The sequence below is a fragment of the Pseudomonas fragi genome (assembly GCF_002269505.1).
GTDB lineage: Bacteria > Pseudomonadota > Gammaproteobacteria > Pseudomonadales > Pseudomonadaceae > Aquipseudomonas > Aquipseudomonas fragi_D.
Window position 1 is genome coordinate 1 of the sequence record NZ_NQKQ01000005.1, and the last position, 114,005, is coordinate 114,005.

The 114,005-nt window shown below is 59.6% G+C and carries 105 protein-coding genes, 1 tRNA gene, 1 other RNA gene and 3 pseudogenes (1 of these 110 running past the window's edge); 70 read left to right on the forward strand and 40 right to left on the reverse strand.

Annotated elements, in window-relative coordinates; translation table 11 throughout:
* Nucleotides 1–492: 492 nt before the first annotated feature.
* Nucleotides 493–654: pseudogene (locus tag CJU81_RS24215) on the forward strand (MBL fold metallo-hydrolase); the annotation flags it as partial.
* A 91-nt stretch (nt 655–745) separates the two neighbouring features.
* On the forward strand, nt 746–1,468 hold the full coding sequence (locus tag CJU81_RS06165; protein WP_016779503.1) for an OmpA family protein: 723 nt from the start codon (nt 746–748) through the stop codon (nt 1,466–1,468).
* Between the two features lie 148 nt (nt 1,469–1,616).
* Here the strand turns inward: CJU81_RS06165 and CJU81_RS06170 are convergent, their stop codons facing one another.
* Nucleotides 1,617–2,051: a YhcB family protein gene (locus tag CJU81_RS06170; protein ID WP_016779504.1), complete on the reverse strand. Its 435-nt coding sequence runs from the start codon at nt 2,049–2,051 to the stop codon at nt 1,617–1,619.
* A gap of 139 nt (nt 2,052–2,190) precedes the next feature.
* On the opposite strand from CJU81_RS06170, the gene CJU81_RS06175 reads away from it, so the two are divergent.
* The 3 genes from CJU81_RS06175 to zapE all read left to right on the forward strand — a co-directional run bounded on the left by CJU81_RS06175 (nt 2,191) and on the right by zapE (nt 5,392).
* Entirely contained in the window at nt 2,191–2,826 is a 636-nt protein-coding gene (locus CJU81_RS06175; RefSeq protein WP_095035932.1) for an alpha/beta hydrolase, read from the forward strand.
* Between the two features lie 24 nt (nt 2,827–2,850).
* A complete protein-coding gene (locus CJU81_RS06180; protein WP_095035933.1) occupies nt 2,851–4,206 on the forward strand; it encodes a tryptophan--tRNA ligase in 1,356 nt (451 codons plus the stop codon).
* Between the two features lie 91 nt (nt 4,207–4,297).
* Nucleotides 4,298–5,392: a cell division protein ZapE gene (zapE, locus tag CJU81_RS06185; protein WP_095030382.1), complete on the forward strand. Its 1,095-nt coding sequence runs from the start codon at nt 4,298–4,300 to the stop codon at nt 5,390–5,392.
* A gap of 45 nt (nt 5,393–5,437) precedes the next feature.
* On the opposite strand, the gene CJU81_RS06190 is transcribed toward zapE, so the two are convergent.
* The 3 genes from CJU81_RS06190 to CJU81_RS06200 all read right to left on the reverse strand — a co-directional run bounded on the left by CJU81_RS06190 (nt 5,438) and on the right by CJU81_RS06200 (nt 8,842).
* Nucleotides 5,438–6,460, reverse strand: a complete 1,023-nt coding sequence (locus tag CJU81_RS06190) for an asparaginase (protein ID WP_095035934.1) — start codon at nt 6,458–6,460, stop codon at nt 5,438–5,440.
* A gap of 136 nt (nt 6,461–6,596) precedes the next feature.
* The gene (locus CJU81_RS06195; RefSeq protein WP_176464808.1) at nt 6,597–7,532 is read right to left on the reverse strand and encodes a GlxA family transcriptional regulator; all 936 of its coding nucleotides are present in this window, start codon (nt 7,530–7,532) and stop codon (nt 6,597–6,599) included.
* 269 nt (nt 7,533–7,801) lie between these two features.
* Nucleotides 7,802–8,842 carry an NADP(H)-dependent aldo-keto reductase gene (locus CJU81_RS06200; protein ID WP_095035936.1) on the reverse strand — a complete coding sequence of 347 codons (1,041 nt, stop codon included), beginning with the start codon at nt 8,840–8,842 and terminating at the stop codon, nt 7,802–7,804.
* A gap of 246 nt (nt 8,843–9,088) precedes the next feature.
* Here CJU81_RS06200 and rplM point away from each other — a divergent pair, with 246 nt between their 5' ends.
* From rplM to CJU81_RS06235, 7 genes are all read left to right on the forward strand, one after another.
* Nucleotides 9,089–9,517, forward strand: coding sequence for a 50S ribosomal protein L13 (rplM, locus tag CJU81_RS06205; protein WP_007917032.1), 429 nt, complete (start codon nt 9,089–9,091; stop codon nt 9,515–9,517).
* Between the two features lie 14 nt (nt 9,518–9,531).
* A complete protein-coding gene (gene rpsI, locus CJU81_RS06210; RefSeq protein ID WP_003216038.1) occupies nt 9,532–9,924 on the forward strand; it encodes a 30S ribosomal protein S9 in 393 nt (130 codons plus the stop codon).
* 255 nt (nt 9,925–10,179) lie between these two features.
* Nucleotides 10,180–10,773, forward strand: coding sequence for a ubiquinol-cytochrome c reductase iron-sulfur subunit (gene petA, locus CJU81_RS06215; protein ID WP_083369776.1), 594 nt, complete (start codon nt 10,180–10,182; stop codon nt 10,771–10,773).
* Entirely contained in the window at nt 10,773–11,984 is a 1,212-nt protein-coding gene (locus CJU81_RS06220; RefSeq protein WP_016779512.1) for a cytochrome b, read from the forward strand. Before petA ends, CJU81_RS06220 begins: the two co-directional genes overlap by 1 nt.
* Nucleotides 11,984–12,763, forward strand: a complete 780-nt coding sequence (locus tag CJU81_RS06225) for a cytochrome c1 (protein ID WP_095035937.1) — start codon at nt 11,984–11,986, stop codon at nt 12,761–12,763. Before CJU81_RS06220 ends, CJU81_RS06225 begins: the two co-directional genes overlap by 1 nt.
* Before the next feature lie 185 nt (nt 12,764–12,948).
* Nucleotides 12,949–13,566, forward strand: a complete 618-nt coding sequence (locus CJU81_RS06230; RefSeq protein ID WP_016779514.1) for a glutathione S-transferase N-terminal domain-containing protein — start codon at nt 12,949–12,951, stop codon at nt 13,564–13,566.
* Between the two features lie 17 nt (nt 13,567–13,583).
* On the forward strand, nt 13,584–13,997 hold the full coding sequence (locus CJU81_RS06235) for a ClpXP protease specificity-enhancing factor (protein WP_095035938.1): 414 nt from the start codon (nt 13,584–13,586) through the stop codon (nt 13,995–13,997).
* Between the two features lie 54 nt (nt 13,998–14,051).
* Here the strand turns inward: CJU81_RS06235 and CJU81_RS06240 are convergent, their stop codons facing one another.
* From CJU81_RS06240 to CJU81_RS06255, 4 genes are all read right to left on the reverse strand, one after another.
* Nucleotides 14,052–14,633 carry a BON domain-containing protein gene (locus CJU81_RS06240; protein ID WP_016779516.1) on the reverse strand — a complete coding sequence of 194 codons (582 nt, stop codon included), beginning with the start codon at nt 14,631–14,633 and terminating at the stop codon, nt 14,052–14,054.
* Entirely contained in the window at nt 14,630–15,223 is a 594-nt protein-coding gene (locus CJU81_RS06245; RefSeq protein ID WP_016779517.1) for a phosphoheptose isomerase, read from the reverse strand. Before CJU81_RS06245 ends, CJU81_RS06240 begins: the two co-directional genes overlap by 4 nt.
* A 134-nt stretch (nt 15,224–15,357) precedes the next feature.
* On the reverse strand, nt 15,358–15,723 hold the full coding sequence (locus tag CJU81_RS06250) for a YraN family protein (RefSeq protein ID WP_095030376.1): 366 nt from the start codon (nt 15,721–15,723) through the stop codon (nt 15,358–15,360).
* Nucleotides 15,723–17,495, reverse strand: a complete 1,773-nt coding sequence (locus CJU81_RS06255) for a penicillin-binding protein activator (protein WP_095035939.1) — start codon at nt 17,493–17,495, stop codon at nt 15,723–15,725. Before CJU81_RS06255 ends, CJU81_RS06250 begins: the two co-directional genes overlap by 1 nt.
* Nucleotides 17,496–17,730: 235 nt before the next feature.
* On the opposite strand from CJU81_RS06255, the gene rsmI reads away from it, so the two are divergent.
* The 18 genes from rsmI (at nt 17,731) to lpxC (ending at nt 37,265) form a co-directional block, all read left to right on the forward strand.
* The gene (rsmI, locus tag CJU81_RS06260) at nt 17,731–18,585 is read left to right on the forward strand and encodes a 16S rRNA (cytidine(1402)-2'-O)-methyltransferase (protein ID WP_095035940.1); all 855 of its coding nucleotides are present in this window, start codon (nt 17,731–17,733) and stop codon (nt 18,583–18,585) included.
* Between the two features lie 140 nt (nt 18,586–18,725).
* An RNA gene (rnpB, locus tag CJU81_RS06265) (RNase P RNA component class A) lies at nt 18,726–19,079 on the forward strand.
* 356 nt (nt 19,080–19,435) lie between these two features.
* Nucleotides 19,436–19,891 (forward strand): division/cell wall cluster transcriptional repressor MraZ, encoded by a 456-nt coding sequence (gene mraZ, locus CJU81_RS06270; protein WP_095035941.1) that lies wholly within the window; start codon nt 19,436–19,438, stop codon nt 19,889–19,891.
* Nucleotides 19,888–20,835, forward strand: coding sequence for a 16S rRNA (cytosine(1402)-N(4))-methyltransferase RsmH (gene rsmH / locus CJU81_RS06275; protein ID WP_441007405.1), 948 nt, complete (start codon nt 19,888–19,890; stop codon nt 20,833–20,835). The genes mraZ and rsmH overlap by 4 nt, the downstream gene beginning before the upstream one ends.
* Nucleotides 20,832–21,125: a cell division protein FtsL gene (gene ftsL, locus CJU81_RS06280; RefSeq protein ID WP_019823808.1), complete on the forward strand. Its 294-nt coding sequence runs from the start codon at nt 20,832–20,834 to the stop codon at nt 21,123–21,125. The genes rsmH and ftsL overlap by 4 nt, the downstream gene beginning before the upstream one ends.
* Nucleotides 21,122–22,870 (forward strand): peptidoglycan D,D-transpeptidase FtsI family protein, encoded by a 1,749-nt coding sequence (locus tag CJU81_RS06285; RefSeq protein ID WP_095035942.1) that lies wholly within the window; start codon nt 21,122–21,124, stop codon nt 22,868–22,870. The genes ftsL and CJU81_RS06285 overlap by 4 nt, the downstream gene beginning before the upstream one ends.
* Entirely contained in the window at nt 22,870–24,333 is a 1,464-nt protein-coding gene (locus CJU81_RS06290; RefSeq protein ID WP_095035943.1) for a UDP-N-acetylmuramoyl-L-alanyl-D-glutamate--2,6-diaminopimelate ligase, read from the forward strand. The genes CJU81_RS06285 and CJU81_RS06290 overlap by 1 nt, the downstream gene beginning before the upstream one ends.
* Complete coding sequence (locus CJU81_RS06295; RefSeq protein ID WP_095035944.1) at nt 24,326–25,693, forward strand: UDP-N-acetylmuramoyl-tripeptide--D-alanyl-D-alanine ligase; 1,368 nt, start codon at nt 24,326–24,328, stop codon at nt 25,691–25,693. Before CJU81_RS06290 ends, CJU81_RS06295 begins: the two co-directional genes overlap by 8 nt.
* On the forward strand, nt 25,693–26,775 hold the full coding sequence (mraY, locus tag CJU81_RS06300; protein WP_083369779.1) for a phospho-N-acetylmuramoyl-pentapeptide-transferase: 1,083 nt from the start codon (nt 25,693–25,695) through the stop codon (nt 26,773–26,775). Before CJU81_RS06295 ends, mraY begins: the two co-directional genes overlap by 1 nt.
* A 5-nt stretch (nt 26,776–26,780) precedes the next feature.
* Complete coding sequence (gene murD, locus CJU81_RS06305) at nt 26,781–28,127, forward strand: UDP-N-acetylmuramoyl-L-alanine--D-glutamate ligase (RefSeq protein ID WP_095035945.1); 1,347 nt, start codon at nt 26,781–26,783, stop codon at nt 28,125–28,127.
* Nucleotides 28,124–29,338 (forward strand): putative lipid II flippase FtsW, encoded by a 1,215-nt coding sequence (gene ftsW, locus CJU81_RS06310; protein ID WP_095035946.1) that lies wholly within the window; start codon nt 28,124–28,126, stop codon nt 29,336–29,338. Before murD ends, ftsW begins: the two co-directional genes overlap by 4 nt.
* Complete coding sequence (gene murG / locus CJU81_RS06315) at nt 29,328–30,398, forward strand: undecaprenyldiphospho-muramoylpentapeptide beta-N-acetylglucosaminyltransferase (RefSeq protein WP_095035947.1); 1,071 nt, start codon at nt 29,328–29,330, stop codon at nt 30,396–30,398. The genes ftsW and murG overlap by 11 nt, the downstream gene beginning before the upstream one ends.
* Nucleotides 30,391–31,854: a UDP-N-acetylmuramate--L-alanine ligase gene (gene murC / locus CJU81_RS06320; RefSeq protein ID WP_095035948.1), complete on the forward strand. Its 1,464-nt coding sequence runs from the start codon at nt 30,391–30,393 to the stop codon at nt 31,852–31,854. The genes murG and murC overlap by 8 nt, the downstream gene beginning before the upstream one ends.
* Entirely contained in the window at nt 31,851–32,807 is a 957-nt protein-coding gene (locus tag CJU81_RS06325; protein WP_095030366.1) for a D-alanine--D-alanine ligase, read from the forward strand. The genes murC and CJU81_RS06325 overlap by 4 nt, the downstream gene beginning before the upstream one ends.
* A 4-nt stretch (nt 32,808–32,811) precedes the next feature.
* Nucleotides 32,812–33,678 (forward strand): cell division protein FtsQ/DivIB, encoded by an 867-nt coding sequence (locus CJU81_RS06330; RefSeq protein WP_095001532.1) that lies wholly within the window; start codon nt 32,812–32,814, stop codon nt 33,676–33,678.
* A 15-nt stretch (nt 33,679–33,693) separates the two neighbouring features.
* Nucleotides 33,694–34,953, forward strand: a complete 1,260-nt coding sequence (gene ftsA / locus CJU81_RS06335) for a cell division protein FtsA (RefSeq protein WP_095035949.1) — start codon at nt 33,694–33,696, stop codon at nt 34,951–34,953.
* 73 nt (nt 34,954–35,026) lie between these two features.
* Nucleotides 35,027–36,241 carry a cell division protein FtsZ gene (ftsZ, locus tag CJU81_RS06340; protein ID WP_095030365.1) on the forward strand — a complete coding sequence of 405 codons (1,215 nt, stop codon included), beginning with the start codon at nt 35,027–35,029 and terminating at the stop codon, nt 36,239–36,241.
* A 112-nt stretch (nt 36,242–36,353) separates the two neighbouring features.
* Complete coding sequence (lpxC, locus tag CJU81_RS06345; RefSeq protein WP_019823785.1) at nt 36,354–37,265, forward strand: UDP-3-O-acyl-N-acetylglucosamine deacetylase; 912 nt, start codon at nt 36,354–36,356, stop codon at nt 37,263–37,265.
* Between the two features lie 50 nt (nt 37,266–37,315).
* Here lpxC and CJU81_RS06350 read toward each other — a convergent pair whose 3' ends face one another.
* From CJU81_RS06350 to CJU81_RS06385, 8 genes are all read right to left on the reverse strand, one after another.
* On the reverse strand, nt 37,316–38,860 hold the full coding sequence (locus CJU81_RS06350; RefSeq protein WP_369679443.1) for a sensor domain-containing diguanylate cyclase: 1,545 nt from the start codon (nt 38,858–38,860) through the stop codon (nt 37,316–37,318).
* A 35-nt stretch (nt 38,861–38,895) separates the two neighbouring features.
* A complete protein-coding gene (locus CJU81_RS06355; protein WP_095035950.1) occupies nt 38,896–40,389 on the reverse strand; it encodes a sensor domain-containing diguanylate cyclase in 1,494 nt (497 codons plus the stop codon).
* Between the two features lie 86 nt (nt 40,390–40,475).
* Nucleotides 40,476–41,795, reverse strand: coding sequence for an OprD family porin (locus CJU81_RS06360; protein ID WP_095035951.1), 1,320 nt, complete (start codon nt 41,793–41,795; stop codon nt 40,476–40,478).
* A gap of 190 nt (nt 41,796–41,985) precedes the next feature.
* Entirely contained in the window at nt 41,986–42,210 is a 225-nt protein-coding gene (locus CJU81_RS06365) for a hypothetical protein (protein WP_095035952.1), read from the reverse strand.
* Nucleotides 42,211–42,376: 166 nt separating this feature from the next.
* Nucleotides 42,377–43,774 (reverse strand): heavy metal sensor histidine kinase, encoded by a 1,398-nt coding sequence (locus tag CJU81_RS06370; RefSeq protein WP_095035953.1) that lies wholly within the window; start codon nt 43,772–43,774, stop codon nt 42,377–42,379.
* Nucleotides 43,749–44,423: a heavy metal response regulator transcription factor gene (locus CJU81_RS06375; RefSeq protein ID WP_095030360.1), complete on the reverse strand. Its 675-nt coding sequence runs from the start codon at nt 44,421–44,423 to the stop codon at nt 43,749–43,751. The genes CJU81_RS06370 and CJU81_RS06375 overlap by 26 nt, the downstream gene beginning before the upstream one ends.
* A gap of 8 nt (nt 44,424–44,431) precedes the next feature.
* A complete protein-coding gene (locus tag CJU81_RS06380; RefSeq protein WP_095035954.1) occupies nt 44,432–47,527 on the reverse strand; it encodes a multidrug efflux RND transporter permease subunit in 3,096 nt (1,031 codons plus the stop codon).
* Nucleotides 47,524–48,669 (reverse strand): efflux RND transporter periplasmic adaptor subunit, encoded by a 1,146-nt coding sequence (locus CJU81_RS06385; RefSeq protein ID WP_095035955.1) that lies wholly within the window; start codon nt 48,667–48,669, stop codon nt 47,524–47,526. The genes CJU81_RS06380 and CJU81_RS06385 overlap by 4 nt, the downstream gene beginning before the upstream one ends.
* A gap of 348 nt (nt 48,670–49,017) precedes the next feature.
* Between CJU81_RS06385 and CJU81_RS06390 the strand changes: the two genes are divergently transcribed.
* The 3 genes and pseudogenes from CJU81_RS06390 to CJU81_RS24440 all read left to right on the forward strand — a co-directional run.
* Complete coding sequence (locus CJU81_RS06390) at nt 49,018–49,245, forward strand: hypothetical protein (RefSeq protein ID WP_095035956.1); 228 nt, start codon at nt 49,018–49,020, stop codon at nt 49,243–49,245.
* Between the two features lie 151 nt (nt 49,246–49,396).
* A pseudogene (locus CJU81_RS24435) lies at nt 49,397–49,678 on the forward strand (PAS domain-containing protein); the annotation flags it as partial.
* A 312-nt stretch (nt 49,679–49,990) separates the two neighbouring features.
* Nucleotides 49,991–50,983: pseudogene (locus CJU81_RS24440) on the forward strand (methyl-accepting chemotaxis protein); the annotation flags it as partial.
* On the opposite strand, the gene CJU81_RS06400 reads toward CJU81_RS24440, so the two are convergent.
* The 3 genes from CJU81_RS06400 to norR form a co-directional block, all read right to left on the reverse strand.
* The gene (locus CJU81_RS06400; protein ID WP_095035958.1) at nt 50,980–51,453 is read right to left on the reverse strand and encodes a GNAT family N-acetyltransferase; all 474 of its coding nucleotides are present in this window, start codon (nt 51,451–51,453) and stop codon (nt 50,980–50,982) included. The pseudogene CJU81_RS24440 and the gene CJU81_RS06400 sit on opposite strands and share 4 nt — an antisense overlap.
* A 5-nt stretch (nt 51,454–51,458) precedes the next feature.
* Nucleotides 51,459–52,358 (reverse strand): chemotaxis protein, encoded by a 900-nt coding sequence (locus tag CJU81_RS06405; protein ID WP_095035959.1) that lies wholly within the window; start codon nt 52,356–52,358, stop codon nt 51,459–51,461.
* A 160-nt stretch (nt 52,359–52,518) separates the two neighbouring features.
* Nucleotides 52,519–54,063, reverse strand: coding sequence for a nitric oxide reductase transcriptional regulator NorR (gene norR / locus CJU81_RS06410; RefSeq protein WP_095035960.1), 1,545 nt, complete (start codon nt 54,061–54,063; stop codon nt 52,519–52,521).
* 153 nt (nt 54,064–54,216) lie between these two features.
* Between norR and hmpA the strand changes: the two genes are divergently transcribed.
* From hmpA to cyoE, 7 genes are all read left to right on the forward strand, one after another.
* Complete coding sequence (gene hmpA / locus CJU81_RS06415) at nt 54,217–55,389, forward strand: NO-inducible flavohemoprotein (protein WP_095035961.1); 1,173 nt, start codon at nt 54,217–54,219, stop codon at nt 55,387–55,389.
* Between the two features lie 321 nt (nt 55,390–55,710).
* Entirely contained in the window at nt 55,711–56,220 is a 510-nt protein-coding gene (locus tag CJU81_RS06420; protein WP_095029281.1) for a disulfide bond formation protein B, read from the forward strand.
* An 805-nt stretch (nt 56,221–57,025) separates the two neighbouring features.
* Nucleotides 57,026–57,964 (forward strand): ubiquinol oxidase subunit II, encoded by a 939-nt coding sequence (cyoA, locus tag CJU81_RS06430; protein ID WP_029611249.1) that lies wholly within the window; start codon nt 57,026–57,028, stop codon nt 57,962–57,964.
* A 3-nt stretch (nt 57,965–57,967) separates the two neighbouring features.
* Nucleotides 57,968–59,992, forward strand: a complete 2,025-nt coding sequence (cyoB, locus tag CJU81_RS06435; RefSeq protein ID WP_095029279.1) for a cytochrome o ubiquinol oxidase subunit I — start codon at nt 57,968–57,970, stop codon at nt 59,990–59,992.
* Between the two features lie 3 nt (nt 59,993–59,995).
* A complete protein-coding gene (locus CJU81_RS06440) occupies nt 59,996–60,622 on the forward strand; it encodes a cytochrome o ubiquinol oxidase subunit III (RefSeq protein ID WP_029611250.1) in 627 nt (208 codons plus the stop codon).
* Nucleotides 60,622–60,948, forward strand: coding sequence for a cytochrome o ubiquinol oxidase subunit IV (gene cyoD, locus CJU81_RS06445; protein ID WP_016779556.1), 327 nt, complete (start codon nt 60,622–60,624; stop codon nt 60,946–60,948). Before CJU81_RS06440 ends, cyoD begins: the two co-directional genes overlap by 1 nt.
* Nucleotides 60,949–60,959: 11 nt before the next feature.
* Nucleotides 60,960–61,847: a heme o synthase gene (cyoE, locus tag CJU81_RS06450; RefSeq protein ID WP_016779557.1), complete on the forward strand. Its 888-nt coding sequence runs from the start codon at nt 60,960–60,962 to the stop codon at nt 61,845–61,847.
* Between the two features lie 82 nt (nt 61,848–61,929).
* Here the strand turns inward: cyoE and CJU81_RS06455 are convergent, their stop codons facing one another.
* From CJU81_RS06455 to CJU81_RS06485, 7 genes are all read right to left on the reverse strand, one after another.
* Nucleotides 61,930–63,273 (reverse strand): spinster family MFS transporter, encoded by a 1,344-nt coding sequence (locus tag CJU81_RS06455; protein ID WP_095035963.1) that lies wholly within the window; start codon nt 63,271–63,273, stop codon nt 61,930–61,932.
* A 40-nt stretch (nt 63,274–63,313) separates the two neighbouring features.
* Nucleotides 63,314–64,774, reverse strand: a complete 1,461-nt coding sequence (locus CJU81_RS06460; protein WP_095035964.1) for an amidase — start codon at nt 64,772–64,774, stop codon at nt 63,314–63,316.
* A gap of 79 nt (nt 64,775–64,853) precedes the next feature.
* Nucleotides 64,854–66,152 carry a carbohydrate porin gene (locus tag CJU81_RS06465; protein WP_095035965.1) on the reverse strand — a complete coding sequence of 433 codons (1,299 nt, stop codon included), beginning with the start codon at nt 66,150–66,152 and terminating at the stop codon, nt 64,854–64,856.
* Between the two features lie 264 nt (nt 66,153–66,416).
* On the reverse strand, nt 66,417–67,928 hold the full coding sequence (gene pdxR / locus CJU81_RS06470) for a MocR-like pyridoxine biosynthesis transcription factor PdxR (protein ID WP_095035966.1): 1,512 nt from the start codon (nt 67,926–67,928) through the stop codon (nt 66,417–66,419).
* Nucleotides 67,929–67,942: 14 nt separating this feature from the next.
* Nucleotides 67,943–69,337, reverse strand: coding sequence for an efflux transporter outer membrane subunit (locus tag CJU81_RS06475; protein ID WP_095035967.1), 1,395 nt, complete (start codon nt 69,335–69,337; stop codon nt 67,943–67,945).
* Between the two features lie 2 nt (nt 69,338–69,339).
* Complete coding sequence (locus CJU81_RS06480) at nt 69,340–70,929, reverse strand: DHA2 family efflux MFS transporter permease subunit (RefSeq protein WP_095035968.1); 1,590 nt, start codon at nt 70,927–70,929, stop codon at nt 69,340–69,342.
* Nucleotides 70,922–72,022 carry an HlyD family secretion protein gene (locus CJU81_RS06485; protein ID WP_095035969.1) on the reverse strand — a complete coding sequence of 367 codons (1,101 nt, stop codon included), beginning with the start codon at nt 72,020–72,022 and terminating at the stop codon, nt 70,922–70,924. Before CJU81_RS06485 ends, CJU81_RS06480 begins: the two co-directional genes overlap by 8 nt.
* A 107-nt stretch (nt 72,023–72,129) precedes the next feature.
* Here CJU81_RS06485 and CJU81_RS06490 point away from each other — a divergent pair, with 107 nt between their 5' ends.
* Complete coding sequence (locus tag CJU81_RS06490) at nt 72,130–72,825, forward strand: CerR family C-terminal domain-containing protein (RefSeq protein ID WP_095035970.1); 696 nt, start codon at nt 72,130–72,132, stop codon at nt 72,823–72,825.
* A gap of 84 nt (nt 72,826–72,909) precedes the next feature.
* Here the strand turns inward: CJU81_RS06490 and CJU81_RS06495 are convergent, their stop codons facing one another.
* The 3 genes from CJU81_RS06495 to tauA all read right to left on the reverse strand — a co-directional run bounded on the left by CJU81_RS06495 (nt 72,910) and on the right by tauA (nt 75,739).
* A complete protein-coding gene (locus CJU81_RS06495; RefSeq protein WP_095035971.1) occupies nt 72,910–73,779 on the reverse strand; it encodes an ABC transporter permease subunit in 870 nt (289 codons plus the stop codon).
* A complete protein-coding gene (locus CJU81_RS06500; protein WP_095035972.1) occupies nt 73,779–74,615 on the reverse strand; it encodes a taurine ABC transporter ATP-binding protein in 837 nt (278 codons plus the stop codon). Before CJU81_RS06500 ends, CJU81_RS06495 begins: the two co-directional genes overlap by 1 nt.
* A 125-nt stretch (nt 74,616–74,740) precedes the next feature.
* On the reverse strand, nt 74,741–75,739 hold the full coding sequence (gene tauA, locus CJU81_RS06505) for a taurine ABC transporter substrate-binding protein (RefSeq protein WP_095035973.1): 999 nt from the start codon (nt 75,737–75,739) through the stop codon (nt 74,741–74,743).
* A 184-nt stretch (nt 75,740–75,923) separates the two neighbouring features.
* On the opposite strand from tauA, the gene pdxR (CJU81_RS06510) reads away from it, so the two are divergent.
* On the forward strand, nt 75,924–77,468 hold the full coding sequence (pdxR, locus tag CJU81_RS06510; protein ID WP_095035974.1) for a MocR-like pyridoxine biosynthesis transcription factor PdxR: 1,545 nt from the start codon (nt 75,924–75,926) through the stop codon (nt 77,466–77,468).
* Nucleotides 77,469–77,541: 73 nt separating this feature from the next.
* On the opposite strand, the gene CJU81_RS06515 is transcribed toward pdxR (CJU81_RS06510), so the two are convergent.
* A complete protein-coding gene (locus CJU81_RS06515) occupies nt 77,542–78,852 on the reverse strand; it encodes an aminotransferase class III-fold pyridoxal phosphate-dependent enzyme (RefSeq protein ID WP_095035975.1) in 1,311 nt (436 codons plus the stop codon).
* A gap of 191 nt (nt 78,853–79,043) precedes the next feature.
* Here CJU81_RS06515 and CJU81_RS06520 point away from each other — a divergent pair, with 191 nt between their 5' ends.
* On the forward strand, nt 79,044–79,781 hold the full coding sequence (locus CJU81_RS06520) for a sulfite exporter TauE/SafE family protein (protein ID WP_095035976.1): 738 nt from the start codon (nt 79,044–79,046) through the stop codon (nt 79,779–79,781).
* Between the two features lie 20 nt (nt 79,782–79,801).
* Nucleotides 79,802–80,560: an SDR family oxidoreductase gene (locus tag CJU81_RS06525; RefSeq protein WP_095036057.1), complete on the forward strand. Its 759-nt coding sequence runs from the start codon at nt 79,802–79,804 to the stop codon at nt 80,558–80,560.
* Here CJU81_RS06525 and CJU81_RS06530 read toward each other — a convergent pair.
* Both CJU81_RS06530 and kdgR read right to left on the reverse strand, forming a co-directional pair.
* Complete coding sequence (locus CJU81_RS06530) at nt 80,496–81,338, reverse strand: hypothetical protein (protein WP_095035977.1); 843 nt, start codon at nt 81,336–81,338, stop codon at nt 80,496–80,498. The two genes, CJU81_RS06525 and CJU81_RS06530, sit on opposite strands and share 65 nt — an antisense overlap.
* Before the next feature lie 160 nt (nt 81,339–81,498).
* The gene (gene kdgR / locus CJU81_RS06535) at nt 81,499–82,278 is read right to left on the reverse strand and encodes a DNA-binding transcriptional regulator KdgR (protein WP_095035978.1); all 780 of its coding nucleotides are present in this window, start codon (nt 82,276–82,278) and stop codon (nt 81,499–81,501) included.
* A gap of 212 nt (nt 82,279–82,490) precedes the next feature.
* Here kdgR and CJU81_RS06540 point away from each other — a divergent pair, with 212 nt between their 5' ends.
* The 6 genes from CJU81_RS06540 to uxuA all read left to right on the forward strand — a co-directional run bounded on the left by CJU81_RS06540 (nt 82,491) and on the right by uxuA (nt 89,951).
* Complete coding sequence (locus tag CJU81_RS06540; protein WP_095035979.1) at nt 82,491–83,492, forward strand: sugar kinase; 1,002 nt, start codon at nt 82,491–82,493, stop codon at nt 83,490–83,492.
* A 4-nt stretch (nt 83,493–83,496) separates the two neighbouring features.
* On the forward strand, nt 83,497–84,708 hold the full coding sequence (gene manD, locus CJU81_RS06545) for a D-mannonate dehydratase ManD (protein ID WP_095035980.1): 1,212 nt from the start codon (nt 83,497–83,499) through the stop codon (nt 84,706–84,708).
* Between the two features lie 77 nt (nt 84,709–84,785).
* On the forward strand, nt 84,786–85,820 hold the full coding sequence (locus CJU81_RS06550) for a Zn-dependent oxidoreductase (RefSeq protein WP_095035981.1): 1,035 nt from the start codon (nt 84,786–84,788) through the stop codon (nt 85,818–85,820).
* 206 nt (nt 85,821–86,026) lie between these two features.
* Nucleotides 86,027–87,307 (forward strand): MFS transporter, encoded by a 1,281-nt coding sequence (locus CJU81_RS06555; RefSeq protein ID WP_095035982.1) that lies wholly within the window; start codon nt 86,027–86,029, stop codon nt 87,305–87,307.
* A gap of 11 nt (nt 87,308–87,318) precedes the next feature.
* Nucleotides 87,319–88,758, forward strand: a complete 1,440-nt coding sequence (locus tag CJU81_RS06560; RefSeq protein ID WP_095035983.1) for a mannitol dehydrogenase family protein — start codon at nt 87,319–87,321, stop codon at nt 88,756–88,758.
* A gap of 17 nt (nt 88,759–88,775) precedes the next feature.
* On the forward strand, nt 88,776–89,951 hold the full coding sequence (gene uxuA, locus CJU81_RS06565; protein ID WP_095035984.1) for a mannonate dehydratase: 1,176 nt from the start codon (nt 88,776–88,778) through the stop codon (nt 89,949–89,951).
* Nucleotides 89,952–90,132: 181 nt separating this feature from the next.
* Here uxuA and CJU81_RS06570 read toward each other — a convergent pair whose 3' ends face one another.
* The 4 genes from CJU81_RS06570 to CJU81_RS06585 all read right to left on the reverse strand — a co-directional run bounded on the left by CJU81_RS06570 (nt 90,133) and on the right by CJU81_RS06585 (nt 95,218).
* Nucleotides 90,133–92,559 carry a TonB-dependent siderophore receptor gene (locus tag CJU81_RS06570; protein WP_095035985.1) on the reverse strand — a complete coding sequence of 809 codons (2,427 nt, stop codon included), beginning with the start codon at nt 92,557–92,559 and terminating at the stop codon, nt 90,133–90,135.
* A gap of 103 nt (nt 92,560–92,662) precedes the next feature.
* Nucleotides 92,663–93,631 carry a FecR domain-containing protein gene (locus CJU81_RS06575; RefSeq protein WP_095035986.1) on the reverse strand — a complete coding sequence of 323 codons (969 nt, stop codon included), beginning with the start codon at nt 93,629–93,631 and terminating at the stop codon, nt 92,663–92,665.
* Nucleotides 93,628–94,134 (reverse strand): sigma-70 family RNA polymerase sigma factor, encoded by a 507-nt coding sequence (locus CJU81_RS06580; protein WP_095035987.1) that lies wholly within the window; start codon nt 94,132–94,134, stop codon nt 93,628–93,630. Before CJU81_RS06580 ends, CJU81_RS06575 begins: the two co-directional genes overlap by 4 nt.
* A gap of 196 nt (nt 94,135–94,330) precedes the next feature.
* Entirely contained in the window at nt 94,331–95,218 is an 888-nt protein-coding gene (locus tag CJU81_RS06585) for an SDR family oxidoreductase (protein WP_095035988.1), read from the reverse strand.
* Between the two features lie 116 nt (nt 95,219–95,334).
* On the opposite strand from CJU81_RS06585, the gene CJU81_RS06590 reads away from it, so the two are divergent.
* Complete coding sequence (locus CJU81_RS06590) at nt 95,335–96,276, forward strand: LysR family transcriptional regulator (RefSeq protein WP_095035989.1); 942 nt, start codon at nt 95,335–95,337, stop codon at nt 96,274–96,276.
* On the opposite strand, the gene CJU81_RS06595 is transcribed toward CJU81_RS06590, so the two are convergent.
* Nucleotides 96,248–96,700: an Lrp/AsnC family transcriptional regulator gene (locus CJU81_RS06595; RefSeq protein WP_016779588.1), complete on the reverse strand. Its 453-nt coding sequence runs from the start codon at nt 96,698–96,700 to the stop codon at nt 96,248–96,250. The two genes, CJU81_RS06590 and CJU81_RS06595, sit on opposite strands and share 29 nt — an antisense overlap.
* A gap of 171 nt (nt 96,701–96,871) precedes the next feature.
* Between CJU81_RS06595 and CJU81_RS06600 the strand changes: the two genes are divergently transcribed.
* From CJU81_RS06600 to CJU81_RS06610, 3 genes are all read left to right on the forward strand, one after another.
* A complete protein-coding gene (locus CJU81_RS06600) occupies nt 96,872–97,489 on the forward strand; it encodes a LysE family translocator (RefSeq protein ID WP_016779589.1) in 618 nt (205 codons plus the stop codon).
* A gap of 29 nt (nt 97,490–97,518) precedes the next feature.
* Nucleotides 97,519–98,079 carry a DUF924 family protein gene (locus CJU81_RS06605; RefSeq protein WP_095035990.1) on the forward strand — a complete coding sequence of 187 codons (561 nt, stop codon included), beginning with the start codon at nt 97,519–97,521 and terminating at the stop codon, nt 98,077–98,079.
* Between the two features lie 92 nt (nt 98,080–98,171).
* Nucleotides 98,172–98,555 (forward strand): c-type cytochrome, encoded by a 384-nt coding sequence (locus tag CJU81_RS06610; protein WP_095029253.1) that lies wholly within the window; start codon nt 98,172–98,174, stop codon nt 98,553–98,555.
* Here the strand turns inward: CJU81_RS06610 and CJU81_RS06615 are convergent, their stop codons facing one another.
* Nucleotides 98,556–98,885, reverse strand: a complete 330-nt coding sequence (locus CJU81_RS06615; RefSeq protein ID WP_095018329.1) for a hypothetical protein — start codon at nt 98,883–98,885, stop codon at nt 98,556–98,558.
* 145 nt (nt 98,886–99,030) lie between these two features.
* On the opposite strand from CJU81_RS06615, the gene CJU81_RS06620 reads away from it, so the two are divergent.
* A complete protein-coding gene (locus CJU81_RS06620) occupies nt 99,031–99,402 on the forward strand; it encodes a hypothetical protein (protein ID WP_095035991.1) in 372 nt (123 codons plus the stop codon).
* A 147-nt stretch (nt 99,403–99,549) separates the two neighbouring features.
* On the opposite strand, the gene CJU81_RS06625 is transcribed toward CJU81_RS06620, so the two are convergent.
* Nucleotides 99,550–99,634: transfer RNA gene (locus tag CJU81_RS06625), tRNA-Leu, on the reverse strand.
* A gap of 106 nt (nt 99,635–99,740) precedes the next feature.
* On the opposite strand from CJU81_RS06625, the gene queA reads away from it, so the two are divergent.
* The 6 genes from queA to CJU81_RS06655 all read left to right on the forward strand — a co-directional run bounded on the left by queA (nt 99,741) and on the right by CJU81_RS06655 (nt 105,819).
* Nucleotides 99,741–100,802, forward strand: coding sequence for a tRNA preQ1(34) S-adenosylmethionine ribosyltransferase-isomerase QueA (gene queA / locus CJU81_RS06630; RefSeq protein ID WP_095035992.1), 1,062 nt, complete (start codon nt 99,741–99,743; stop codon nt 100,800–100,802).
* Nucleotides 100,803–100,813: 11 nt separating this feature from the next.
* On the forward strand, nt 100,814–101,929 hold the full coding sequence (gene tgt, locus CJU81_RS06635; RefSeq protein ID WP_095036058.1) for a tRNA guanosine(34) transglycosylase Tgt: 1,116 nt from the start codon (nt 100,814–100,816) through the stop codon (nt 101,927–101,929).
* A gap of 42 nt (nt 101,930–101,971) precedes the next feature.
* Nucleotides 101,972–102,310, forward strand: coding sequence for a preprotein translocase subunit YajC (yajC, locus tag CJU81_RS06640; RefSeq protein WP_003443398.1), 339 nt, complete (start codon nt 101,972–101,974; stop codon nt 102,308–102,310).
* Nucleotides 102,311–102,376: 66 nt separating this feature from the next.
* Nucleotides 102,377–104,245 (forward strand): protein translocase subunit SecD, encoded by a 1,869-nt coding sequence (secD, locus tag CJU81_RS06645; RefSeq protein ID WP_095029249.1) that lies wholly within the window; start codon nt 102,377–102,379, stop codon nt 104,243–104,245.
* Between the two features lie 9 nt (nt 104,246–104,254).
* Complete coding sequence (secF, locus tag CJU81_RS06650) at nt 104,255–105,169, forward strand: protein translocase subunit SecF (RefSeq protein WP_095029248.1); 915 nt, start codon at nt 104,255–104,257, stop codon at nt 105,167–105,169.
* A gap of 122 nt (nt 105,170–105,291) precedes the next feature.
* The gene (locus CJU81_RS06655) at nt 105,292–105,819 is read left to right on the forward strand and encodes a glycine zipper 2TM domain-containing protein (protein WP_095001472.1); all 528 of its coding nucleotides are present in this window, start codon (nt 105,292–105,294) and stop codon (nt 105,817–105,819) included.
* 156 nt (nt 105,820–105,975) lie between these two features.
* Here the strand turns inward: CJU81_RS06655 and suhB are convergent, their stop codons facing one another.
* Complete coding sequence (gene suhB, locus CJU81_RS06660; protein WP_016779599.1) at nt 105,976–106,791, reverse strand: type III secretion system regulator SuhB; 816 nt, start codon at nt 106,789–106,791, stop codon at nt 105,976–105,978.
* Between the two features lie 144 nt (nt 106,792–106,935).
* On the opposite strand from suhB, the gene trmJ reads away from it, so the two are divergent.
* The 9 genes from trmJ to fdx all read left to right on the forward strand — a co-directional run.
* Entirely contained in the window at nt 106,936–107,706 is a 771-nt protein-coding gene (gene trmJ, locus CJU81_RS06665) for a tRNA (cytosine(32)/uridine(32)-2'-O)-methyltransferase TrmJ (protein ID WP_095018331.1), read from the forward strand.
* Between the two features lie 2 nt (nt 107,707–107,708).
* The gene (gene cysE, locus CJU81_RS06670) at nt 107,709–108,485 is read left to right on the forward strand and encodes a serine O-acetyltransferase (protein ID WP_095029247.1); all 777 of its coding nucleotides are present in this window, start codon (nt 107,709–107,711) and stop codon (nt 108,483–108,485) included.
* A gap of 251 nt (nt 108,486–108,736) precedes the next feature.
* Nucleotides 108,737–109,228 (forward strand): Fe-S cluster assembly transcriptional regulator IscR, encoded by a 492-nt coding sequence (iscR, locus tag CJU81_RS06675; protein WP_003443378.1) that lies wholly within the window; start codon nt 108,737–108,739, stop codon nt 109,226–109,228.
* Between the two features lie 49 nt (nt 109,229–109,277).
* Nucleotides 109,278–110,492: an IscS subfamily cysteine desulfurase gene (locus tag CJU81_RS06680; protein WP_095035993.1), complete on the forward strand. Its 1,215-nt coding sequence runs from the start codon at nt 109,278–109,280 to the stop codon at nt 110,490–110,492.
* Between the two features lie 96 nt (nt 110,493–110,588).
* Nucleotides 110,589–110,975: a Fe-S cluster assembly scaffold IscU gene (iscU, locus tag CJU81_RS06685; RefSeq protein ID WP_003443374.1), complete on the forward strand. Its 387-nt coding sequence runs from the start codon at nt 110,589–110,591 to the stop codon at nt 110,973–110,975.
* A gap of 67 nt (nt 110,976–111,042) precedes the next feature.
* A complete protein-coding gene (iscA, locus tag CJU81_RS06690; protein WP_016779604.1) occupies nt 111,043–111,366 on the forward strand; it encodes an iron-sulfur cluster assembly protein IscA in 324 nt (107 codons plus the stop codon).
* A gap of 8 nt (nt 111,367–111,374) precedes the next feature.
* A complete protein-coding gene (gene hscB, locus CJU81_RS06695; protein ID WP_029611258.1) occupies nt 111,375–111,896 on the forward strand; it encodes a co-chaperone HscB in 522 nt (173 codons plus the stop codon).
* Nucleotides 111,897–111,946: 50 nt separating this feature from the next.
* Nucleotides 111,947–113,809, forward strand: coding sequence for a Fe-S protein assembly chaperone HscA (gene hscA, locus CJU81_RS06700; RefSeq protein ID WP_095035994.1), 1,863 nt, complete (start codon nt 111,947–111,949; stop codon nt 113,807–113,809).
* Nucleotides 113,810–113,812: 3 nt separating this feature from the next.
* Nucleotides 113,813–114,005, forward strand: partial view of an ISC system 2Fe-2S type ferredoxin gene (gene fdx / locus CJU81_RS06705; protein ID WP_003443365.1) — the 5' portion only. It continues 149 nt past the right edge of the window; only the first 193 of its 342 coding nucleotides appear in the window; its start codon is at nt 113,813–113,815; the stop codon falls past the right edge of the window.

The following is a 114,005-nucleotide window of genomic DNA, read 5'->3' on the forward strand; positions in this document are numbered from 1 at the left end:
ATCAGCTGTCACCGGTAGAGTTTGAAAAGCGTTACGCAGCGAGCCTGGAGAGTGTCTAGGAAACCCGGGGCGATTCAGTCACCCCTAGTCGTTGTTCAAGCCTTTGAATAACAGTATCGGAAGCGGGGGGGTTGAGGTCTGCTAATAGGGAGGGATTGCTGGCTTTGAGCCAGGCTTCGAGCTTTGTCCATTGTTGTTTCATAACAACTGCTCCTTGGATTTTACGGATAAGCGCCTGACTTTATAGCGATGCAGGTGAGTGCCTCGGTGCGACTCAGGTAGTACAGTCAAGGATGTTTGTATCTCTCAGGCTGATGGCATCTTGCCATATCTGATGGGGATGTTCCGCAACTTAAGCAGGGCTGCATGACGTGCAGGGGGATTTGCCGGTTCAATTGCGCTGATGACAGGCCTGTGCAGATGGCGCCTTGGTGAATGGGCAGAGTCCGCATCCGGATGCTTTGCTAGTCGTTTGATCGCTCTATCAGAAACGCAGATTTGTGGGGGGGCGATTGGGCAACTATCGTTTGTTCTATCAAGTCGCGCCTGTGCATCTTGGACGAAGCCCTTCGGGTGTTTACAGGGCACGGTCCGGATACGCTTCAGGGTGATGAAATGTGCGAAAGTCATTTTCTCCGCGCTTGCGTTTATTAATGGAATTTTTGGCTTTGGCTGTGTTCCAAGGCCTATAAAGGTCTAACGCCAATGGCCTTTGCCCCTAGAAAGATTGATCAGGAGCTTCACCATGTTCATTTCGCGTCGTTTGATTGTTGCTGCAAGTGCGGTTGCCTTGCTGGCTGGCTGCGCTACGCCTAACCCGTATGACAACCAGGGCCAGGCGTCTTCCGGGACGGGCTTGAGCAAGACTGCCACCTACGGTGGCCTGGGGGCTCTGGCCGGTGCTGTGGCCGGTGCTGCCATCGACCATAACAACCGTGGCAAGGGCGCGTTGATCGGCGCTGCTGTAGCGGGCCTGGGGGCTGCGGGTTATGGCTATTACGCCGACAAGCAGGAAGCAGCCCTGCGTGCGAGCATGGCCAACACGGGCGTTGAAGTTCAGCGCCAGGGCGACAACATCACCCTGGTGATGCCGGGCAACATCACGTTTGCAACCAACTCGGCCAATATTGCCCCAAGCTTCTACCAGCCGCTGAACAACCTGGCCAACTCGCTCAAGCAGTTCAACAACCAGAACCTGATCCAGATCGTGGGTTACACCGACAGCACCGGTAACTACAACTACAACATGCAGCTCTCCCAGCAGCGTGCGCAGAGCGTGGCTACCTACCTGACGTCCCAGGGTGTCAGCGGCCAGTACCTGTCAGTCAAAGGCATGGGCCCGGCTGATCCGATTGCCAGCAACGCCACCGCAGATGGCCGTGCACAGAACCGTCGCGTACAGGTGACGCTGGCGCCAATCCCGGGCATGCAGTACCAGCAGCCGGGTCAGGTACAGCAGTACCCTTAACGCTTGATCGCAGCCTTCGTTCCTCGACAGCGACTACAGGTTTTCAGCTGCTGTAGTCGCTGCCGAAGGCTGCGATGCATGCTTGAGACACACAACAAAAAGCCCCGCGATCCTTGCAGATCGCGGGGCTTTTTGTTGTGTGCAACTTTTACTTCTTCAGACCGTAATGCTCATCGAGCATGCCCGGGCCGTTGGGGCTTTTTGGCGCGTAGTCCAAAGGCGGCTCGGTGCTGTGCGGCGGGGTGATGCGCTCGCGATGCGGTTGTGGCACATCCGGGTGCAGTGCAGCCAGCAGGCGTTGGCGAGTCTGCTCGTCCAGGGCCAAACGGTTGGCGCCCTCGGCGAGGTGTTCTTGCACGTCCTGATAGCTCTGTGTGAGTTTCTTCACCAGGTTGGCGGTGGTGTTGAAGTGGGTAACCACTTCACTTTGGTAACTGTCAAAACGTTCCTGGATGTCGTCCAGCTGACGCTGCGTGCGATTAGGCACGGCATTGGGCAGCAGACGGGCAACCAGAAAACCAATGGCGACACCGGCAACCAGGGCGAGAGTCGGCAACAACCAAATCAAGAGCGAGTGTTCCACGAGTCCTTCCTCTATAAACGGCTTTGCTTTACGTTAACGGCTCGGACCTGCGCTGTATACCGCGATGCACTCGCAAATATGTCAGACAGAATCTATCAGCTAGACGAGTCGACCCAATCTGAGGTCACGGAGTTCCCTCTTGCTTACCCGCGAAACCCCCGTAGTAATTGCTGGCCCGGTTGGCCAACTGGAAGCCCTGTACCTTGATTCTGCTGAGCCAAAGGGCCTTGCGCTGCTGTGCCACCCCAATCCGGTGCAGGGCGGAACCATGATGAATAAAGTAGTTTCGACCCTGCAGCGTACTGCCCGTGATGCTGGCATGATTACCTTGCGATTTAATTACCGTGGCACCGGCGCCAGTGAAGGCAGCCACGATATGGGCACCGGCGAAGTCGACGATGCGCTGGCCGCCGCTCGCTGGCTGCGTGCCAAACACCCTGACTTGCCGATCACTTTGCTCGGTTTTTCGTTCGGTGGTTTTGTTGCTGCCAGCCTCGGCGGCCGGCTTGAAGCTGAAGGCGAGCAGTTATCGCGGCTGATCATGGTGGCACCGGCGGTGATGCGTTTGCGTGACGAAGACACCTTGCCCCACAACTGCCCGCTCACGGTTATCCAGCCTGAAACCGACGAAGTGATCGACCCGCAGCTGGTCTATAACTGGTCAAACGAGCTGTCACGCCCCCATGAGCTGCTGAAAGTGGCAGAATGCGGACACTTTTTTCACGGCAAGCTGCCTGAGCTCAAAGAGTTGGTAGCGCCACGCCTTTCGAATTGATTGCAGCCTGATAAGCGATTACCCATGACCACTCGTACTCGTATCCTCACCGGTATCACCACCACCGGTACGCCGCACCTGGGCAACTACGCCGGGGCCATTCGCCCTGCGATCGTGGCCAGCCGCGACCCCAATGCCGATTCGTTTTACTTTCTGGCCGACTACCACGCCCTGATCAAGTGCGATGACCCGCTGCGCATTCAGCGCTCGCGTCAGGAAATCGCCGCGACCTGGCTGGCCGCCGGTCTCGATGTCGAGCGTGTGACCTTCTACCGCCAGTCCGATATCCCGGAAATCCCGGAGCTGACCTGGCTGCTGACCTGTGTGGCGGCCAAGGGCCTGCTCAACCGTGCTCACGCCTACAAGGCTTCGGTGGACAAGAACCTGGAAAACGGTGAAGACCCGGATGCGGGCATCACCATGGGCCTGTACAGCTACCCGGTGCTGATGGCAGCGGACATCTTGATGTTCAACGCCAACAAGGTGCCGGTGGGTCGTGACCAGATCCAGCACGTTGAAATGGCCCGCGACATTGGCCAGCGCTTCAACCACCTGTTCGGCAATGGCAAAGAATTTTTCGCCATGCCCGAAGCGCTGATCGAAGAAAGCGTAGCTACCTTGCCGGGCCTGGACGGTCGCAAGATGTCCAAGAGCTATGACAACACCATTCCGTTGTTCAGCAGCGCCAAGGACATGAAAAGCGCGATCTCGCGCATTGTCACTGACTCCCGTGCTCCGGGCGAAGCCAAAGACCCGGACAACGCGCACCTGTTCACCCTGTATCAGGCGTTCTCGACGCCCGTGCAGGCGGCTGAGTTCCGCAGCGAGTTGTTGCAGGGCCTGGGCTGGGGTGAGGCCAAAGAGCGCCTGTTCAAGCTGCTGGATGCCGAGCTGGGCGAGTCCCGCGAGCGTTACCACGACTTGATGTCGCGTCCTGATGATATGGAAGACATCCTGCTGGCCGGCGCGCAAAAAGCCCGCAAGATCGCGGCACCTTTCCTGACCCAGTTGCGCGAAGCAGTTGGCCTGCGCTCGTTCGTCAGCGCCGCGCAAACGGCCGCCACCAGCAAAAAGAAAGCCGCCAAGGGGCCGCGTTTTGTCAGCTTCCGTGACGAAGACGGCAGTTTCCGTTTCCGCCTGCTGGCAGCTGATGGCGAGCAATTGCTGTTGTCGCGCAGTTTTGCCGATGGCAAGGCGGCGGGGCAGGTCACCAAGCAACTGCAAGCCGGTGAGCCGCTGGATGTACGCAGCGATGCGCTGAGCTTCAGCGTCTGGCTGGGTGACGCCTGTGTGGCCGACAGCCCGGCTTTTGCCGACAGTGCGGCGCGTGATGCGGCGATCGAAGCTTTGCGACTGGCCCTGGTGCCTGCGCAAGACTGAGAAACTGCGACGTTTCGTCTCAGGTTTGATTGCCATTCCCAAGGGTCGTCGCTACAGTGTCGGCCCGTTTTTGTTGCCTTGCTAACGAATTATGACGCCTCTAGAACGATATCAAGCAGATCTGAAACGCCCGGACTTCTTCCACGATGCCGCGCAGGAAAACGCTGTGCGCCATTTGCAGCGTCTGTACGACGACCTGGTCGCTTCCTCGCAGAGCAAGCCCGGCCTGTTCGGCAAGCTGTTCGGCAAAAAGGAGCTGACGCCGGTCAAGGGCCTCTACTTCTGGGGTGGCGTAGGCCGTGGCAAGACTTACCTGGTCGATACGTTTTTCGATGCCCTGCCGTTCAAGGAGAAGGTGCGTACCCACTTCCACCGCTTCATGAAGCGCGTGCATGAAGAAATGCGCACCCTCAATGGCGAAAAGAACCCGCTGACCATCATCGCCAAGCGCTTCTCTGATGAGGCGCGGGTGATCTGTTTTGACGAATTCTTTGTATCGGACATTACCGATGCCATGATTCTCGGCACCTTGATGGAAGAACTGTTCAAAAACGGCGTAACCCTGGTGGCGACCTCGAACATTGTTCCGGACGGACTGTACAAGGACGGCCTGCAGCGGGCGCGCTTCTTGCCAGCGATTGCCTTGATCAAACAGAACACCGAAATCGTCAACGTTGACAGTGGCGTCGACTATCGCTTGCGTCACCTTGAGCAGGCCGAACTGTTTCACTTCCCGCTGAACGAAGAGTCCGAGAAGAGCCTGCGTGAGAGCTTCAAAGCGCTGACGCATAACTCCAACAGGGCGATCGAAAACGATGATCTGATCATCGAAAACCGCACCATCCGTGCCTTGCGTACCTGTGATGATGTGGCCTGGTTCGATTTTCGCGAGCTGTGCGACGGCCCGCGTAGCCAGAATGACTACATCGAGCTTGGTAAAATCTTCAACGCCGTGATCCTTAGCGGTGTCGAGCAGATGGAAGTGAAAACGGACGATATCGCCAGGCGTTTTATCAACATGGTCGATGAGTTTTACGACCGTAACGTCAAGCTGATCATCTCGGCCGAAGTTGAGCTTAAAGACCTGTACAAGGGTGGGCGCCTGAACTTCGAGTTCCAGCGTACCCTCAGCCGTTTGCTGGAAATGCAGTCCCATGAATACCTGACGCGGGCGCACAAGCCCTAGTCGAGAAAAGGCCTGCATTGCAGGCCTTTTTTTAGGGTGCCGGTTTCAGCCTTCGGTCGCCTTGAACCCCAGGCGCTGCAAGTGTTTACCAACTTCACGGCCCAGTCCGGCACCGATCAGCAGCCATATAAGAATCCGCGCCTTGTACGGGCACAAAAAACCGCACATCAGCGCTCCGCGGTCGATCAGGTCCATTTCGCTGCCGATAAATCCGTAAGAGGCCTCGGCGGTGGAGCCCGAACCTGTTCGGGTCGCCACCAGCACCGGAATTTCGGTGGTGATCTGGTCGATCAGATCGACCCAATCGATACTGACATGCCCGGCGCCGAAGGCACTGACCACTAGCGCGTCATATCCCAGAGCCAGCACATGTTCCAGCAGTACGGTGTCGGCAGACAGGGTTGCCGGCAACAGTGCAACCTTGTGATGAGTGGAGCGCGGCATGGGCAGAACCGTGCGCGCACTGGCTTTGCGCAGATAGATAACGCGGTTTTCGATGATCAGCCCCGCAGGGCCGAAAAGTGCTGAGTTGAAAGCCTCAAGCGCCATTGCCGAGCTTTTGCGCACATGCAGTGCTTGATGAATCTGCCCGTTCATGACCACCAGCACGCCGCGCTTGCGGCTCTGCGCGTCGAGGGCGACCCTGGACGCGTCTGTCAGGTTGGCGGAGCCGTCAGCACCTTGCTGGTCGCTGGGGCGCATGGCGCCGGTCAACACCAATGGCACATCGTCACTCCATAGCAGATCAAGGAAAAACGCGGTTTCCTCCAGGGTGTCTGCGCCTTGCGTGATGACGACGCCTTGCACGCCCAGCTTCACTTGTTCCTGAGCCCAGATCAGCACTTCAAGCAACAGGTTGAAATCCAGCGAGGCGCTCGGCACCAGGCACAGGGTCTCGATATGGACGTCCAGCCCTTCGTGCAATTGCGAAATGCCGTCAAGCAGTGCTTCGCCAGTGATCACGGGAGTGGCCCCTGCGCCGGGTTGGGTCGCACGCATGCTCACGGTGCCACCCAGGGCGCCGATAGAGAGTAGGGGCAGGGTGTGGTGATTGAGTTGTTGCGCCATGCGGCGTACCTCCACCAGGGGCCGATTAAGCCTCTTCTTGTGAGTGCCCCTGTTGAGGGCGTTTCACATCAGAGGCTTTTTGGGCGGGCGGAGGAATCAGATTGTTCTGCTTGGTGTGTAGTCTATCGCTTAGTTTTTAAGCGACCTGATTTACACCAGCGTGCAGGAACTGTTGACGATACTGGTTGGGTGACAGTTCGGTATGTTGGCGAAACAGCCGCGCGAAGAAGCTTGCGTCGTCATAGCCCACGTCATAGCTGATGGTCTTGATGCTTTTGCGGGTGGCCGAGAGCAGGCCCTTGGCGGTTTCTATGCGCAGGCGCTGCAGGTAGTGCAGGGGTTTGTCGCCGGTGGCCAGCTGAAACCGGCGCATAAAGTTGCGGATGCTCATGCCGTGATCGCGCGCGACGTCTTCGAAGCGGAACTTGTCGGCGAAGTGCTCTTCGAGCCAATGCTGGATTTGCAGGATGATCACGTCCTGGTGCAGCTTCTGGCCACCAAAGCCGATACGCCCCGGGGTGTAGTTGCGCTGCACCTCGTAAAGGATGTCGCGGGCCACGGCCTGGGCGATATTGGCGCCGCAAAAACGCTCGATCATGTAGATGTAAAGATCGCAGGCTGAAGTCGGGCCGCCGGCGCAGTAGAGGTTGTCGGCGTCGGTGAGGTGTTTGTCCTGGTTGAGGTGTACCTGGGGGTAGCGACGGGCAAAGGTGTTGAAGAAACGCCAGTAGGTGGTGGCCTCTTTGCCATCGAGCAGCCCGGCTTCAGCGAGCCAGAATACTCCGGTGGCTTCTGCGCACAGGACAGCGCCGCGGGCATGCTGTTCGCGCAGCCAGGGCAGTACTTGGGGATAACGCTGGCACAGGGTGTCGAAATCGTCACCGAAGGCCGGGAGGATGATGATGTCAGTGTCCTCCAGGCCGCCGTCCACGGGGAGCACCACATTGCTGAAGCTGATGGCCGGTTTGCCGTCCGGGCTAACCAGGCGGGTTTCGAAGGTAGCGTTCAGGCCTTGGCCCAACTGTTTGCCGTGACGCAGGCTGGCGAGGTGAAAAAAGTCCTTGGCATGCATCAGGGTCGAGGCGAAAACCCGATCGATGGCCAAAATGCTGACACGCCGCAGGGGCGTGGAGAGTTGATTAGACATAGACATATTTTGATTATTCTTATAGGTGAAATTGGTCAACTTACGGCTGGATCGTCTTATGTTTTTTCCTGTGTGTCCAGAGGTTGCTGCTTTTGTGGGAGCGGGCTTGCTCGCGATGCAGACGATGCGGTGTTTCAGAGAAACCCCATGGATGTCATCGCGAGCAAGCCCGCTCCCACAAGGGGGGCAGTGGGTCAAGGTGCCGGGTTTGGCTGGTCCTTGTGGATGGCGTCGATGCCGGCCAATACCTCATCCGACAGTTTCAGGTCGAAGCTGGCGATATTGCTTTTGAGTTGCTCCATCGTCGTGGCGCCAATGATGTTGCTGGTGACGAACGGTTGTCGGGTGACGAAAGCCAGGGCCATTTGCGCCGGGTCCAGGCCATGTTCGCGAGCCAGTGCAACATAGCGTTCGCTGGCAGCCACGGCCTGCGGGTTTGAATAGCGCGAGAAGCGGCTGTAGAGGCTCAGACGGCCTTTTGGCGGTTGGGCGCCGCCACTGTACTTGCCGGTGAGCATGCCGAACGCCAGGGGCGAGTAGGCGAGCAGGCCGCACTGTTCGCGAATGGCGATTTCTGCAAGGCCGACTTCAAAACTGCGGTTGAGCAGGCTGTAGGGGTTCTGGATCGATACGGCGCGCGGCCAGCCGCGACTTTCGGCCAGTTGCAGGAACTTCATGGTGGCCCATGGCGTTTCATTGGACAGGCCGATATGGCGGATCTTGCCGGCCTTGACCTGCTCGTCGAGCGCTTCGAGGGTGTCTTCCAGCGGGGTAAAGGTTTCTTCGGCGTTGTGGGTGTAGCCAAGCTGGCCGAAGAAGTTGGTGCTGCGCTCGGGCCAGTGCAGCTGGTAAAGGTCGATCCAGTCGGTTTGCAGGCGCTTGAGGCTGGCGTCCAGGGCTTGCACGATATGGGCGCGGTTGTGCTTGAGGTTGCCGTCGCGAATGTAGTCGATACCATTGCCGGGGCCGGCGATCTTGCTCGCCAGTACCCAGTCGGCGCGATCACCACGCTCCTTGAACCAGTTGCCGATGTAGCGCTCGGTGGTGGCGTAGGTTTCTGCCTTGGGCGGCACCGGATACATCTCGGCAGTATCGATAAAATTGATGCCGGCATCTTTGGCGTAAGCGATCTGCTCGAAGGCTTCAGCCTGGGTGTTCTGCTCGCCCCAGGTCATGGTCCCGAGGGCGATTGCGCTTACGTTCAGATCGGTGCGGCCAAGCTTTCGGTAGTCCATCGGGTGCTCCTTCGGGTAAACAAACATAAAAGCAGGTTGTAATTTTTTGCGCAATCTGGATAATTGCCCACCTCTTTCTGCAGTGGAAGTGATGCGCCGCCTGCCGAAGAATCTTGCCGTTGAACGGACGCGCTGACCCGAGCCCCCGATAGCGTCTGTATCCGGCTGCCTTTGACTTGTCAAAGTACGCACTATTCAGTAAGATCCGCCGTCTAATTTACAGGGCGGCCCCTGAGGCTATAAAGAATGAAAACTTTTACTGCTAAACCAGAAACAGTAAAGCGCGACTGGTTTGTCGTCGACGCTGCTGGTCAGACCCTGGGTCGTCTGGCCACCGAGATCGCGAGCCGTCTGCGTGGCAAGCACAAGCCGGAATACACTCCGCACGTTGACACCGGTGATTACATCGTTGTTATCAACGCTGAGCAAATCCGTGTTACTGGTGCTAAAACCACTGACAAGATGTACTACTCTCACTCCGGTTTCCCGGGCGGGATTAAGTCGATCAACTTCGAAAAGCTGATCGCCAAAGCTCCTGAGCGCGTGATCGAGACCGCGGTTAAAGGCATGCTGCCTAAAAACCCACTGGGTCGCGACATGTACCGTAAGCTGAAAGTCTATGCGGGCGCTGCTCACCCTCATACTGCTCAGCAGCCCCAAGAACTGAAGTTTTAACGGAATAGTTCATTATGTCGGCGACTCAAAACTACGGCACTGGCCGTCGTAAAACCGCAACCGCTCGCGTTTTCCTGCGTCCGGGTACCGGTAACATCTCCATCAACAACCGCACTCTGGAGAATTTCTTCGGTCGCGAAACTGCCCGCATGGTAGTTCGTCAGCCGTTGGAACTGACTGAGACTGTCGAGAAATTCGACATCTACGTCACCGTGATCGGTGGTGGTGTAAGTGGTCAAGCTGGCGCAATCCGCCACGGTATCACTCGCGCACTGATGCAGTATGACGAAACCCTGCGTGGCGCTCTGCGCAAAGCTGGCTTCGTTACTCGCGATGCTCGTGAAGTTGAACGTAAGAAAGTCGGTCTGCGTAAAGCGCGTAAGCGTCCGCAGTACTCGAAGCGTTAATTCGCAGCTTCGTTCAAAAAAGCCCAGCCTCCTTCGGGAGCTGGGCTTTTTTTATGGGCGATGATTTAACGGTGTGACAACTTGCCACATCCAGCAAACGCCTATACTACAAGGCTTGTAGCCGCCCCAGAGCGGTAATTACCTTGTAAGACTAGGGGCTTTTCATTACCATTCTGCAAAATTTTTATAAGTAATAGCTGCATATTTAGTAGATGCCTGATTTAACAGGCCACAAAGCTGATGGGAGAGGACTGAATGAGCAATGACGGCGTAAATGTCGGCCGGCGTCGCTTCCTCGTAGCAGCCACATCCGTGGTGGGTGCTGCAGGAGCGGTGGGGGCGGCGGTCCCGTTCGTGGGGTCGTGGTTTCCCAGTGCCAAGGCGAAAGCTGCTGGCGCACCGGTGAAAGTGAATATTGCAAAGGTCGAGCCAGGTCAGCAAATGATTGCTGAGTGGCGTGGCCAGCCGGTATTCATCGTACGTCGCACCGAGGAAATCCTGGCAAATCTGAAGAAGATTGAAGGGCAGCTTGCTGACCCGGATTCCAAGCAATCTGATCAGCCTGCTTATGTAAATCCGGAGCTGCGGTCGATCAAACCAGAAATTCTGCTGTTGATCGGTATTTGCACCCACTTGGGCTGCTCGCCTACGTTCCGTCCTGAGGTCGCGCCGGTTGATCTTGGCAAGGACTGGGTAGGTGGCTATTTCTGCCCTTGTCATGGTTCGCACTATGATCTGGCCGGCCGCGTCTACAAGGCCCAGCCAGCGCCGCTGAACCTGCCAGTACCGCCCTACTACTATGAGACGGACAACATTGTTGTCGTTGGCCTCGATGGGGAGAACGCGTAATGAGCAAGTTCATGGATTGGGTAGATGCCCGTTTCCCCGCCACCAAAATGTGGGAAGACCACCTCAGCAAGTATTACGCCCCGAAGAACTTCAACTTCTTCTATTTCTTTGGTTCTCTCGCACTGCTCGTTCTGGTCAACCAGATCGTCACCGGTGTGTGGCTGACCATGAGCTACACGCCGTCGGCAGAAGAGGCGTTTGCTTCTGTCGAATACATCATGCGTGACGTCGAATACGGTTCAATTCTGCGCTTGCTGCACTCTACCGGTGCATCGGCGTTCTTTATCGTCGTCTACCTGCACATGTTCCGCGGCCTGCTCTACGGTTCTTACCAGAAGCCCCGTGAGCTGGTCTGGCTGTTCGGCATGATGATTTACCTGGCACTGATGGCTGAAGCCTTTATGGGCTACCTGCTGCCATGGGGGCAAATGTCCTATTGGGGCGCCCAGGTGATCATTTCGCTGTTCGGTGCTATCCCGGTTATCGGTAACGACCTGACCCAGTGGATTCGTGGTGACTACCTGATCTCCGGTATTACCCTGAACCGCTTCTTCGCCCTGCACGTGGTGGCCTTGCCTATCGTGATCCTGGGGCTGGTGGTGCTGCACATTCTTGCCCTGCACGAAGTCGGCTCCAACAACCCTGACGGCGTGGATATCAAGAAGCACAAAGACGAAAACGGCATACCGCTGGATGGCATTCCATTCCACCCGTACTACACCGTGAAAGACATTGTCGGCGTGGTGGTGTTCCTGTTTATCTTCTGCTCGATTGTGTTCTTCTTCCCGGAAATGGGCGGTTACTTCCTGGAAAAACCGAACTTTGAACAGGCTAACGCCTTTAAAACGCCGGAGCACATTGCCCCTGTCTGGTACTTCACGCCGTTCTACGCGATCTTGCGTGCCATCCCGGACAAGTTGCTGGGTGTCATTGCCATGGGCGCCGCGATTGCCGTGCTGTTCGTGCTGCCCTGGCTTGACCGCAGCCCGGTCAAATCCATGCGCTACAAAGGCTGGATGAGCAAGGTATGGCTGTGGGTGTTCTGCATCTCCTTCGTGATTCTGGGTGTGTTGGGCGTATTGGCGCCGACCCCGGGCCGCACGCTGTTGTCGCAGGTGTGTACGTTCCTGTACTTCGCCTACTTCATTCTGATGCCGTTCTACACCAGGCTTGAGAAGACCAAACCGGTTCCGGAAAGGGTGACTGGCTGATGAAAAAGCTATTTGCGGTATTGATGCTCGCGGCCATGCCTGTGTTCGCCTTTGCGGCCGAACAGGGTGTGCAGCTCGACAAGGTCGACATCGATGTTTCTGACAAGGCGGCCCTGCAGGACGGCGCGCGTACGTTCGCCAACTACTGCATGGGTTGTCACAGTGCCAAGTTCCAGCGTTACGAGCGTGTTGCTGACGATCTGGGCATTCCCCATGAAGTCATGCTCGATAATCTGGTGTTCACCGGTGCCAAGATTGGCGACCACATGAAAATCGGCATGCAGCCCAACGACGCCAAGGCCTGGTTCGGTGCTGCACCGCCGGACCTGACGCTGGTGGCCCGTGTGCGTGGCACAGACTGGCTTTACAGCTACCTGCGTGCCTTCTACGAAGACCCGTCGCGCCCCTGGGGTGTGAACAACAAAGTGTTCCCGAACGTGGGCATGCCCAACGTGCTGGCACCGTTGCAGGGTCGTCAGGTTATCGGTTGCAAGCAAGTTCAGATCGTCGAAGACGGCAAGAAGCAGTATGATCCGCTCACCGGCACGCCTTTGACACATGAAGCGTGCGACCAGCTGACAGTGCTGCCAAAAACCGGCGCCCTGACAGAAGAGCAGTTCGATGAGAAGATCAAGAATCTTGTGACCTTCCTGGCTTACTCGGCCAACCCGGTGAAGCTGGAGCATCAGCGCATCGGTACTTACGTGCTGATCTACCTGGCCTTCCTCTTTGTATTCGCTTATCTGCTCAAGCGCGAATACTGGAAAGATGTGCACTGATATAGTTACACGCAATGCTGTTAATCGTGCGCGCCCGAGGGTGTCTCTGAAAAGGTAACAGTGCAGGACAAGCGGCAGGCCGGGTCAATGACCTTGCTTGCCCGGGTTCTGCGGTTATCAGAGGCGTTCCTTGGGCGCGTTCGTTTTTCCGCTCCCGATAATTTCAACAAGCGAGGAGGACCGCCATGGGCGTGACCAATCGGTTGGCCTGTTACTCCGACCCCGCCGACCACTATTCCCATCGAGTACGTATTGTGCTCGCAGAGAAAGGTGTCAGCGCCGAGATCATCAGTGTGGAGGCGGGCCGTCAGCCGCCGAAGCTGATCGAAGTGAACCCCTACGGCAGCCTGCCAACCCTGGTCGATCGTGATCTGGCGTTGTGGGAGTCGACTGTGGTGATGGAATATCTGGATGAGCGCTATCCGCATCCGCCGTTGTTGCCGGTTTACCCGGTAGCGCGGGCCAATAGCCGCCTGCTGATCCATCGTATCCAGCGCGACTGGTGTGCGCTGGTCGACCTGATCCTTGATTCGCGGACCAAGGAGCCGGCGCGTGTGCAGGCCCGCAAGGAGCTGCGCGAGAGCCTGACGGGTGTTTCTGCATTGTTTGCCGACAAACCTTTTTTCCTCAGTGATGAGCAAAGTCTGGTCGACTGCTGTCTATTGCCGATACTCTGGCGTCTGCCTGTTTTGGGTATTGAATTGCCGCGGCCAGCCAAGCCGTTGCTCGACTATATGGAGCGCCAATTTGCGCGTGAGGCTTTCCAGGCGAGTCTGTCTGGTGTCGAACGCGACATGCGCTAAAGCTTTAGGAGCCCTCGATGAATTCAAGTCGACCTTATCTGGTGCGTGCGCTCTATGAGTGGATCGTTGATAACGACTGCACTCCGCACATGCTGGTTAACTCTGACTACCCCAAGGTGCAAGTGCCTGCGGGTTTTGCCAGTGACGGGCAGATTGTCCTGAATGTTTCGCCAACCGCCGTGCGTCAATTGCACATGGACAACGAAGCAGTCAGCTTTGAAGGGCGTTTTGGTGGTGTGCCGCACACGTTGTACGTGCCTATTGCCGCAATCCTGGGCGTTTACGCTCGTGAGAATGGCCAGGGCATGGTGTTCGACCTGGAAGAGCCTCTAGAGGTTGATGATGAGGTTGAGCCGGATGACGACGGTCCGCCGCCAGGCTCCGAGCCGCCGCGACCTACAGGCCGACCAAGCCTGAAAGTGGTGAAGTAATAAAAAGGCGACCTGAAAAGGTCGCCTTTTTTGTGGCTGGCAGTTGGATGGCTGTCAGTCGATGTACTCGAACAGTTTGACGATTTTCTGTACCCCGGAAACGCTCTGTACCAGGCTGGTGGCACGAGCGGCTTCCTGTTTGGTCACCAGGCCGAGCATGTAGACGATGCCGTTCTCGGTGACAACCTTGATGCGCGAGCCGGGAATGGCGCTATCGGTCAGCATCTGGGTCTTGATCTTGGTGGTCAGCCAGGCATCGTTGTTGCGTGCCAGGATCGACGACGGTGCCATGACCTGCAGCTCGTTGTTGACCTTCTTCACGCGCTGTACTGCAGCAGCGGCCTGTTCGGCCTGGGCCTTGAGGTCTGCGCGCGGAGTCTGGCCGGCGAGCAGCACGATGCCGTTGTAGCTGGTGACAACGATGTGCGAGCCGGTGTCCAGATCCGGGTTGGCCTTGGCCACGTTCACGGCGACTTTGGTTTCGATCAGCGAATCATCGATCTTGCTGCCAAAGGTGCGTGTGCCGCGATCATCCTCAATGGGCTTGTCACGGGTGGCGGTCAGCACCGAACTGCAGCCGGCGGTCAGACCAAGACACAAGGTCAGGGCTACCAGGCCTAGGCGATTAAAAGTCATTCTTCACTCCCGAACAGTTGGCTGTCGATCAGATCGCACAAGCAGTGGATCGCCAGCAGGTGGACTTCTTGAATACGTGCAGTGACATTGGACGGTACACGGATCTCCACGTCCTCGGGCAGCAGCAGTGAGGCCATGCCGCCGCCGTCGCGGCCTGTCATCGCGACCACGATCATTTCACGGTCATGGGCCGCCTGGATGGCCTGGATGATGTTGGCCGAATTGCCGCTGGTGGAGATGGCCAGCAGAACGTCGCCGGGCTGGCCCAGGGCGCGGATCTGCTTGGAGAAGATCTCGTTGAAACTGTAATCGTTGGCGATCGAGGTGATCGTCGATGTGTCGGTGGTCAGTGCGATGGCGGGCAGGCTCGGGCGTTCGCGCTCGAAGCGGTTGAGCAGCTCGGATGAGAAGTGCTGGGCGTCGCCTGCCGACCCGCCATTGCCGCACGAAAGCATTTTGCCCTCATTGAGCAGGGCGTTGACCATCACCTGGCTGGCTTGCTCGATATGAGGGGCAAGCACTTCCATCGCCTGCTGCTTGGTGTCGATGCTGGCCTGAAAAAGCTGGCGAATCCGGGATTGCATGTCCATCAATGTGACCTTAAGTAGGGCGGCTGGTCGGGCGTGAACCAGGTGTTCCTGGGTGACTTCCCGGCACAAGAATGTGCAGCCCGCAAAGCAAAGCAAAATCGTTAAAAAAGGGTGCTGGAATCGGCCTGGCAGCGCTACTGGCTGTCAAAGGCATTCCGTAGCCAGTTCAATCGGGGTGTTGCGCTGTCCATCGTTACCACATCAAAACGGCACGGGTGATTGGCCCAGCGCGCCTGTTGCTGCAAAAAATGCTGGGCAGCCAGTATCAGTTTTTGACGCTTGCGGGCGTCAATACTGGCCAGTGCGCCACCCCATTGCGCGTGTTGGCGGTAACGAACTTCGACGAATACTACTGTATCGCCGTCAAGCATGACCAGATCCAGCTCGCCGCGCCTGCATGCCCAGTTCTGTGCCAGCAGGCGCAAGCCCTGTTGCTCAAGATGCCGCAGCGCGAGGCGCTCGGCATCCTTGCCAGTTTGCTGGCTTGAGCGTTCAGGCATCAGTTGACGGTAGCCGGTAGCCGCTGCGGCTGGCCATTGACGAATTCAGCCCATGGCAGTTGGCGTTCTACTCGTTGCGTCGGGCTCATGCTCAGGCTGCCGGACATGCCGTCAATCCGGCTGTCGGGCAGGGCTTTAAGCTGGCCCAGGCTCGGCGCCAGGCGATAGGCGTCGATGCCCATTGCATACAGGCGACCCAGACTGCCGCTTGCTTGTGGCCATTGTGCGCTCACTTGCTGGCGCAGCGGGTTGCTCGGGTCGAGCAGCCAGGGTGTTTCACAAAAACGGATGCCGTTCATGTCGTTGTACTGGTTCTGGTCGCCGCTGGCGCTGAATACGTGGGACGTCGCATAAACCGGCAGGTCGCCTGCGTACTGGTAATTGAGTGTGGGCTTGATCTGCTGGGCCTGCTGCGGGGTGGCAGCAAGGAACAGGAACTGCATGTCCTGGCGACGCGTTGGCTCGGCCGAGCCGCCGTTTTTGCGCAGTTGCACCAGATCGGCCACTTGCTGGGCCAGGGCCACAGGCTTGTCGATATGTTCAACGCCGACAACGCTGCCGCCGTGTGCTTCCCATTCCTGGCGGAAGGCCTTGAGTACGCGGTCGCCCCATTCGCCGACTGGCACCATCGCGCCAGCACGGGTCAGGCCGTCGGCCCGGGCGCGACGCGCCACTTCACGGGCTTCGTCTTCAGCCGCGAGGCCGAACTGGAACAGTTGCGCGGGGCTTTGAGTGCCTTCGCTGTAGTTCAGGGCCAGAGTGGTGATCGGCAATTGCTGGCGGGTGCTGAGTTGCTTGACCAGGGATTTCTCCAGCGGGCCCACCACCAGTTGCACGCCGTCGGCCTGGGCCTGACGGTAGAAGTCGTCCAGCGAGGTCAGGCGCGAGCTGTCATAGAACTGAATGCTCGGCGGGTTTTGACCGGCTTGCTGGGCCTGATAATGCGCGGCCATGAAGCCATCACGCAGTGCCTTGCTCACCGAGGCCAACTGGCCGTCCTGTGGCAGCAGCAGGGCGATTTTGGTCAGGGGCTGGCTGGCCAGTTCCTTGAGCTTGATCAACGGTGTTGGCAGCTGGATGGCGGCAGGGTGAGCCGGGTTCTGTGCGCGCCATTGGTCAATTGCGTTCTGTTGGTCCTGCAGGGTGCCGGCGCTCTTCACGGCCAGGGCCAGAGACATCCAGCCGCCCAGGACATCATTGCTCTGGCTATGCAGTTGCTCGACCGGCAAGCTGGCCACCAGTGCCCAGATGGCGTCGTTGTTGCTGTTGGCGGCTTCACCGGTGAGGTTCTGGCTCAGCGCTGTGCGTTCGCGGGCGGCGGCCAGGGCCTGGCCGTCAGCTTCAAGGGCGCGGGCATGGACGGTGCGGGTGCGCACTTGCAGGTCCACTGGCAACTCACCAAGGATCGCCGTGCTTGGATGGTTCAGAGCGGCGACTGCGGCCTTGGGGTCATTGCGGCTCATCGCCAGTTCGGCTGCCAGGGTGTTGGCAAAAACCTGTTGGGCGGGCTTGAGCTGATCCAGCGGGACCATGGCCAGAATCTGCGCGGCGCGGGCATTGTTTTGCTGGCGCTGGGCAAGGTCGGCTGCCGACAGGCGGAGCAGGGCGGCTTTTTCCGGATTGGTGCTCTCGGTGGCCTGCTGGAGCAATTGCTCAAGGCTGGCATCCGGGGTCCGTGGAAGTTCGCCAAGGCTGGACGAGGGCGAGCTGGCGCAAGCCGCCAACAGGGCAGCAAGGCAGAGGGCAGTGAACAGCCGCAGGCAAGCGATCATGTAGTGTTCCTGATACTCGATCAAATGAGGGGGGAAGTGTACCCAAGCGCTGGCCGGGGCGCGATGTTAGCGACAATAAAGCCTGAATTTAGATGCGTTCTGTACGTTGTGGCAGTAAAACTTTACCCGCTTGGCGTTTTGCGGCCTGCAGGGTGGGTGCGTTCATGAGGGCTCTACGCGCTACAATGGCGCCTTTAACTCTTATGAGGTGTGCGTTTTGACTGCTCCAGGTGATTTGAATTCCGTTCTTGGCTCACTTTATGTGGTGGCCACGCCCATCGGTAACCTGGACGACATCAGTGCGCGTGCGCTCAAGGTATTGCGTGACGTGTCGCTGATTGCGGCCGAAGACACGCGCCACTCCCTGCGATTGATGCAGCACTTTGGTATTTCCACGCCGCTGGGCGCTTGTCACGAACATAACGAACGTGATGAGGGCAGCCGTTTTATCCAGCGTTTGCTAGCGGGTGAAGATGTAGCCTTGATCTCCGATGCCGGTACGCCGCTGATTTCCGATCCGGGTTATCACCTTGTGCGTCAGGCGCGAGCGGCCGGGGTCAAGGTCGTGCCGGTGCCGGGTGCCTGCGCCTTGATCGCCGCCTTGTCAGCTGCGGGGCTGCCTTCTGATCGCTTTATCTTTGAAGGGTTCCTGCCGGCCAAGGCAGTCGGGCGTCGTTCGCGCCTGCAATTACTTAAAGAAGAACCCCGCACGCTGATTTTTTACGAGGCGCCGCACCGCATTCTTGAGTGCTTGCAAGATCTTGAGCTGGTATTTGGGCCAGAGCGTCCAGCATTGCTGGCCCGAGAGCTGACGAAAACGTTCGAGACGCTCAAGGGTTTGCCTTTGTCCGAGTTGCGCGCTTTTGTTGAAAACGACAGTAACCAGCAGCGCGGCGAGTGCGTGGTTCTGGTTGCCGGCTGGACTGCGCCAGAAACAGAAGAGGTGGTGAGCAGTGAAGCAATGCGTATTCTCGACTTGTTGCTTAAAGAGATGCCACTTAAGCGTGCGGCTGCACTTGCCGCTGAAATAACCGGTGAGCGCAAAAACGTTTTGTACCAAGTTGCACTTGAAAAGCAGAAAGCAGAGTAACGATTGATATCAAGTGATGGCTTTTTGATATCTTTGCAGGGCTACTCCCGTGACTAAAGGCCGCAACTCAGGTAAATCAACCTGCCTTGCGGCGTTTAACGCTTGTTCTATACGCTCTGTACAGTTAATCTTCGCCCTGGAGAGTCGATTGGACAGTCGCTGCCCTCTATGAAAATTAGGGGGGGGAGGAAAGTCCGGGCTCCATAGGGCGAAGTGCCAGGTAATGCCTGGGAGGCGTGAGCCTACGGAAAGTGCCACAGAAAATAACCGCCTAAGCGCTTCGGCGCCGGTAAGGGTGAAAAGGTGCGGTAAGAGCGCACCGCACGACTGGCAACAGTTCGTGGCTAGGTAAACCCCACTTGGAGCAAGACCAAATAGGGTCCCAAGGCGTGGCCCGCGCTGGGACCGGGTAGGTTGCTAAAGATGTCCAGTGATGGCCATCGTAGACGAATGACTGTTCACGACAGAACCCGGCTTACAGATCGACTCTCCACCTTTTTTCTCTTCTGCTTGCCCTGCAGGCAGATTGCTTTACTCGAAGTCGTTTTATCCCCCGCAATTCATTGTCAGAATATTTCCCGACGTAATGCCGAAAAGTTCTTACTCTTAACAAACTACTTTAAGTTTGAAGTCTAGGGCTTTGAATTTGCTGCGCGTCGCTGGTCAAAAAATCTCTCCGCTTACTGCTCCACGTCTATTTCCACTCCTAAATCTCCGTTATGTAAGGGTTTTCCTGTAGGCCGCTCCTTGACGGTGGTGTGGGCGCATTCCTATAGTGTGCATAAGTGGTGAAAAGTGGCGTGAAGTGGGTTTTTTGGGCGTAAAACGCTAATATTTGGAGATGCGATCAGTGTTTCGCGGAGCCAACGCAATCAGTCTCGATGCCAAGGGCCGTCTCGCAATGCCGAGCCGGTACCGTGACGAGTTGATTTCGAAGAGCTCCGGGCAACTGATCGTGACCATTGATGCCGTCGATCCCTGCTTGTGTGTGTACCCCCTCGACGAGTGGGAATTGATTGAAACCAAGCTTCGGGCGTTGCCTTCATTGCGTGAAGAAAACCGCCGTTTGCAACGTCTGTTGATTGGTAACGCTGTCGACCTTGAGCTCGATGGCAGTGGTCGTTTTCTGGTACCGCCGCGTTTGCGTGAATATGCCAGGTTGGATAAGCGCGCAATGCTGGTGGGCCAGCTGAACAAGTTTCAACTGTGGGACGAGGATGCTTGGGAAGCTGTTTCTGCCGCTGACCTTGCAGCCATTCAACAACCGGGCGCGATGCCTGACGAACTGCGTGATTTAATCCTGTGACTATAGATAGCGGCTTCAACCACATCACCGTACTGCTCGACGAAGCCGTAGAGGCTCTCGCCGTACGTCCTGATGGATGCTATCTGGATGGCACCTTCGGTCGCGGCGGACATAGCCGCCTGATACTCCAGAAGCTGGGCCCTGAGGGGCAACTGCTCGGGTTCGATAAAGATCCACAAGCGATTGCCACCGGGCAAGCGCTGGCGGCCGAAGACGGCCGCTTTGTCATTGTGCAGCGTAGTTTTGCCGAAATGGGATCCGAAATTGCCGAGCGCGGGCTGGCCGGCAAGGTTGACGGCATATTGCTCGACCTGGGCGTGTCTTCGCCGCAGCTCGACGATCCAGAGCGCGGCTTCAGCTTCATGAATGACGGCCCTCTGGACATGCGCATGGACCCGGACCGCGGCATCAGTGCTGCCGAGTTCGTCAACACAGCCTCGCAAGAGGAAATCGCCCGCGTCTTCAAGGAATACGGCGAAGAGCGTTTTTCCGGGCGCATGGCCCGTGCTGTTGTCGAGCGTCGCGACATCAAGCCGTTCGAGCGCACTGGCGATCTGGCAGAAGTCCTGAAAGTGGCCAACCCGGCCTGGGAAAAGGGCAAACACCCGGCAACCCGTACTTTCCAGGGCCTGCGTATTCATGTGAACAACGAACTGGGTGACCTTGAGGCTGGCCTTGAAGCTGCCCTTGAGTCTCTGGCTATCGGCGGCCGCCTGGTCGTCATCAGCTTCCACTCGCTGGAAGACCGCATCGTCAAGCTGTTCATGCGCAAACTGGTCAAGGGCGAGCCTGACAATCTGCCACGCGGCTTGCCCGTGCAGCACGTTGCCTTTGATCCGAAAATCAAGATTCATGGCAAGGCACAGACCGCGTCTGATGCCGAACTCAAAGCCAATCCGCGCTCGCGCAGCGCTGTAATGCGCGTCGCGGAGAAGCTTCGTTGAACAAGCTCTTCGCCAAACCACTTCCCGGCGGAAGTTTTTTCATGCTGCTGTTGTTTATTGGCGTGCTGGTTTCGGCTGTGGGCGTTTCCTATAGCGCCCACTGGAACCGCCAGTTGCTCAACACCCTTTACGGGGAGCTGAGCGTACGTGACAAGGCGCAGGCCGAATGGGGCCGTCTGATTCTCGAACAGAGCACCTGGACTGCCCATAGCCGCATCGAAACCCTGGCCAGCGAACAACTGAAGATGCGCATTCCAGGCGCTGCAGAAGTTCGAATGGTGGCGCCATGATCAAACTCGAAGGCGCGCTTTACCCATGGCGTTTTCGTGTGGTGCTGGCATTGCTGGCACTGCTGGTAGGCGCAATCGCGTGCCAGATTGTGTATCTGCAAGTGATCGACCATGACTTCCTCAAGGGTCAGGGTGATGCCCGCAGCTTGCGGCATATCCCCATCCCTGCGCACCGTGGCCTGATTACCGACCGTAATGGCGAGCCCTTGGCCGTGAGTACGCCGGTGACCACCCTGTGGGCCAATGCCAAAGAAATGCAGGTTGCCAAAGACCGTTGGCCTGCATTGGCGCACGCGCTTGGGCAAGATCCCAAGGTGCTGACTGCGCGTCTGGAGCAGCAAGCCAATAAAGAGTTTATCTACCTGGTCCGGGGCCTGACCCCTGAGCAGGGCCAGGTCGTGCTCGACCTCAAGGTGCCGGGCGTTTATGGCATTGAAGAGTTTCGTCGCTTCTACCCGGCGGGCGAAGTGACTGCGCACATGGTCGGCTTTACCGATATTGATGACAAAGGCCGTGAGGGCGTCGAACTGGCCTATGACGAGTGGCTGGCCGGTGTGCCGGGCAAACGACAGGTCATCAAGGATCGACGCGGCCGCCTGATCAAAGACGTGCAAGTGACCAAAAACGCCAAGGCTGGCAAGACCTTGGCGTTGTCGATTGACCTGCGCCTGCAATATCTGGCCAACCGCGAACTGCGCAATGCGCTGGTCGAAAACGGTGCCAAGGCCGGCAGCCTGGTGATCATGGATGTAAAGACCGGCGAGATTCTGGCCATGGTCAACCAACCCACCTATAACCCGAACAACCGGCGCAACCTGCAACCGGCGATGATGCGTAACCGCGCGATGATCGACGTGTTCGAACCGGGCTCGACGGTCAAGCCGATCTCCATGAGTGCTGCCCTGGAAACCGGGCGCTGGAAACCCACCGACAAGGTTGAGGTGTATCCGGGCACCTTGCAGCTGGGCAAGTACACCATTCGTGACGTATCGCGCACTGAAGGTCCGGTCCTCGACCTGACCGGCATCCTGATCAACTCCAGTAACGTGGGCATGAGTAAGGTGGCCTTCGATATCGGTGGCGAAGCGATCTTCCGCCAGATGGCCAAGATGGGCCTGGGGCAAGACACCGGCCTGGGTTTCCCGGGTGAGCGTGTCGGTAACCTGCCCAACTACCGCGAGTGGCGCAAGGCTGAAACCGCGACCCTGTCTTACGGCTACGGCGTGTCCGTCACCGCTATCCAGCTGGTCCACGCGTTCTCGGCATTGGCCAACAACGGCAAGCTTGCCCCGCTGACCCTGCTCAAAACTGACAAGGACAGGCCTGTAGAGGCTACTCAAGTCATGCCCGAACAAGTCGCCAAAACGGTGCAGGGCATGCTTCAGGAAGTAATCGAAAACCCGCGTGGTGTATGGCGTGCCAAGGTTCCGGCATATCACGTCGGCGGCAAGTCGGGTACGGCGCGTAAAACCACTGGTGGTGGCGTAAAAGGCTACGCAGTGAACTCCTACCGTTCCCTGTTTGCAGGCTTTGGGCCCATGAGCGACCCGCGTTACGCGATCGTTGTAGTGATCGATGAACCGAGCAAGGCGGGCTACTTCGGTGGTTTGGTTTCCGCTCCGGTATTCAGCAAAGTCATGTCCGGCACGTTGCGACTGATGAACGTGATCCCGGATAACCTGCCAACGGCAGCGGAGCAACAAGCAGCGGCAGCCGCTGCAGCAGCCAAAGGAGGGCGCGGCTAATGTCCCTGAGCCTGAACAAGATTTTCCCTCACGCCGGTCACGATCTATTGATTCGTGAGCTGACCCTCGACAGTCGCAATGTACGCGCAGGTGATCTGTTCCTTGCGGTGCCTGGCGGCAAGCTCGATGGTCGCGAACACATTGCCGACGCGCTCAAGCGCGGCGCTGCTGCCGTGGCGTATGAAGTGGACGGGGCTGATGTGCTGCCCATCTCTGCGGTGCCGCTGATTCCGGTCAAAGGCCTGGTGGCGCAGTTGTCGGATATTGCCGGGCGCTTTTATGGTGAGCCCAGCCGACATCTGAATCTGGTTGGGGTCACTGGCACCAACGGCAAAACCAGCGTCACTCAGCTGGTGGCCCAGGCGCTTGACCTGCTGGGTCAGCACTGCGGCATCGTCGGCACCCTGGGCACCGGGTTCTATGGCGCGCTGCAAAGCGGTCGCCACACCACGCCGGACCCGATTGCCGTACAAGCCATGCTGGCCGACCTGAAAAAGGCCGGCGCCAAAGCGGTGGCAATGGAGGTTTCCTCCCACGGTCTGGATCAAGGTCGCGTCAGTGCACTGGCATTCGATGTCGCGGTGTTGACCAACCTGTCCCGCGATCATCTGGATTACCACGGCACGATGGAGGCTTACGCCGCTGCCAAGGCCAAGCTGTTTGCCTGGCAGGACCTGCGCTGTCGGGTGCTGAACCTGGACGATGAGTTTGGTCGTCAGCTGGCCGGCGAAAAGCATGGCTCGCGTCTGATCAGCTATAGCCTCGAAGATACCGGCGCCACCCTGTATTGCCGTGATGCGATCTTTGACGACGATGGCGTGCGCGCCACCGTGGTAACCGCACAAGGCGAGCATCTGTTGCGCAGCTCCCTGCTGGGGCGCTTCAACCTGAGCAACGTATTGGCTGCCGTTGGAGCCTTGCTTGGGCTGGACTACCCGCTGGACGAAATTCTCAAAGTGCTGCCCAAACTGGAAGGCCCGGTCGGGCGCATGCAGCGTTTGGGTGGCGGCAACAAGCCGCTGGTGGTGGTTGACTACGCCCACACCCCGGATGCACTGGAAAAAGTACTGCTGGCCCTGCGCCCGCATGCCAAAGGCCAGTTGCTGTGCCTGTTCGGCTGCGGCGGCGACCGTGACCGCGGCAAGCGTCCGTTGATGGCGCAGGTGGTCGAGCGTTTGGCTGACGGTGTTCTGGTCACTGACGACAACCCGCGCACCGAAGCGCCGGGGCAAATTTTCGATGACATCCGAGAAGGTTTTGTCGCGCCGCAGGACGTTACGTTTGTCGCGGGCCGTGGCGATGCCATTGCTCAACTGATCGCCGGTTCCAACGCTGATGACGTGATCGTGCTGGCGGGTAAAGGTCATGAGGACTATCAGGAAATCAACGGCGAACGCCATGACTTTTCTGATCTGGTCGAAGCCGAAAAAGCCTTGAACGCCTGGGAGGCTGCCCATGCTTAAGCCTCTGTTGCTCAGTGAAGTGGCTGCTGCCCTGCAGGGGCGTGTGGTTGATGTCGACTGCCGTTTCAGTGGGGTCAGCATCGACAGCCGGGCGATCAGCAAGGGTCAGCTGTTTATTGCACTGACCGGCCCGCGCTTCGATGGTCACGACTACCTCAATGAAGTGGCTGCCAAGGGCGCCGTTGCCGCGCTGGTTGAGCGCGAGGTGCCAGAGTCGGCACTGCCGCAGCTTGTGGTTGCGGACACCCGCGAAGCACTGGGCCGACTGGGGGCGCTCAATCGTGCCGGCTACGACAAACCTGTGGCAGCGATCACAGGCTCCAGCGGCAAGACCACGGTTAAAGAAATGCTCGCCTGCATTCTGCGCACCCGAGGCCCGGTGCTGGCGACCAAAGGCAACCTGAACAACGACCTGGGCGTGCCGTTGACGCTGCTGGAACTGACAACTGAGCACACGGCTGCGGTCATTGAGCTGGGTGCTTCACGCCTCGGCGAAATTGCCTACACCGTGGCCATGACCCAGCCCCATGTCGCCGTGCTCAACAATGCCGGTACTGCCCACGTGGGCGAGTTCGGTGGCCCGGACAAAATCGTCGAGGCCAAAGGCGAAATCATCGAAGGACTGAAGGCCGACGGCATCGCTGTCCTGAACCTGGATGACAAGGCATTCGCCATCTGGAACAACCGGGCAGCGGGGCGCAAGGTGCTGAGTTTTGCCCTGAGCAACTCTCAAGCCGACTTTTATGCCAGCGATCTGAGCCGTGACGCACGCGGTTGCCCGGGCTTCACCTTGCACAGCCCGTTGGGTAGCGAGCGGGTACAACTTAACCTGTTGGGCACCCACAACGTGGCCAATGCACTGGCCGCCGCGGCAGCGGCTCACGCCCTCGGCGTGTCGCTGTTTGGTATCAAAACCGGCCTTGAAGCCGTGTTGCCGGTAAAAGGTCGTGCTGTCGCGCAATTGACCGCCGCGGGCCTGCGAATTATTGATGACACTTACAACGCAAACCCCACCTCAATGTGCGCTGCCGTTGATATACTCGCCGCCTTTTCCGGCCGCACCGTCCTGGTGCTCGGAGATATTGGCGAACTGGGTGAGTGGGCGGAGCAAGGACATCGTGAAGTAGGCGCTTATGCCGCCGACAAAGTTTCAGCGCTCTATGCGGTGGGACCCATGATGGCTCATGCCGTCACTGCTTTTGGACACCAGGCTCGTCACTTCGCCAATCAGGCTGACCTGATCAAGGCGCTTCGCGCTGAGCACGAAACAAACACCACTATTTTGATCAAGGGCTCGCGCAGCGCAGCGATGGAAAACGTCGTTGCGGCTTTGTGCGGTTCCAGCGGGGAGAAACATTAATGCTGCTGCTGCTAGCGGAGTATCTGCAACAGTTCTACAAAGGCTTCGCGGTCTTCCAGTACCTGTCCCTGCGCGGGATTCTAGGGGTGCTGACCGCCTTGACCTTGTCGCTGTGCCTAGGGCCGTGGATGATCCGCACCCTGCAAAACCGTCAGATCGGCCAGTCGGTGCGCAATGACGGCCCGCAATCGCATCTGTCCAAATCCGGCACTCCGACCATGGGCGGCGCGCTGATTCTGTCGGCCATCGCCATCAGCACCCTGTTGTGGGCTGATCTGAGCAACCGTTATGTGTGGGTCGTGCTGATCGTGACCCTGTTGTTCGGCGCCATCGGCTGGGTGGACGACTACCGCAAGGTCATCGAGAAAAACTCCCGTGGCCTGCCGAGCCGCTGGAAGTACTTCTGGCAGTCGGTATTCGGTCTGGGCGCGGCGATCTTTCTGTACGTGACGGCGCCAAGCGCAGTCGAAACCACCCTGATCCTGCCCATCCTCAAAGATGCCAGCATCCCGCTGGGTATCGGCTTTGTGGTACTCACCTACTTTGTGATTGTGGGTTCGAGCAACGCGGTCAACCTGACTGACGGCCTCGACGGCCTGGCAATCATGCCCACCGTGATGGTAGGCGGCGCACTGGGTATCTTCTGCTACCTGTCGGGCAACGTGAAATTTGCTGACTATCTGTTGATTCCCTATGTGCCGGGCGCGGGTGAGTTGATCGTGTTCTGCGGTGCGTTGATTGGCGCCGGTCTCGGCTTTTTGTGGTTCAACACCTACCCGGCGCAAGTGTTTATGGGCGATGTCGGCGCGCTGGCGCTGGGCGCAGCCCTGGGTACCATCGCCGTGATCGTGCGTCAGGAAATCGTGCTGTTCATCATGGGCGGTGTGTTCGTGATGGAAACCCTGTCCGTGGTGATCCAGGTAGCGTCCTTCAAGTTGACCGGCAAGCGGGTGTTCCGCATGGCGCCGATTCATCACCACTTTGAACTCAAAGGCTGGCCTGAGCCGCGTGTGATTGTCCGTTTCTGGATTATCACCGTGATCCTCGTGCTGGTTGGCCTTGCCACACTGAAGCTGAGGTAGAACCTGTGTCTCTGATCGCTTCTGACCACTTCCGCATCGTTGTCGGCCTCGGCAAAAGCGGCATGTCCCTGGTGCGCTTCCTGGCGCAACGGGGCGTGTCGTTTGCCGTGGCAGACACGCGGGAAAACCCGCCGGAGCTGGCCACGCTGCGCCGTGACTATCCGCAAGTGGAAGTGCGTTGTGGCGAGCTGGATGTCGAGTTCCTGTGCCGCGCCGACGAACTTTACGTGAGCCCCGGCCTGGCCCTGGCGACTCCGGCCCTGCAAGCCGCAGCGGCCCGTGGCGTGAAGCTGTCGGGCGACATCGACCTGTTCGCGCGTAACGCGAAAGCACCTATCGTGGCAATCAGCGGTTCCAATGCCAAAAGCACCGTGACCACCCTGGTCGGCGAAATGGCTGCAGCAGCCGGCAAGCGCGTGGCGGTGGGTGGCAATCTCGGCACGCCGGCACTGGACCTGCTCAGCGATGATACCGAGCTGTACGTGATGGAGCTGTCGAGCTTCCAGCTGGAGACCACCAACCATCTGGGTGCTGAAGTAGCCACTGTGCTCAATGTCAGCGAAGACCACATGGACCGCTACAGCGGCCTGCCTGCGTACCACCTGGCCAAGCACCGGATCTTCCGTGGCGCCCGCCAGGTAGTGGTCAATCGCCAGGATGCCCTGACCCGTCCGCTGATGAGCGAAGGTCAGCCGTGCTGGACCTTCGGCCTCAGCGCACCGGACTTCAAGGCTTTCGGCTTGCGTGAAGAAAACGGCGAAAAATACCTCGCCTTTGAATTCCAGAACCTGATGCCCGTTCGCGAGCTGAAGGTGCGTGGTGCGCACAATCAGGCCAATGCCCTGGCAGCCTTGGCCCTGGGCCACGCGGTGGGTCTGCCGTTCGACGCCATGCTCGCCAGCCTGCGCACTTTCACCGGCCTCGAGCATCGCTGCCAGTGGGTACGCGAACTGGATGGCGTGAGCTATTACAACGACTCCAAGGCCACCAACGTTGGCGCTGCACTGGCGGCCATCGAAGGGCTGGGCATGGACATGGAGGGCAAGCTGATCCTCATCGCTGGCGGCGACGGCAAGGGTGCGGATTTTAGCGGCCTGCGTGATTCGGTTGCCAAGTACTGCCGCGCGGTGGTGTTGATGGGGCGTGATGCGGGCTTGATCGCCGACGCTCTGGGCGACGGCGTACCGCAAGTGCGCGTCGAGTCGCTGGACGAGGCTATCGCACAAAGCCGTGCACTGGCTCAACCGGGTGATGCGGTGTTGCTGTCGCCAGCCTGCGCCAGTTTCGACATGTTCAAAAACTACGAAGAGCGCGGCCAGTTGTTCGCCCGTGCCGTGGAGGTGCTGGCATGATATTCGGCATCCTCAAGCCTTATCCTTCGCCGCTGATCACCGGGCGTGGCATCGACCTCGATTTCCCGTTGCTGGCCGGTTGCCTGGCCCTGCTCGGCCTGGGCCTGGTGATGATCACTTCAGCGTCGTCCGAAGTGGCGGCGTTGCAGTCGGGCAACACCCTGTACCACATGATCCGCCACCTGTTTTACATCGTGCTCGGCCTGGGCGCGTGCATCATGACCATGATGGTGCCGATCGCGACCTGGCAACGTATGGGCTTCATGTTGCTGATTGGTGCATTCGGTTTGCTGGTGGCGGTACTGATCCCGGGCATTGGCCGTGAGGTAAACGGCTCGATGCGCTGGATCGGTTTCAGCTTCTTCAACGTGCAGCCTTCGGAGATCGCCAAGGTCTTTGTGGTGATCTACCTGGCGGGCTATCTGGTGCGTCAGCAGAAGGAAGTGCGTGATAGCTGGATGGGCTTTTTCAAGCCATTTATCGTGTTGCTGCCGATGGCCGGCCTGCTGCTGATGGAGCCCGACTTCGGTGCCACGGTCGTGATGATGGGCGCCGCCGCTGCCATGCTGTTCCTCGGTGGCGTCGGCCTGTTCCGTTTCGCCCTGATGGTGGCGCTGGCAGTGGGGGCGGTATTCGTGCTGGTACAGGCGCAGCCTTACCGGATGGCGCGTTTGATCACCTTTACCGACCCGTGGTCCGACCAGTTTGGTTCCGGCTACCAGTTGACCCAGGCCCTGATCGCCTTCGGTCGCGGCGAGTGGTTTGGTGTCGGTCTGGGCAACAGTGTGCAGAAGCAGTTCTACCTGCCTGAAGCGCACACCGACTTTGTGTTTTCGGTACTGGCAGAAGAGCTGGGCGTTGTCGGCTCGCTGCTGACCGTGGCCTTGTTCGTGTTTGTGTGTGTGCGCGGCATGTACATCGGCATGTGGGCCGAGCGCGCCAAACAGTATTTCTCGGCTTATATGGCCTACGGCCTGTCGTTCCTGTGGATCGGCCAGTTCCTGATCAATATCGGGGTAAACGTCGGTTTGCTGCCAACCAAGGGCCTGACCCTGCCGTTCCTCAGTTATGGCGGCAGCTCGCTGGTGATTTGCTGCGTGTGTATGGGCTTGTTGCTGCGCATCGAGTGGGAGAGCCGTACCCACCTGGGCAGTGAAGAGACCGATTTCAAAGAAAGCGACTTCGCAGAGGAGCCGACCCATGGGCGCTAATGTGCTGATCATGGCGGGCGGCACCGGTGGCCACGTGTTCCCGGCGCTGGCCTGCGCACGGGAATTTCAGGCCCGCGGCTATACCGTGCACTGGCTCGGTACGCCCCGTGGCATCGAGAATGAACTGGTCGAGCCGGCCGGTTTCAAACTGCACCTGATCAACGTTGCCGGCCTGCGTGGCAAGAGCAAACTGTCGTTGCTCAAGGCGCCTTTTGTGCTGCTCAAGGCACTGTTCCAGGCGCGCAAGATTATTCGTCAGCTCAAACCGGTCTGCGTGCTCGGGTTTGGTGGTTACGTGACCGGGCCTGGCGGTCTGGCGGCGAAAACCTGTGGTGTGCCGGTGATCATTCACGAGCAGAACGCGGTCGCCGGTACGGCCAACCGCCTGCTGGTGCCCATGACCCAACGAGTGTGCGAAGCCTTCCCCGGAACCTTCGCCGCCTCGGACAACCTGCGCAGCACCGGCAACCCGGTACGCCCCGAACTGTTCAGCCTGGCGCCACGCGCCACACTCGAAGGGCGCAAGGCGCGCCTGCTGGTGTTGGGCGGCAGCCTGGGCGCCGAGCCGCTGAACAAGTTGTTGCCTGAAGCCCTGGCCCAGGTGCCAGCGGACATTCGCCCTGAAGTGTTCCATCAGGCCGGCAAACAGCACGATCAGATTACTGCCGAGCGCTATGCCGCGGTCGGCGTCGAGGCTGACGTACAGCCTTTTATCAAAGACATGGCCCATGCCTATGGCTGGGCCGACCTGGTGGTTTGTCGCGCAGGCGCGCTGACCGTCAGTGAACTGGCTGCGGCCGGTCTGCCTTCGCTGCTGGTGCCATTGCCCCACGCGATTGATGACCATCAGAGCCGTAACGCCGACTTTTTGGCACGCGAGGGCGCAGCCTTCCTGATGCCGCAAGCGACAACTGGCGCAGCCGAACTGGCTGCACGCCTGACAGAGGTTTTGATGCAACCGGAACGACTCAACAGCATGGCGGCCAATGCCCGCCGCCTGGCCAAACCCGATGCGACCCGCAACGTTGTAGATATCTGCCTGGAGGTGGCCAATGGTTGAGAATCAAAAAGCTATGCCACAACCGGAAATGCGCCGCATCCGTCGTATTCACTTTGTTGGTATCGGCGGCGTAGGCATGTGCGGTATCGCTGAAGTGTTGCTGAACCTGGGCTATGAAGTGTCGGGCTCGGACCTGAATGCATCGCCGGTGACCGAACGTCTTGAGTCGTTCGGCGCGCACATCTATATCGGCCACCGCGCCGAGAACGCTGCCAACGCCGATGTGCTGGTGGTATCGAGTGCCGTGAACACCTCTAACCCCGAGGTCGCGAATGCCCTGGAACGCCGCGTTCCGGTAGTGCCGCGTGCCGAGATGCTGGCCGAGCTGATGCGCTATCGCCACGGTATCGCCGTTGCCGGTACGCATGGCAAAACCACCACCACCAGCCTGCTGGCTTCGGTGTTCGCGGCCGGTGGCCTGGACCCGACGTTCGTGATCGGTGGCCGCCTGAATGCAGCCGGTACCAATGCACAGCTGGGCACCAGCCGTTACCTGATTGCCGAAGCTGACGAAAGCGATGCCAGCTTCCTGCACCTGCAGCCGATGGTTGCCGTGGTCACCAATATCGACGCCGACCACATGGCGACCTACGAGGGCGACTTCAACAAACTGAAGAAGACCTTCGTCGAGTTCCTGCACAACCTGCCGTTCTACGGTTTGGCCGTGCTGTGTCTGGATGACCCGGTGGTGCGTGAAATCCTGCCGCTGGTCAAGCGTCCGACCGTGACCTACGGCTTCAGCGAAAACGCGGACGTACGCGCGATCAATGTGCGCCAGCAAGGTATGCAGACGTTCTTCACCGTGCTGCGCCCAGAGCGCGAGCCGCTGGACGTTTCGGTGAACATGCCGGGCAACCACAACGTGCTCAATGCCCTGGCCACCATCTGCATTGCTTCTGATGAAGGCATCAGCGATGAAGCCATCGTTCAGGGCCTGTCGGGCTTTGAAGGGGTGGGGCGACGCTTCCAGGTTTATGGCGAGCTGCCCGTTGATGGCGGCAGTGTGATGCTGGTCGATGACTATGGTCACCACCCGACCGAAGTCGCTGCCGTGATCAAGGCCGTACGCGGTGGCTGGCCTGAGCGCCGCCTGGTGATGGTTTACCAGCCGCACCGTTTCAGCCGTACCCGCGATCTGTACGACGACTTCGTGCAGGTACTGGCCGATGCCAACGTATTGCTGTTGATGGAAGTCTACCCGGCTGGCGAAGAGCCAATCCCGGGTGCTGACAGCCGCCAGCTGTGCCACAGCATCCGCCAGCGCGGCCAGCTGGACCCTATCTACATCGAACGCGGCGTCGAGCTGGCGCCGATCGTCAAGCCGCTGCTGCGTGCTGGCGACATTCTGTTGTGCCAAGGGGCGGGCGATATCGGCCGTCTGGCACCGCAACTTATCAAGAGCCCGCTGTTTGCCGGTGCTGTCGTTGCCGCCACCAGTGAAGGAAAGTTGAAATGACTGCTGCCTACGCCAATCTGTTCTCGACCATTGCCCCTGCCGATTTTGGCCGCGTGGCCGTGTTGTTCGGCGGCAAAAGCGCTGAGCGTGAAGTTTCGCTGAAGTCGGGCAATGCCGTGCTGGGCGCGCTGCAAAGCGCCGGTGTGGATGCCTTCGGCATCGACGTGGGTGATGACTTCATCACCCGTATCACCAGCGAAAAAATCGACCGTGCGTTCATCATCCTCCACGGTCGTGGTGGTGAAGACGGCAGCATGCAAGGCCTGCTGGAATGCCTGGGCATTCCTTACACCGGCAGCGGCATCCTCGCTTCGGCGCTGGCCATGGACAAGCTGCGCACCAAACAGGTGTGGCACAGCCTGGGTATTCCAACGCCACGTCACGCGGTATTGAGCAGCGAAGCCGATTGTATTTCTGCGGCCAAGGAACTGAGCTTCCCTTTGATCGTCAAACCGGCTCATGAAGGTTCAAGTATCGGTATGGCCAAAGTGAGTAACGTGGACGAGTTGATCGCCGCGTGGGCCGATGCCAGCAAGTACGACTCGCAAGTTTTGGTTGAACAGTGGATCTCGGGTCCCGAGTTCACCATCGCCACTCTGCGTGACCAGGTGTTGCCTCCGATTGCCCTGGGTACGCCCCACACCTTTTACGACTACGACGCCAAGTACGTGGCCAACGATACCCAGTATCGAATCCCGTGCGGCCTCGACAGTGCCAAGGAACAAGAGCTCATGGACCTCACGGCGAAAGCCTGCGAGGCGATCGGCATTGCCGGTTGGGGCCGTCTGGACGTGATGCAGGACACCGCAGGCCAGTTCTGGCTGCTGGAAGTCAACACTGCGCCGGGCATGACCGACCACAGCCTGGTGCCGATGGCGGCCAAGGCGGCGGGTCTGGATTTCCAACAGCTGGTGCTGTCGATTCTGGCAGCAAGCATAGAGGCGCGAGGTTAAGTCCATGCAAGGTGCATCGCTTCGTCATCAACCACCCGCTCCCGGCCGCAAGCCGGTGCCGCGTGGCGCCAGCCGGATGGTGGCGAAAGAACCGATGTCGGTGCGTTTGCCAAAAGCCAATTTCGGCTTTTTGAAAGCCTTGTTCTGGCCAGTGCTGCTGGTGGCGTTGGGTTATGGCACCTACGAGGGTGCGCAGCGCCTGATGCCTTATGCCGACCGCCCGATTACCAATATCAATGTGCAGGGTGATTTGACCTATATCAGCCAGCAAGCCGTGCAGCAGCGCATTGCCCCGTATGTGGCAGCGAGCTTCTTCACCGTCGACCTGGAAGGCATGCGCACCGAGCTTGAGCAGATGCCCTGGATCGCCCACGCCGAAGTACGTCGCGTGTGGCCCGACCAGGTGGTTATTCGCCTTGAAGAGCAACTGCCGGTTGCGCGTTGGGGGGATGAGGCACTGCTGAACAACCAGGGCCAGGCGTTCACCCCGCGTGAGCTGGCCAATTACGAACATTTGCCGCAGCTGTTTGGTCCACAACGGGCTCAGCAGCAGGTGATGCAGCAGTATCAGGTGTTGAGCCAGATGCTGCGTCCGATGGGCTTTTCCATAGCCCGGCTGGAGTTGCGTGAGCGCGGTAGCTGGTTCCTGACCACTGGAGCCGGTAGTGCAGGGCCCGGGATCGAGCTGTTGTTGGGGCGCGATCACCTGGTAGAAAAAATGCGTCGCTTCATAGCCATCTATGAAAAAACGCTGAAAGAACAGATTACAAACATAGCGCGCATCGATTTGCGTTATGCCAACGGATTGGCCGTCGGCTGGCGGGAACCTGTGGCACCCACGATAGCCCAACCCGCTGTCGCGAAGAATTAAGAAGAGGCAGGACCCATGGCAAATGTGCAAAGCGGCAAAATGATCGTCGGCCTCGATATCGGCACCTCCAAGGTGGTTGCGCTGGTAGGCGAGGTCGGTGAAGACGGCACGATCGAAATCGTCGGTATTGGCACGCACCCGTCCCGTGGCCTGAAGAAAGGCGTGGTGGTGAACATCGAGTCCACCGTGCAATCGATCCAGCGCGCCATCGAAGAAGCGCAGCTGATGGCCGGTTGCCGGATTCACTCGGCGTTTGTCGGCGTTGCCGGCAACCACATTCGCAGCCTGAATTCCCACGGCATCGTGGCGATTCGTGATCGTGAAGTCAGCACTGCCGACCTTGAGCGCGTCCTCGACGCCGCCCAGGCTGTCGCGATCCCGGCTGATCAGCGTGTGCTGCACACCCTGGCGCAGGACTATGTGATCGACAACCAGGAAGGCGTACGTGAGCCACTGGGCATGTCGGGCGTACGTCTGGAAGCCAAGGTGCACGTAGTGACCTGCGCCGTGAATGCCGCACAGAACATCGAGAAGTGCGTACGCCGCTGCGGCCTTGAGGTGGACGACATCATCCTTGAGCAACTGGCGTCGGCCTACTCGGTACTGACCGATGACGAAAAAGAGCTGGGCGTTTGCCTGGTTGATATCGGCGGCGGTACCACCGACATCGCGATCTTCACCGAAGGCGCGATTCGCCATACGGCAGTGATCCCGATCGCGGGTGACCAGGTGACCAACGACATCGCCATGGCGCTGCGTACACCGACCCAATATGCCGAAGAAATCAAGATTCGTTACGCCTGTGCCCTGGCCAAACTGGCCGGTGCCGGCGAAACCATCAAGGTGCCAAGCGTGGGTGATCGCCCACCGCGTGAACTGTCCCGTCAGGCCCTGGCCGAAGTGGTCGAGCCGCGTTACGACGAACTGTTCACCCTGATTCAGGCCGAGCTGCGTCGCAGCGGTTACGAAGACCTGATCCCGGCGGGCATCGTGTTGACCGGTGGTACTTCAAAGATGGAAGGCGCGGTCGAGTTGGCCGAAGAGATCTTCCACATGCCGGTCCGTCTGGGTGTGCCGCACAGTTTCAAGGGCTTGACCGACGTTGTGCGCAATCCGATTTATTCCACCGCTGTGGGCTTGTTGTTGTACGGGCTGCAAAAGCAGTCAGACGGTATTTCGATATCGGGTATCAGCAACCGCGACAACTACAGCAGTGAAGAACAAAAAGCCCCTGTGCTTGAGCGCCTCAAGCGCTGGGTACAGGGCAACTTTTAAAGCTTGAGCTGTAAACAGATTCAAAGCGGTAGAAGTAGGCGAAAAAAACTAGAGAAATGAAAGGAGAGGGACCATGTTCGAACTCGTAGACAACATCCCGCAAAGCCCGGTAATCAAAGTTATCGGTGTTGGTGGTGGCGGTGGCAATGCTGTTAACCACATGGTTAAGAGCAACATCGAAGGCGTGGAATTCATCTGCGCCAACACCGACGCACAAGCGCTGAAAAGCATTGGTGCGCGTACCATCCTGCAACTGGGCACTGGCGTGACCAAGGGCCTGGGTGCCGGCGCGAATCCTGAGGTCGGTCGTCAGGCCGCCCTGGAAGACCGCGAGCGCATCGCTGAAGTGTTGCAGGGCACCAATATGGTGTTCATCACCACGGGCATGGGCGGTGGTACCGGTACCGGTGCTGCGCCGATCATTGCCGAAGTGGCCAAGGAAATGGGCATCCTCACCGTTGCGGTGGTGACCCGTCCGTTCCCGTTCGAAGGTCGCAAGCGCATGCAGATCGCCGACGAAGGTATTCGTCTGCTGTCCGAAAGCGTCGATTCGTTGATCACGATTCCGAACGAAAAACTGCTCACCATCCTGGGCAAAGACGCCAGCCTGCTGTCGGCTTTCGCCAAGGCCGATGACGTACTGGCCGGTGCCGTTCGCGGTATCTCCGACATCATCAAGCGTCCGGGCATGATCAACGTCGACTTTGCCGACGTGCGTACCGTGATGAGCGAAATGGGCATGGCGATGATGGGCACTGGCTGCGCCAGCGGTCCGAACCGTGCACGTGAGGCCACCGAAGCGGCCATTCGCAACCCGTTGCTTGAAGACGTGAACCTGGAAGGTGCTCGCGGCATCCTGGTGAACATCACCGCCGGCCCTGACCTGTCCCTGGGTGAGTACTCCGACGTGGGTAGCATCATCGAAGCTTTCGCTTCGGAGCACGCGATGGTTAAGGTCGGTACTGTTATCGATCCGGACATGCGCGACGAGCTGCATGTCACCGTGGTTGCTACTGGTCTGGGTGCAAAAATCGAGAAGCCGGTCAAGGTTGTCGACAACACCCTGCAGTCTTCGTACGCAGCCTCCGCGGCACACAGCGCTCCTGTTCGTCAGGAAACCCGTACCGAGCGTCAGGAACAACCGGTGGTCAACTACCGCGACCTGGACCGCCCGACCGTGATGCGTAATCAGGCCCAGCAAGGCGCAACGACCGCTGCCAAGCTCAATCCGCAAGATGATCTGGATTACCTGGACATCCCGGCTTTCCTGCGTCGTCAGGCTGATTAATGAAATCAATCAGGGGGATTAAGGTGATTGGTGTTCAGCAAAGGCTCGGTCTGCTATTATCGCCAGCCTTTGTTGATACCAGTTCGCAATTTGCGCTGAAGCGGCCAATGCCATGATTAAACAACGCACCCTGAAAAATATTATCCGTGCCACAGGTGTCGGCCTGCACTCCGGTGAGAAGGTCTACCTGACCCTCAAGCCTGCGCCTGTGGACACCGGCATCGTGTTTTGTCGTGCAGACCTTGACCCTGTTGTGCAGATCCCTGCGCGCGCGGAAAACGTCGGCGAGACAACGATGTCGACCACGTTGGTCAACGGCGACGTAAAAGTAGACACGGTAGAGCACCTGCTCTCGGCCATGGCTGGCCTGGGGATCGATAACGCCTACGTCGAACTCTCCGCGTCTGAAGTCCCGATTATGGACGGTAGCGCCGGACCTTTCGTGTTCTTGATTCAATCTGCCGGCCTGGAAGAACAGGACGCGCCGAAGAAATTCATCCGCATCCTGCGCGAAGTGACAGTGGAAGATGGCGACAAGCGCGCCACTTTCGTCCCTTTCGAAGGGTTCAAGGTGAGTTTCGAGATCGATTTCGATCACCCGGTTTTCCGTAACCGCACCCAAAGTGCAACCGTGGATTTTTCCAGCACTTCGTTTGTAAAAGAAGTCAGCCGCGCGCGTACCTTTGGTTTCATGAGTGATATCGAGTACCTGCGCAAGCACAACCTCGCACTCGGCGGTAGCGTGGAAAACGCCATCGTGGTCGACGCGGATGGTGTACTGAACGAAGACGGTCTTCGCTATGAAGATGAATTCGTGAAGCACAAGATCCTCGACGCAATTGGCGACCTTTACCTGTTGGGCAATAGCCTGATTGGTGAATTCAAGGGCTTCAAGTCTGGCCATGCACTGAACAACCAGCTGATTCGCAAGCTGCTTGAGCAGACCGATGCGTGGGAAGTCGTGACCTTTGAAGATGCCAGCACTGCACCGATCTCGTACATGCGTCCGGTTGCGGCAGTTTAAGTAAAACTTCTTTCTCTAGTTTTTGAAGGCCACCCCCGGGTGGCCTTTTTTTATGGCCCGGTTTTGGGCTTCAGTGCATTGAGGCCGGTCTCGTTGATATCCATCACCCGGTTGCGGCCACGCTTCTTGGCCTGGTAAAGCGCCTTGTCGGCAGTGCTGAGCAGTTCTTCCTGGGAGTCGCCGGGTTTGGCATAGCGAGTACAGGCACCCAGGCTGACGGTGAGCTTTGTGGTTGCCGGGTTGACAGGCTCCATCTGCTCGACCGCCGCTCGGATTTTTTCCGCGAGCAGGCGCGTGCCTGCTGCGTCGGTTTCGGTCAGCACCACCGCGAACTCCTCGCCGCCATAACGGGCCGCGAGGTCGGCAGGGCGCCGCACGTTGGCCTTGATGACCTGGGCAACCTGACGCAGGGCCTCATCCCCGGCCTGATGGCCATAGGCATCGTTGAAGGGCTTGAACTGGTCGATGTCAATCATGATCAGCGACAGCGGTGCGCCTGTGCGTTGTGCCCGGCGCCATTCCAGATCCAGGGTCCTGTCGAGCATGCGCCGGTTGGCCAGCCCGGTCAGCGGGTCGGTGGAGGCGAGGGCGGCCAGTTCGTGTTCGGCGCGCTGACGCAGGCGTAGCTCGCGAACCAGCAGCCAGGTCAGCCACAACAAGCCCAGGCACAGCAGCAGGGTTGCGCTGCCGATCAACAGCGCCGTGTGCCGCCAGTTACTGAAGATATGCTCGGTGGACAAAGCCACTACCACCAGCAAGGGCAGCTCGCTGACCTGGGCGAAGTTGTAGAGGCGCTGCAGATGATAGATGCCGGACAGGGCAGTGAAGCTGCCGTAGCGTTCGGTCAGAAAACGCAGGAAGATCGGCGTGTGCCCCAGGTCCTGGCCGGTATAGAACATGGTGGTGGTCGGGTACTGGATCAGCATGATGCCTTCGCTGCTGACCAGGCTGATGTTGCCGGTAGGCCCCAGGTCCAGGCCGCGAAACAGGTTTTGAAAGTAGCTCATCTTCATCAAGGCCACGGCGACGCCGCCAAACCTGCCGTCCGGTGTGTTGATCCTGCGGCTCAGCACCAGGCTCCAGTCATTGGGGGTATCGCTGGCAGGCAAGGGGCGGCTGATAAAGATGCCTTCGTTTTGCGCCTTGAGGTGAACCTTGAACCAGGGCTGTTGGCGAGCGTTGTTGAGCAGGGGGGCGACCGGGCGAGAGCCGGCAATCACCTTGCCTTCGGCATCCAGCACATAAAAGCCGGCATTGGACGGTGCCTCGGCCGCTCTGTCGAAGAGCAGGGGTTGTTGCGTCTGTGGCGAGAGCGAGGCCAGTGCCTGGCTTTGCACCAGGCTGACCAGGCTGTTGAGCGCCGAGTCGTAGATGGAAATGGTATTGCGGATATCACGGCTGATCAGCTGCACGATATTCAAGGCAGAGCGTGCCGCATCATTTTCGGTATTGCGGTATTCCCTGACCAGCAGATAGCCAACGATGCTCAGAATGGCAACCACCGACAACACGCTGGCCCAGACCAGCATGCGGCGGGTGATAACCGGTGTGCGCAGATGATATTTAATGGCTTGACCCTCTGAAGAAAAAACCATGCACCACGGGCCTTTCATTCAAGGCTGACACTCACTCAGGACAACTCTGTAGCACTGATGACGCAATTGCGCCCGGCCTTCTTGGCTTGATACAGGGCCTGATCGGCGCTGTTGATCAAGTCTGCAAGCTGGTCGCCAGGTTTCACCAGGCGGGTACTGACCCCCATGCTGGTGGTGATCTGCCGATGGCCGGGCGATAACGGCTGTAATTGCTCGACGGCCTGGCGGATGCTCTGCGCGAGGTTGTATGCGCCACTGGCATCGGTATCGCTCAGCACTACTGCAAACTCTTCGCCACCATAACGGGCCGCCAGATCGGTGGAGCGGTGCATGCAGTGTTTGATTGTCTGCGCCACACGTTTCAGGGCCTCGTCACCGTCCTGATGACCATAGGTGTCGTTGAAGTTTTTGAAATGGTCAATATCAAACATGATCAGCGATAACGGCTTGCCAGAACGCTGCGCCCGCCGCCATTCCTGTTCCAGCACCTGGTCCAGCTTGCGCCGGTTGGCCAGCCCGGTCAGCGGATCGGTGGTTGCCAGCGCCTCAAGCTGGCGCTCGGCACGTTGACGCAAATGCAATTCACGGCCCAGCAGCCAGGTGAGTACAAGCAGGGCACTGCACAACAGAAGCGTACCGATACCGACCAAAATGGCGTTGCGCCGCCAGGCGCTGAACACATCTTCAGTGGCCAGTGAGACCACCACAATCAACGGCAGGTCACCGACCTCGGAAAAATTGTATAGCCGCTCTTCGCCGTCAATGCTGGAGAGGGCGATAAAACTACCTCTGTGTTCTTGCAGAAAACGGACAAACACGGGGTTGTTGCTCAGGTTGGTGTGCGCGTCGGCGGATGCCGGTTCGGGATGCTGGGTCAGTGGCGTGCCATCGGTACTGATCAGGCGGATAAACCCGTGGGGTTCCAGGTCGAGCCTCTGGAACAGGGTCTTGAAATAATCCAGCTGCATCTGCGCCACGGCGACGCCGAGAAAGCTGCCATCGGGCCCGGAAATCCGCCGGCTGAAGCTGATGCAACACGTGCCCTTGTTTTCGGCCGAGGGAAACGGGTGAGAGATAAACAGCTTGTTGCTGGCCGAATCACGGTGTTCGATAAAACTTGGCCAGTGGCTGAAGTTCTCCTTGGGGGTAACTTCAGTGCGGGAGTCGGCCACCAGGTCGCCTTGCGCATTGAGCAGGTAAAAGCCGCCATTGGCCGGGGTCTGTTCGGCTTTGTCGAACAACAGCATATGCTGCAGCGCCAGGGATACACTGTTCAGGTCACTGCGTTTGGATACGTCGATCAGTGCGTTGAGCGCCGAGTCGTAGAGGTTTACCGTGTTTTGAACGTCTCGTCCGACCAGTTGCACGATATTGAGTGAAGTGCGGATGGCAGCCAGTTCAGCGGTGCGGTGTTCGCGTACCAGCAGGTAGCTGACGATGCTCAGAATGGCAATGATTGAAACGGTTGTGGCGCCGATCAGCAGGCGTAGGGTAAGCACGTTATTGCGCAAGATATGCTTGATGGCCATGCTCGCTGTCGCTCTGGGTGCAGCCCCATAAAATGAACGCAATCATATGAAAAGGCCAGCTTAAAAGCTGGCCCTTTGATCATGGATTAGAACACATCAATAGGATAGTCGACGATCACCCGGTACTCATCAACATCGTTGTCCACGCTCTGGTACGCGGTGTTGCCGCGGTTGGTAGCCCAGCGCAGGGTCACTGCCAGATCCTTGGCCTTACCTTCCTGGATCACGTATTTGAGGCCCAGGTCACGTTCCCAGTGATGGGCATTCTTGCCCTCGGGGTTGTACCAGTTGCTGTAGCCGATGCTGTTGGGGTCGGCCTTGGTCAGGTCCAGCTCACCGCGTGAGTACGACGCACTGGCCGTGAGGCCGGCGATGCCGAGGCCGGCAAAGTCATACTCGTATTGCAGCTTCCAGGAGCGCTCGTTCGGGCCGTTGAAGTCCGAGTACTGCTGGGAGTTGTCCAGATATACGCTGTCGCCCTGATAGATATAGTCAAAGGGCGTATTGCCGTTGACCCGCTGGTACACCGCCGTCACCTTGTGACCGTCGATGCCGAGGGCCAGGTGCAGGCTGAAGGTGTTGTTGTCGATATCCCCCAGCAGCGCTTTGCCGGTGTCCTGGGTGTGATAGAAGTGCAGGCCGGGGTTGAGGGTGATGCCCTCGCTCAGATCCCAGGTGTAGTCAAAGTCGTAGTAGTACTGGTTCCAGATATCCTGCAACTGGGCGGCGTAGAGGTTGCTGGTGATCTCCGGTATGCCGCTCCAGGAGGCTCCGGCCCAGGTGATGTGCTTGCTGCTCTGGTCGCCCAGGTCACCGTAGGTGGTGGTCAGGCGGCGCATGCCACTCTGGTTATAGGGCTTGTCGAAACTGACCTGGCCACCCTCGAACATCCAGCCTTCGAAGCTGGTGTTGGTCAGGCTGACACCGCGAAAGGTCTGCGGCAGCATGCGGGTTTCACCGCCAGCTATCACCGGATTGGTGAGGAACATGTCGCCTGCTTTCAATACCGTATCAAACGCGCGCATTTTCAGCGCGGCACCGGCGGACGAAAAGGCCGCAGGCGCTTTGCCGTTGCCATCACTGACCGGCAGGATGCTGCTGCCATCTGTGCCGCCACCGCCGTCGAGTTTGAGCCCGAGCAAGCCGTAGGCGTCCAGGCCGAAACCGACCGTGCCCTGGGTGAAGCCCGATTCGAACTTGCCGATAAAGCCCTGGCCCCATTCCTTGCTGTCATCGGCATGGGGGCTGCGGATATCGTGGTTCATATAGTAGTTGCGGGCGTGGATTTTAAGGCTGGAGCCTTCGATAAAACCGTCTTTGCTCGCTTCTTCATCCGCGTGGGCGAAGGTGGGGATCGTTGCAGCCAGGGCAATGAATAACGGACTGAGTTTGAGTGATGTCTTCACCAGTTTGTTGCTCCTTGAGAGTGGCGGCAGTTGTTGTTTTCTTTGCAAATGCTGTTCTTGTTTGAGGACACGCCAGTGCCGGGCATGTTTTTTTAAAACAAAAAAAAGCCGCTATGATAGCGGCTTTTGAAACAATCAGTCACATGTGTAGGCCGTGACTGACTGGGTCGGGAAGTCTGCGGGTGTGCGATCAGCTGTCTTGGGCATCATTGCTGACGCTGGCTTTGGCCTGTTCAGGCTGCGGTTTTGCGTCGTTTTGATGGCGTGCTGTCTGCTCTGCCTGGTGCTGCTCAAACGTAGCTGCGCGGGCCGCATTTTGTGCGACGAAGGCAGGGGACTCTTCCGCCATGGCCAGGGGCGATAACAACAAAGACGACAAAACGAAAACGCTAGCCATACCCATACTGCTGGACATTTCAAAGACCTTCTTGCTTAGCAAGTGCTGTGTGATGGGTTAAATCTATAGCGCCAGGCGGGGGCGAAAAAGCCATGTTTGCGACAAGGACTTTTGCGTTTTGAGTAACAAATGCTCAGAGCAGCGGGCTAGACGCATAGCGGCTACAGGGCTACAGGTCTACAGGTCAAGCGGGCAAATACAACCCGAACGTATTGCGCCCGCCGCCGCTGTGCACAAACACCTCACCGGCATGCATCTGTGCAATCGCCTTGACGATGGCCAACCCCAGGCCGTGGTTGGCGCCGCTGTTATGGCGAGCGGCGTCTACACGATAGAAACGCTCGAACAAATGCGGCAAATGCTCTTCAGCAATCGGCTGGCCCGGATTGCTGATGCTGATCATGGCTTGCCCGGCGGTTTGCTCGATCAGGACCTCGATCACTTGCCCGGCTTCGGTGTGCTGTACGGCATTGTTCAGCAAGTTGATCAGCGCCCGGCGCAGGTGCGCCTTCTCGATATTGACCCGGGCATCGCCGCTGACCCGCACTTCAACCCGCGCATCCTCAAGAATGAATTCTAGATACTCCAGGGTCGTCGCCACTTCGTCAGCCAGAGAGGCACTGGTCAGTTTGCTGGCCTTGCTGCCCTGGTCGGCGCTGGCCAGAAACAGCATGTCATTGATGATGCTGCGCAGCCGTTCCAGTTCTTCGAGGTTCGATTGCAACACCTCGAAGTAATGCTCGGCCGAGCGCCCGCGGGTCAACGCCACCTGGGTCTGGCCAATCAGGTTGGTCAGCGGCGAGCGCAGTTCATGGGCCACATCGGCATTGAATGATTCCAGCCGGGTCCATGCCTGCTCAACGCGGTCCAGGGTCGAGTTGAAGGCACTCACCAGTTGGTCCAGTTCCGGCGCCAGTGGTGCCAGGTGCAAACGCCCGGACAAGCGCGGCGGTGCGAGTTTTTGCGCTTCTTCGGACAGCTTGACCAGCGGTTTGAGGCCGATGCGCGCCACCCAGTAGCCGAGCAATGAGGCCAGCAGCACGCCGATGCTCGCCAGGCTGACCAACGCAATCAGCAGGTGGTGCTGGGTCTGGCGAAAGGTCTGGGTATCGATGGCAATCAAGAAGCGCAGCGCCGGGCGCTGCTCCTTGGCTGGAATTTCGCTGATCAACACTTTGAACGGGTAAGCCTGGCCCGGCAAGTGCAAGTCCCGAACCCCCACAGGCCCCTGGGCAAATTTGCGCACGGCGGCCTCGGGGTTACCGTACTCATAGGCCGGGTCTGAACTGATTGCCCAAAACCGGATGCGTTTGTCCTCTTCGCTGAGCAGTTTGAGCTTGGCGCTCATCTTGGCCCAGTGCTCGGCGTTGCCGTAGCGATTGATCGATGATTCAAGCACGCTGTAACGGGCATCCAGCTCCGCTTCAGGCAGGCGGCCGATGCTTTTGTCGACCTGCTGGTACAAGGCCCCGCCGATCAGCACAAACACCAGCAACGCCACCAGGGCGAACATTGCGCTCAAGCGCATGGCGATGGAGTTCAGGGCCGCAGGGCGATTAAACACTGCGCCGCTCCAGCACATAGCCCATGCCGCGTATGGTGTGCAGCAGCTTGTGTTCGAATGGCCCGTCGAGCTTGGCGCGCAAGCGCTTGATCGCCACTTCGACCACATTGGCGTCACTGTCGAAATTGATATCCCAGACCATCTCGGCAATGGCGGTCTTGGACAGGATTTCCCCCTGGCGGCGCGCCAGTACACTGAGCAGGGAGAACTCCTTGGCGGTCAGGTCCAGGCGGGTGCCGGCGCGGCTGGCCTTGCGGCTGATCAGATCTATCCACAGGTCATCGACGGTCACCTGCACCGGTTCGTGACCGCCGCTGCGGCGGGTCAGGGCTTGCAGGCGGGCGACCAGTTCGAGAAACGAAAACGGTTTGCCCAGATAGTCATCGGCACCCTCACGCAGCCCGCGAATACGGTCTTCGACCCGCTCACGGGCGGTGAGCATGATCACCGGGGTTTGCTTGCGTGCCCGCAAGGCCCGCAATACGCCAAAGCCGTCGAGCCCCGGGAGCATGACATCGAGCACGATTACCGCGTAATCGCTCTCCATCGCCAGGTGCAGGCCTTCGATGCCGTCACGGGCCACATCCACCGTGTAACCTTGCTCGGTCAGCCCGCGGTGCAGGTAGTCGGCGGTTTTCTCTTCATCTTCAATAATCAGAACGCGCATAACCCGCCTCAGTGATCGTTCGCCAGCAAGCTGACGGGTTTGGAACGATGGAACAGTCGCTCAAGCCACAAGTATATGACCGGCGTGGTAAACAGCGTCAGCGCCTGGCTCACCAGCAGCCCGCCGACCACGGCAATCCCCAGTGGCTGGCGCAGTTCGGCGCCGGTGCCGTAGCCGAGCATCAGCGGCAATGCGCCGAGCAGGGCGGCCAGGGTGGTCATGATGATCGGCCGAAACCGTGTAAGGCACGCCTGATAGATGGCTTCTTCGGGACTCAGGCCACGGGTGCGCTGGGCATCGAGGGCAAAGTCGATCATCAGGATGCCGTTTTTCTTGACGATGCCGATCAGCAGCACCAACCCGATCAGGGCCATGATCGAGAAATCCTGGCCGCAGATCCACAGCATCAGCAGCGCGCCAAGCCCGGCTGAAGGCAGGGTGGAGATGATCGTTAGCGGGTGCACAAAGCTCTCGTAGAGCACCCCCAGAATGATGTACACCGCCACCAGTGCTGCCAGGATCAACCAGGGCTGGCTGGCCAGCGAGCTTTGAAAGGCCTGGGCTGCGCCCTGGAAATTGCCGCTGATGGTGCTCGGCATGCCGATCTCGTTTTTTGCCTGATCAAGCATCAGCACCGCATCGCCCAGGGCCACGCCGGGCGCGAGGTTGAACGACAGGTTGGCGGCCGGGAACATACCGTCATGGCTGATCGACAACGGCCCGCTGACGGGCGCATCGACCCTGGCCACGGCTGACAAAGGCACCATTTCCCCGGTGAGCGGCGAGCGCAGGTAGAAGTAATTGAGGCTTTCGGCCTTGCCGCGCTGCTGCGCGTCGACTTCCAGAATCACGTTGTACTGGTTGGTCTCGGTCTGGAACTCATTGACCTGGCGCTGACCAAAGGCGTCGTAGAGTGCTTCATCGACATCGGTGGCCGTAAGACCAAAGCGCGCCGCAGCATTACGGTCGATGCTGATATGGGTGATGCTGCCACCCAGTTGCAGGTCGTTGGACAGGTCGCGAAAGGCCGGGTTGGCGCGCAGTTTTTCGGTCAGGCGCTGGGTCCAGGTGGTGAGCGTCGGCCCGTCGTTGCTCTTGAGCACATACTGATACTGGCTGCGGCTTGGGCCCGAGCTGAGGTTGATGTCCTGGCCCGCGCGCAGGTACAGAACGATGCCCGGTACCTTGGCCAGTTGCGGGCGGATGCGGTCGATAAACTCGCTGGCCGACACATCGCGCTGGCCACGGTCCTTGAGGGCAATCCAGAAGCGGCCGTTGGCGATGGTCTGGTTGCTGCCGGTCACGCCCACGGCATGGGAGAACGCCTGCACGGCCGGGTCGTTGCCGATGATCTCGGCCAGCGCCAGATGCTTTTGCGTCATGTCCGGGAACGAGATATCCGATGCGGCCTCGCTGGTACCGAGCACGAAGCCGGTGTCTTGCACCGGAAAAAAGCCCTTGGGGATCAGCACATATCCGGCGATGGCCATGGCCAGGGTCACAGCGAAAATCTCCAGCATCAATCGCTGATGCGCAAGAGCCCGCTTCAGGCCTTTTTCATACAAGGCCAGCAGACGTTCGCCAAAGCCCGGCCTGGCGTCGGGCTTGTGTACTGGTGAGCGCATAAACAGCGCGGCCAGGGTGGGCGCCAGGGTCAGCGATACCAGCACCGAAATCATGATGGTCGAGGTCGCCGTCAGGGCGAATTCCTTGAACAGACGCCCGACCACCCCGCCCATAAACAGCAGCGGGATAAATGCTGCCACCAGCGAGAAGCTGATGGACACCACGGTAAAGCCGATCTCGCTGGAGCCCTTGATTGCCGCGTCGCGCATGCTTTCGCCGGCCTCCAGGTGACGGTGGATGTTCTCCACCACCACAATGGCATCGTCGACCACAAACCCCACAGCCACCACAATCGCCACCAGCGTCAGGTTATTCAGGCTGAAGCCCAGCACATACATCAACGCGAAGCTGGCGATCAGCGACACACCGAGGACTGCCGACACGATCAACGTGGCTGACCACTGGCGCAGAAACAACGCCATCACCGCAACGACCAGCAGAACGGCGATCAGCAGGGTGATTTCCACTTCATGCAGGGATGCGCGGATGGTCTTGGTGCGGTCGCTCAGCACCGTGACCTCGACCGAGGCCGGGAGCATGGCCTGCAGACCGGGCAGGGCGGCCTGGATGCGGTCTACCGTGTCGACGATATTGGCCCCCGGCTGGCGCGAAATTACCAGGTTGAGCCCCGGCTGATGGCCCGACCAGGCCTGTACATAGTCGTTCTCGGAACCGTTGATAACCCGTGCCACATCGCGCAACTGCACGGGGGCGCCATCTTTGTAGGAGACGATCAACTGGCCGTATTCATCCGCGTCGAACAACTGGTCGTTGGTCGAAAGGGTGGAAATGCTCGATGGGCCATACAGTGCGCCCTTGGCCAGGTTGAGGCTGGTTTGCTGAATCGCCAGGCGGATATCGGTGAGGGTCAGGCCGATGGCGGCCAGCTTGTCGGCCGAGGCCTGCACGCGGATCGCCGGGCGTTGCTGGCCGGTGATGTTGATCAGGCCCACGCCATCGATCTGGCTGATTTGCCGGGCCAGCAGGGTTTCAACGTAATCGCTCAGTTCAGTGCCGGGCATTTGCAGCGAGCTGATGCTGAGGATCAGCACCGGGCTGTCGGCCGGGTTGACCTTCTTCCAGGTCGGCAGGGTCGGCATGTCCTTGGGCAGTTTGCCGGACGCGGTGTTGATCGCCGCCTGTACTTCTTGCGCGGCGGTGTCGATGCTTTTGTTGAGGGTAAATTGCAGGGTCAGGGTGGTCGAGCCCAGCGCGCTGCTGGAGGTCATCTGGGTCATGCCGGGGATGGCGCTGAATTGCACCTCCAGCGGTGTGGCCACCGATGAGGCCATGGTGTCCGGGCTGGCACCGGGCAGTTGCGCCGACACCTGAATGGTCGGGAACTCCGCTTCGGGCAAGGGCGCCACGGGCAACTGGGGGAAGGCAATCAAACCCACCAGCACCAGGGCGAAGGTCAGCAGCACGGTGGCCACCGGGTGATCGACGCACCAGGCGGACAGCGAGCGGCTGCGGGTCATGGCTGCACCCGGGCGGCCGCGGGCTCGCTCAGCACTTCAACCCGCGAGCCGGGCTTGAGCCGCGACTGGCCATCGCTGACCAGTGCATCGCCGGGGTTTACCCCGGTGATGATGCTCAGTTCGGTATCCTGAAACGTCAACTGCACCGGGACGGTTTCGACTGTGTCGCCGTTGACCCGGTACACGAAATAGTTGTCCAGCCCGCGCTGCACCACCTGCGGTGGCACCACCAACGCGTTGCGCTGCAAGCCGGTCTGGATCTCGACATTGACCAACTGGCCGGGCCACAGACTTTGCGTGGGGTTGTCGAACTGAGCCTTGGCCTTGATCGTGCCGGTGGTTGCCGAGACCTGATTGTCGATCAGGCTCAGACGGCCCTCGCTCAGTGGCGTACCGCTGCTGTCAGTGTTGCCGATAAAGGCCTTGACCCGGGCTGGCTCTTTGGCCGTAAGCAGGTCGTGGAGCAGGGGCAACTGCTGCTGGGGCAGGGAGAATTCCACGGCAATGGGGTCGATCTGGGTCACGGAAAACAGCCCCTGGGCATCGCTGACCCGCAGGAAGTTGCCCGCATCCACCGCGCGAATGCCTACGCGGCCGCTGACCGGGGACTGTATTTGCGTATAGGACAACTGCACCTGCGCTGCCGCAATGGTTGCCTGATCACCCTGTGCTGAAGCCTTGAGCTGATTGACCAGGGCTTGTTGCTGATCGAGGGTTTGCCTGGACACACCATTGTCCACGCTTAACAACTGGTAGCGCTTGAGGTCGACCAGTGCCACTTGCAGCTGTGCCTGATTCTGCCCCAGCTGGGCCCTGGCCTGATCGAGGCTGGCCTTGATCGAGCGGTCATCGAGTGTCGCCAACAGGTCGCCCGCGTTGACCGTTTGGCCTTCCTTGACCCGAATATCAGTGAGGATGCCGTCGATTTGCGGGCGGATGATCACGCTGTGCAGCGACAGTACGGCGCCAATCCCGTTGATATAACGCGGTACATCCTGCTGCTGCACATGGGCAACCCGCACCGGAATGGGGGCGCCAGCCACTGCTTTGCCAGGAGCAGGGCGGTTCAACCACCAGACACCGCCGCCGATCAGAGCAAGCACCAAGGTGCCCAGCAAGATGTTTTTGGTTTTATTGGGCATGCGGGATAAACGCCGTGTGCGTGGAGTGGGGGCTTATATAAGGGTTATAGCGTGTAGACACGGTCAGTACAGTGACGGCTAACTGACATTGCTGACAGCTGAAAGACCTTCATGCCGATCACTCAAGCTCGTTTGACCGCAATTGTGGGAGCGAGCCTGCTCGCGAAGGCCTCAAGAGTAAGACTTTCGCGAGCAGGCTCGCTCCCACAGAAACGCGGCGCGCCGTAATCTTGGGCAGCGACTGCATTTAAAATTACGACCAGCGAGTGCAACGCATACAGAGTGCGCAGGTATACTGCGCGGCATTGCGCCACTTGGCCTGTTTATTTCCCGTATTTCGGAGCTTTCATGACTTCTCCTACACCAACGACCGCTCCTGATGACGTGAGCGCCGACAACCTCGATACCCCGGAAAAACCGGTAATCCCTGCGTTCACCTTCCCGTTCAAGCCTTCCGAGTTTGCCAAGGCCAAGTCCCAGGGCAAGGCGTACTACCAGAAAAGCGGCCTGGGCGGTCACGATAAAACCCCGAACGCTCCCCCTCATGGCACCCGTAAAACCATGGGCAAACGCTGATTTAATGCCCCAAAAAGTGGCATTATGCCATTAGTGTTTGTTCAGGCCTGATTAACTCCTTTAGTCATGCGCCAGATCAGTATTTGCTTAATAGGTGCGCTTAGAGTCGACGGCCCTGCCGACTCTTCCTAACAATCCGAGCGCGCCTGTCATGAAAATCAATCTACCGATTACCGGCCGACCCGTTGATTTCGCCCCCGACGCCAACATCCTCTCTACCACCAATCTCGACAGCACTATCACTTACGCCAACCCGGACTTTATCCAGGTCAGTGGTTACGAGTTGAGCGAGTTGTTGGGCAGTCCGCATAACCTGTTGCGCCACCCCGACATGCCGCCCGCCGCCTTCAGTCATATGTGGCAAACCCTCAAGGCGGGGCGCTCGTGGATGGGTATGGTGAAAAACCGCTGTAAAAACGGTGATCACTATTGGGTCAGCGCCTATGTCACGCCCGTCATGCAAAACGGCGAAACCGTCGAGTATCAATCGGTGCGCACTCACCCCGCGCCCGAGCGGGTGGCGGTGGCCGAGGCGCGTTACGCCGCTCTGCGCTCGGGTCGCAAGCCGCTGTGGCCGGTTTGCTTGCGCCTTGGGCTCGGGGGCAAGCTGGCGTTGTTGGTGAGTGCCGTCTTTGCCGCCGTTACCGCGGTGGGCACGCTGTTGCTGGCCAGTGTCGACGCCCGGGCCGGGCTGGTGATCTGGTTGCTGGGCAGTCTATTGAGTTCGGCAGCCATCGCCTGGCTGCTGCGGCCTTTGCATGCCTTGACCCGTCGCGCCAAAGATGTGGGCGACAACCCTTTAAGCCAGCAGATTTATACCGGTCGGCATGATGAGTTCGGCCAGATCGAGTTTGCCCTGCATATGCTGGAGGCGCAGGTCGGCGCTGTAGTAGGGCGCATCGGTGATGCCTCGCAGCGGTTGGCCGGGCATGCCAGCGAGCTGGTTCAACACCTGCAAAGCAGCCACGCCAGTACCTTGAGCCAGCAACTGGAGACCGACCAGGTGGCCACTGCCATCAACGAAATGGCGGCCAGCGTGGCGCAGGTCGCAACCAATGCCCAGCAGGCGTCGCAAACGGCCGACCAGGTGCAGATCGAAACCCGTGAAGGCCATCAACTGGTGATGCAAAGCCGTAGCACGGTGCAGCATCTGGCGTCCGAGCTGGAGCGGGCCACACAGGTGGTGCATCACTTGCAAAGCCACAGCAGCGATATTTCCTCGGTGCTGGAGGTGATCCGCAGTATTGCCGAGCAAACCAATCTGCTGGCGCTCAATGCTGCCATCGAGGCGGCACGGGCGGGCGATCAGGGGCGCGGCTTTGCCGTTGTGGCCGATGAAGTGCGTGGTCTGGCCCAGCGTACGCAGCAGTCGACCTGTGAAATCCAGGCGATGATCAGTGCCCTGCAAGAGGGCGCGCAGGCGGCGGTGCAGGTAATGCAGCAAAGCAGTGAATATGCGCAAAACAGCGTTAACCAAACGCAGATGGCCAGTTGTGCGCTGGACGGGATCAGCCTGCAGGTGCAGAAAATTACCGAGATGAGCGTGCAGATTGCTGCGGCGGTCGAAGAGCAAAGTGTGGTCAGTGAAGATATCAACCGCAATATCGCCGGGATCCGCAGTGCCTGTGAGGTCACGGTGGATGCCGGCCAGCAGAGTCATCGTCATTCAGGCGATGTGGCCGCGTTGGCCGCAAGCCTGCGCTCGCTGGCGCAGGAGTTCTGGCAGACCCGGCGTTAGAGCTGCTCGCGCCGGATCAGGGTCATGCCGTGCTGCTCATACAGGCTTCGCGCCCTGTGATTGTGCTCCATGACCTTGAGGTCGACGCAGGCCTCATGGCGCTGGCGGAACACTTCGAACACATGGCGCAGCAGCGTGCTGCCCAGGCCGCGGCCCTGATGGCGCGGGTGCACCACCAGATCCTTGAGGTAAGCGCTGGTCCAGGCTTGCGCCACCGCCACCACTTCGCCCTGGTGCAGGATGACAAAACACAGCTGCGGGTCGTACTCGGCGTCATGCAGCAGGTCGTGTTGCCAGCTGAGCAAGGGTTCGACGCTGCCTCGGCCGTCGGCGTAACCCTGGCAGAGCAGGGCATGGACGGGTTGCATGAGCTCCTCGGTGAGTGCCACCAGGCTAAAGCCTTCTGGCCATTGCGCGACGGGCAATGGCTTGCGCAGGTCTTTGCGCAGCAACAGGCAATATTCGCTCATCGTGCTCAGAAACCTTGCTCGGCCACCGTGCGCGCGGCGAGGATCAGGCACTGGGTCAGCTCCGGCGAAGAGAACTTGGTCAGCACCGCATTGGCCCCGGCCAGACGCGCTTTTTCGCTGTTCATCGCGCTGTTCAACGAGGTGTGCAAGAGCACATACAGATGGGCGAAGTCCGGGGTGTCGCGCACGGTACGGGTAAAGGCGTAGCCGTCCATCTCGGACATTTCGATATCCGATACCAGCACGTTGATCTGATCCGGCGTGCCTTGCAGCTCCAGCAAACGCTCGATGGCTTCCTTGGCGCTGCGTGCGGTGTGGCAATGCAGGCCCAGGTTGCGCAGGGTAATCACAGACTGCTGCAGAGCGACCTGACTGTCATCCACCACCAGAATGCGGGCATTGGCCAGCAGCTTTGACTCTTCCTTGCTGAGGGTTTCGCCAGTGCCTTCAACCTTTGCCGGGGCGATGCCGTGGATGACTTTCTCGATATCCAGCACCTGCACCAGTACACCGTCGACCTGGGTTACGCCGGTGATGTACGAGCGCTTGCCGGAGCCGTAGGGCGGCGGGCGAATGTCGGTGCTCAGGCAATGCACGATTTTGCTGACGGCCTGCACATGCAGCCCCTGCTTGGAACGGCTGACATCGGTGACGATCAGGCAGCCGCCATCGGGGTCGAGCAGCGGTTGCTCGCCGATGGCACGGCTGAGGTCGATCACCGCCAGTGAAGCGCCGCGCAACACCGCGATGCCTTTTATGTTGGGGTGGGACTCGGGCATTTTGGTCAGGGGCGGGCAGGGAATGATTTCGCTGACCTTGAGCAGGTTGATCGCCAACAACTTGCCGCTGCGCAGAGTGAAGAGCAGAAGGGAGAGTGAGTCTGCGCGGGCATTGTTCGATGACATATAAATCTTCTGTGGTGGGAGCGATACAGGGTTATCGGCGTGAATAAAGAATCCTGTAGTCGCTGACGAGGCACGAGGCTGCGATGTGGGCCGCAGGACCACTGTTTAGGGCAGCTACGCAGCCAATCGCAGCTTCGTGCCTCGTCAGCGACTACAGGGATTATTTCAGGCCCAGCCGTTTGGCCATGCGCCCCAGGTTCGCCCGGTCCAGCCCCAGCTCCCGTGCCGCGCTGGCCCAGTTGTGCTGGTGGCGTTCGAGGCAGGCGCTGATCAATTGGCGCTGGTAGTTTTCGGTGGCTTGGCGCAAGTCGCCCACGGCGTCCGGCACGCTCTGGTGCTCGATCACCGCCGTGCCGGGGCTGGTCGTCGGCAAGTCCAGATCCGCCGCGGTCAGGGTCAAAATACGTGGCCGCGTGCTGCAATTGCCCAGGGCTTTAAGGGCGCTGCGGCCTATAAGGTGTTCCAGCTCGCGCACATTGCCCGGCCACGAATAGTGCACCAGCGCCGTTTGCGCGTCGGGGCTCAGGCGCAAGCTGCCCAGGCCCATGCGCGAGCGGTTTTGTTCCAGAAAGAAGCCGCTCAGCAGCAGCACATCACGGCCGCGTTCACGCAAGGCCGGCACTCGCAGCGGGTAAACGCTCAGGCGATGATAAAAGTCGGCCCGGTAGCGCCCGCTGCGTACTTCTTCGGCCAGGTCGCGGTTGGTGGCCGCGATCAGGCGCACATCAACCCGGTGCTCCTGATCCGAGCCCAGGCGCTGTAACTGTCCGCTTTGCAGGACCCGCAGCAGCTTGGCCTGAACGGTAAGCGACAACTCGCCCACTTCATCCAGAAACAGGGTGCCACCGTTGGCCAGTTCGAACTTGCCACGCCGGTCATTGGTGGCGCCGGTAAAGGCTCCGCGTACATGGCCGAACAGCTCGCTCTCCACAAGGGTGTCGGGCAGGGCCGCGCAGTTGAGGCTGATCAGCGGTTTATCCGCCCGTGGCGAGGCTGCATGAATGGCCTGGGCCACCAGTTCCTTGCCGACCCCGGTTTCGCCGGTAATCAACACCGTCAGGTCACTGCCACCCACCAGGGCGATTTCTTCAAGCAGGCGTTTGTGCACCTTGCTTTGGCCAATCAGCTCTTTGTTGGGCGAGCCGTTGGCCTGCCGATAGAGTTCGGCCTTGCGCTGTTCATCCTCGACCCGCAACGCCAGGCGCTCGATGCGCTGAGCCACATTGACCGTGGCCGCGGCCAGGCTGGCAAAGGCCTGCAGGTCATCTAGCGAGACCGGTTCGAAGCGTTTGGAGTCCAGTGCGTCGAGGGTCAACAGGCCCCAGGGGCGTTCATCGACAAACAGCGGGCAGCCCATGCAGTCGTGGACTTCCAGGTGCTCGGCCAGCCCGTCGACCAGGCCATCATAGGGGTCAGGCAGCTCGCAGTTGCTGGGGAAGCGCGTGGGCCCGGGGCTGGCGAGCAGCGCCTGAAAGCGCGGGTGCTCGCTGACTTTGAAACGTCGCCCCAGGGTATCCAGGCTCAAGCCGTCGACGGCCAGCGGCACCAGCCATTCGCCGTCCAGTCGCAGCAGGGCTGCGGCGTCGCAGGGCAGCAGGGTGCGCAAAGCATGCAGCAGGCGCCGATAGCGCTCGCTCTCGGGCAGGTCGCGGGACAGATCGTCCACCAGCGGCAGCAGGGTGGTCAGCAGCAGTTTTGCAGTCATTTTGACCTCGTGTAGTCCTTAAGACTATAAGTAAGCATGAGTCATAATGACTATATATTATTTAAGTGCTTGTTTTTAAAGGCTTAAATAGTTGGCACGGAAACTGATATGTAAAGGGTAATTGTTAAAGCCTACGTGCCAGGAGTCACCCTTATGCTTACTGCTCAGGATCGTGCCATCGTTAAATCCACCGTGCCACTGCTGGAAAGCGGCGGTGAAGGGTTGATCACACACTTTTATCGCATGATGCTCTCGGAATACCCGCAGGTGCGCTCGCTGTTCAACCAGGCCAACCAGGCCAGTGGCGACCAGCCGCGAGCGCTGGCCAACGGCGTGCTGATGTATGCACGGCATATTGATCAGCTCGACCAGCTGGGCGATCTGGTGGCCCGGATCATCAACAAGCATGTTGCATTGCAAATCCTCCCCGAGCACTACCCGATTGTCGGCAGCTGCCTGCTGCGGGCGATTGAGGAAGTGCTGGGCAGCGACATCGCCACGCCACAAGTGCTCAGTGCCTGGGGCGCGGCCTACAACCAGCTGGCCGATATCCTGATCGGTGCCGAAGCGGCCATTTACGACGAAAAAGCAGCGGCACCGGGCGGCTGGCGTGGCGGGCGTGAATTCAAACTGGCAGCCAAGGTTGAAGAAAGCGCTGAAATCACCTCGTTTTACTTCCGTCCGGTCGACCAGCAGCCGATCCTCGACTTTGCCCCGGGCCAGTACATCGGCCTGAAAATGATGATCGATGGTGAAGAAGTGCGCCGCAACTACTCCCTGTCGGCACTGGCCCAGGTCGGTCGCTACCGTATCAGCGTCAAGCGCGAGAGCGGCGGGGTGGTTTCCAACTTCCTGCACGACCGGTTGAACGTGGGCGACATCGTGGAACTGTTTCCGCCTGCTGGCGAGTTCACCCTTACTGACAGCGACAAACCGCTGGTGCTGATCAGTGGCGGCGTGGGCATTACCCCGACCCTGGCGATGCTTGAAGCGGCGCTGGCGACAAAACGCCCGATCCACTTTATCCACTGCGCCCGTAATGCCGATGTGCATGCCTTCCGCACCTGGGTCGATGAACTGGCCGCACAGCACCCGCAACTGCAGCGTTTTTACTGCTATGACGAGCAGGGCGAATCTGCAAATCATGTCGGGCTTCTGACTGAGGAAGTGCTGGCGCAATGGTTGCCGCAAGAACGTGACCTGGACGCCTACTTCCTGGGGCCAAAAGGCTTTATGGGGGCGGTAAAGCGTCACCTCAAAGCGCTGGGTGTGCCGGAGCAGCAGAGCCGCTACGAGTTCTTCGGCCCGGCTGCCGAGCTGAAATAAAGCCTGTAGTCGCTGCCGCAGGCTGCGAAGGGTTGCGTAGCAACCCGTTGTCCAAAGGCCCCGCGGTCCCCTTCGCAGCCTTCGGCAGCTGCAGGAACACTGCAACTGTGGGAGCGAGCCTGCTCGCGAAGGCCGTTCGCGAGCAGGCTCGCTCCCACAATAGGGCTTGACCTGCAACAGAGTATCTACAGCAAACAGGCAAGACCTTAATCCCCCATTAATCCCCCTGCGACAGTTTCCCTGTAACGTTCAGATACATCCAGGCAAAGGGTCTGGGTGTAAACTGTGCGCCTTACACATAATCAGGCTAAGGGATGCGGGATGACCAATGACATGTTGCAACTGGGCCGGGAGAAGCGCTTTCTGGTCCTGCTCGGGCTGATCTGCCTGGCGCTGATTGGCGGTGCGCTCTATATGCAGATCGTGCTCGGTGAGGCGCCGTGCCCGCTGTGTATCCTGCAACGCTATGCCCTGCTGCTGATCGCTATCTTTGCTTTTATCGGTGCGGCCATGCCGAGCCGGCGCAGCCTTACGGTGTTTGAAGTGCTGGTGGTACTCAGTGCCATTGGCGGGATTGTCGCCGCCGGGCGTCATGTTTATATTCTCGCCAACCCGGCCGTGAGCTGCGGTCTTGATGTCTTGCAGCCCATCGTCGATGGCCTGCCGCTGGCCGCCGTGTTCCCTCTGGGGTTTCAGGTCGACGGGTTTTGCTCCACCCCGTACCCGCCGGTACTCGGCATGTCGCTGGCGCAGTGGGCACTGGTAGCCTTTGTACTGACTGCAGTGCTGGTGCCGCTGGGCATCTACCGCAACCGGAAAAAATCGAACTGAGTAACGCCTAAATTATGTTTGGGCTGCCTCGTTCCTCCTCAGGATGTGCGGGGCGTTTTTTTGTCCGCACACAAATGTAAAGAGGGTGTGAGCCGAACGTCGAAAACGGGTGCGCGACACTGCGACATATTGTCACGGAAGGCGTGTCGCAGGTCGTGTATTGGTCTGACCGGCGGTCTTTCGAACGTATGACTTTGTGTAACGTACCTGAGGTGTTTTGACGCTGGGGGAGGGGTTGAAAAGTGCCTGGAGAGACTCCATGCAAATTGGCTCAAGCCCTTTTTATTTGGGCGTTTAAGCGAGATCGGGGGGAGGGGGAATGCGCTAAAAAGGGGCGTTCTGATTGAGGGGTTATGGCGTGCTACAACCCTGATTTTCATGGGCGTTTCAACGCGGGGCGTAATAATAGGTGGGGATTGTTACCGGGGCCGAGAAGAATTATTTCCGAATGAGACGTGGTTTATAGAGAGCTACCTAACTACAATCGCCCGCACTGAACGTCCAGCCTGCTCATCCCTGAGCCCAAGCGGGAAGTTGAAGGCCGACTGGGTTGTTCAATACAGGCGTCCCATGCGACTCCCAGGTACTGGCAACCCTTCTAAGTTCCGCACCAAATGGAATTGGTCGACAAGGCCATTGACCACGTATCGAATAAGAAATCACTGCTAACCCGGAATTTGCCCGTTCGCCAGATGGTGATAGAGCAGGCTTTCATTCAATTCCGGAAAAGAGCCAACCCTTGGCAGGGCGAAGTGTTGGCGAAAAAAACCAACTGCATTGTGCAAGCTGTTTTAGAGGTCGTGAGATGACTAAAAAAAGGTACCCCAGACTCCTTGGCTTATTGCCACTTTTCGGCACGTTGTTGCTGGGAGGTTGCAACATGACATTGCTCGATCCGGTGGGGCAGGTCGGGATCGAAGAGCGGAATCTGATCATCACTGCAACACTGCTGATGCTTCTGGTCGTGGTGCCGGTCATCATTATGACCCTGGTATTTGCGTGGAAATATCGCGCGTCGAACACCAGCGCTACCTACACACCAAAGTGGTCGCACTCCACCAAGATCGAAGTCGTGATCTGGACTGTGCCAATTCTGATCATCATCGCCCTGGGCGTGATCACCTACAAGTCGACCCACGCGCTGGACCCGTATCGTCCGCTCGAGTCTGACGTCAAGCCGATTACCATCGAAGTGGTGGCAATGGACTGGAAGTGGATGTTCATCTATCCGGAACAGGGTATCGCCACCGTCAACAAGATCGTGTTCCCGGCCAACACCCCGGTCAATTTTCGTATCACCTCTGACACGGTCATGAACTCGTTCTTCATTCCGGGCCTGGGCGGTCAGATCTACGCCATGGCCGGCATGACGACCAAGCTGCACCTGATTGCCAACCGCAACGCTGAAATGGAAGGCATCTCTGCCAACTACAGCGGTGCCGGCTTCACTGGCATGAAATTCAAAGCGATCGCGACTTCTCAGGCTGACTTTGATGCCTGGGTAAGTGAAGTCAAAGCGTCACCTAAACAGCTTGATGAAGCTGCTTATGCCGCCTTGTCCGTATCCAGTCAGAACAATCCCGTTGAGCTGTTCTCCTCGTACACACCGAACCTGTTTCAGAAAATCGTCGACAAGTACGAAGGTATGACACCAGGCAAACCGGTGAAGCACGAGAAGAAAGAAGTGGCCGGGAACGACGTGGCGGACACGAGTGAGCATTCAGCTGCCGGGGCAGAGGAGTAAACGATGTTTGGTAAATTAAGTTGGGAAGCGGTCCCGTTCCATGAGCCGATCGTGATGGTGACCATCGCCATGATCGCGCTGGGTGGTCTGGCACTGTTTGCAGCAATCACCTACTTCAAGAAGTGGACCTACCTGTGGACCGAATGGCTAACGTCAGTCGACCACAAGAAAATCGGCGTGATGTACATCATCGTCGCCATGATCATGCTGCTGCGCGGCTTTGCCGACGCCGTGATGATGCGTACCCAGCTGGCCATGGCCACCGAGGGTTCGCCTGGCTACCTGCCACCTGAACACTATGACCAGATCTTCACCGCTCACGGTGTGATCATGATCATCTTCATGGCAATGCCATTCTTCACCGGCCTGATGAACCTTGCAGTGCCGCTGCAGATCGGTGCCCGTGACGTGGCCTACCCGTTCCTGAACTCCCTGAGCTTCTGGCTGCTGGTGTCCGGCGTTGTGCTGGTCAACCTGTCGCTGGGCGTCGGCGAGTTCGCCAAGACCGGTTGGGTTGCTTATCCGCCGCTGTCGGGCTTGCAGTACAGTCCGGGCGTGGGGATGGATTACTACATCTGGGCGCTACAGCTATCGGGGTTAGGTACGACATTAACCGGGGTTAACTTCCTGGCGACTGTTCTGAAGATGCGTGCCCCTGGCATGAAACTGATGGACATGCCGATCTTCACCTGGACCTGCACCTGGGCAAACGTCCTGATCGTGGCTTCGTTCCCGATCCTGACTGCTACCCTGGCACTGCTGACACTTGACCGTTACATGGATTTCCACATTTTCACCAATGAACTTGGTGGCAATCCAATGATGTACGTCAACCTGTTCTGGGCGTGGGGTCACCCTGAGGTTTACATCCTCATTCTGCCAGCGTTCGGTATCTTCTCCGAAGTTATCTCCACGTTCACCGGCAAGCGTCTGTTCGGTCACCACTCGATGGTCTACGCCTCCGGCGCGATCTCGGTGCTGGGCTTCATGGTTTGGCTGCACCACTTCTTCACCATGGGTTCGGGTGCAAGCGTCAACGCCTTCTTCGGTCTGGCGACGATGCTGATTTCCATCCCGACGGGTGTGAAGCTGTTCAACTGGCTGTTCACCATCTACCAGGGCCGTCTGCGCTTCACCAGCCAGGTTCTGTGGACCCTGGGCTTTATGGTGACTTTCGCCATCGGCGGCATGACCGGCGTACTGCTGGCCATCCCGGGTGCTGACTTCGTACTGCACAACAGCCTGTTCGTTATTGCTCACTTCCATAACGTGATCATCGGCGGCGCAGTATTCGGTTACATCGCAGGCTTCAGCTTCTACTTCCCTAAAGCGTTCGGCTTCAAGTTGAACGAGAAGTGGGGCAAGGCAGCGTTCTGGTTCTGGATCGTCGGCTTCTTCATCGCTTTCATGCCGCTCTATGCACTGGGCTTCATGGGCATGACCCGTCGTCTGAACGCCAGCACCAACCCTGAGTGGGTGCCTTACCTGTACGTTGCCCTGTTCGGCGCAATCCTGATCGCTTGCGGTATCGCCAGCCAGCTGATCCAGCTGTACGTCAGTATCCGTGACCGCAACAAGCCAGAGAACGCCTGCGAATTCGGCGATCCTTGGAATGCACACACGCTGGAATGGTCGACTTCGTCGCCACCACCGTTCTACAACTTCGCTGTACTGCCAAAAGTCGACGGTATCGACCCGTTCACCGAAGCCAAGGAAAACGGTACTGCGTACCAGGCTCCGGCCAAGTACGAGCCGATCCACATGCCGAACAACACGGCAACGGGTGTGTACATGGGTGCACTGCTGACCGTCTTCGGTTTTGCAATGATCTGGCACATCTGGTGGCTGGCCATCGCTGGTCTGGTTGGCACCGTCGTGGTCTTCGTGGCTCACGCTGCACGTGACGACCAGGGCTACATGGTGCCGGTAGAGACTATCGAGCGCATCGAGGCCGAGCAGCACAAGCGTCTGGTAGCCGCCAAAGCAATCCCGGCTACTCGTGTTGAAACCAAGTTGGAACAGGCTTAAACCATGTCGAACTTAGCGACCACTGCTGGACACGCTCATGGTCATGACCATGGGCACGACGACCATCACCACGACTCGGGCGAGACTACCGTATTCGGTTTCTGGCTCTACCTGATGACCGACTGCATCTTGTTTGCGTCGATCTTCGCGGTATACGCGGTATTGGTGAACAACGTTGCAGGTGGCCCGTCGGGCCACGACATCTTCGAACTGCCTTATGTACTGGGTGAAACTGCCCTGCTGCTGTTCAGTTCGATCACCTACGGCTTCGCCATGCTGGCGTTGTTCAAGGGCAAGAAACAGCAGGTGCTGTTCTGGCTGGGCATGACCTTCCTGCTCGGTGCAGGCTTCATCGCCATGGAAATCAACGAGTTCCACCTGTTGATCTCCGAGGGCTACGGCCCTAGCCGTTCGGGCTTCCTGTCTGGCTTCTTCACCCTGGTCGGTACCCACGGTCTGCACGTGACCAGCGGTCTGATCTGGATGGCGATCATGATGTATCAGGTGCAGAAAAACGGCCTGACCTCGACCAACAAGACCCGTCTGAGCTGCCTGAGCCTGTTCTGGCACTTCCTGGACGTGGTCTGGATCTGCGTATTCACCGTTGTTTACCTGATGGGGACTTTGTAATGGCTAACGCACATTCCGACGGCGCCAACCACGGCAGCGTGAAGTCCTACGCGATCGGCTTCATCCTGTCGGTGATCCTGACCGTTATTCCGTTCGGGCTGGTGATGTACCCATCGCTGCCCAAATTCACCACCCTGGCGATCGTGCTGTTGTTCGCCGTAGTGCAAGTGGTTGTTCACCTGGTGTACTTCCTGCACCTGGACCGCTCGCCTGCACAACGCAACAACGTCACCGCGCTGGTATTTGCTGCGCTGGTAATTGTGCTGCTGGTGGGCTTGTCCCTGTGGATCATGTTCAGCATCCACACTGAAATGATGGCGAAGTGAGGTAAGACCCGATGTCCTTCAAGCACTTTATCCAAATCACCAAACCGGGGATCATTTTCGGTAACGTGCTTTCTGTGGCAGGCGGGTTTTTCCTGGCCTCGAAGGGGCATTTCGATCTTGCCCTGTTCCTGGCTGCGGTAATCGGCACCTCCCTGGTGGTAGCGTCCGGTTGTGTGTTCAACAACTGCATCGACCGTGACATTGACATCAAGATGGACCGCACCAAGAACCGCGTACTGGTTCAAGGCCTGATCTCCCTCAAGGTGGCCCTGGTTTACGCCACCTTGCTGGGGGGCGCCGGCCTGTACCTGCTGTATCGCGTGGCCAACCCGCTGGCGGCTCTGTTCGCCGCGATCGGCTTCGTGATCTACGTTGGTCTGTACAGCCTGTACTTCAAGCGCAAGTCGGTTCACGGCACGCTTATCGGCAGTCTGTCGGGTGCAATGCCGCCGGTCATCGGCTATGTAGCTGTGAGCAACAGCTTCGACATGGCCGCACTGACCCTGCTGGTGATGTTCAGCCTGTGGCAGATGCCGCATTCCTACGCCATCGCGATCTTCCGCTTCAACGATTACCTGGCTGCATCGATTCCGGTGTTGCCAGTGAAGCGCGGGATCAAGGTTGCCAAGAAGCACATCCTGCTCTACATCCTCGCGTTCCTGATCGCGACCCTGATGCTCACCCTCGGCGGTTACGCCGGCATGAGCTACATGGCCGTGGCAGCTGCGATGGGCATGTACTGGCTGTACATGGCGTGGACGGGCTACAAGGCCGTCGACGACAAGGTATGGGCACGCAAGCTGTTCGTGTTCTCGATCTTCACCATCACCGCACTGAGCGTCATGATGTCCCTGGATTTCAAAGCGCCTGCCGAGTTGTTGCTGACTTACGCGCATTGATTTAGCCAGACCTGAAAAAACCCCGCCTTCTCAAGAAGAGCGGGGTTTTTTTATGCCGGTGTGAAACCTTGTGAAGCCGGGTTCAGGCAGTCCGCAGCTTGCCCGCCGGTAACATGGGCAGCACATTGGCCAGCCCGGCTGCAATCCCGTAAGGGCGCAATACACTGAACAACAACCCGCTCGCCAGCAGGTAACCGCCGGAACAGATCACCAGTGACCAGCGCAAGGCATTGACGCCCATTAGCGGGGTCAGGTGATCACTCAGTACACCTACGGCCAATGGCCCGAAACCCGCACCGATGGCCATGATCCCGAAGTTGTAGAGGGCGATCATGGTTGCGCGGCGCTCAGGTACTACCAGTTGGGCAATGGCGGTGTAGCTCGGCGCCATCCACCACATGCCGAACACCGACATGCCGAACATAAATACCGTGGCCTGTGGCACTTGCAACGCGCCTAGCGCCCAGGGATGGCCGGCAGGATAAAGGGCGAACGCTATCGACATCGGCAACGCCAGCAATGCGCCGACAATAGGCACACCCAATTGCCAGCGGCTGTCGCGCCGGGCCAGATGGGCACTCAACCAGCCGCTGGACAGCGAGCCGATAATGGCCCCCGGCCCGGCCGCAAGGCCCATGATGATGCCCGCGTCCTTGAGCGTAAGGCCGTGGCTGCGCACCAGAAACGCCGTGCTCCAGATGCTGAACGCATAACTGGCAAACGCCAGCAGCGCGCCGGCCAGGGCAATGCGCACAAAGGTTTTCGACTCCCAGGCCACGCGCATCACTTGCATCACGCTTTCGTTGGGCACGGCAGGGCGCGCCTCGCGGGCTTTCTCCCACAGGCCGCGCAAGGGCTCGGCAGCCGTAAACCGCAGTAACACAGCGGCTGCAATGCCCGGCAGTGCCATCCAGATAAACGCTTCGCGCCAGCCGTGGTAGTAGGCGATATAGGCGCCCAGGCTCATGCCCAGCAGTGCGCCGATAGGGGCTCCGAGCATAAATACACTGATGGCCTTGGAGCGCTGATGGGGCGGGTAGAGGTCGGCAATCATCGACATCGAAGCCGCACCGCTGCCGGACTCGCCCACCGCCACACCGATACGCGCCAGGGCCAGGGTCCAGAAGTTGCTGGCAAAGCCGCAAAGCATGGCCATCACACTCCAGAACGCGCAGCACCAGCCAATCAGGTTGCGTCTATGCCCTCGGTCGGCAAAGCGCCCCAGCGGGATTGCAAACAGGCAGTAGACCAGGGCAAATGCCAGCCCCGTGAGCAGGCCGATCTGGGTGTCGGAGACGTGAAACTCGGCCTTGATCGGTTCAATCACAACGCCCATGACTTGACGGTCGATCAGGCTGACCGCCGAAATCAGGAACAACACAAACAAGGTGTAATGACGGCGAAATCCGGAGATTTGGGTATTCATCATTTCAATCCCATCGAGCAGTGTTCATCGGTTGAAGGGCTTACAGCGGTGCGCGTCGATCAGCCCAGGGGCAGGCCTGTTCCAGTTGCCCGGCCATTTGCAACAAGAGGTCTTCACGGCACCACCCGGCGCTGAACATCATGCCAATGGGCAGCCCGCCACGGCTGGTTCCTAGCGGCACCGACATGGACGGCTGGCCGCTGACATTGGCCAGCACGCTAAAGCCGATGCTGCCGATAATGCCCTGAATATAGTGCTCATAATCCTGATCCAGACTGGCCTGCGCCAGCTCGGGGGTGAGCTGTGAAGTGACCGGGCTGAGCAACAGGTCGTAGTCGTCAAACAGATGCTCCATGCGGCTGCCGATCAACTCGAAACTGCGTCGGGCACGGTACAGGTTTTCGGCGCTGGCGGAAGTGGCGTTGTTTACCAGATAGCGGCTGACCGGCTCCAGTTCGTCGTCGTGCAACGGCCGGCCCAGGGCGGCTTCGCGATCACGCACGGCGGCCAGCAGCGCGGCCGCGCCCACGGCACCGTGAGCGCCGTATACCTGCTGCGGGTCGACAGGCAGGGTCACGGGGTCGACCTGGTGTCCGAGGCCCAACAGCAAATCAACAGTAGTGTTCAAAACGCTGCGGATATCGGCGTCCAGTTCCAGGCCGGTCATGGCCTGATCGATCACGCCGATGCGCAATGAACCGGGGCTGCGGCGTACTGCCTCGCTAAAACTTCCGGTCTGTGGTGCGAGCCAGTAGGGGCTGCCTTTTTCATGACCGTGACTGACGTCCAGCAGCAGTGCCGAGTCGCGCACGCTGCGTGAAACCACATGGCCGCAACTGGCACCGAACCAGCCTTCGAAGGTGTCCGGACCCTGAGGGGTGCGATAGCGCGTGGGCTTGAGACCAAACAGGCCGCAATACGACGCCGGGATGCGAATCGAGCCGCCGCCGTCGGTGGCATGGGCCGCGGGTACGATGCCCGCGGCCACCGCTGCCGCTGCACCGCCGGATGAGCCGCCTGCGCTGTGGGCCAGGCTCCACGGATTGCGCGTCTGGCCCCACAATGAGGACTCGGTGGTGGTGGTCAGGCCGTACTCGGGGCTGGTGGTCTTGCCGAAAATCAGCATACCGGCGGCCTCGTAACGTTGCACGATGGTGCTGTTGCGCGTTGCCGGCGGTGCATCGGCGAGCATCCGCGAACCGTTGGTAGTTACGGTACCCGTGAGGTAGGTGTTGAGGTCCTTGAGCAGCATCGGTACCCCGGCCAGCGCCCCCAGCAGCTCGCTACCGGCGTGGTGGCGGGCCCGCAGTATCGCGTCGGCATGTGCATCGTGACGCATGTTCACGGCATTGATGTGCGGGTTCACCGCATCGCAGCGCGCCTGGGCGGCGCCGAGCAGCATCCGGGCGGTCAGCTCGCCGGTTTTTACCGCGTCTGCCATTGCCGTGGCATCCAGCGCCAGATAGTCATTGGTGGACAGTTGATCACGTTCATCGCTCATGTTCTACGACCTCGCAAAAGCACTTTGGCCCGACAATCCAAGGCAAAGTGAAGGTTGTTCACGGGAGTTGGCTGGAGTTTTAAAACAGGAAGTTCAGCGACTCCTGCAGCAACAGGGCATCGGAGTGGATTGGCGTGAACACCGGGTTTTTGGTGTAGGTCAGGCCGCTGATCAAATACACGCCGGGGATCAGTCGGGCGGCATACGAAGCGGTCACCGCCAGGGTGTAGGGTGCCGCTTCCAGGCCGTAGCTCTTGGTCACGTCGCGCAAGTCCTTGCTGTAGTAGCTCTTGGTCAGGCCCACGGCGGCCATGTCGGCCGGGCGGCTGGCAAAGGGGCCGACATTGAAGGCACTGACCTGGAACGCCTTGTTGATGGCGTTGACCGAGTCCGGCGAGTAATCAAGCTTGCTGTCCAGGTACCAGCCGCGGGCATCGCCGTAGGGCTTGGTCACCTGCACGGTTTCGGCCAGGTACACGCCGTAGTTGTTGTCCGATTTCTCGCCGGTGGTGAATTCGGTGTAATGGCTGGTGTTGTACATGGCGCCTGCCCGTAGCCACATGGCGTTGGAAGTGGCCGACGGCGCCTGCTTGTAACCAAATTCATTGATCAGCATGGCGCGGGCATCCGGGACCTTGAGACGCAGACCGCTGGGGTTGAGGTCCACATCTTTCTGAATGCCTTCGGGGCTGACGCTGCGGGTCAGGGCGGTGCTGTTGTAGAAGCGCAGGGACGGGTCGCGCACGATCACGTTGACGGTGGGCGTCGGCTCGGTGGCCGACATGCCGACCTGGAACGGCACCACGCTGCTCGGGCCCAGGGCGGCGGTTGAGGCACTGCCCCCCAGTGCCATGCCGTAGAACAGGCGCACGCCGGGGATGAAGCCATACTCCAGTTCCAGCTGGTGATTGAAAAAGGACTGGTTGATGGCAAACACCGAGACGGTTTTAACCCGTGGGTTGGCCGGGGTGTAGGTTGAGTCCACCCAGTTGCCGGCCAGTGTCAGCTGCGCGTCATTGGCAAAACCGATGCGGGTCAGATCGTAAGTCAGGTACAGATTGAGCGACGTGTTGTAGCTGGGGTTCTGGCCGTTATACACCTGCTTTTTCGCGTTGTTGCCCAGTACGTCATAGGTGTAACCGTTATACGAGGTGGCGGTAAAACCGATGCCATGCTCGGCCAGCTCCTTGCGCAGCCCCCACAGGTCGGGCTTGATCCGCGCGCAAATGGGCACGTTCTTGAAGGCCAGTTCGGCGCGGGTCAGCAGTTTTTCATACTGGGCACATTCGGGGGCAGCGGGCGTGTCGGCTGCCAGCGCAGGCTGGGTAAAAGCGAAGGCGGCAAGGCTGACGGCTAACGGATACTTTGCGTAAAACATAGTGAGAGTTTCCCATCCTTAACATTTTGTTTTCAGGACGACGCCAAGTGCTTTGGTGGTCAGCAGTAGTACTGCATATCCGTGACCAGCGGATGGGGCCAACGGGGACTATCGATAGGGCCAGGGGCTGGCAGTGCGATTACCGGGTGGGAGGCGGGCTTGTCCGCTGCGGTTTGCCTGACGGGGCGAGGTGTCTGTATCGCGAGCAAGCTCGCTCCCACAGAAAGTGATGCGGGCAACAGGTTCTGTTGTGGGGCAAATGGCTCAGCGGCGCACAACTGCAGGTCGTTTTTCATGGGCCTTGATCACCAGCCCCAGCTCGCGAATGCCGGGTGCGATCAGTTCCTGGGCAATGGAGCCAAACCCCAGACGCAGGCAGGATCGGGACAGGGTTCCGGGCTCAAGACAGAAGGCATTGCCCGGATCAAACAGCACGCCCTTGGCCGCACCGGCGTAGTACAAACTCTGCAGGTCATGCTCGCTCGCCAGTTTGAGCCACAGCGTGGCGCCGCCGCTGGGCATGACGAACTGGGCATCGGGTAGTACTTCACGCAATGCCGTGGCCATTGCGCCTGCTCGCAGTTGCAGTTTTTCGCGGGCCTGCTGCAGCAATCGATCGTAGTGACCTTGCTGGATAAACAGCGCAGCGGTGATCTGGTTGTTGCCCGGAATCTGACGGATCATCAGCCGTTGCAGTTGGCGCAGTTGCTCGATCACCGGCGCCGGGGCCACGATGTAGCCGATGCCCAGCCCCGGTGACAGCAGCTTGGACAAACTGCTCAGGTAGATCACCCGCTCAGCCGGATCAGTGGCCTTGAGGGCGGGCAGGGCGCGGCCGTCGTATTCGGTTTCGGGGTCGTCATCGTCCTCGAAAATCACCTGATCGTGGACTTGCGCATGGTCAAGCAATGCCTGACGTCGCCCCAGGCTCATGGTCACTCCGGTGGGGCACTGATAACCGGGGGTGCAATACAGGTAGTCGCAGGTTGCCAGTGCCGGGGAGATCTGTAAGCCGTGTTCGTCGATGGGCAGCGAGACAATTTGCGCGCCGTCGTGGGCAAAGGCATTGCGCGGATCACGAAAGCCCGGATCTTCAACGCCTACCACGCTACCGGGGTGGGCAAACAGGCGCGCCAGCAAGTAAAAACTTTGCTGGCGGCCCAGGGTCAGCAGCACTTGATCGTGAGTGGCGGCAATGCCCCGGCGTGGCAGTACGCGGCGAATCAGTTGGTCAATCAACTGGCTGGCGCCGACGTTTTCGCCTTCCTGCCACCAGCGATCCACGGCCTTCAGCTCCAGCGCCTGACGACTGCACTGGCGCCACTGGGTGAGTGGAAACTGCTTGGGATCGAACTGGCCGTAGATGAACGGGTAGCGCACTTCGCGCCAGGTCGGCGGACGATCCATAAACACCAGGGGCGTGGCCGGCCGGTGCATGCGGGCAGCCCAGTCAGGTGGCTGCGCAGCCTGCTCGGGCAAGGGTTGGGCCCTGCTGGTCGGGGTGATGGCTCCCGCTACAAAGAAGCCGTCACGGGGCCGTGAATCGACATAACCCTCGGCCACCAGACGTTCGTAGACCAGTACTGCGGTATTGCGCGAAACCCCGGTCAGCATTGCCAGATCACGGCTCGATGGCAGTCGCGTGCCGCCGGGCAAGCGCCCGTCGAGCATGGCCGTGACAAACGCGGTGCACAACTGCACTTGCAACGGCTCATCGTGCTTGCGCACTTTGGGCAGCAGCTGGCGCCACATCAAATCATGCTGGCTGGAACGCATGGCTTATCCGGGAATCAGGTCGGGGAGCGCCACCCTAACCCAAGACTCTTTTGCAGGGCTATGTAGTCCTTGATCAACTGACCGTCACTGTGAACCCGGTCCTGTTCGGCGTGGTAGCGGGTGCGTTCGGCATCCAGCCAGTCGAGCACACTGCTGGTACCGGCGCGGTAGCGTTGTTCGGTCAGGGCCGATGCGCGTACGGCGCTGGTCTCGACCCGGCCCAGGGTGGCCCGGCGCTGGCGCTCATTGCCGTAACGGGCCAGCGCTACATCGGCATCGCGCAGGGCGTTGAGCACGCTGCTGCGGTACTTGGCCAGGGCTTCGTCGCGGCCGGCTTCAGCTTGTTTGACCTGAGCCTGCACGCGGCCAAAGTCCAGCCAGTTCCATTGCAGGTACGGCACCCCCAGGGCGCTGAAATTGTCCTTGCGCAACAGGTGGCCCGGTGCGCTGGCGCTAAAGCTCAAAGAGCCGAACAGGCTGACTTTGGGGAAGGCGGCGGCCTTGTGTTCGCCAATTTGCGCAGTGCTGGAGGCCAGTCGGCGCTCAGCGGCGCGAATATCGGGGCGCTGTTGCAGCAACTGCGCCGGGTCGCCGATATTGACGGTTGCGGGCAGTGTCGGCAGTGCGGCATCGGTACTCAGGCGGGTATCCAGGGCACCGGGTTCCAGGCCACTGAGCAAAGCCAGTTCGTCGAGGGATTCAATCACTTCCAGCTCCAGGGCGATGGACGCGGCGCGGGTGGTTTCGACCTGGGTGGCGATGCGTTCGCGGTCCAGTTCCGAGGCTGTACCCTGGGCCAGCCGTTGTTCGGTAAAGTCCAGCAACTGGCGCTCAAGCTGCTCGGACTGGCGGGCAATGCGCAGCCGTTGTTGCTGGTCGCGCAGGCCGATATAGGCCTGGCCCACTTCGGCAGCCAGTTGCACATGGGCGTCGGCCATATCGGCCTGAACGGCATCGGCTTCGGCGCTGGCGGCTTGTACCGCACGGCGGCTGGCGCCGAAAATATCCAGCTCCCAGCTGGCATCGAAACCGCTCAGGTACAGGTGGGTGGCGTCGGTCTGGCTGTCTCCCGAGCCGGTGTACAGCGCTGCTGCCGTGGCCGAGCTTTTGGGCATCAGGTCGCTGCGTTTTTCCGCCAGTCCGGCGCGGGCCTGGCGCAATCGCGCGGCGGCGGCTTGCAGATCGGGACTGTTGCCCAGCGCGCTGTCGATCAACTGGTTGAGGGCCGGGTCATTGAGGGCGCGCCACCAATCGGCAACCTGCGGTATTTGCGCCTGTGTGCCGGCTACCTGACGGGCAAACGCCTTGCCTTGCAGGTGACTGTCGGGCGCCGCGTTGTAATCCGGGCCCAGGGTGCAGCCCACCAGCAGCAACGGACACAACAGGCTCAAGGGTTTGAAAGCGATCATGGTCAGTGTCCTGTGCTCAAGGGCGTACCGGCAGGCGGTTTTTTCAGAAAGAGGGCGAGGGGCAGACACAGCAGCAAGGCGATGCCGAGCACGTAGAAGGTCTCGCTATAGGTCATCACTTGCGCCTGTACCTGGATCTGCCCGGCCAGTTGGCTCAAAGCCTGAAGCTGGGCATGGGCGAGGTCGCCGTGATCAGCGAAAAAACGCTGGGCGGATGCGCCAAGCTGAGTTTGCGCTTCGACCGACTGTACGCTTACGGCATCGCGCAGGGTGGCGTCATGAAAGCTGCTGCGCCGCTCGATAAACGTCCCCAGCAACGCCAGCCCCACCGAGCCGCCAAGGTTGCGGGCCATGTTGTAGATACCCGCCGCCTCACCAGCCTCGTGGGCCGGCACGCAACTCATGGAGGCCTGATTGAGCGGCATCATCGCCATTACCTGGCCCAGGCCCAGCAGCAGCTGGGTGCGAGTGAAATTCTCGCCCACGCTGTCGGCGGTCAGCCCCATGGCCAACAGGCAACTGCTGGCCAGGCAACCGAGGCCAAGCATGACCATGATGCGGGTATCCACGCGGCCGATCAGGCGCGGCAAAACAGGCATCATCAAAAACGCCGGTAACCCCGACATCAGCATCACCGCGCCGGATTGCTGAGCGTTGAAACCGGCGATATTGCTCAAGAACTGCGGCAGCACGAAGGCCACGCAATACAGCCCGCAACCCACCACAAAGACGATTGCAATCACGCTGGCAAAGCGCGGATTGAGCAGCAGTTTGAGACGTACAATCGGTGTCTTCGACAGCTTCTGCGCCACTAGCAACAAGGCGATGCCAGCCACCGCCAGCAGGCTCAGGCCGATGATGTGCGAGGACTCGAACCAGCGCTCGCGATTGCCTTCTTCGAGCACCACGGTCAGGGCGCTGAGGCCCACCGTCAGGCCGATAATCCCCAGCCAGTCGGCCTTGATAAACGCCTGCCAGTCGCCCGCCGTTTTCTTCAGGCCCTGGCTGAGCATTATCAGCAACAGTGCACACACCGGGATGTTCAGAAAGAAGCACCAGCGCCAGCTGAAATTTTCGGTCAGGGTGCCACCCAGCACCGGCCCGAGCAGCGGCCCCAGCAGCACAATCAAACCGAACATCGTCATGCCGATGGGCATCTGATGGCGTGGCAGCCGGGTTGCCACCAGGACCTGCGCGGTGGGGATCATGGCACCCCCGGCAAAGCCCTGGCCGAGTCGGCCGATGATCATTTGCGGCAGGGTTTCACTGATACCGCAGAGGATCGAAAACAGACTGAACAGGATCGCGTTGCCAATCAAAAAATTGCGCAGGCCGAACACCCGGGTCAGCCAGGCGGTCAGCGGAATCATGACGATTTCGGCCATCAGGTAACCGGTGGAAATCCAGGTGCCTTCGGTGCCCGATGCGCCGATCTGGCCCTGAATCTGTGGCAGGGCCGAGTTGGTAATGGAGATGTCCAGTGTGGCCATCAAAGCCCCCAAGGCACCGGCAAACACCACGATCCAGTCGCTGGTGCTGGCATTGGCGCGGGGCGGCTGCAGCGCTGCGGATGCAGCGCCAGCACTAGCCACGGGGCTGGGCTACGATGCTGTTGGTGTCGACATCAACCGTGGCCGACAACCCGGGTAGCCATTCGATGCTGGCATCTGGCGGTGCTTGCAGATGGATCCGTACTGGCACGCGCTGTACGATTTTGGTGAAGTTGCCGGTGGCATTGTTGGACGGCAGCAAGGCGAATTGTGAGCCGGTACCGGGGGACAGGCTTTCGACCACGCCTTCAAACTTGACCCCCGGCCAGGCATCGATGTGCACGGCCACGGCCTGGCCGGGGTGCATGCGCTCGATCTGGGTTTCCTTGAAGTTGGCGGTCAGGTACAGCTCGCTCAGCGGCACGATAGTCAGTAGCCGGGTGCCGGGTTGCAGGTATTGCCCCACCCGCACCGAGCGGCTGCCGACGCGGCCGGCCAGAGTGCTGTAGACCACGGTGTCCTGTTCATCGAGCCTGCTTTGGCGGGTGCTGGCCTGGGCACTGGCCAGCTGTGCACGGGCCTGTTCAATGGCGGCGCGTTGGGTGTGCAACTGGTGCTGGGCAACGTTCAGTGCGGCGGCCTGCGCAGCCCTTTGAGCGCTGGCCTGACGCAATGCGTTACGCAGTTCAGCCATGCGCTCCTGAGTCTCGGCGCCACTCTGGGCCAGGGGTGCGTAGCGTTTGACTTGCGCGGCGGCGTACTGCTCGTTGGCACTTTCGCCTTCCAGTTGCGCCTGCACTTGGGCAATCGACGCACCCTGCTGTTCAAGCTCGGCCTCACCCCGGGCAATATCGGCCTCGGCGGCACGAATGGCCGCTTCGGATTTTTCCCGCGCAGCCTGATAAGGCCGCACATCGAGGCGCACCAGCGGCTGGCCGACGCTGACGGTCTGGTTGTCGCTGACATACACCTCGCTCACCGTGCCCGAGATCTTGGCGGCGACGCTCAGGCTGTCGGCCTGCAGGTAGGCATCGTTGGTGCTCTCGATAAAGCGCCCTACGCTCCACCATTGTCCGGCCCACACAGCAGCACCCATCAGCGCCCCCAGGCCGAGTACGCCCAGCGCCAGGGTTTTGCCAGGCTTACGTTTGGGCCTGGCCTTGATCGATGGGTCTAGCGCCTGATGTGCGGTCATGGTGTTCTCAATTGTTAGCGGTTGTAACAATTATTACGATCGGTAAAATTATGTCAATCGATATAAATTCAGGCACACTCGCCGCTTCATCGATCAAGGAGAAGCCCATGACCACCATTCACCGGCGCCGACCTGCCAGCGAAGGCGGCTATACGTGTGGGGATGAAACCAGTGCGCGGATCATCGAAGCGGCCCTGAACCTGTTTGGCGAGCGCGGCTACGAGGGCGCTTCGACCCGCGATATCGCCGAGCTGGCGGGGGTCAATGCACCCGCGCTCAATTACTACTTCAAGAACAAGGAGGGGGTGTACAGCGCCTGCACCGAGTACATGGTGGAGCGGATCTGGGATTACCTGGCGCCGACGATTGAAGCGGCTCAGGCGTTGCTGGGCACACGGCCGGACACTGAACAACTGATCGACACCTTCTGCGCCATCCAGAGCAAGATTGCGGAGTTCATGCTGGTGTCCAACCGCACCAACAGCTGGCGCAAGTTCTATGCGCGTGAGCAGGCGGGGTTGGGGCCCAGTGCCGGGGAAGAGATGATCAGCCAGCGTATTGGCCAGCGCATCATCGGTGTAACCAGCGGAATTATTTCGCGGCTGATGGGCCCGGATGCCAGCGATGAAGAATGCATCCTGCGTTCCATGACCCTGACCGGGCAGTTGCTGCCGTTTCACCTGACCCGCACCAGCTCGCTCAAGTCACTGGGCTGGGACACACTGACGCCCGAGCGCTACGCCATGCTGATGGCCATCGTGCGTGAGCAGACGGTAACCTTGTTGCGCGGGTTGGCGCGCTAAGACCTGCAACTGTGGGAGCGAGCCTGCTCGCGAACGCCCTTCGCGAGCAGGCTCGCTCCCACTGGGCCGGCTACGGGTTTTCATTTACCCCCGGCCCTTCCATGGCACCAGTTTGCGTTCCAGCCAGCGCATGCCCAGGTCGAACAGCAGGGCCAGCGCACCGATCACCAGAATGCCCATGATCACCACATCGGTGGCCATGAACTTGGACGCCGTCAGCACCATAAAGCCCAGCCCGGCCGTGGCCGCGACCATCTCGGCGGCCACCAGGGTGGTCCAGCCAAAGCCGATGGCGATGCGCATGCCGGTGAGGATTTCCGGTAGGGCGGCGGGCATGATCACCTGCCTGAGCACTTGCCCGCGGCTCGCGCCCATCGAGTAGGCTGCGTGGATCTGCTCAATGGCCACCGACTTGACCCCCGCCCGGGCACTGAGTGCCAGTGGCGCAAACATCGCCAGGTAGATCAAAAGGATTTTCGAACCCTCACCGATACCCATCCAGATCACCACCAACGGCAAATACGCCAGCGGCGGCAGCGGGCGGTAAAACTCCACCAGCGGGTCGAACACGCCACGGGACACCCGATTGACGCCCATCAAAATGCCCACCGGAATCGCCGTTACCACGGCCAGCGCAAAGGCGCCAAACACCCGCAGGGCACTCCAGGCAATATGTGTCCACAGGCTGGCATCGGCAAAACCGTCGCGGCTAACATCCACGATCTGCGCCCACACGGCTTGCGGCGAGGGCAAAAACAGCGGTTTGATCCAGCCACCGTTGGTGGCGAGATACCACAAGACGAACACCACTACGACGGTGCCCAGGCTCAGTCCCATGCTGGTGCCGTTGCCCGGTGCACCATATTGCTCGCCGGGCTTTGCAGGAGCGGCGCGGCGCAGTTCGTTGAGGGTACGCAGCACGGCATTACGTTGTTTCTCGTCCAGCAGGCTCATTATGCAGCCTCCTCGTCACCGTGGATGATGCTCAGGATTTGCTCGCGCAGGGCGATGAAATCGGGGCTGGATTTTACTGCGCGAGCGTCGCGGCACTTGAGGAAGCGCTGGCCGAAATCCACCGCAAACTCGTGGGTGATGCGCCCCGGACGCGGGGACATGATGATCAGTCGGGTGGCCATGAACAGTGCCTCTTCGACGTCATGGGTGATAAAGAACATCATCTTTTGCGTGCGCTGCCAGATCTCCAGAATCAGCTCCTGCAGACGTTCGCGGGTCAGGGCGTCCAGCGCCCCCAGCGGCTCGTCGAGCAGCAGCATCTTTGGGTCGTTGGTCAGGGCGCGGGCAATCCCGACACGTTGCTGCATGCCGCCCGACAGCTGATAGGTGGCGTGATCGCGAAATTCCGCCAGCCCGGTCAGCTGCAAAAAATGCAGGGCGCGTTCTTCGCGTTCGGCCTTGGGAATGCCGCGCAACTTGAGGCCGAAGGCCACGTTGTCGATCACGTTAAGCCACGGCAACAGCGCGTGCTTCTGGAACACCACACCGCGCTCGGCACCGGGGCCGGTGACCTGGTCACGCAGCTCGGCGCCGTCGATGCGCTGTGGCACCTGGCCGTGATAATCACCCAGAGTAATCACTCCGCTACTGGGCTGGATAAACCCGGCCATCAGGTTGAGCAGGGTGGTTTTGCCGCAGCCCGAGGCCCCGAGGGCGACGACAAAATCACCGGCGGCAATGTCCAGATTGACCCCGGACAGGGCCCGCACCGGCTGGCCTTTCTGCTGTCCGGGATAGAGTACCGACACATCATGGATTTTAAGGCTGAGGGGCATGCTTGATTCCTCGTGCTGATTTTGTTCTCTGTAGTCGCTGCCGAAGGCTGCGATAAGCTCCGCAGGGGTTTAAAAAGCAGGACTGCTTCGCAGCCCATCGCAGCCTGCGGCAGCGACTACAGGTGTTATTGGGCGTTTTGCACAAACGTCGGGTTGATCGCCGCGCTGTAGTCAGGCAGCAATGCCGGGATTTTCTTTTGCGCTTTCAAAAACTCGGCGGTGGCGGCCAGTGCCTTGGCTGCGCCACCGCCCAGCCACGCCGGGCCGGCCTGCTCGCTGGCCAGCGGGAACTGGTACAGCGCCAGCACCGGCGGCACTTCTTCAGGCTTGGCCCCGGACTGTTTGGCGACGTTGATGACCTGAGGCGATTGTGCGGTCCAGGTTTTCGGGGCCGCGACGTAATTGGCGGTGCTGTCTTGCAGCACCTGGGCAAACGCCTGCATGCCGGGGCCGTTGGCAGCAGCGAACTGCTTGTCCACCACCAGGCCGTCGAAAGTGGCTTTGCCCCAATCCGTCAACTGGCCCGAGGTCAGCAACACATGGCCGCTTTGCTTGAGGCGGCCCAGGGCCGGGTCCCAGATAAACGCTGCATCGATATCACCGCGTTCCCAGGCCGCCGGGATGTCCGAGGGTTGCAGGTTGATCACCTTGACCTTGCCGGTCAGGCCGAACTGCTCAAGGGCAAATAGCGCATGGAAGTGGGTGGTGGAGACAAAGGGCACGGCGAGCGTCTTGCCGGCCAGATCCTGCGGCGCGACGATGCCGCTGCCATTGCGTACCACCAGCGCCTCGGCGTCGGCGATGTTGTCCAGCACCCAGAACAACTGTGCATCCACACCACGGCTCACCGCCGCGGCAATCGGGCTGCTGCCCGCCACGCCGATCTGCACATCGCCCGAGGCCATGGCCATCATCACGTCGCCGCCACTGTCGAAGTTGCGCCACTGGATATCCCAGCCGGTGGCTTTCTCGAACTGCTGTTTCGCGATGGCGTCCTTCCAGGGTGCAAACATGCTTTGCACGCCGATGGTGACAGTCTGCGCCTGGGCATTGGCCGCCAGGGTCAAGACGGTGAGCGGCAACAACACAGCGCGACGGATCCATTTGTTCAGGGGCTTGAGCATGGTGAGACTCCGAGCTGGGGGGAGGTCTGTTTTTTGTCAGCCCGATCTTAGGCGCTGGCTCGACGCTTGCTTTAGATCCAGTTGCTGCAAGCTGTGGTGCCAGAGGCCGTTGCAGGCCTTATGGGACAAGGGCTGCAGCCCATCGGGTGCGCCATGACGGGGCGCCGGGCCAGGAGCTTGAACCATGTTGGAGCGTTATTTTCGGCCCTTCGAAGCTGGGCGGGGTTTGCAGGAGCAACTGCGCGAGAATCTGCTCAGCGCCATCCTCGACGGAGCCATGCCGCCCAGTGAGCCGATGCCGTCATCGCGCAAGCTATGCGAGCTGCTACGGGTGTCGCGCAATACCGTGGTGCTGGTGTACGAGCAGTTGGTGCAGGATGGTTATCTGATCCCGTCGGACCGGCGCGGATATTTCATCAACGAGAAGTACCTGCGCCAGCAGCTCAATGTCAGCCTCAAGCCCGCCACGCAAAAAATCTTTGAGCGCCCCGACCATGCACCGGACTGGGAGGCGCGGCTGCAAAGCAGCTCGTCGCAGCTGCGGGCCATTGTCAAACCGCGCAACTGGCGTGAGTACCGTTACCCGTTTATCTATGGTCAGGTCGAGGCCGATGAGCAAACCGCAGCCCGCTGGCGCGACTGTTCGCGCATCGCCAGCACTGGCGCGCATATGCGCAGTTGGGTCGACGATCAAGTGATGCTCGACGACCCTCTGCTGGTCGAACAGATCGTCCAGCGTGTGTTGCCCAAACGCGGGATCAGCGTGTCGGCACAGGAAGTGATGATCACCATTGGCACGCAGAATTCGCTGTATATGCTCGCCCGGCTGCTTGGTCGGCCTGGGTTGGTGGTGGGGCTTGAAGAGCCGGGTTATGTTGATGCGCGCAACATCTTCGGCCTGAGCGGCTGTGAGCTAAAACCCCTGCGCATTGACCGCCAGGGGCTGGTGGTCAATGAGCAACTGGCCGACTGCGAGATGATCTTTTGCACCCCCAGTCATCAGTCGCCCACCGGCGTCACGATGCCGCTGTACCGCCGACTGGAGTTGCTGGCCAGTGCCCGCGAGCGGGACTTTTTGATCATCGAGGACGACTACGAAAACGAGCAGAATTTCCTGGGCAGTAACCATCCTGCGTTGAAGAGTTTTGATGACAGCGGGCGGGTGATCTATCTGGGCAGCCTGACCAAAAGCCTGCTGCCGGGGGTACGGTTGGGATTTATTGCTGCGGATGCCGAATTGATCCATGAACTGCGGGCGCTGCGTCGCTATATCTACCGGCATCCGCCGTCGAACAACCAGCGCACGTTGGCGCTGTTTTTATCGATGGGCCATTACGATGCCCATGCCCGGCGGTTGCGCGATCGGCTGGCGCGCAAGTGGCGGGTGATCAGTCGGGCAATGGCCGAGCATTTGCCGCAACTCAATGCCAGCGGCATGGCAGGGGGCTCGTCCCTGTGGGTCAGTTGCCCGCCCGATGTGGATGCCTGGGTGTTGCAGCGGCTGGTGGCCAGGCGTGGTGTGTTGATTGAGCCGGGGGATATTCATTACTTGAGCGAGCAGCGGCCGCTCAACTGCTTTCGGCTGGGCTTCGGGGCGATTGCCGAAGAGTTGATCGAGCCGGGGATCGCGGCGCTGGGCGAGGCATGGCGGGAGATGCAGGGGGCGTCCAAAGCCCCTCACCCTAACCCTCTCCCAGAGGGAGAGGGGACTGATTGTGGTAGGTCATAAATTTTCGTCACGCTAAAGATCAGCTCCCTCTCCCTGCGGGAGAGGGTTGGGGTGAGGGCGCTCTTGATTGGCGCTATAAAACCTCACGCCCCAGCGTGTCCTTCAATATGCCAAACATTCCGTCCAGATCGGCCCGCCCGGTCACCAGTGCCGGGGCAAAGATGATCGCGTCGCCGGTAGTTTTCACATGCAGCCCGGCGTCATACAGCGCCCGTTGCACCCGTGCCCCTGTGGCCCCCGGTGCGTCCCCTGGCGTCAGCTGGATACCGCTGAGCAAGCCGTAACCGCGCAGGTCACTGACCTGCGCCAGACCTTTCAAACCGCTCAAGGATTCGAGAAAGTACGGCGCCAACTGCGCGCCCTTGTTGAACAGGTCTTCATCCCGGTAGATATCCAGCGAAGCCAGCGCCGCGGCGCAGGCCACCGGGTGCCCGGAGTAGGTATAACCGTGGAACAGCTCCGGACCGCCGCCCTTGCTGGCATTGATCACGGTATCGTAAACCGCCTCGTCCACCGCCACGGCGCCCATCGGTATCGCGCCATTGGTCAGGGCCTTGGCCAGGGTGATGAGGTCCGGCTTCACATCAAAGCTCTGCGCTGCAAACGCCTGGCCGGTGCGGCCAAAGCCGGTGATGACTTCATCAAACACCAGCAAGATCCCGTGTTTGTCACAGATATCGCGCAGGCGTTTCAGGTAACCCGCAGGCGGCACATACACGCCGATGGAACCGGCAATCGGCTCCACAAAACAGGCGGCAATGCTGTCGCCGCCATGCATGGCGATGATTCGCTCCAGATCGCTGGCCAGATCGGCGCCCTGTTGCGGTTCGCCCAACTGATAGCGCTGGTCTTCCTGCCAGGTGTGGCGCATATGGCTGACGTGGGGCAGGCCGCCGGTGGCGAAGGCCTGGCGGTTGCGCATCATCCCCGACAGAGCCACGCCGCCAAAATTGACACCGTGATAGGCCCACTCGCGGGACACAAATCGGGTGCGCTGGGCTTCGCCGCGGGCACGGTGGTAAGCCAGGGCAATCTTCATGGCACTGTCCACTGACTCGGAGCCGGAGTTGGTGAAAAACAGCTTGTTCAGTCCCTCGGGCAGCAGTTCGCTCAACCGTTGCGCCAGCTCGAAAGACAACGGCGAAGCCCGCTGAAAATGCGGGGTGAAATCCAGGGTCAGCAATTGCTTGCACACCGCTTCGGCGATCTCGGTGCGGCCATGGCCGGCAGCGCTGCAGAACAGCCCTGAGCTGCCATCGAGCAACTCGCGGCCTTCGGCATTCCAGTAGCGCACACCCTCGGCGCGAACAAACAACTGCGGCGAGCGCTGGAACTCGCGGTTGTCGGTGAAAGGCATCCATTGGTGGTTCAGATTCGTTGCCATGTGCATCACTCCTGAGGGTCGGTCCGGTGCGGCCAGTTGCTCGCAGACTAGTCACGGCTTGGGACGATCCTTAGATCCAGATGGGCCTTTCGATAGGGCCAGTTCTGGCCCCATCGAAAGCCCTGGCTGGATCTAAGGCCGGTGGGCGCGGCTGACTACAGTGGCGCCATTGAGCCCCCCCGGAGTTACGTATGAACCCTGAAGCAAGTTGGGCCTTGAGTGCCCTGTGCGTGCTGGTGGCGGCCGTGGTACGCGGGCTCACGGGCTTTGGTTTTGCGGCCATTGCCGTGGTCGGGCTGGCGATGCTCGGGTCGCTGCAACAGGCGGTGCCGCTGGTGCTGTATCTGGAAGTGCTGTCCAGCCTGATGCTGTTGCGCAGCGCCTTGGGTGAAGCCCATTACCCGCTGCTCAAACGCCTGTTGCTGGCGGCCGCGTGCGGAGTGCCGTGCGGTATCTGGCTGCTGACCGGCATCGACAGCAGCGGGCTGACCGTGGGGGTGTACCTGCTAGTGGCATTACTGGCGGTTCTGGGCCTGGCGCGTATACGCCTGCCGATGGGCGAGGGCCGCGCCGGTGCCTGGCTGGTGGGGGGCAGCAGCGGGGCGTTGATCGCCGCGTTCAGTATTGGCGGGCCCCTGGTGGTGGCATGGCTCAGCCACTGCGGGCTGCGGGCCCGGGCGTTGCGGGCGACGCTGATCATGTTCTTTTTTGCCGTCGATCTTGCGGCGCTGGCCGGGCTGGCGGCGGTCTCGGCCATTCCCGCCGGCACTGGCCAGCAAGCTTTGCTGATGCTGCCTGCGCTGCTGCTGGGGCTGTGGCTGGGGCAACAATTGTTCGTGCGTATTCAGGCCGAGCAGGCCGCCCGTTTTACCCAATGGCTATTGCTGGTGCTGGCAGGCGTGGGCCTGTTGGGCCGGGCATGGTCCTGATTCATGCAAAGGAGCTGTTTATGATGCCAACGGTTTTTATCACCGGCGCCACGTCCGGTTTTGGCGAAGCCTGTGCCCGCCGTTTTGCGGCTGCAGGCTGGTCGCTGGTGCTGACCGGGCGCCGGGCCGAGCGCCTGCATGCACTGGCTGACGAACTGTGCGCGCAAGCCAGAATCTTGCCGCTGGTAGTGGACGTACGTGACCGCAGTGCGATGGAGCAGGCCATTGAACAACTGCCGTCAGAATTCAGCACCCTGCGCGGGTTAATCAACAATGCCGGGCTGGCATTGGGTACCACCCCAGCCCCCGAGTGCTCGCTGGATGATTGGGAGACCATGGTAGACACCAATATCAAGGGCCTGCTGTACAGCACGCGCTTGCTATTACCACGGCTGATCGCCCACGGCGCCGGGGCGGGCATCGTCAACCTGGGCTCAATTGCCGGTAACTGGCCATACCCCGGCAGCCATGTGTATGGCGCGAGCAAGGCCTTTGTCCGGCAGTTTTCCTTGAACCTGCGTTGTGACCTGCAGGGCACCGGGGTACGCGTTACCAACCTTGAACCGGGCCTGTGCGAGAGCGAGTTTTCATTGGTGCGCTTTGCCGGGGACAAGGCCAGGTACGACTCGGTCTACGCCGGCGCCCAGGCTATTCAGCCGGCGGACATAGCCGAGACGATTTTCTGGATTTTCAACCAGCCGGCGCACATCAATATCAACAGCCTTGAGTTGATGCCTGTGAGCCAGTCGTGGAGCAACTTTGCGATTGAGCGGGCTTGAGTCCGGCTTTCCAGGGCGTGTATTCGATACGATGGAAGGCGCTGGTCATGCCCTGGGTGTTGGGTACAAAGCCCGGCATGGTGCTCATGTCCAGCTGCTTGCAGCGCTGGACCAGGCCGGCAAGCAAAGCATCGTCCTGCCTGAACTCTGAAGCTCGCAAGGAATGCGGATCAAGGCTGGCGGCACATTCACGCACATGGCCGGTGCTGTCAGTCATCATCAGCAGCGTGGCGACACCAATGCTGTCGATGGGCAGCGGGGCGAGCAGTTGCTGGAACAGAAAATCGTTTTGCGCCTTGTCGTGCAAAGCGGCCTCGCGCCGTGCGCGGGTGTCCGGGGAAAGCGCCACCAAGGGGTAGACCAGAACTGGCGCCGCGACCCTTGCGGTTTTGGTCTCGGGGTCGATCAGCGACGAGGGCAGTTCGGGGAACACCGCTGTCCAGCAGATCGAGCGCAGATCCTCGGCCAGCTTGCGGTTGTAAGGGTAGACCCGGGCATCCACTTTTTTGTTGGGCCGCGTGCCGCAGCCAATGATGCGGTTCTTGTCATCGAGGGTCAGCATCAGGTTGAAACTGCCGTCGCGCCCCTGGGTATTGGCTAGATCGCCTTCGCGGGCGAGCACCCTGCTGATCAGCTTTTCATACACATCGCGTTGCAGCGCCTGCTCCTTTTCCTGGGCCGCAGTGAGCCTGGACGGGCTGTCGGGGTTGTTGGCGCCGGACTGACAGCCAGCGAGCAACAGCGCGGAAAAAGCGAAGGTGAATAAGCGTATGAACATGACAATCCTTGTACGAGAGACTGGCCGGGTAAAGTCCTTGCCGACTTTTAAACGGCGGGCAGTTTATCCCATTCAAGGCTCTTGTTGCAGTTGGGTTTTATTCGCGTTAGCGGCAAGTGCTGCACTTTCCTGTGCAGCGCAGCAGACCCTTGCTTCACCCTTACGCATGCCAGCCCAACTGACTTGAAACCTGCTGCGAAGCCACCATCAGCTGTTTCACATAATCCTGTTTCAGTTCTTCGCGAAAGCGAAAGCACGGGAACGACACGCTCATGCCGCCAATCACATGGCCGAAACGGTCGCGGATCGGGGCTGCCAGGCAACGCATGTTGTCTTCGAATTCTTCATGGTCTTCGCCATAACCCTGCTCGCGAACCAGCGCCAGTTCCTGCAGGTAGGCGTCGATGCTGGTGAGGGTGTTGGCAGTGCGCCGCTCGAAGCTTTCTTCACGCAGGTGCGCAAGCAGTTCGTCTTCTTCCAGCCAGGCCAGCAGTACCTTGCCGATGCCGGTGCAGTACAACGGCGCACGGCGACCGATGCGCGAGTACATGCGCAGGTTGTATTTGGAGTCGATTTTGTGCACGTAGACGATGCTGCCTTCGTCGAGGATGCCCAGGTGCACGGTCTCGCCAGTCAGTTCGTTGATGCGGCGCATACCCGGTTCGGCTTCGCGCACGATATCCAGATGGGGCAGGGCCTGGGCACCGAGTTCGAACAGGCGCACGCTCAGGCGGTAGCGGTCTTCCGCATCTTGAACCACATAACCACGCGCCTTGAGTGACTGCAAAAAGCGATAGACCGTGCTCTTTGACATGTCCAGCTTCTGTGCAATTTCGGAAACGCCACTCTCTTGCGGATGTTCGGCCAGGGCTTCAAGCACAGCCATGGTTCGGCCGACGGCAGAGACGAGTTCGTTGTTCTGGGTGGTGCTGTTGTCCATGAAGGCTCCAACGCAATTTAAAAAACCAAGGATATACCGTAGGGAATCGAAACGCTGTTTCATTTTTCTTGACGGTGTTCGGATTTTGATTAAACTCGGCCTTAAGCGAAAAAATGAAACGCCGTTCCAAAAATAATAATCAGCTCGACGCACTGTCACTCTCCGGTGCCTGTGTCGACGCAAAGCGACCCATAAAAACAAGGCGCGCAGAGATGACGGTAACCCTCGGGCATTGCCCACAGGCCAATTTGACCCAGCCCCTGCGTGTGGCGCTGGTGGGCGAGTGCATGATTGAGATGCGCGGCCAGCCGGGTGCCGTGTTCAGCCAGACCTTCGGTGGCGATACGCTCAATGCGGCGGTGTACTTGTCCCGCCTGGGCGCCCGTAACGGAATTGTTGCCGACTATGTAACCGCCATTGGCGCGGACGCTTTCAGCACGGCCATGCGTCAGTTGTGGCGCGATGAAGGTGTCGGCGATCAGCATGTGCGGGTGATCAAGGATGCGCTGCCGGGCTTGTACTTCATTCAGACCGATGACCAGGGTGAACGTCGTTTTGCCTACTGGCGTGGCGAAGCCGCCGCCCGGCGGGTTTTCGACGGGCCTGAGGCGGATGGCGTACTGCGTGCTCTGGCCGATTACGACTATGTCTACCTGAGCGGCATCAGCCTGGCGATCCTTACCCCCGGCGGCCGCGAACGCCTGATGCTGGCCCTGCGTCTGGCCCGCGAGAGCGGCACGCGCATTGTCTTCGACAACAATTACCGCCCCCATTTATGGTCCGATGCGCCTTCAGCGCGCCAGGCATACAGCGACATGCTGCGCTTGACCGATCTGGCCCTGATCACCTGGGAAGATGACGCCGCGTTGTTCGGTTATGCCGATCACGAGGCCTTGTTTCGCGCTTATGCCCAGTTTGGGGTGGGCGAGGTGGCACTCAAGCGTGGTCCGGATTCGTGCTTGATCCAGTGCGCCGCCGGTCGTTTCGAGGTGCCCGCCGAGAAGGTGCAGCGAATCGTTGATACCACGGCGGCAGGCGACTCATTCAGTGCGGCTTACCTTGCCTGCCGCTTGCAAGGCGGTACGCCACAACTGGCCGCGCGCTGGGGGCACCAGCTGGCGGCGGAGGTGGTGCAGCATCCCGGCGCACTGATCCCTGCAGCCGCCATGCCGAATCCGCACATGCCTGTCTTTTCTTCTGTCGCCGAGGCCTGAACCCATGAAGATTGTTGAAGCGCGCGTGATTGTTACCTGCCCGGGTCGCAACTTGATCACCCTGAAAATTGTCACCGATTCCGGGGTCTACGGCATCGGCGATGCCACCCTCAATGGCCGCGAAATGGCAGTCGTTGCCTACCTCGAAGAACACGTGCTACCCGCGCTGATCGGGCGGGATGCCCAACGCATCGAAGATATCTGGCAATACCTGTATCGCGGTGCCTACTGGCGCCGTGGCCCGGTCACCATGACCGCGATTGCCGCTGTCGACGTGGCTCTGTGGGACATCAAGGCCAAGGCCGCCAATATGCCCCTGTACCAGTTGCTTGGCGGCAAGAGCCGCGAGCGGGTCATGGTGTACGGGCATGCCACCGGCAAGGACATCGAAGGTTGCCTGGACGAAGTCGCCCGTCATGTTGAACTGGGCTACAAGGCGGTGCGTGTGCAATGCGGTATACCCGGCATTGCCACCACCTATGGCGTAGCCAAACGCAGCGGCGAACGCTATGAACCAGCCGACAGTGACCTGCCAGCAGAGCATGTGTGGGACACCGCCAAATACCTCAACCATGTGCCCAAGCTGTTTGCCGCCGTGCGCGAGCGCTTTGGTGACGACCTGCACATTCTGCATGACGTCCACCATCGCCTCACGCCGATTGAAGCGGGGCGCTTGGGCAAGGCGGTGGAGCCGTTCAATCTCTTCTGGCTCGAAGACTGTACTCCGGCCGAGAACCAGGAAGCCTTCCGTCTGATCCGCCAGCACACCACCACACCGCTTGCCGTGGGCGAAGTGTTCAACTCGATCCACGACTGCCGCGAGCTGATTCAGGAGCAGTTGATCGACTACATCCGCGCCACCCTGGTTCACGCGGGTGGCATCACTCATGTAAGGCGGATCGCTGATTTTGCCGCGCTGTATCAGGTGCGTACCGGCTTTCATGGCGCCACCGACCTGTCGCCGGTGACCATGGGCGCGGCGCTGCATTTCGATACCTGGGTGCCTAATTTCGGCATCCAGGAGCACATGCCTCACGACCCGCTGATCGATGAAGTCTTCCCCCATGCCTATCGCTTTGAGGACGGTCATTTCACTCCAGGTGAAACACCGGGGCATGGCGTCGATATCAATGAAGAACTGGCAGCCCAATACCCCTACAAACGCGCCAGCCTGCCGGTCAACCGCCTGGAAGACGGCACGCTCTGGCACTGGTAATACCGAGTAAAAGCGTATTGCTCGACTGTTTAATAACTATAAAAAACGGGGCGTCTTGCCCTGGCAGGAGTTACCCGATGAAAGCGTTTCAAGTAAGAGCTCCCTTTGAGTTCGGCCTGGCCCAGGTCGACGCCCCGCAACTGGCGCGCAATGAGGTCAAGGTCGATGTGGCCTATGCCGGTATCTGCGGCTCTGACCTGCATATCATCCACGGCCAGAACGCTTTTGTGCGCTTCCCGCGGGTAACTGGCCATGAGTTCTCCGGAGTGGTCAGCGACGTGGGTGCGGATGTGGCCCAGATCAAGGTCGGTGATCGCGTGTGCATCGACCCGGTGATCAGCTGCGGCACCTGCTACCCCTGCCGGATCAATCGCCCCAACGTCTGTACCAAGCTGCAAGTGATCGGCGTACACCGTGACGGCGGTTTCAGTGAGCAGGTCTGCGTGCCGGCGAGCAATGTTCATCGCTTGCCGGACGGCATGTCACTCAGCCATGCGGCTTTAGTGGAGCCGTACTCCATCGCCCTTAACGTGCTTGACCGTATGCAGCCGCACCCGGGTGACAGCCTGCTGATTTACGGCGCTGGTGTGATCGGCCTGACCCTGGTGCAAATGGCGCGGGCACTGGGCCTGACCGACATCACCGTGACCGATGTGATTGACGAACGCCTTGAAACCGCCCGTGCCTTTGGGGCCAGCCGCACCCTGAACGGCAAGGACGTGGACGTCGAAGCGACGATGCGCGAATTGACCGCTGGCGAAGGTGTGCCGCTGATTGTCGACGCCGCTTGCATTCCCGCATTGATGCCGCAAATGGTGCGCATTGCCTCAGCGGCGGGGCGTATCGGGCTGCTGGGGTTCAGCACCACGCCAACCGATCTGGTGCAGTTGGAAATGATCAAGAAAGAACTGACCCTGGTGGGTTCGCGCCTGAACAACCGCAAGTTCGCCCGGGTGATCGAGTTGATCGCCAGCGGCAAATTGCAGGTTCAGGAAATGATCAGCCACCGCATCCACTTCGATGAAATGCCGCAGGCGATTGCCTTGATCGAGAACCATCCCGAGCAGACGCGCAAGGTGCTGGTGCAACTCAACCCCAAGGAGATTTTGTAGCAGTTGCCGCAGGCTATGTCCGATCGCGCAGCCATCGTAAACCCAGCGTTTCAGGTTTGCCTGGCACACCGAAGAACCTGACCTTACGACAGCTTCGCTGCCGGACGCAGTCTTCGGCAACTGCTACGAGTTTTGCGTACCGCACACAGTTTCACGTGCTCCCAGCGAGCACCCTCACCGAATAAAACAACAAGCGGGAGGTTCCAATGTTTGGTCAAGGTCGTACCTTAGTCATCATCATGCTGTTCCTGGCAGGCGTCATTAACTACCTGGATCGCTCGGCATTGTCCGTCGCCGCCCCCTTCATCCAGAAAGACTACGGTCTGACCACGGGTGAGATGGGCATGATTTTCAGTAGTTTCTTTGTCGGTTATGCGGCATTCAACTTTATCGGCGGCTGGGCGGCCGACCGCTACGGCGCAAAAACCACGCTGCTGCTGGCCATGGTGCTGTGGTCGCTGTTCAGTGGTCTTACGGTGCTGACCGTGGGTTTTATGTCGCTGGTGTTTATCCGCATCCTGTTCGGCATGGGTGAAGGCCCGCTCAGCGTGACCACCAGCAAGATGGTCAACAACTGGTACACCCCCAAGCAGCGGGCGCGGGCACTAGGCTCGTCCATGTCTGGTACCCCTTTGGGTGGTGCGATTTCCGGGCCGGTAGTGGGTTTTATCGCCATCAGCTACGGCTGGAAAGTGTCGTTTATCATCATCATGCTGATTGGCCTGGTATGGGCCGCGGTCTGGTACAAGTTCGTCAAGGACAAGCCAACCGGCAAAATCGCTGAGGAGATCGCACAGGGCGAAGGCCAGAGCGAGTTGGCGGCCCAGCCGGTTCATCCATTGCGCTACTACCTCAAGCAACCGACAGTACTGTTCACTTCGCTGGCGTTCTTCTCGTACAACTACACGCTGTTCTTCTTCCTCACCTGGTTCCCCAGCTACCTGACCATGGCTCACGGCCTTAACGTCAAGGAGATGAGTATCGCCACGGTTATTCCTTGGGTACTGGGCTTCCTTGGCCTGGCGTTGGGCGGCTTTATCTCCGACTTCGTGTTCAAGAAAACCGGGCGCATGATGTTTTCGCGCAAGGTAGTGCTGGTGACCTGTCTGTTGGCGTGTGCTGTGTGCATCGGCTTTGCCGGGATAGTCAAAACCCTGTATCCGGCGGTCGCTCTGGTGGCACTGGCGGTGTTCTTCCTGTACCTCACCGGTGCCATTTACTGGGCAATCATCCAGGACACTGTGCCTGCCGCCCGCGTCGGTGGTGTTAGCGGCTTCATGCACTTCCTGGCCAATACCTCGGGCATCATCGGCCCGACCCTGACCGGTTTTCTGGTGCAGTTCACCGGCTCGTTCACCAGCGCTTTCCTGCTGGCGGGGTTGCTGACCATCATCGGTGCAGTGTGTGTGGCGCGCTATGTCAAACCGCTTCCGGTCATCGATGAAGCCCTGCCGCCAGCAGGCAGCGTCTTGCCTGCTTCGGCGTGAGGAGAAGGTCGATGCCTGTCGTTGAACGAGTACCTTCTGTGGCCAGAGCGGCTGATATCGGGATTGTGCACCTGGGCCTGGGGGCGTTTCATCGCGCCCACCAAGCGGTCTATTTGCAGCGCCATCTCAATCGCCACGGTGCAAGTCCGTGGGGGGTGTGCAGTGCCAATTTGCGCTCCAATCGCACGCTGGTGGAGCAACTGCGCGAGCAGCAATGCCGCTATACGGTGGCTGAGTACCGTGACCGCGAACAGGTGACATTGCGCGATATCAGGGTAATGCGCGAAGCCCTGTATGTGGGTGATGGCGGTGAGGAGCTGCAGCAACTGTTGCAGCGTATGGCCGACCCGCGCACGCGGATTGTCACCCTCACTGTCACGGAAAAAGGCTACTGCCTGAACCCGGCTACGGGGCAGTTGCGCCTGCAGGATCCGGCGATTGTCCATGACCTTGCCCACCCGCAAACACCGCGTACGGCACCGGGAATTGTGCTGGAGGCCTTGCGCCGCCGACATGCGGCAGGCATCCCGGCTTTTACCGTGCTGTGTTGCGACAACATGCCGGATAACGGTCAGCGTACCCGTCAGGCCGTTATGGGGCTGGAGGAGCAAGGCAGCGAGCTGGCGCAGTGGATCGAGCAACAGGTGGCGTTTCCCGGTTGCATGGTCGACCGCATCGTTCCGGCCATGGACGCGCAGGCGTTCATCGGTCTGCAGCAGCTCGGTTGCCAGGACCCCGCGGCAGTGGTGTGCGAAAGCTTCAGCCAGTGGGTGATCGAGGACCACTTCCCTCAGGGCCGCCCCGACTGGGAAGTGGAGGGCGTGCAGATGGTCGCTGATGTGCGGCCGTTCGAAACCATGAAGCTGCGCATGCTCAACGGCAGTCACTCGTTGCTGGCCTATATCGGCTTGCTTGCGGGGCACGAGACGGTGTTCGACGCGATCGGCGATCCTGATCTGCTGCGGTTTATCCAGTGTTACATGGGCGAGGAAGCAGCGCCGACCCTGTCCATGCCCGTGGGTATTGATATCGCAGGTTACGCCCGTGACCTCTGCGCGAGGTTTGCCAACGACAGCCTGCAACATCGCCTGCGCCAGATCGCCATGGATGGCTCGCAAAAACTGCCGCAGCGGTGGTTGCAAGGCGCGCAGCAGCTGCTTGATGCTGGGCGTGACATTGACTGCATAGCATTGGGGATTGCGGCCTGGATCCGCTACTGCACGCAGCCTTTGCCGCATGTCGTTGAAGACCCGCTAAACGCCGTTTTCGCCGACTTGGCGGGCAGCCTGGAAGGTGCGCAGCGAGTCGACGGGTTTCTTGATCTGCAGCAGGTATTTGCGGCCGAACTGTCGGCGCGTCCAGCCTTTCGTGATGCGGTTCACCGCGCGTACAGCGCCGTTGAACACACCGGTATGGCTGGCCACTTAAAAAACTTTGCAGCACACAACTAACAAGAAAGGAGATAGACATGGAACAGACTTGGCGTTGGTTTGGCCCCCAGGACCCGATTTCACTGGCGGATGTACGCCAGACCGGAGCCACCGGGATTGTCACGGCGTTGCACGACATCCCCAATGGTGAGGTATGGCCGGTGGCAGCGATTGCGGCACGCAAACAGATGATCGAAGAAGCTGGTTTGACCTGGTCGGTGGTGGAAAGCATCCCGGTGCATGAGGACATCAAGCGCGGCTGTGGTCGCCGTGACGAGTACATCGCCAACTATCAGCAAAGCGTGCGCAACCTGGCGAGCTGCGGCATCGATATCGTCTGCTACAACTTTATGCCGGTGCTGGACTGGACTCGTACCGACCTGGCCTGGGAGATGGACGACGGTGGCTGGGCGCTGCGTTTTGACCAGACTGCATTTGCCGCATTCGATCTGTTCATTCTCCAGCGTCCGGGGGCGCAGGCCGAGTACAGCGCTGATGATATCCAGCAGGCCAAGGCCTATTTCGACAAGCTCACCCCGGAGCAGAGCGAGAAGCTGGTCAACACCTTGATTGCCGGTCTGCCCGGCGCCGAAGAGCACTACAGCCTGGAAGATTTTCGCGCCTTGCTGCGCACCTACGCCGAGATCGACGAGGCGAAGTTGCGTGAGCATCTGGGGCATTTCTTGCGTGAGGTCATTCCGGTTGCAGAAGAGGTCGGTGTGCGCATGGCCATCCACCCGGACGATCCGCCGCGGGCGTTGCTGGGTCTGCCGCGTATCCTGTCCACCGCTGCAGATGCGCAATGGTTGCTGGATGCCGCGCCTAGCCCGGCCAACGGCCTGACTTTCTGCACCGGCTCTTACGGCGTGCGCGAAGACAATGATCTGGTGGCGATGGCCAGGCAGTTTGCACCCTTCATCTACTTCACCCACCTGCGCTCGACCCGTCGCGAGGCTGATCCGCGCAGCTTCCACGAAGCCCATCACCTGGGGGGAGATGTGGATATGGTCGGGGTGATCGGTGCGCTGGTGGCTGAGGACCTGCGTCGCGAGCGTGAAGGCGGCCCGCGCTTGCCACTACGCCCGGACCACGGTCACCAGTTGCTGGATGACCAGCACCGCAAGAGCAACCCCGGCTATTCGCTGATCGGTCGCCTCAAGGGCCTGGCCGAGATTCGCGGGGTTGAATTGGCGATGCGCCAGCAACTGGCGTGATATAGCTGGAGCTTACATAACTCGTAGCAGCCGTAGGAACGAGGCTGTATTCGATTGCGAAGCGATCGTAAAACCTGAGCCTGCGGTTTGGTTGACACTGCGCAGCGCCTGATTTGCTACGACTTCGTCGCCGAACGCCGCCTCGTTCCTTCGGCAGCTACTACGGGTGAGGAGGGTGTATTTAAAAATCAGCCTTGAGCGACATCACGAAATTGCGCGGCTCACCATAGAAATTACCGAAGCCTTCGGTGCCAACGGTGGCGTAGTAGCGCTTGTCGAACAGGTTGTTGCCGTTCAGTGCCACCGACCAAATGTCGTCTATACGATAGCCAATCCGGCCGTTCCACACGGCATAGCCCGCCTGGGTAATGTCGTTGCCACTGATGGGTGAAACCCGGTAGTTGCTGCTTTGTGCATTGACCCCGGCCCCCACTGTGACGCGCTCCAGCGCACCGGTCAGGGCGTAATCGCCCCACACACGCAGCAAGTGGCGCGGCACATAGGAGTTGTAGGCCAGCCCGTCCTGGTCTGCATCGGCGTCTTCCAGCACCTTGGTCTGGGTGTAGGTGTACCCCGCCAGCAGTTGCAAGCGTTCGATGATTTCGCCACTGATCTCGGCCTCAAACCCCTGGGCGCGAACCTTGCCGGAGTTCAGCGAGCAACCACCGTCCGGGCACAGCGGGTCGGTCTGGGCCGCGTCTTTCTGGACAGTGCGGAACAGGTTGAACGAGCTGTTGAGGCGACCGTTGAACCATTCACCCTTTATTCCCAGTTCGTAGCTTTGCCCGATCAGCGGCTTGAGGGTGGCGCCGCTGATGGTTCGATAGCCGCCCTGGGGGGTGAAGATATCGGTGTAGCTGGCATAGGTGGTCAGGTTGTCGCTGAGGTCGAACAACAAGGCGGCAAACGGCGTGACTTGCCCGCTCTCTTTGGCCTCGGAGTACACCGGGGTGCCTTCACCACGCCAGTAGGAGATGGCGTCGTTAGTCGATGAGTACCAGCTCACCCGACTGCCCAGCACGAAGGTCAGCGGGTCGGCCAGTTTCAACCGGGCCAGGGAGTAGGCGCCGTACTGCTTGACGTGTATGTCCACCGGGCCGCCCCGTGAGGCATTGGCCAGGTAGTAGCTTTCATCGGGGCGCGGCAGGTTGTGATTGGGGTTCAACACATTTTGACGATCGGCCAGCGCGGCCACGGCGTAGAAGTCATCCTTGTGCGAGCGGCTGGCGTTGGCACCTGCGATCAGTTCGTGCTGCTGGCCAAAAGCGTCGAATTTACCGTCGACATAGGCATCGAAGCCGTAGTCGGTCTGGTTGTAGTCATAGATGCTGCCAAGCATTAGGGTGTTGCTGCTGGTTGCGCCCAAGGGCACCGCGCCGCTGGGGAAGGCGTACTCCATGTCCTGGGTGTTTTTTGAATAGACCCCGGCCACCTTCAGTGCCCAGTCGTCATTGATTTGCTGCTTGAGATCAGCGAACCAGGTAGTGCGCTTGCTGCGCTGGTTGTTCCAGGCGGTATTCAGACAGGTGGAGCGCTTGAGTTTGAGGTCGCTGCCATCGGCATAGCGCGGCAGGCCGCCCCAGCAAGGCGTCGCATCGACATCTTCATAGGCCAGGCCCAGCCCCAGGGTCGTGTCGGGGCTGAGGTCGAAGTCCAGCGCGCCGTAGTAGACCTGATCCTTGCGGGCGGCAACGTCATAGAAATACTGGCGGGTCTGTTGGGTGACCACGGCACGGCCGCGCAGGGTGCCGGCATCGTTCAGCGGGCCGCCGGTATCGACCTGCCCGCGGTAGTTGTCCCAGGTGCCGGCCGATAGCGCCAGTTGCGTGTGCGGAGTCGCTTCGCCGCGCTTGCGCACAAAATTCACGCCACCCGCCGTGCCGCCTGCACCTTTCATCATGCCGGCTGCGCCGCGCAGTACTTCGACCCGGTCATAGATCGCCATATCGCTGTTGAAGCTGTCGGCCTGCACGTAGCTGCTGCCTATATCCAGCGGCACGCCGTCGTACTGGTACTGGCCGGTCATGCGAAAGCCGCGGGAGTAGAAGTACTTGCCGCCCATGGGCGAGTCGTAGACGGTGATGCCCGGAGTCTTTTCCATCACCTGCTCAATGGTGTTGAGGTTCTGGTCATCGAGCATTTTGCGGGTGATGACGGTGACCGATTGCGGGGTTTCCTTGAGCGAGTGCGCACCCTTGCCGATGGTCACCGCCTGAGCGGTGTATGAACCCGAGCCTTCGGTGATGGTGTCGAGGCTGCGCTCGGTGACGTTGGTGACGCCCAGTTGCAGAGCCGCGCCGGTTTGCAGGGCCGGTTCAACACTGAAATTGCCTTGCCCGGTGATGCGCAATTGCAGACCGCTGCCGCGCAGGGCCGTGTCCATTGCCTGCTCCGCGGACATCTGGCCGATCACCGCCGGGGCCTGTTTGCCCTGCACCAGGGCAGGTTCTAGCGAGACGATCTGGCCACTCTGGCTGGCAATGGCATTCAGGGTGTTGGCCAGCGGTCCGGCCGGCAGATTGAAGGTCATGTCCTGGGCCAGGGCAGGGCTGGCCAGAGTTGCCAGGGCAACGGCGACGCTAAGAGTGTGGGGCCACGGGTTGAGCACAGCATTCTCCTGATCGTGTGGAAGTCTCAGGAGATAGGTGGGCTGAGATTTGAAAACCGGACACGAATGGGATCAATTATCAAAAAAACTTTTTGCGCGGGGCTTATGCCGGGCCAATCGCGGTTAACCAGGGGCTGTAATGATCCACCCGAATGGGCAGGGTTTCTGCCAGTGCCGCAAAGGCGCGAGCGGAGTTGTCCAGCGGGTACACGCCCTGAACGCGCAGGCCGCGAATTTCCGGGGCCACCCGGACAAAGCCGCGAGTGTAGGGGCGCAGGGCGGCGACCACGTCTTCCAGCGGGTCGTCCAGCACATTGAGTTTTGCCTGCAGCCAGTCGGCGCGATGGCGCTGGTCACCGACCATGGGCACGATGCTGCGCGGGTACAGGATCGCGGCCTGACCTTCTTGCAGATCGCGGGTCACGCCGCTGAACAGCCGGGTCTGGACGGACTGCTGGAGCACCACCACCCGGCTGGCCTGCTCCTGCCGGGCGACGAGAAAACGGGCGGCGGGGCTGCGAACTTCACCTTCAGCGGTGCGCACGCACAATGGACGCTCCGGGTCGGGCGCGACGTTGATCACCAGTTCTCCGCGCCGCAGGATGAGCAACCGTTGCCGGTCAGTAAAGTGCAAGTCCACGGCGCTGTTGGCGTTCAGGCTCAGGCGGCTGCCGTCGGCCAGGTTGAAGTCCTGGCGCTGGCCGCGACCGGTGGACAGGTCCGCCAGCAGCGAGTCACCCAGCGGAGTGCTGGCGCCCAGCCATAAACCACCGCCGAGCAGGCCCAGACCGGTGAGCGCACGCAGTGCGTCGCGCCTTGAGGCAGTGGGTTGCAGCAGCAACTGACGGGCTTCATCCGCCTGGCCGGGGATGCGCTGGTCCAGCGCGCGCAGGGTCTTGAAGGAGCCGCCCAGGCGCCTGTTCAATTGCTCCCAGGCCTGGGCATGGGCCGGGTCCTTGGCCAGCCACAGGTTGAACCGTTCTTGCAGCGCGGTATCGGGCGTACCGGCGCGCAGCTTTACCATCCAGTCGATGGTCTGCTCGCTCAAGGGGTCCAGACGTTGTTTGCTCACAGGCTGGCCTCGCTCAGGTAGCACTGGCGCAATGCCTGTTTCATATAGCGGCTGACGGTGCGCTCCGAAAGCCCCAGTTTTTGCGCGATGGCCACATAGCTCAGGCCATCGAGCTGGCTGTAGAGGAAGGTGGCCTTGACGATCATCGGCAAGCCGTCGATGGCACGGTCGATGGCCACCAGTGCTTCGATCAGTTGCAGTTGTTCCTCGGGGGAAGGCGCTACGGCCTCGGGCAACAAGGCCAGGCGATCGAGGTAGGTGGTCTCCAGCTTGCGCCGGCGATGGCGGTCGAACATCAGGCGCCGGGCGATGGTGGACAGGTAGGCCCGGGGTTGTTCGATGCTGTCCGGGTCGACCCGTGCCGCGAGCATCTGGCAAAAGGTATCGGCGGCGGTGTCCTCTGCATCTGCGTGATTACGCAACCGACGCTGAATATGTTGCAGCAACCAGCGGTGGTGGTGGCTGAAAAAAAAGCCCAGCTTTTGAGTCGAGAGAGAGGGCACCGGTCGAGCTTCCAGATGTGAGTGCGAATCGTTCACAATGGTAGCGGCAAGATGATGGCAACTGCAATCGAAGAGTGCCCATCTTGCGTAGTCGCTGCCGAAGGCTGCGAAGGGTTGCGGAGCAACCCGTTATCCAGAAGACGCTGCTAATTTGCGTTAATCCCATCGCAGCCTGCGGCAGCGGCTACAGGTGGAATCAATAGGCAAACACCTTGCGGTGCTTTTCTACAAAGTCTTCCCAGCGCACCGGCTGGCGCCCGGTGATCTGGCTGAAGTTGTCGAAGGTTTCTTCTACGCCGGGGATCTGTCCGGCAGCCATGCGCGTGAAGTTGTCCTGCACGCAATTCATGTAAGCCATTTCGGCCCCGGCTGCGCGCATGTTCTGCGCAAATACCTCTGGTGACTGCGCGTCATAACGAAATGGCTGGCCCAGCACCCGGCTCATGATGGCCGCAATATCGCCGTAGGACTGCACGTCGTAGCCCAGTCGATAGGTCTGGCCAGCGTGCTTTTGCGGATGCAACAAGGCTTGCGCGGCAACCCGGGCCACATCTTCGCCGTCTACCCAGCTGAACCTTGCATCGCCGGTGTACTGCTCGATCACTCCGTTGATGACTGCCCGGGTGCCATCGTAGCTGAGCAGGTTTTGCATAAAACACTCGGGGCGCAAATGGGTAAACGAGAACCCCGACCACTCGATATAGCGCTCTACAAACTGGTGCCAGGCCCAGTGGCCGATGGTGGTGTCGTCCCGCCCGCACGCGCCTAAGTGCACCATATGCTGCACGCCGGATTTTTTCGCTTGGTCGATAAATGCCTTGCTCTGGCGCAGCATGTCCACGGTGTAACCGGTGACCAGCAGGGCGCGGTCGATGCCCTCAAGCGCCGGGGCCAGGGTGTGTTCCTGGTCGAAATCCATGATCACGGTGCGAATGCCCTGTGCTGCAAAGGGCTGCGCCTTGGCGTGGGAACGCACGGCCGCGACCAGCGTAATGCTCTCGTCGGCCTGCAGGTTGCGCAGCGTGTCGCCGCCGATCTGGCCGGTGGCGCCGGTGATTAAAACGGTGGGTTTGTGCGAAGTCATAAATACGCCTGATGCTTGAGTAAGTTCCTGGTGTAAAGCTTACTGGGGAACTCATGGCGTATTTACGATGCCTTTTACCTAATAAGATGAACTGAATTCACTAATGAGGGCCGTGCATGTTCGCCTCCGAGCGCCTGAAAGGTATCGATGTATTTGTCTGTGTCGCCGACTCGGGCAGCTTCAGGGCCGCCGCCGAGCGGCTGAACCTGACGGCCTCGGCGATCAGCAAGGGCATTGCCCGGCTGGAAGGCAGGCTTGGGGTGCGCTTGTTCCAGCGCACCACGCGGCGCCTGGCATTGACCGATGCCGGAGCGGCTTTTTACCGGACTTGTACCGGGGTTCTGGCCGAACTGGAGGAGGCCGAGCTGGCCATGCAGGCCGACAACGCCGAGCCGCAGGGCAGGATCCGCATTGACTTGCCGGCGGCCTTCGGGCGTTTGCAGGCGTTGCCGGTGATTTTGCAGTTTGTGCAGGCGCATGCCTTGCTGCTGCCGCATATTTCCTTCTCCGACCGCTTTATCGATCCGGTCGAAGAGGGCGTGGATATCGTCGTGCGAGTGGGTGGCCCGGATATCTGGCCCGCGGCGCTGGAGCATCGCTTTCTGGGGCGCGAGCGGCATGTGTTCTGTGCTGCGCCGGCTTATCTGAGCATTCACGGCACGCCTTTGACCGACCGCGATCTGGAACACCACCAGTGTGTGGCCTATGGGCGGGCCGACGGCACGGTCAGCCCCTGGAACTTCGCAGGCAGCCGCCCAGGAGACATAGAGCGGCGAGTGATGCCCGCCAGGTACATAGTAGGAGATGGGGAAGGGCAAGTGATGACGGTGCTGGCGGGGTGCGGTATCGCCCAACTGCCCACCTGGCTGATCAAGCAGCATCTGGCTGATGGTTCACTGGTGCAGGTGCTGCCGCATCTGGCGAGCGAGGGGCTGGCGATCAACCTGGTGTGGCCAAAAAGCCGCACGGCCCTGCCCAAGGTCAGCGCCTTGCTCGATGCCCTGACAGTCGGGTTGATGCCGTTGGGGTTTACAACGGCAGCATCCGGTCCTGAATAACCCGTTTCATCACCAGTGTGGAAGTCAGGCGTTGCACATTGGGCAGTGAGGTCAGGCGCTCATCGTAGAGCTGCTGGAAGGCCGGCAGGTCGGCGGCGACCACATGCAGCAGATAGTCCGGGTCGCCGAACAGCCTTTGTGCGTCGACGATTTGCGAGGTCTCGATCACGGCTGCTTCAAAGTCGGCAATGGCCTGGCGGGTTACTTCGCGCAGCGTAACAAACACCATCGCGGAAAAGTTAAGCCCCAGCTCACTCGGCGCCAGCAGGGCGCGATAGCCAAGGATCACGCCTGAGTCCTCCAGCGCCCGCACCCGCCGATGGCAAGGGGAGAGGCTCAAGCCCACCCGATCTGCCAGTTCAGTGAGCGAAAGTCGGCCATCGGCTTGCAGTTGCGCAAGAATATTTCTGTCAATGCGATCCATATGGAAGAACCTTCCCCGGTTGTGGCTTTTTATTAGGATAAACGAAAGATAATCCTGACGGCATTTGCTTATTCTTCTTTTGCCCGCTGACCCCTTTTCAGGTGGCGGCGGCGAGGGGGCTTGTGGCCCATCTCTCATCCTCAAAGTTGCAGCGTAGAAAGGAAATGTCCCGTGACTCTCAGCGTCCTGGCCGCGTTTTGGGCGGTATCGTTCTTGTTTATCATCACCCCCGGCGCAGACTGGGCCTATGCGATTTCTGCGGGCATGCGCGGTCGGCTGGTGACGCCAGCGGTGGCGGGCATGCTCTCGGGGCATTTGCTGGCAACGGTGATTGTGGCGGCAGGCGTGGGCGGGCTGGTGGCGCGTAACCCGATGATCCTCAGCGTGCTGACCGTTGCGGGGGCGCTGTATTTGCTCTGGCTGGGTGTGTGCATGCTCAGGGATCCCGCAACGCCCCAGTCCGGGCAGGGGCAGGCATCTGATTCATGGTCGCGCTGGGCGTGGAAGGGGTTGTGTGTCAGCGGTCTGAATCCCAAGGTGTTGTTATTGTTTCTGGCGCTTTTGCCCCAGTTCACCGATCCGCTGTCGAACTGGTCGATACCGACACAGATCATTGCCCTGGGCGGGCTGCATGCAGTCAGTTGCGCGCTGGTGTATCTGGCGGTCGGCTTCAGTGCCCACGCCGTGTTGCGCACCAGGCCTGGCGCGGCAAAAAACGTCAGCCGGGTATCGGGGGCGATAATGATCCTGATTGCGGTGGTGCTGCTGGCGGAGCAGGCCTACAGTTGAGGCTTGGCCAACTACCCGAGGATAAAACTGTGGCAGCGACTGAGAAGGATCAGCAGGCAACACCGCAGGCGGTCATCGAGTTCTGGAAACAGGCTGGGCCCAAGTACTGGTTTGCCAAGGATGAAGCCTTCGACACCTTGTTTCGCGACACTTTTTACAGCGCCCATTTCCTGGCCGCCAGTCGCCAGCTGGAGCACTGGCTGGCGCAACCAGAAGGGGCTCTGGCATTGCTGTTGCTGCTGGACCAATATCCGCGCAATGCCTTTCGTGGAACCGCACATATGTTTGCCACCGACTCGCTGGCGCGCTTTTACGCCCGGCACATGATCGATGGCGGCATGGACAAGGCGCTTGAGGCTGACTTGCGGCTGTTCTGCTATTTGCCGTTCGAGCATTCCGAAGACGCTGCCGACCAGCAGCTGTCGTTGCAACTGCATCACAGCCTTGGCCCGCAAGCCAGCGTATGGGCACAAGAGCACGCCGAGATCATCCAGCGATTTGGGCGCTTTCCCCATCGCAATGATGTGCTTGGGCGCGAGACCAGCGAGCAGGAGCGCAAGTTTCTGGATGAAGGCGGTTTTGCGGGGTAACAGCAGAATTTGACCACCAGCAAGGTGTTGACCCAGCCGTGCAGGCATAATTGCCGCCTGAGCCTGAACACCCTCACCTGATGGAGCTGCCGATGAAGTACCCAGCCGTGTTGACCCTGAGCTTTTGTGCCGTGTTTTTGAGTAACGGTGCGATAGCCGCGGGGGATGCTGAAGCCGGGGGCAAGCTGTTCACCAAAACCTGTGGCGGTTGCCACAGCATCGGGGTTAACGCGCGCAATGGTTTTGGCCCGCAGCTCAATGGCGTGATCGGGCGCCAGGCGGGCACCAGCGAGGGCTACCTGTACTCCGACGCCATGAAAAATTCAGGCGTGGTGTGGACCCGGGAAAAACTGGCCGCCTACATTGAAGCCCCGAAAAAAGTGGTGAGCGGCACGCGGATGATCTTCTGGGGCATCAGCGACCAGGAGAAGATCGATAACCTGCTGGCCTATATTGAGTCCGTCCAGGGGCAGTGATTACTGCACGTCCTTGAGGTAAGCATTGAGCGTCAGCAGCGCCGGGTGCATTTGCTCCGGGGTCTGTGCACTGCTGAAACCGGCGGCCAGCTTTTGCAGTTCGCGGCCCATGACCGTTTGCGCGCCGCCCAGGGCGTCCAGCGCCAGCGCCACACAGCGCTCGATTTTGTCCTGGATGGCGCCCATATCGCCCTTGCGCAAGTCAAAGGCAAAGACATCGCGCTGATAGTCGCTCATGGCCGGGTCGTCGCGCAAAATCGGGCTCGACCCTTCGGACTCGTACGCCAGCTTGAGTGCATAAAGGGCGACTGATTCCAGTGGCAATTCCATCGACAAGATCCTCTACATTGATGCCGGGCGGCGATCATCGCTTTTCTGCTGGCGAAAAAAAAGGCCAAGGGGCAGCGCAAGAGGCTTTCAGCATTTATGTTGATGCGGTGATACCCTCCGGTTTTTTCAGGGAAGGAAGATGAACATGCGCAAGACAGCGTCAGCCCTGGTAGCTGCAATAGGCTTGCTCGCAGCGGGCGCAGCGGGGGCCTGGACCATGAAGGACGGCGTTATCCAGTTCAGTAACGGCGAAGTGTCTTATTGCGACGGCTGGGCACTTGATGCGGCCTCAATCATGTTGAGTCGACAGGAGGGCAGGCCCGTTGATTATGTCTACGATGCCTACCATGAGCCTTCGGACATCACCAGGAAAATGCGCGTGCTGTTTTTGCGCGAAGCCCAGGCCTACCCGGTAGAAGATACAAAAGAAAAACAATGGGCTGCTGCAGAGAAGTTCAGCAACAAGGTGAAGGGGCAGTGTTTCAAGTCTTATATCGAGCGTGTTCCGCAATCTTGAACGCCATAACCTGTGAGCGACGGAGGTACGGGCTGGGGGCAGGCAGGTCAGCCCGGGCGGGACAAATCGCAGGCACAAAAAAACCGGCACGGTGGCCGGTTTCTCTGTGTATCCAAGGTGCATTGAGCGGCACCTTGAATCTATGTTTGGTGCCCCGAGGGAGAATCGAACTCCCACTTCTTTCGAAAACGGATTTTGAATCCGCCGCGTCTACCAATTCCGCCATCAGGGCTCAATGGCGGCGAAGTATAGAGATGAGGTTTAGGTCGGTCAACAACTTATTGGTCTATTTTTGCCAAGTCCGTTAAACTCCCCGGCCCTGCTAGACGAAACCTATCATGCGCGTTGCTGACTTTACTTTCGAACTCCCTGATTCGCTCATCGCACGCCATCCTTTGGCGGAGCGCCGCAACAGTCGCCTGCTGACCCTGGACGGGGAGAGCGGCGTACTGGCACATCGTCAATTTACTGATTTGCTTGAACATTTGCGTCCAGGCGATTTGATGGTGTTTAACAATACCCGGGTAATTCCAGCCCGTCTGTTTGGTCAGAAGGCCTCGGGCGGCAAGCTGGAAATTCTGGTTGAGCGGGTGCTCGACAGTCACCGTGTGCTGGCCCATGTGCGCTCCAGCAAATCGCCAAAACCAGGGTCGAAGATCCTGATTGATGGCGGTGGCGAAGCCCAGATGCTGGCCCGTCATGATGCATTGTTCGAGCTGGAATTTGCCGAAGAGGTATTGCCACTGCTGGACCGTGTCGGGCATATGCCATTGCCGCCCTATATCGACCGCCCGGACGAAGGTTCGGACCGCGAGCGCTATCAAACGGTCTACGCCCAGCGCCTGGGTGCCGTCGCGGCGCCAACGGCAGGGCTGCACTTTGATGAGCCGCTGATGCAGGCCATCGCCGCCAAAGGCGTCGAGACGGCATTCGTGACCTTGCACGTGGGCGCAGGTACGTTCCAGCCGGTACGGGTCGAGCGCCTTGAAGATCACCATATGCACACCGAATGGCTCGAAGTGGGCCAGGATGTGGTCGATGCCGTGGCTGCCTGCCGTGCGCGCGGCGGCCGGGTGATCGCCGTGGGTACCACCAGCGTGCGTTCGCTGGAAAGTGCCGCGCGTGATGGCGTGCTCAAACCGTTCAGTGGCGATACCGATATCTTTATCTTCCCCGGTCGACCCTTTCATGTGGTCGACGCGCTGGTGACCAATTTCCATCTGCCGGAATCCACGCTGCTGATGCTGGTTTCGGCGTTCGCCGGTTATCCCGAAACCATGGCGGCCTATAAGGCTGCGGTTGAGCATGGGTACCGCTTCTTTAGTTACGGTGATGCAATGTTCATCACCCGCAATCCTGCGCCGACGGCTCCAGCCCCGGCCCCAGAGGATCAAGCATGAGCAACTGTCGTATGTCCTTCGAGCTGCTGGCCACTGATGGCAAGGCTCGTCGCGGTCGCCTGACCTTCCCCCGTGGTGTGGTTGAAACCCCTGCGTTCATGCCGGTCGGCACTTACGGTACGGTCAAGGGCATGCTGCCCCGCGATATCGTTGATACCGGCGCACAGATGATCCTGGGCAACACCTTTCACCTGTGGCTGCGCCCGGGCACCGAGGTGATCAAGAAGCACGGCGACCTGCACGACTTCATGAAGTGGCAGGGCCCGATCCTGACCGACTCCGGCGGTTTCCAGGTGTTCAGCCTGGGCGCCATGCGCAAGATTAAAGAAGAAGGCGTTACCTTCGCTTCGCCGGTAGACGGTGCCAAGGTGTTCATGGGCCCCGAAGAGTCGATGCAGGTCCAGCGCGACCTGGGCTCTGACGTGGTGATGATTTTCGACGAATGCACCCCGTACCCGGCCGATGAAGACACTGCCCGTGTCTCCATGGAACTGTCGTTGCGCTGGGCGCAGCGCTCCAAGAATGCCCATGGCGACAACACGGCGGCCCTGTTCGGCATCGTTCAGGGCGGCATGCACCAGAACCTGCGCGAGCGCTCGCTCGAAGGTCTGAACAAAATCGGCTTTGATGGCCTGGCCATCGGCGGTTTGTCGGTAGGCGAGCCCAAGCACGAAATGATCAAGGTGCTGGATTACCTGCCGGCGATGATGCCTGCTGACAAACCTCGTTACCTTATGGGGGTTGGCAAGCCGGAAGATCTCGTTGAGGGTGTGCGCCGCGGTGTGGACATGTTCGATTGCGTGATGCCAACCCGCAATGCCCGCAATGGGCATCTGTTTATCGACACGGGTGTCATCAAGATCCGCAATGCGTTCCATCGCCATGATGATTCGCCGCTGGATCCGACCTGCGATTGCTACACCTGCCAGAACTTCTCCCGCGCTTATCTGCATCACCTGGACAAGTGCGGCGAAATGCTGGGGAGCATGCTCAATACCATCCATAATTTGCGCCACTATCAGGTGCTCATGGCTGGTTTGCGCGAGGCTATTCAACAGGGTACATTGGCCACCTTTGTCGACGCCTTCTATGCCAAGCGCGGGCTGCCTGTGCCGCCCTTGGACTGAGTTTCGGACCTTTAAGAAACAACATTGCAACTGGAGTGCTTAATGAGCTTTTTCATCTCTTCCGCTTTCGCGGACGCTGCTGCACCTGCCGCTGCTGGCCCTATGGGCGGCGGTTTTGAATGGATTTTCCTGGTCGGCTTCCTGGTCATCTTCTACCTGATGATCTGGCGTCCACAGGCCAAGCGCGCCAAAGAGCAGAAAGCCCTGTTGGGTAACCTGCAAAAAGGCGACGAGATCGTGACCACTGGCGGTATCGCCGGCAAAATCGTCAAGGTTTCCGATGCTTTTGTTGTCATCGAAGTGTCTGACACTGTCGAGCTGAAAATTCAGAAAGGCTCGGTTGCAGCCACGTTGCCTAAAGGCACGCTGAAAGCGATCTAAGTTTCAACTTTCAACAATCGACGGGGCGCGCAAGGCGCCCCGCGTTTTAAGCGGGCGGCGTGATTGATGCTGAACAAATACCCTCTGTGGAAATACATACTGATCCTGGCAGTGCTGGCGATCGGTTTTATTTATTCCGCTCCCAATCTGTACCCTGATGATCCGGCCATTCAAGTGTCGGGTGCGAGCACGGCCCTGCAGGTCACTCAAGCTGATCTGGATCGCGCAAGCAAGGCGCTGACGGATGCAGGCATTGAAGTCAAGGGTGCTTCCCTGGCCCAGAACGGCAAAGGTGGCTTGTTGCGCCTGGTCAAGAAAGACGACCAGCTGCCGGCCAAGGATGTTGTACGCAAGGCCCTGGGTGACGACTATGTCGTAGCGCTCAACCTGGCACAGACCACGCCACAATGGTTGCGCAGTCTGGGTGCTCACCCGATGAAACTGGGTCTGGACTTGTCGGGTGGTGTGCACTTCCTGCTGGAAGTGGACATGGACAAAGCTGTCGATGCACGCATGAAAGTGTACGAGAGCGATGTCAAAAGCCTGTTGCGCAAAGAAAAAGTGCGTTATCGCAGCCTGCCGCAACTCAACGGTGCCATTCAGTTGGGCTTCACTGATGAAGCTGCCCGTGAGCAAGCGCGTAGCCTGATCCGCAAAAGCTTCAATGACTTCGACATTACCGCTGCAGACCTGAACGGTCAGCCGGTTCTGCGTCTGGCGATGACCCCGGCCAAGCTGGCGGAAATCCGTGAATATTCCATCAAGCAAAACCTGACAACCGTCCGTAACCGGGTCAACGAGTTGGGTGTTGCCGAGCCTCTGGTTCAGCGTCAGGGTGCCAACCGCATCGTGGTTGAGCTGCCGGGCGTACAAGACACCGCCGAAGCCAAGCGTATTCTGGGCAAGACGGCCAACCTTGAGTTTCGTCTGGCCGCCGAGCCGGGCGCTTCCAAAGCCACTTCCGAAACCTTCGAGTTCCGTGAAGGCAACCGTCCTGCAGCGCAAATCGAGCGTGGCCTGATCATCACCGGTGACCAGGTGACCGATGCCCAGGCAGGCTTTGACGAGCATGGCCGTCCACAGGTGAACATCAAGCTTGATGGTCACGGTGGCGAGTTGATGAGTCGTTCGACGCGCAGCAACGTTGGCCGCAGCATGGCGGTAATCTTCATCGAGCAGAAGCCGGTGACGACTTACACCAAGCAAGTGGTTGACGGTGTCGAGAAGGACGTACCGGTTCAGTCGTTCAAAGAAGAGAAAAAGATCATCAGCCTGGCGACCATCCAGTCGCCGCTGGGCAGCCAGTTCCGGATTACCGGTCTGAATGGCCAGGGTGAGGCTTCCGAGCTGGCCCTGCTGTTGCGTGCTGGTGGTCTGGCAGCGCCAATGTACTTCGCTGAAGAGCGCACCATTGGCCCGAGCCTGGGTGCTGACAACATTACCAAGGGTGTCGATGCATCGCTGTGGGGCATGCTGTTCGTGTCTATCTTCATCATCGCCATCTACCGTTTCTTCGGTGTGATCGCGACGGTGGCACTGGCGGGCAACATGGTCTTGCTGCTGGCGCTGATGTCGGTGCTGGGTGCAACCCTGACCCTGCCGGGTATTGCCGGTATCGTGTTGACGATGGGTATGGCGGTCGATGCCAACGTACTGATCTTCTCGCGTATACGTGAAGAGCTGGCCAATGGCATGACACCACAGCGGGCGATCAACGAAGGTTTCAACCGTGCCTTTACGGCCATCGTTGACTCCAACCTGACAACCCTGCTGGTCGGCGGGATCCTCTTCGCCATGGGTACCGGGCCGGTCAAAGGCTTTGCGGTGACCATGTCGCTGGGTATCTTTACCTCGATGTTCACGGCCATTATGGTCACCCGCGCACTGGTCAACCTGGTGTATGGCGGTCGGGACTTCAAGAAGTTGTGGATTTAAGGGGCTGCCATGTTACGTACAATCAACTTCATGGGCGTTCGCAACGTAGCGTTCGGCGTCACTGTACTGCTTACCGTGCTGGCCTTGTTCAGCATGTTCCACAAGGGCATGAACTACGGCCTGGACTTCACCGGCGGTACGCTTATCGAGCTGACCTACGAGAAGCCGGCTGACCTGACCAAGGTGCGTAACGAGCTGGTTTCGGCCGGCTTCCACGATGCCGTGGTGCAGAGCTTTGGTGCGACGACTGACTTGCTGGTGCGTATGCCCGGCGATGATCCGTTGCTGGGTAACAAGGTAGCGGCTGCGCTGGGTCAGGCAGATACCAGCAACCCGGCGGTCATCAAGCGCGTCGAGTTCGTTGGCCCGCAGGTGGGTGAAGAGCTGCGCGACCAGGGCGGCCTCGGCATGCTGATGGCCCTGGGCGGCATCATGCTGTACCTGGCTTTCCGCTTTCAGTGGAAGTTCGCTGTCGGCGCGATCGTGTCCCTGGTTCACGACGTGATCGTGACCATGGGCGTGCTGTCGTGGTTCCAGATCACCTTCGACCTGACGGTGTTGGCGGCGGTGCTGGCGATCATCGGCTACTCGCTCAACGACACCATCGTGGTCTTTGACCGGGTGCGTGAGAACTTCCGGGTGCTGCGCAAGGCCAGCCTGATCGACAACATCAACATCTCGACCACGCAAACCTTGCTGCGCACCATGGCGACTTCGATCTCCACCTTGCTGGCCATTGCCGCATTGCTGATCTTCGGTGGCGACAACCTGTGGGGCTTCTCGATTGCCCTGTTCGTGGGTGTTCTGGCGGGTACTTACTCGTCGATCTACATCGCTAACGTGGTGCTGATCTGGCTGAAGCTCAGTGCAGAGGATCTGATTCCGCCTGCGGCGAGCGAGAAGGAAATCGACGACCGTCCATAACCATCAGTTATCGACACGTTGTTATCTAAAAGGCGCGAGTTATTGAACTCGCGCCTTTTTTTGTGCTCCAAGTCCAGGATTGGTGTGGGACTGTTCCCACTTAAGATGGTCTGGAGGTTCACGTGAACAAGTCATTGCTGGTGGGTGCTGTACTGGGTGCTGTCGGTGTTACAGCCGGTGGTGCTTTTGCCACTTACAGCTTGGTGAAAGGCCCTGAGTCTGCACAGGTGCTGGCCGTTGTGCCGGTCAACCAGCAGATCAAAACGCCGCGTGAGGTGTGCAAGGATGTGACTGTGACGCGCCAGGCGCCGGTCAAGGATCAACATCAGATCGTCGGCAGCGTGATTGGCGCAGTGGCAGGCGGTTTGCTGGGTAATCAGGTGGGTGGCGGTAACGGCAAAAAGATTGCCACGGTTGCCGGTGCGGTGGGTGGCGGTTATGCCGGTAACAAGGTGCAGGAAGGCATGCAGGAGCGTGATACCTACACCACGACCCAGACGCGCTGCAATACGGTCAATGACATCAGCAGCAAGGTCGTCGGCTACGACGTGCGCTATTCGCTCAATGGCAAGGAAGGCAAGGTGCGTATGGATCACGAGCCAGGCAATGAAATTGCCGTGGACAAGGAAGGCAAGCTGATCCTGAATTAAGTTCTTGTGGGTGCGGGCTTGCTCGCGATGCAGGCGGCGCGGGCTGTCAGGCAAATCGCGGTGATGTCATCGCGAGCAAGCCCGCTCCTACAGGGGGCAATTTCAAGGCCAAAAAAAAGCACCCCGAAGGGTGCTTTTTTTGTCTGCGGTATTCGCTTAGCGTTTCAGCGAGGTTGGCAGGTGTGGCTGGATTGCAGTCAGAACGGCTTTGAAGCACTTGGTGTTACCGGCAACGATATGACCTTTTTCAAGGAAATCGTGGCTACCGGTAAAGTCGCTGACCAGGCCGCCTGCTTCTTGAATCAGCAGTGCGCCTGCAGCCATGTCCCACTCGGACAGGCCCGACTCCCAGAATGCGTCGAAACGACCAGCAGCCACGTAGGCCAGATCCAGGCTGGCAGCGCCTGCACGGCGGATACCGGCAGTCTGGCCAACCAGGCTGCGGAACATGCCCAGGTAGTTGTCCAGGTTATCCATCTGGTTGTCGCGGAACGGGAAGCCAGTGCCCAGCAGGGCGCCTTCGAGGCTGGTGCGACCGCTTACACGCAGGCGGCGACCGTTCAGTTGTGCGCCACGGCCACGGCTGGCAGTGAATTCTTCCTGGCGAACCGGGTCGAGTACCACTGCGTGCTCAAGGCGGCCACGGTATTTGCAGGCGATGCTGACGGCGAAATGTGGAACGCCGCGCAGGAAGTTGGTGGTGCCATCCAGTGGATCGATGATCCACAGGTAGTCTTCACCTTCACCGCTGCCTGGGTGCATGCCGGTTTCTTCACCGAGAATGCCGTGCGTCGGGTAAGCCTTGCGCAGGGCGTCGATGATTTTCTGTTCAGCAGCACGATCGACTTCAGAGACGTAATCCTTGGCGTCTTTTTCGTCAACCTTGATGGTATCCAGGCGCTCGATGGAGCGGAAAATCAATTCACTGGCGCTGCGGGCGGCGCGCAGCGCGATATTCAGCATGGGCTGCATGGACGTTTCACCTAAGGTTGTTAAAGAAAGCCGAATATTCTATCAGAAAACTTTGGTAGATGAAGGTTTGCGTTAGCTTTCGTAGCTTATGACGTTTTGCTTAGGTAAGATTTGCTCCCTTTTGCTGGTCTGTGAGCGCTTCCTTTGCTGCCTAATATTCGTGTCGTTCTGGTCAATACCAGCCATCCCGGGAACATCGGCGGTGCTGCGCGTGCCATGAAGAACATGGGGTTGTCGCGGCTTGTTCTGGTGGAGCCAAGGGTGTTCCCGCACCATGAAGCCGACGCGCGGGCCTCGGGTGCGGGCGACATTCTGGAAAATGCACAGGTTGTCGCGACCCTTGAAGATGCCCTGGTGGGCTGCAATCTGGTGCTTGGCACCAGTGCTCGCGACCGCCGTATCCCCTGGCCGCTGCTGGACCCGCGCGAGTGCGGGCAGAAAGTGGTTGCAGAGGCGGCCCAGGGCGCTGAAATCGCGCTGGTGTTCGGTCGTGAAGACTCCGGCCTGACCAATGACGAGTTGCAGCGCTGTCACTTCCATGTACATATCCCTTCTGATCCCGAGTTCAGTTCCCTGAATCTGGGCGCTGCCGTGCAAGTCCTCAGCTACGAGATTCGCATGGCGTGGCTGGCAGCCCAGGGGCAGCCAAGCAAGATCGAGAAAGAAGAAGTGGCGTCCACTAAAAGTGGCGAGCTGGCGACCATGGATGAGCTGGAGCGCTTTTATGAGCATCTGGAGCAAACCCTGGTGGCCATTGAGTTTATGGACCCGGAAAAGCCGCGCCACCTCATGGCGCGCCTGCGTCGGCTCTATGGTCGCAGTGCTGTCAGTCGTGCCGAGATGAATATTTTGCGTGGCATTCTCACCGAAACCCAAAAAGCAGCCCGTGGCGAGCTGCTTAAGCGCAAGGATTAATGATGTTCGAGCGTCTGCGTGAAGATATCCAAAGTGTGTTTCACCGTGATCCGGCTGCGCGCAATGCTTTTGAGGTGCTGACGTGCTATCCGGGGATGCATGCGATCTGGATTCACCGCCTGTCGGCGCTACTGTGGCAGGCCGGCTGGAAGTGGCTGGCGCGCCTGGTATCGAACTTCGGGCGCTGGTTGACCGGGATTGAAATTCATCCGGGGGCCAAGGTCGGGCGTCGTTTCTTTATCGATCACGGGATGGGTATCGTTATCGGTGAGACCGCCGAAATTGGTGATGACGTGACCTTGTATCAGGGCGTGACCCTTGGCGGCACCAGCTGGAACAAGGGCAAGCGCCACCCCACGCTGGAAAATGGCGTTGTTGTTGGTGCTGGTGCCAAAGTGCTGGGCCCGTTCACGGTGGGGGCGGGTGCCAAGGTCGGCTCCAATGCGGTGGTGACCAAGGCAGTGCCGCCGGGTGCGACCGTGGTCGGTATTCCGGGGCGGATCATTATCAAAAATGACGATGAGACCGAGGCCAAGCGCAAGGCAATGGCCGAGAAGATCGGCTTTGACGCCTACGGTGTCAGCGAAGACATGCCGGACCCGGTCGCGCGGGCCATTGGCCAGTTGCTGGATCATTTGCAGGCGGTTGACGGCAAGCTGGACGGGATGTGCGGTGCGCTAAAAGACTTGGGCAGTCCTTACTGTGCGAAAGATCTCCCTGAGCTGCGCGAAGAAGACTTCGCAAGTGTTAAGGATAAGGACGAAAGCAAGGCGGTCTAGATTCTGGGTGTTGTGGGAGCGAGCCTGCTCGCGATGCTGGCGCTGCAGTCTTTGAGGCTGGTCGAGCTGCCGCCATCGCGAGCAGGCTCGCTCCCACACCAGATGCTTCATGTGCCATTACGCCGCAGACCCTGCTACAATGCGCGCGCTCTTTTGCGGGTAATCCCGACTAAAGTACTAGGTCTAATAGTTGACTTAATTAGTCGGGTATAACATACTCGCCCTCATTCCGAATTCCGTGGTACCTGTCCATGAGACTGACTACAAAAGGCCGTTACGCCGTAACTGCAATGCTCGATTTGGCGTTGCACGCACAGCACGGGCCGGTGTCCCTGGCCGATATTTCCGAGCGCCAAGGCATCTCTCTTTCCTACCTTGAGCAACTGTTCGCCAAATTGCGCCGCAGCAGCCTGGTTTCCAGTGTGCGTGGCCCGGGTGGCGGCTATCAGCTGTCGCGCGACATGCAGGGCATTCAAGTCGCTCAGGTAATTGATGCCGTGAACGAGTCGGTCGACGCAACGCGTTGCCAGGGCCTTGGCGACTGCCATGCCGGCGACACCTGCTTGACCCACCACTTGTGGTGCGACCTCAGCTTGCAAATACACGATTTTCTCAGCGGTATCAGCTTGGCTGATCTTGTCACTCGCCGTGAGGTACAAGAAGTAGCCCAGCGTCAGGATCAGCGCCGCTGTAATGGCAAGGCGCCGCACCTGGATAAGATCGAAGCGTCCGCCGTCGAGTGATTGCATAAATACGACGGTGCGCCAGCCAGCCTGATTTAGGAGATAGTCCATGAAATTGCCAATTTACCTCGATTACTCAGCCACTACCCCGGTTGATCCGCGCGTTGCTCAAAAAATGAGCGATTGCTTGCTGGTTGACGGGAACTTCGGTAACCCGGCTTCGCGCTCCCACGTATTTGGCTGGAAAGCCGAAGAAGCGGTTGAGAACGGCCGTCGCCAGGTTGCTGACCTGGTCAATGCCGACCCGCGTGAAATTGTCTGGACTTCCGGTGCGACCGAAGCCAACAACCTGGCAATCAAGGGTGCTGCGCATTTCTATGCCACCAAAGGCAAGCACCTGATCACCGACAAGATCGAACACAAAGCCGTTCTCGACACCATGCGTCAGCTGGAGCGTGAAGGCTTTGAAGTGACCTACATCGAGCCGGGTACCGATGGTCTGGTAACCCCAGCCATGGTTGAAGCTGCGATGCGCGACGACACCATCCTGGTTTCGATCATGCACGTGAACAACGAAATCGGCACAATCAACGACATCGCTGCCATTGGTGAGCTGACTCGCTCGCGCGGCGTGTTGTTCCATGTCGATGCGGCGCAGTCCACCGGCAAGGTAGAGATCGACCTGGCCAAGCTGAAAGTCGACCTGATGTCGTTCTCGGCGCACAAAACCTACGGCCCTAAAGGTATTGGCGCACTGTACGTAAGCCGTAAGCCTCGCGTACGTATCGAAGCGGCCATGCACGGCGGCGGTCACGAGCGCGGCATGCGTTCGGGCACCTTGGCCACCCACCAGATCGTGGGCATGGGCGAAGCGTTCCAGATCGCCAAAGAAGAAATGGCCGCTGAAAACATTCGTATCAAGGCGTTGAGCGATCGCTTCTTCAAGCAGGTTGAACACCTTGAAGAACTGTACGTCAACGGCAGCATGGTCCACCGCGTTCCGCACAACCTGAACCTGAGCTTCAACTACGTTGAAGGCGAGTCGCTGATCATGGCGCTCAAGGATCTGGCTGTGTCGTCCGGTTCGGCCTGTACTTCGGCTTCCCTGGAACCGTCCTACGTACTGCGTGCCTTGGGCCGCAATGACGAATTGGCGCACAGCTCGATTCGTTTCACGTTTGGTCGCTTCACCACCGAAGAAGAAATCGATTACGCCGCGCAGAAGGTTTGCGAGGCTGTTACCAAGCTGCGCGCCTTGTCGCCGCTGTGGGACATGTACAAAGACGGCATCGACATTTCGAAAATCGAATGGGCGGCGCACTAACAATTTAAGTCGCCGTAAGTAGACGCTGTAAGCGTAGCGAACAGCAGCTTTTACAGCGTCTCAAGAGCGACTCTCTGATGAGTGAGGATTAGTACCATGGCTTACAGCGAAAAGGTCATTGACCACTACGAGAACCCGCGCAACGTCGGCAAGATGGACGCGGAAGATCCTGATGTCGGCACCGGCATGGTCGGCGCTCCTGCGTGCGGCGACGTAATGCGCCTGCAGATCAAGGTTAACGAGCAGGGCATCATTGAAGATGCCAAGTTCAAGACCTATGGTTGCGGTTCGGCAATCGCTTCCAGCTCCCTGGCTACCGAGTGGATGAAAGGCAAGACTCTGGATGAAGCAGAGACCATCAAGAACACTCAGCTGGCTGAAGAACTGGCTTTGCCGCCGGTAAAAATTCACTGCTCGGTACTCGCTGAAGACGCCATCAAGGCCGCCGTTCGCGATTACAAGCAGAAGAAAGGTTTGATCTGATCCGTGCTGCCTGTGCCCTTGGTGGTGCGGGCAAGGTGAAGAAACTGGCAAAAGGTAAGGAGTCACGATGGCTATCAGCATGACAGAAGCGGCTGCGCGACACATTCGCCGCTCCCTTGATGGGCGCGGCAAAGGTGAGGGGATTCGTCTGGGTGTTCGCACCACAGGCTGTTCCGGTCTTGCCTATGTGCTGGAGTTTGTCGATGAAGTGGGCGAAGAAGACCAGGTCTTCGAAACCCATGGCGAAAAAGTGATCATTGATCCGAAAAGCCTGACCTACCTCGACGGTACCGAGCTGGATTTCGTCAAGGAAGGCCTCAACGAAGGCTTCAAGTTCAACAACCCTAACGTGCGCGGTGAATGTGGCTGCGGCGAAAGCTTCAACATCTGAGGCTAGTCGTGGGTACTCCTTGTCATTTTGCTTTGTTTGAGCTGCAACCGGGTTTCAATCTGGACCTCGATCAGCTGGCTGTGCGTTATCGAGAGTTGGCGCGCGGTGTTCACCCGGATCGTTTTGCCGATGCTTCCGAGCGCGAGCAACGTCTGGCGCTGGAACAGTCCGCCAGCCTCAATGAGGCCTACCAGACACTCAAAAGCCCTGCCAAGCGCGCGCGTTATCTGCTGGCGTTGAAGGGTGGCGAGTTGCCGCTGGAAGTTACGGTGCACGATCCCGAGTTTCTGATGCAGCAGATGCAGTGGCGCGAAGAACTTGAAGATTTGCATGACAGCGCCGATATGGCCGGTATTGCAGCATTCAAGCGTCGACTGAAAGTCGCTCAGGAACAACTGAACGACAGCTTCGCTGCTTGTTGGGATGACGCTGCGCAGCGCGAACAGGCCGAGCGCCTGATGCGGCGCATGCAGTTCCTCGACAAGCTAACTTACGAAGTGCGCCAGCTAGAAGAGCGCCTCGACGATTAACTCCGTGCTTCCCTGATGGCACGCCTGATTACAGATAAGTCCTGATTACGATGGCCCTACTGCAGATCGCCGAACCCGGCCAAAGTCCTCAACCGCACCAGCGTCGTCTGGCTGTGGGGATTGACTTGGGCACTACCAATTCGCTGGTTGCTGCGTTGCGCAGCGGCCTTTCCGAGCCTCTGGCCGATGCCAATGGCAATGTCATTTTGCCGTCTGCCGTGCGCTATCACGCTGATCGCGTCGAGGTTGGCGAGTCGGCACGTCTGGCGGCCTCCAGCGACCCGTTCAATACCGTACTGTCGGTCAAGCGCTTGATGGGTCGTGGTCTGTCCGACGTCAAGCAATTGGGCGAGCAGTTGCCTTACCGCTTTGTCGGCGGTGAGTCGCACATGCCGTTTATCGACACGGTACAAGGCCCGAAAAGCCCGGTTGAAGTGTCTGCCGAAATCCTGAAGGTGCTGCGTGAGCGCGCCGAAAAGACCTTGGGTGGCGAATTGGTAGGCGCGGTGATTACCGTTCCGGCCTATTTCGATGACGCTCAGCGCCAGGCCACCAAAGACGCTGCCAAGCTGGCCGGTCTGAATGTGCTGCGCCTGCTCAATGAGCCGACCGCTGCCGCGGTGGCTTATGGTCTGGATCAGTCGGCTGAAGGTGTGGTGGCTATCTATGATCTGGGCGGGGGCACGTTCGATATCTCGATCCTGCGCCTGACCGGCGGGGTGTTTGAAGTGCTGGCCACGGGTGGCGACAGCGCCCTGGGCGGCGATGACTTCGACCATGCAATCGCCAGCTGGATGGTGGCACAAGCCGGTTTGTCGGCTGATCTCGATCCGGGCACCCAGCGCACCTTGTTGCAAGCTGCTTGCGCCGCAAAAGAAGCGCTGACTGATGCGTCCTCTGTAGCCGTTGCATTTGGTGACTGGCAGGCGGAGCTGACCCGTGAAGCCTTCGACGCCATGATCGAGCCTATGGTTGCGCGCAGCCTGAAGGCTTGCCGCCGTGCCGTACGCGACGCCAATATCGAAATTGAAGACGTTCAGGCCGTGGTCATGGTCGGCGGTTCGACCCGTGTGCCTCGCGTGCGCGAAGCGGTTGCCGAGATGTTTGGCCGTGAGCCGCTGACCGATATCGACCCTGATCAAGTGGTCGCCATTGGTGCTGCGATCCAGGCCGATACCCTGGCCGGCAACAAGCGCGATGGCGGCGAGCTGCTTCTGCTTGATGTGATTCCCCTGTCGCTGGGTCTTGAGACCATGGGCGGCCTGATGGAAAAGGTCATCCCGCGCAACACCACGATTCCGGTGGCGCGCGCGCAGGACTTTACCACCTACAAAGATGGCCAGACGGCCATGATGATTCACGTACTGCAGGGCGAGCGCGAGCTGATCAGCGATTGCCGTTCCCTGGCGCGCTTTGAATTGCGTGGCATTCCGCCGATGGTAGCCGGTGCCGCTAAAATTCGCGTGACGTTCCAGGTCGATGCCGACGGTTTGCTCAGTGTGTCGGCTCGTGAACTGGGTTCAGGCGTTGAGGCCAATATCCAGGTCAAGCCTTCCTATGGCCTGACTGACGGCGAAATTGCCAAAATGCTCAAGGATTCGTTCCAGTACGCCAGCGACGACAAGGTTGCCCGCGTATTGCGTGAACATCAGGTGGATGCCCAGCGTCTGATCGAGGCTGTGCAAGCAGCCCTCGAAGTCGATGGCGAGCGTTTGCTGGATGCCGAAGAGCGCATGGTGATCGAGCTGCGAATGCAGGAACTGTCCGAATTGTTGAAAGGCACCGATGGTTACGCCATCGAGCAGCAGACCAAGCGTCTGTCGCAAGTGACCGATGCCTTTGCTGCCCGGCGCATGGACTTGACCGTCAAGGCCGCCCTGTCGGGTCGCAACCTGAATGAAATCGAGGAATAACTGATGCCGCAGATCATTTTTCTGCCACACGCCGAGCATTGCCCGGACGGTATGGTTGTAGAGGCTGAGACCGGCAAGACCATTCTCGAAGTGGCCCACGACAACCACATTGAAATCGAAAGTGCCTGCGGTGGTGTTTGCGCGTGCACAACGTGTCACTGCGTGATTCGCGAGGGTTTCGACTCGCTGAACGAAG

Bases quoted from the DNA above. Each gene is read 5' to 3' on its own strand.
- CJU81_RS06525 (WP_095036057.1), top strand. From the start codon at position 79,802: ATGATGCCAACGGTTTTTATCACCGGCGCCACGTCCGGTTTTGGCGAA.
- CJU81_RS06380 (WP_095035954.1), bottom strand. From the start codon at position 47,527: ATGACCCGCAGCCGCTCGCTGTCCGCCTGGTGCGTCGATCACCCGGTG.
- CJU81_RS06530 (WP_095035977.1), bottom strand. From the start codon at position 81,338: ATGTTCATACGCTTATTCACCTTCGCTTTTTCCGCGCTGTTGCTCGCT.
- CJU81_RS06465 (WP_095035965.1), bottom strand. From the start codon at position 66,152: ATGTTTTACGCAAAGTATCCGTTAGCCGTCAGCCTTGCCGCCTTCGCT.
- CJU81_RS06230 (WP_016779514.1), top strand. From the start codon at position 12,949: ATGGGCGTGACCAATCGGTTGGCCTGTTACTCCGACCCCGCCGACCAC.
- CJU81_RS06200 (WP_095035936.1), bottom strand. From the start codon at position 8,842: ATGGACTACCGAAAGCTTGGCCGCACCGATCTGAACGTAAGCGCAATC.
- CJU81_RS06250 (WP_095030376.1), bottom strand. From the start codon at position 15,723: ATGCCTGAACGCTCAAGCCAGCAAACTGGCAAGGATGCCGAGCGCCTC.
- tauA (WP_095035973.1), bottom strand. From the start codon at position 75,739: ATGCTCAAGCCCCTGAACAAATGGATCCGTCGCGCTGTGTTGTTGCCG.
- manD (WP_095035980.1), top strand. From the start codon at position 83,497: ATGAAGATTGTTGAAGCGCGCGTGATTGTTACCTGCCCGGGTCGCAAC.
- CJU81_RS06550 (WP_095035981.1), top strand. From the start codon at position 84,786: ATGAAAGCGTTTCAAGTAAGAGCTCCCTTTGAGTTCGGCCTGGCCCAG.
- rpsI (WP_003216038.1), top strand. From the start codon at position 9,532: ATGTCGGCGACTCAAAACTACGGCACTGGCCGTCGTAAAACCGCAACC.
- CJU81_RS06485 (WP_095035969.1), bottom strand. From the start codon at position 72,022: ATGACCGCACATCAGGCGCTAGACCCATCGATCAAGGCCAGGCCCAAA.
- pdxR (WP_095035966.1), bottom strand. From the start codon at position 67,928: ATGCGTTCCAGCCAGCATGATTTGATGTGGCGCCAGCTGCTGCCCAAA.
- lpxC (WP_019823785.1), top strand. From the start codon at position 36,354: ATGATTAAACAACGCACCCTGAAAAATATTATCCGTGCCACAGGTGTC.
- queA (WP_095035992.1), top strand. From the start codon at position 99,741: ATGCGCGTTGCTGACTTTACTTTCGAACTCCCTGATTCGCTCATCGCA.
- cyoA (WP_029611249.1), top strand. From the start codon at position 57,026: ATGACTAAAAAAAGGTACCCCAGACTCCTTGGCTTATTGCCACTTTTC.
- zapE (WP_095030382.1), top strand. From the start codon at position 4,298: ATGACGCCTCTAGAACGATATCAAGCAGATCTGAAACGCCCGGACTTC.
- CJU81_RS06555 (WP_095035982.1), top strand. From the start codon at position 86,027: ATGTTTGGTCAAGGTCGTACCTTAGTCATCATCATGCTGTTCCTGGCA.
- cysE (WP_095029247.1), top strand. From the start codon at position 107,709: ATGTTCGAGCGTCTGCGTGAAGATATCCAAAGTGTGTTTCACCGTGAT.
- petA (WP_083369776.1), top strand. From the start codon at position 10,180: ATGAGCAATGACGGCGTAAATGTCGGCCGGCGTCGCTTCCTCGTAGCA.
- CJU81_RS06615 (WP_095018329.1), bottom strand. From the start codon at position 98,885: ATGGAATTGCCACTGGAATCAGTCGCCCTTTATGCACTCAAGCTGGCG.
- CJU81_RS06420 (WP_095029281.1), top strand. From the start codon at position 55,711: ATGACCAATGACATGTTGCAACTGGGCCGGGAGAAGCGCTTTCTGGTC.
- CJU81_RS06375 (WP_095030360.1), bottom strand. From the start codon at position 44,423: ATGCGCGTTCTGATTATTGAAGATGAAGAGAAAACCGCCGACTACCTG.
- CJU81_RS06290 (WP_095035943.1), top strand. From the start codon at position 22,870: ATGTCCCTGAGCCTGAACAAGATTTTCCCTCACGCCGGTCACGATCTA.
- CJU81_RS06680 (WP_095035993.1), top strand. From the start codon at position 109,278: ATGAAATTGCCAATTTACCTCGATTACTCAGCCACTACCCCGGTTGAT.
- suhB (WP_016779599.1), bottom strand. From the start codon at position 106,791: ATGCAGCCCATGCTGAATATCGCGCTGCGCGCCGCCCGCAGCGCCAGT.
- CJU81_RS06195 (WP_176464808.1), bottom strand. From the start codon at position 7,532: ATGCATGCCAAGGACTTTTTTCACCTCGCCAGCCTGCGTCACGGCAAA.
- CJU81_RS06520 (WP_095035976.1), top strand. From the start codon at position 79,044: ATGAACCCTGAAGCAAGTTGGGCCTTGAGTGCCCTGTGCGTGCTGGTG.
- CJU81_RS06255 (WP_095035939.1), bottom strand. From the start codon at position 17,495: ATGATCGCTTGCCTGCGGCTGTTCACTGCCCTCTGCCTTGCTGCCCTG.
- CJU81_RS06295 (WP_095035944.1), top strand. From the start codon at position 24,326: ATGCTTAAGCCTCTGTTGCTCAGTGAAGTGGCTGCTGCCCTGCAGGGG.
- yajC (WP_003443398.1), top strand. From the start codon at position 101,972: ATGAGCTTTTTCATCTCTTCCGCTTTCGCGGACGCTGCTGCACCTGCC.
- iscU (WP_003443374.1), top strand. From the start codon at position 110,589: ATGGCTTACAGCGAAAAGGTCATTGACCACTACGAGAACCCGCGCAAC.
- CJU81_RS06585 (WP_095035988.1), bottom strand. From the start codon at position 95,218: ATGACTTCGCACAAACCCACCGTTTTAATCACCGGCGCCACCGGCCAG.
- CJU81_RS06285 (WP_095035942.1), top strand. From the start codon at position 21,122: ATGATCAAACTCGAAGGCGCGCTTTACCCATGGCGTTTTCGTGTGGTG.
- CJU81_RS06400 (WP_095035958.1), bottom strand. From the start codon at position 51,453: ATGAGCGAATATTGCCTGTTGCTGCGCAAAGACCTGCGCAAGCCATTG.
- CJU81_RS06595 (WP_016779588.1), bottom strand. From the start codon at position 96,700: ATGGATCGCATTGACAGAAATATTCTTGCGCAACTGCAAGCCGATGGC.
- CJU81_RS06385 (WP_095035955.1), bottom strand. From the start codon at position 48,669: ATGCCCAATAAAACCAAAAACATCTTGCTGGGCACCTTGGTGCTTGCT.
- secF (WP_095029248.1), top strand. From the start codon at position 104,255: ATGTTACGTACAATCAACTTCATGGGCGTTCGCAACGTAGCGTTCGGC.
- ftsA (WP_095035949.1), top strand. From the start codon at position 33,694: ATGGCAAATGTGCAAAGCGGCAAAATGATCGTCGGCCTCGATATCGGC.
- pdxR (WP_095035974.1), top strand. From the start codon at position 75,924: ATGTTGGAGCGTTATTTTCGGCCCTTCGAAGCTGGGCGGGGTTTGCAG.
- CJU81_RS06190 (WP_095035934.1), bottom strand. From the start codon at position 6,460: ATGGCGCAACAACTCAATCACCACACCCTGCCCCTACTCTCTATCGGC.
- CJU81_RS06365 (WP_095035952.1), bottom strand. From the start codon at position 42,210: ATGTCCAGCAGTATGGGTATGGCTAGCGTTTTCGTTTTGTCGTCTTTG.
- cyoB (WP_095029279.1), top strand. From the start codon at position 57,968: ATGTTTGGTAAATTAAGTTGGGAAGCGGTCCCGTTCCATGAGCCGATC.
- CJU81_RS06475 (WP_095035967.1), bottom strand. From the start codon at position 69,337: ATGATCGCTTTCAAACCCTTGAGCCTGTTGTGTCCGTTGCTGCTGGTG.
- murC (WP_095035948.1), top strand. From the start codon at position 30,391: ATGGTTGAGAATCAAAAAGCTATGCCACAACCGGAAATGCGCCGCATC.
- CJU81_RS06370 (WP_095035953.1), bottom strand. From the start codon at position 43,774: ATGTGCTGGAGCGGCGCAGTGTTTAATCGCCCTGCGGCCCTGAACTCC.
- norR (WP_095035960.1), bottom strand. From the start codon at position 54,063: ATGACTGCAAAACTGCTGCTGACCACCCTGCTGCCGCTGGTGGACGAT.
- CJU81_RS06460 (WP_095035964.1), bottom strand. From the start codon at position 64,774: ATGAGCGATGAACGTGATCAACTGTCCACCAATGACTATCTGGCGCTG.
- CJU81_RS06245 (WP_016779517.1), bottom strand. From the start codon at position 15,223: ATGGACATGCAATCCCGGATTCGCCAGCTTTTTCAGGCCAGCATCGAC.
- CJU81_RS06560 (WP_095035983.1), top strand. From the start codon at position 87,319: ATGCCTGTCGTTGAACGAGTACCTTCTGTGGCCAGAGCGGCTGATATC.
- CJU81_RS06165 (WP_016779503.1), top strand. From the start codon at position 746: ATGTTCATTTCGCGTCGTTTGATTGTTGCTGCAAGTGCGGTTGCCTTG.
- iscR (WP_003443378.1), top strand. From the start codon at position 108,737: ATGAGACTGACTACAAAAGGCCGTTACGCCGTAACTGCAATGCTCGAT.
- iscA (WP_016779604.1), top strand. From the start codon at position 111,043: ATGGCTATCAGCATGACAGAAGCGGCTGCGCGACACATTCGCCGCTCC.
- CJU81_RS06515 (WP_095035975.1), bottom strand. From the start codon at position 78,852: ATGGCAACGAATCTGAACCACCAATGGATGCCTTTCACCGACAACCGC.
- CJU81_RS06540 (WP_095035979.1), top strand. From the start codon at position 82,491: ATGACGGTAACCCTCGGGCATTGCCCACAGGCCAATTTGACCCAGCCC.
- CJU81_RS06495 (WP_095035971.1), bottom strand. From the start codon at position 73,779: ATGAGCCTGCTGGACGAGAAACAACGTAATGCCGTGCTGCGTACCCTC.
- murG (WP_095035947.1), top strand. From the start codon at position 29,328: ATGGGCGCTAATGTGCTGATCATGGCGGGCGGCACCGGTGGCCACGTG.
- uxuA (WP_095035984.1), top strand. From the start codon at position 88,776: ATGGAACAGACTTGGCGTTGGTTTGGCCCCCAGGACCCGATTTCACTG.
- rplM (WP_007917032.1), top strand. From the start codon at position 9,089: ATGAAAACTTTTACTGCTAAACCAGAAACAGTAAAGCGCGACTGGTTT.
- ftsW (WP_095035946.1), top strand. From the start codon at position 28,124: ATGATATTCGGCATCCTCAAGCCTTATCCTTCGCCGCTGATCACCGGG.
- secD (WP_095029249.1), top strand. From the start codon at position 102,377: ATGCTGAACAAATACCCTCTGTGGAAATACATACTGATCCTGGCAGTG.
- kdgR (WP_095035978.1), bottom strand. From the start codon at position 82,278: ATGGACAACAGCACCACCCAGAACAACGAACTCGTCTCTGCCGTCGGC.
- CJU81_RS06350 (WP_369679443.1), bottom strand. From the start codon at position 38,860: ATGGTTTTTTCTTCAGAGGGTCAAGCCATTAAATATCATCTGCGCACA.
- CJU81_RS06235 (WP_095035938.1), top strand. From the start codon at position 13,584: ATGAATTCAAGTCGACCTTATCTGGTGCGTGCGCTCTATGAGTGGATC.
- mraY (WP_083369779.1), top strand. From the start codon at position 25,693: ATGCTGCTGCTGCTAGCGGAGTATCTGCAACAGTTCTACAAAGGCTTC.
- CJU81_RS06325 (WP_095030366.1), top strand. From the start codon at position 31,851: ATGACTGCTGCCTACGCCAATCTGTTCTCGACCATTGCCCCTGCCGAT.
- ftsZ (WP_095030365.1), top strand. From the start codon at position 35,027: ATGTTCGAACTCGTAGACAACATCCCGCAAAGCCCGGTAATCAAAGTT.
- CJU81_RS06225 (WP_095035937.1), top strand. From the start codon at position 11,984: ATGAAAAAGCTATTTGCGGTATTGATGCTCGCGGCCATGCCTGTGTTC.
- CJU81_RS06220 (WP_016779512.1), top strand. From the start codon at position 10,773: ATGAGCAAGTTCATGGATTGGGTAGATGCCCGTTTCCCCGCCACCAAA.
- CJU81_RS06455 (WP_095035963.1), bottom strand. From the start codon at position 63,273: ATGAATACCCAAATCTCCGGATTTCGCCGTCATTACACCTTGTTTGTG.
- CJU81_RS06620 (WP_095035991.1), top strand. From the start codon at position 99,031: ATGCGCAAGACAGCGTCAGCCCTGGTAGCTGCAATAGGCTTGCTCGCA.
- CJU81_RS06405 (WP_095035959.1), bottom strand. From the start codon at position 52,358: ATGTCATCGAACAATGCCCGCGCAGACTCACTCTCCCTTCTGCTCTTC.
- CJU81_RS06610 (WP_095029253.1), top strand. From the start codon at position 98,172: ATGAAGTACCCAGCCGTGTTGACCCTGAGCTTTTGTGCCGTGTTTTTG.
- CJU81_RS06330 (WP_095001532.1), top strand. From the start codon at position 32,812: ATGCAAGGTGCATCGCTTCGTCATCAACCACCCGCTCCCGGCCGCAAG.
- CJU81_RS06240 (WP_016779516.1), bottom strand. From the start codon at position 14,633: ATGACTTTTAATCGCCTAGGCCTGGTAGCCCTGACCTTGTGTCTTGGT.
- CJU81_RS06590 (WP_095035989.1), top strand. From the start codon at position 95,335: ATGTTCGCCTCCGAGCGCCTGAAAGGTATCGATGTATTTGTCTGTGTC.
- CJU81_RS06440 (WP_029611250.1), top strand. From the start codon at position 59,996: ATGTCGAACTTAGCGACCACTGCTGGACACGCTCATGGTCATGACCAT.
- cyoD (WP_016779556.1), top strand. From the start codon at position 60,622: ATGGCTAACGCACATTCCGACGGCGCCAACCACGGCAGCGTGAAGTCC.
- cyoE (WP_016779557.1), top strand. From the start codon at position 60,960: ATGTCCTTCAAGCACTTTATCCAAATCACCAAACCGGGGATCATTTTC.
- hscA (WP_095035994.1), top strand. From the start codon at position 111,947: ATGGCCCTACTGCAGATCGCCGAACCCGGCCAAAGTCCTCAACCGCAC.
- CJU81_RS06180 (WP_095035933.1), top strand. From the start codon at position 2,851: ATGACCACTCGTACTCGTATCCTCACCGGTATCACCACCACCGGTACG.
- CJU81_RS06500 (WP_095035972.1), bottom strand. From the start codon at position 74,615: ATGCCCCTCAGCCTTAAAATCCATGATGTGTCGGTACTCTATCCCGGA.
- CJU81_RS06355 (WP_095035950.1), bottom strand. From the start codon at position 40,389: ATGGCCATCAAGCATATCTTGCGCAATAACGTGCTTACCCTACGCCTG.
- hmpA (WP_095035961.1), top strand. From the start codon at position 54,217: ATGCTTACTGCTCAGGATCGTGCCATCGTTAAATCCACCGTGCCACTG.
- CJU81_RS06490 (WP_095035970.1), top strand. From the start codon at position 72,130: ATGACCACCATTCACCGGCGCCGACCTGCCAGCGAAGGCGGCTATACG.
- CJU81_RS06390 (WP_095035956.1), top strand. From the start codon at position 49,018: ATGACTTCTCCTACACCAACGACCGCTCCTGATGACGTGAGCGCCGAC.
- tgt (WP_095036058.1), top strand. From the start codon at position 100,814: ATGTCCTTCGAGCTGCTGGCCACTGATGGCAAGGCTCGTCGCGGTCGC.